The organism is Promicromonospora sp. NPDC090134 (assembly GCF_044746965.1).
Lineage (GTDB): Bacteria > Actinomycetota > Actinomycetes > Actinomycetales > Cellulomonadaceae > Promicromonospora.
Genome location: NZ_JBIVCZ010000002.1, coordinates 400,122 through 512,742, shown reverse-complemented (window position 1 = coordinate 512,742; position 112,621 = coordinate 400,122). Strand labels below are relative to the sequence as shown.

Genomic DNA, 112,621 nt, shown 5'->3' with positions numbered 1-112,621 from the left:
CTGTACGTTGTCACTACTACGACGAGGACCCCGCCGCCTGGGCCGCGAACGTCGCGGCGCTCGCGGACGGCACGGGCGAGGACTTCCCGGTCCGGCTCGCGGCCGTTCCTCTCGACGGCGACGACGACGGCGAGCCGGACGGCCTCGCGTCGGAGACCGTCGAGGCCAAGCCGTTCGTGCTCAGCCCGGCCGTCCGGGTGACGGTTCCGCCGCCCGGCCCGGTGTCGTCGGCCCGCCTGCACCTGTGGCTCGTGGACGACGACGGGGCCGTGCGGGCGCGGACCTTCGTGGACGTGGCCCCGATCGAGGAGCCCAACCGGCGGGGAGAACGCTGGGCGTGACCTGGTTCGGCCCGGCGTCGTACGGCCGGGTCTGACCCGGCGTCGTACGGCCGGGTCAGGCCCGGCCCGGGCCTTGCCGTCAGCCGTTTCGTACCGCGGCCAGCGCGTGGATGTCGATCTTCGTCATGCCGTGCACCGCGTCGAGCACGCGGGCCGCGGCCTCCGGGCCCGCACCGTCGAGCAGGTCGGCCAGGGCCGTCGGCATCACCTGCCAGGAGACGCCGAAGCGGTCGGTCAGCGAGCCGCCCGGACCCTCCGTGCCGCCGTCGGCGAGGGCCGCCCACACGCGGTCGATCTCCGCCTGCGTGGTGCAGTCGACGTAGAGCGACATGGCGGGCGTGAAGGCGAACCGTGGCCCGCCGTCGTAGGCCACGTAGCGCTGCCCGGCCAGCTCGAAGGTGACCGTCGTGACCCGGCCGTCCGGCGTGCGGTCCGTGCCGAGGATGCGGGAGCCGTCGAAGATCCCGGTGTAGTGCTGCGCCGCCTCCTGGGCCTGTCCGTCGAACCAGAGGAATGTGCTGACCTGCATGTGTGCTCTCCTTCGTGGCGGTGACCAGTGGCGGTGACCGGGGGTGTCAGCGGTGCGCCAGGGCGGCGTAGTCCTGGAGCTCGACCGTGCCGGCCACCCGTTCCATGCCCCGGCCCACCAGGGCGCGCGGCAGGTAGGGCAGCACCCGGACCGTCAGGTTGCGCATGCGGAGCTGGGCCCGCGTGTCCGGCATCAGGCCGTTGTCGCCGGACCGGCGGGCGAACTCCTGGGCACGGTCGACGAACGGGCGCATCTGGTGCGCGTACGAGGGGTAGGCGCGTGTGTGGTCGCCCTCGGCGGCGGCGAGCTCGCCGGCCAGGACGTACGCCCCGACGAGCGCGAGGCTGGTCCCGATGCCGGACAGGGGTGACGCGCAGTAGCCCGCGTCGCCGAGCAGCACCGTCCTGCCGCGCGACCAGCCGTCCACCTGGACCTGCTGCACGCGGTCGAAGTAGAAGTCGGACGCGTCGCCGATGGTCGACAGCAGCTGTGGGATCTCCCAGCCGTCGCCCGCGAAGGCGCGTGTCACGATCCGCTTCTGCTCGTCGACGTCGCGCCGGTCGTACCGCAGCGGAGCCGAGCGCAGGAAGAACCCGGCCAGCCCGGTGCCCGGCTCGGTCCGCGGGTAGATGCCGGCCGTCCGCCCGGGGCGCCCGTCGCCGGCGGGCATCGTGTACATGAGCTGCCAGCCGTCGTGCGCCAGCGTGGTCGTGGTGGAGTAGAGCGACACGTAGCAGCCGAGGTCGCGGAGGTACCGCTCGTCGGGGCCGAACGCCAGCCGGCGCACGGTCGACCGCACGCCGTCGGCACCGACGAGCAGGTCGAACCGCCGGGACGTCCCGCTCTCGAACCGGACGTCCACCCCGGTGTCGTCCTGCTCGGCCGTCACGATCGAGTCGCCGAAGAGGTACTCGACGCCGTCCCGCGTCGCCTCGTGGAGGATGCGGGCGAGGTCGGTGCGCAGGATCGCCAGCTCCGCGACGGGGCCGCCCGAGTCGCCGAAGACGTCGGTGCCCAGCGTCGCGACGCGCCTGTTGTCCTGGTCCACGAACGCCATCCCGCGCGCCCCGGTGTGCGCCGCGCGCACGGCGGGCACGATCCCGGTCCGTGCCGCCACGTCGCGGGCGGTGCCCCGGATGTCGACGGCGTGCCCGCCCGTCCGGGGCGCGGGTGCCCATTCGACCACGGTCACGTCGAAGCCGTACCGGTGGAGCCAGTACGCGAGTGTCGGTCCGCCGATCCCGGCGCCGGAGATGAGGACGCTCCGGTTCTTCATGAGTGCTCCCTGGGGTGGCTGTCCGCCGCGCGATGCGTACGGCGTATCGGATTCTCGGGCATCACCCACGCTAGCGATGGGTCGGGCCCGACAGCAGGCCTGTCGGGCACAAAGTGTCCTCGCCGGGCGGACAGGTGAACTAGTACACTCGTGGACCAGGTGGCGCTCACCGACCAGCCGGAGGGGTCCATGTCCACGTCGTCGCACCAGGCCGGGCCGCCGTACCGGCAGATCGCGGGGGAGCTGCGCGCCCGGATCCTGGCGGGCGACCTGCGCCCCGGGGACCGGGTGCCGTCCGTGCGCCAGATCGCGCAGCGGTGGGGCGTCGCGGTCGCGACGGCGACGCGGGTGACGGCCGCCCTGCGCGACGAGGGCCTGGTCGAGGCGCGGGTGGGTTCCGGCACCGTGGTCAGCGGCCTGGCACGGCACGAGCGGGCCGGGCGGCCGGCCGCTCGCCCGTCGTCGGACGCGGGGTCGAGCCGTGACCAGCTGCTACGGGTCGCGATCGAGATCGCCGACGCCGAGGGCCTGGAGGCGGTGTCGATGCGGCGGCTCGCCGCCCAGCTCGGCGTCGGCCCCATGTCGCTGTACCGGCACGTGGCGAACAAGGACGAGCTGCTGGTCGAGATGGCCGACCGGGTGTTCGGCGAGGTCGACCTGCCGGCGATCGGGCCGGAGGGCTGGCGGGCCCGGCTCGAGCTCACCGCGCGCAGGCAGTGGCGGCTGTGCCGCAGGCATCTCTGGCTGCCCCGGACGGTCTCGTTCACCCGCCCGCTCCTGGCCCCGAACATGATGGCGCAGACCGAGTGGACGCTCCGCGCGCTCGACGGCCTCGGGCTGCCCCCGGCCGTCCTCATGCGCGAGGCGCTCGCGCTGCACGGGCTGGTCCTGACCGCGGCGCTGTCCCTGGCGGACGAGGTCGAGGCGGAGCAGGACAGCGGCGTCACGCTCGACCGGTGGCACGCCGAGCAGGCCGCCCGGGCGAACGAGCTGCTGCGGTCCGGGCGGTTCCCGCTGCTGGCGTCAGTCCCGGCGAGCGTGGCGCGGGACCTCGACGCGCTGTTCGAGTACAGCCTGGCGCGGCACCTGGACGGGTTGGCCGCGCTCGTGGGCGGCCGCTAGCCGGTAGCCCCCGTCGCGTGCCCGGTCAGGGCGTCGACCGACCGGCCGATCTGGCCGACGGCGCGGGAGAGCAGGTCGTCGGCGTCGGTGTCCCAGACCTCGGCCTTCTGGGCGAGGAGGCCGTCGAGCGTCAGCGACGCGAGGCCGTGGCCCAGCGCCCAGAGCGTGATCCCGAGTGCCTGCGGGTCGCTGACGCCGAGCCGGCCGACCAGGTCGGTCAGGACCTGGAGCGCGGCGTCGCCCGCCTCCTGCACGGCCGGATGTTTCTCGGGCTCGGACAGCTCGGGGCGGAACATGACCTGGAAGTGGCCGGGATGCCGGCGGGCGAAGGCGACGTAGGCGGCGGCCGTGCGCGCCACCTCGTCGCCGCCCGAGGTGGTGCCGGGCCGGCCCCCCGCGCCCAGCAGGTCCTGGGTGAGCAGCTCGAAGCCGCGGGCCGAGATGGCGGACAGCAGGGCCGCCCGGTCCGCGAAGTGGTGGTAGGGCGCGCCCGGGCTCACGCCGGCCTCGCGCGCGACGCGCCGCAGGCTGACGGCGGCGATCCCCTCGGTCTCGATGAGCCGCACGCACGCCTCGACCAGCTCCTCGCGCAGCGAGCCGTGGTGGTACGTCTCCCGCTTGCGTGACCCGTTGACCTCCATGGCCGCAATCTATACGGTGCTCATAATCTAAACACTGCTCAGACTGGAGACGCCATGTCGAGGGTTCTTGTCACCGGTGCCACGGGATTCATCGCCGGCCATGCGATCGAGGAGCTGATCAGGAACGGCCACGAGGTGCGCGGGACGGTGCGTTCGCTGCGGGATCCCGCGCGGGTGGAGCACCTGCACCGCATCGCCGACGCGCTCGGCGGGCACCTCGACCTGGTGGAGGCGGACCTGTCCCGCGAGACGGGCTGGGACGAGGCCGTCGCCGGGCGGGAGTACGTGCTGCACATGGCCTCGCCGTTCCCGGCCACGCCGCCGCGGGACGAGGCCGAGCTGGTGCGGCCGGCCGTGGACGGCACCCGCCGGGTCCTGGCGGCGAGCGCCTGGGCCGGGGTGCGGCGCGTGGTCATGACGTCGTCCCTCGCCGCCGTGAGCGCGGCTCGCTCGCGCGCGGGCGACCGGCGGCGCACCGAGGAGGACTGGAGCGACCCGGACCGGATCGCGCCCTACGCGAAGAGCAAGACGCTGGCGGAGCGCGCGGCCTGGAGCTTCGCGGCGGACCATCCCGGGCTGGAGCTGGCGGTGATCAACCCGGGGCTGGTCCTGGGTCCGGTGCAGCACGCGGCGTCCGGTACGTCGGTGTCGCTGGTGCGCCGGCTCCTCGGCCGGGAGATCCCGGCGGTCCCGGAGCTCGGCTTCGCCCCGGTCGACGTGCGCGACGTCGCGCGGGCGCACCGGCTGGCCATGGAGGCGCCCCACGCCGCGGGCCGGCGGTACATCTGTGCCGGCGACAACGTCTGGTTCGGCGACATCGCACGGATCCTCGACGAGGAGTTCGGGCCGCAGGGGTACCGCGTGCCCCGCCGCCGGATGCCGTACTGGATGCTCTGGACGGCCGGCCGGTTCGACCGGGAGGTACGGCTCGGCCTCGACTTCGTCGGCAGCGCGGAGCACGTGAGCGCGGAGAAGGCGGTCCGGGAGCTCGGCTGGAGCATGCGGCCCGTGCGGGAGACGCTGGTCGACACGGGCCGCAGCCTCGCCGAGCTCGGGCTCGTCCGGCCCCGTCGCGCGGAACGATCGGCAGCGTGAGGCGCGAAGTCGGCAACCGGCGTCGAGATCGGCACAGGCATGTGCCGATCTCGGTGCTGACTGCCGAACTCATGGGCGATCGCGGGGCGCGCCGGGCCGGTGCCCTCAGGTAGGGGCCGTCAGAAGGGCCCGCAGGCGCCGCTGCAGGTACTGCTGCTCGGCGAGGTTGCGGGTGGCCCGGGCGGCCTGCCGGTAGGCGTCGGCGGCCTCCGCCGTCCGGCCCAGGCGCTCCAGGAGGTGCGCGCGGACGGCGTCGAGCCGGGGCAGCCCGGGATGCTGCCGCCCCAGGTCGTCGAGCGAGGCCAGGGCCGCGCCGTCGCCGCGCACCTGGGCCTCGGCGACGATCCGGTTGAGCGTGATCGTCGGGTTCCGGTGGGCGGTCACGACCTCCAGGACCCCGTACAGCGCGAGGATCTCGGACCAGTCGGTCGACGCCGTGTCAGGAGCCTCCGCGTGCAGCGCCGCGACGCAGGCCTGCAGCAGGTAGGGACCCGGGGCCGCGCCGGGCACGGTCGCCTCGACCAGGGCGACGCCCTCTTGCACGAGGGCCCGGTCCCACCGGGTCCGGTCCTGCTCGTCCAGCGGCACCAGGGCGCCGTCGTCCGCCTGCCGTGCGGGCCCGCGCGACGCGGTGAGCAGCATGAGCGCGAGCAGCCCGGCCACCTCCGGGTCCTCCGGCAGGGCCTGGCGCAGCAGCCGGGCCAGGTGGATCGCCTCCGCCGCGAGGTCCGCGTCACGGGCGGGAGTGCCCGACGTCGTGTGGTGGGCCTCGGTCAGCATCGCGTAGAGCACGTCGAGCACGGGGCTGAGCCGTTCGGCCGCGTCCCGGGGCCGGGGCAGGTCCCCGCCCAGCTCGGCCAGCCGCCGCTTGGCGCGCGTGATCCGCTGGGCGACGGTCGCCTCGGGGAGCTGGTGGACGTTCGCGATCTGTGCCGTGGTCAGGCCGGCCACGGCGCGCAGTGTCAGCGCGACCTGTGCCGGGCGGGCGAGCGCGGGATGGCAGCAGAGCTGGAGCAAGAGCAGGCTGTCGTCGGCGGGGGAGGTGCCGGGGTCCGCGCCGTCCGGTGGCGTGCTCAGCGGGTGGGCCAGGAGCGCCTCCCGGGCCTCGCGGTCGCGACGCCGGCTGTCGGCACGCACGCGGTCCACGTACCGGCGCCGGGCCGTGGTGACGAGCCAGGCCAGCGGGTCCGACGGCGGGTCGGCCGGCCACTGGCGGTATGCCGCGAGCAGGGTGTCCTGGACCGCGTCCTCGCACACGTCGAACTGGCCCGCGCCGTGGGTGCGCACGAGCCGGGCGAGGACCTGCGGCGCCAGCTCGCGCAGCAGGTCCTCGCCGACAGCGGCTCCAGGGCTCACAGGTCCCCGAGGTCGCTGAACATCACCGGCCGCACCTCGACGGCCAGCCCGTCGATGGACGTGTCCGGGATCATGCGGGCGAGCTCCAGGACCCGCGCCTCGTCCTCCACGTCCACCAGGTAGAAGCCGCCCAGGAACTCCTTGGCCTCGGCGAACGGCCCGTCGCTGGTCTGCGGCGTCCCCGCCACGGACCGCACCACCTTGCTCTGGCTCGGGTCGGCCAGCGCCTGCGTGCCGACGAACTCGCCACGCTCCTTGATGTGCGCGGTGAACGCCTCGTGCCCGTCCTGGACCAGCTTGCTCTGCTCCGGGGTGAGCTGTTCGAGGACGGTGGGGTTGATCTGCATCAGGATCAGGTACTTCATGGTTCCTCCTGGGTTCTCCGCGGCGGCGCCCTGCCGTCGTCGTACCCCTTGGTCGGCACGGCCGCGCCGGATACGACACGTCGGCCACAAGAGATCCTGGCCGATCGGTCGGGCCGTGGCGCGGTCAGCGGAGCGGGTAGTCGGGCAGGGAGTCGTCGGTGGCGAAGAAGTCGGTCAGCCTCATCATGGCGCCGAAGAGGAACCGGTTGGCGAAGGTCAGGTCGCGAGCCCGGATGCGCCAGGGCGACGGCGGTGCCAGGAACGGTCCCGCGTTGCCGCTGCGGGCGATGTTCGTCAGCGGGCGCATCCGGCGGTCGTAGGCGGCAAGGGCGCTCGAGTGGTCGCCGTCGGCGGCCATCAGCTCGCCGGCCAGCACATAGGCGCCCACCAGTGCCAGCCCGGTGCCGAACCCCCCGAGAGTGTTGGCGTAGCCGGCGTCGCCGACCAGGGCCACGCGGTCGCGGGTGTATCCGGTCATCGTGGTGCGCGACAGGCCGTCGAGGTAGAACTCGGAGGCACCGAGAGCGGCCTGGAGGATCTCGGGGACGCGCCAGCCGGCGCCGGCGAAGTGGCCGGCCAGGAAGCGCTTCTGGGAGTCGACGTCGTACCTGTCGTAGTCGGCCCTCTCGGCGCGGAAGACGAACAGCTGCGGGGCCTTCGTCCCACCGAGCGCGACATAGCGCCCCGGCTCGTTGTAGCCATAGGCGACCGCGCGCCCGTCGGGCAGTCGGGTGAGGAGGCCGTCGGTCGGCACGGCCGCCTCGGCGACGGCGTAGAAGTGGCCGAGCGGTCGCACGTGCTCCCGCTCCGGTCCGAACGCCAGAGCGCGCACCGCGGAGTGGATGCCGTCGGCGCCGACCACGAGGTCGAACCGCTCGGTCGGCCGTCGGGCGAAGCTGACCTCGACCCCGGAATCGTCCTGGTGCAGGGCGACGATCTCGTCGTCGAAGACGTACTCGGCGTCGGCCCCGCTGTGCGCGTGCAGGATCCCGGCCAGGTCGCCGCGCAGGATCTCGACGTCGCCGCCCACGAACTCGCCGGGGATGACCGCCTTCACGCGGCCGCCGCCGTCGACCAGCCGGATGTCCGTCTTGCTGGTCTGGGCGGCGACGACGTCGTCCCAGATGCCCATCCGCTCCAGCACCTGGCGGTGGGTGCGGCCCTTGAAGTCGACCGCCTGTCCGCCCGCGCGCACAGCCGGCGCCTTCTCGACGATCGTGACGTCGAAGCCGTTCCGGCCGAGCCACAGTGCCAGCGCCGGTCCGCCGATGCTGGCGCCGGAGATCAATACCTTCGCGCTCATGGGAGCCCCTCTCGGTTATTTGCGTCCATCGGACGCATTTGAAAGTAGCGTACGGTGGACGCAGATACAAGCGGTATGCGGCGAGGGCTCAGGAGGCGGCATGGAGCGGGCGGAACCGGGCGCGAGCGTGCTGTGGCCCGAGGACGGCCCGCGCAAGCGAGGCCCCCGCCCGAGGTTCACCCTCGACGAGGTGGTCGGCGCCGCGATCAAGGTGGCGGACGCCGAGGGGCTCGACGCCGTGACCATGCAGCGGGTTGCCGACGAGCTGGGCGCGGCGAAGATGGCGCTCTACCGCTATGTGCCGGGCAAGGGTGAGCTGACGGCGCTGATGCTCGACCAGGCGCTGGGCGCTCCGGTGGAACAGCGGGGGTCCTCCGGATGGCGGCCGCGGCTGTGGCGCTGGGGGCTCACCCTCCACGAGCGGATGGCGGCCCGGCCCTGGACGCTGGAGCTTACCGTCGGACAGCGAACCCCCGGGCCCCGTGAGCTCGACTGGTTCGAGCAGGGTGCGTCCGCGTTGCGGGGGACTCCGCTGCACGGCTCCGAGGCGCTGGACGTGCTGGCGCTCATCTCCAACCATGTCCGCGGCAGCGTCGAGCAGGGTGCGGCGGTCGCCGACCCGGAGGCGGCCCTGGCCGACCGGCTCGCGCCGATCCTGGCCGCACACGCCGACCGGTATCCGCACACGGTGGCCGCGTTCACCGCGGCGGGCGAGAGCGGGCAGCGCGACGGCGCGCTGCGGTTCGGCCTGGAACGGATCCTGGACGGTGTGGCCGCTCTGATCGCGGAGCGGCGCCAGGAGCCGTCCTGACGCCAACCGTCGCGAATCTTGGTGGGCGGCCCAACGGGCCGCTTCAAGCAGCGATACTTGACCGGTGACAACGTCCAGCGAGACCCCTGCACCTGCAGGAGCGGAGATCCCGATCGAGCAACTTTACCGGGTCCCCTACGGCAAGGTTCTGCACGGCAAGGACTGCCAGCACCTGACCACGAATCGGCTGGCGACGCTCCAGCCGGCGACCGAGCTCGACCGGCAGAAGTTCAAGATCTGCCGTTCGTGCCTCATCGCGCTCGACGGCGACCCCGGCCACGACGACTTCGAGTCGTTCGAGTCGGCGCTCGAGGCGCTGCAGGTTCCGCCGGCGAACCGGCAGGCCATGCGCGAGATCGCGGATGCGCTCGACACGTCCCGCATCTGGATCCCGGTGCCGCGCACGTATATCGCCGTCTCGCCTGGGACCGGGCACCAGGTCTCGGCCTTCTTCAACCGGGACTACGTCGATGTCCTGGACGAGGACGGCGGGTACAAGCGCGTCCTGATGGCGGGCCCTCCGGCGAAGACGAAGGCGAGGACGAAGGCGGCGGCCGCGCAGGAGCCCGAGCCGGCCCCGCCGACCTGCCCGACCTGTTACATGCAGCTCCCGGCGACGGGCATCTGCGACAGCTGCGACTGACCTCGCCGACGCACGCTGAGTGAGGTCACGATCGGCGACACCCGCTGCATCGTCGCCTGACAGGTCGAGGCCGCCACGCGACACGAGGCCCGGTCTCCCGCAGGGTGCGGAGGACCGGGCCTCGTCGGCGTTTCCTGCGGGACTACTTCTTGCCGGAGACGCCGAACGCCGCCGTGACCTCCTGGGTCACCGAGTTGCCGGCGTCGTCACGGGCGGTCGCCCGCAGCGAGACCAGGTCGGCGCCGCGCGGCGGGATGCGCAGGGTCACCTTCCAGCGGTCGTCGTCGCGCCGCAGCGAGACCTTGGACCACGTGGTGCCACCGTCGTAGCTGACCTCCAGCGTCGCCCCGTCGACCGTGCCCGCCCGCGGCGCGCCCGGCACCGTGTACGGCTCCACCGCGAACGGCACGGTCGAGCCGGCCCGGACGGTGCCGTCCAGCGCCGTGTCCACGTCGTAGTCGAGCTGGACCAGCGGGAGCGGCGTGCCGTTCTCGCCGGGCACGGCCTCGTCGGCCTGGTCGGCCACGAAGGTCCACGACGTGCGGGTGCTCGTCGAGTACCGGTGCGCGTCGTCGGCGGCGTCGGTGTCGATCTCGAACCGGTACTTCTGCGGTCCGTCGACGACGGGGACCGACGTCTGGACCGCCTGCCCGATGTTCTGCCGCACCAGGGTGTCGCCCTGGTAGAGGCGGGAGGTCACCGGGGTCTCGCCCCAGCCGAACCCACCGGTCAGGCCGTTCGGGCCACCCGCGGTGGACACGTTGACCGCGAACCAGTCGCCGCCGTGCCACGGGCCCCAGTAACCGTCGCCCGTGCGGGGCGCAGCCACGGGAGCCCACCAGTCGCGGACCGTGGTGCTGCGTGGCTCGTACGCCTGGCGGACGCCGCGCTGCTCCCAGCCGCTCTCGTGGTTCACGCCCTCGTACCAGGTCACGTCGTCGTAGGTGGAGACGTAGTCGGTCCGCTCCGACGCCGTGGGCTGCAGGGCCCGGACGCTCAGGCACGGCGGCCACTGGTAGTCGCGGCAGTCGGCACGGTCGTCGACCGCGAGGCGCTCGGCGGTGTCGTTGTAGCGGCTCTCCACCGTGGCGAGCTGCCGAGTGGTCGGCGCCAGGGCGAGCTCGGCGGGGATCTCACCGGGCCAGCTCTTGGACACGTCGTACAGGTACGCCGGGAACTCCACGGCCTTGCCGGTCAGCGTGAGCCGGCCCTGGGTGGCGGCCTTCAGGAGCTTGGCGCCCTGGGTGGACGGCACCGAGACCACGGGCAGGTCACCCTGGGTGACGTTCTCGACGAGGGAGCCGGGGCGGTCGTCGACCACCACGAGCAGCGCGGCACCGGCGGCCTGGGCGGCGGCCTCCCGCTCCTCCGCCGGGACGGCGTCGTCGCGGGTGACGAGCACGGCCTTGCCCTCGGCGCGCACGCCCTCGTAGTCGGCGGCGGTGCCCGTGCCGGCCGCGACGGCCCGCAGCGCGACCCGCCCGTCGAGCCGCGCCGAGCCGACCTGGTAGACCGGGTCGAACGCGACCGGCAGCGGGCTCCAGGCCGTCAGGTCGAGCGCGGGCTCGGTGGCCCGCCAGCGGACGGCGAAGTCGAAGTCGGCGCTGTCGACCGGGCCCGTCCTGGCGGCGTAGAACGAGTCGACGTCGGCCGGCACGGCGTACGTGGCACCGAACGTCGAGTACAGGCCGCCGATCCCGGAGTCGTTGAAGAACTGGAACCGCCGGTAGCTCACCTCGCTCTCGCGGGGCGTCCGCAGCGTCAGCTCGTCGGCGTCCCGGGCGTCGAGCACCAGGGACTGGTCCGCGTCGGAGACGACGACCTGCGGGTCGCCGACCAGCGCGACGCCGGTCGAACCCGGCCCCGTCGAGCCGGCGACGTCGAGGAACGCGGTGGCGGAGTAGACGCCGGGCTGCAGGCGCTGCGTCGGCACCTCGCCCGTGGCCGGGTCGATCGGCAGGCTGCTGACGAACTGGTCGCCGTAGCGGTAGAAGTCCACGTAGCCGCCGGCCGGCTTGCCGGAGCGGTCGAGCGCGGTGATGTCGAGGCCGTACCGCTCCTCCTCCTTGACCAGCGCGACCGCGGTCCGGACCGTCACGTCGCCGGAGGCGTCCGTACCGACGACGGCGCCGCTGTACTTGCCGGCAAGACCGGCGTCGTCGGCGTCGGCGGTGACCGTGACGTCGGCCGTGCCGCCCGCCGGGACCACCACCTCGGAGGCGGACAGGGTCATCAGGTCGCTCGCCGCGCCGTCGGGCCCCGTGACGTCGGTGCTCAGCGCGAGCGTGACGTCGGCGTCCGTCGAGTTGGTGAAGGTGACCGTGCTGCTCGCGGGCTCGTCGCCGTCGTGCGGCCAGCCGTAGAAGCCGAGGAACCCGTCGCCGGAGGCGTCCACGCCGTCGAGCGCGGCCGGGACGTCCAGGCGGCCCGTGCCCACCTCGTACGCCGGGGCGTCGATGTCGGCGGCCGAGGAGACCAGCGCCTCCTTGAGCTGCGGGCCCGTGAGCTCCGGGTGCGCGCCCTTGACGATGGCGGCCGCGCCCGCGACGTGCGGGGTGGCCATGGAGGTGCCGTTCATCGACACGTACCAGCCCTCACCGCCCGACTGCTGGGAGCGGGCCGCGACGATGCCGACGCCGGGCGCCGTCAGGTCGGGCTTGATCGCGTGGTCGCCCACGCGCGGGCCGTAGCTGGAGAAGTCGGCGCGCACGTCGCCGTCGTCCACCGCGCCGACCGTGAGGGCGGCGTCCGCGGTGCCGGGGCTGCCGAGCGAACCCTCGGCGTAGCTGTTGCCGGCCGCGACGACGAACAGGGCGCCCGTCTCCTCGCTCAGCGCGTTCAGCGCCTGCGCCATGGGGTCGGTGCCGTCGTTGAGGCTGGAGTCGCCGAGGCTCATGGAGACGACGTCCGCGTTCGCGGCGCCCCACTCCATGCCCGCGATGATCCAGGAGTCCTGGCCGTAGCCGTCGTTGTCGAGCACCTTGCCGACCAGCAGGTCGGCGCCCGGGGCGACGCCCTGGTAGAGGCCGTCGCTCGCGGCGCCGGTCCCGAGCACCGTGGAGGCGACGTGCGTGCCGTGCCCGTGCTGGTCGTCGTCGACCGCCTGGCCGGGCACGAACGACTCCGCCTGCGCGATCTGGTCGGCCACGTCGGGGTGCGTGGCGTCGATGCCGGTGTCGAGCACGGCCACCGAGGCGCCCGTGCCGTCGAAGCCGGCCGCCCACGCCTCGGGGGCGCCGATCTGCGCGGTGCTGTGGTCCAGCGTGGACTCGGCCTTGCCGTCGAGCCAGATCTTCTCGACACCGCCAGCGAAGGTACCGGCACCGGAGCGGCCCGACCGCGCCGAGCCGGCCCCGGCCTCGGGTGCCGCGACGGCCGACCAGAACGCCGACGCCTTCTTCTTGTTCGCGTCCACGGCGGAGGCGTCGATGCTCGGCAGGTCGAGCGTCCGCTTCGCGCCCGGCAGCTCGGCCGCGGCGGAGCGCGCCGCGGCGCGGGTGTGCTCCAGGATGAGCGGCGTCGCGGCCACGGTCTCGTCGTCGTACTGCATCTCGAGCAGCGCGGTGACGTCGAACAGCCGCCGGTCCAGCGTGCCCGCGGCCAGGTACGGCAGCGCGGCGTCGGGCACCACGTAGAGGTGGTCGCCCACCTGCTGGGTGCGGACGGCGCCGCCGTCGGCGGGCTCGACGCCGACCGTCAGCGCGCCCGCGTCGGTGGTGGTCACGTCCACGACGTCGCCGGTCACGAGGGTGACGGTGGTGCGGCCGTCGGCCAGGGCGGGCGTGGCCGGCGCGGTGCCGCCGGAGCCGGAGCCGGTGCCGCCGGACGCGGAGCTGCCCGAGGCGGGCTCGGAGCCGGACGTGGGTTCGGTGTTCGCGTGCGCCGTGGTGGCCATCGCAGCGACCAGGGCGGTCGCGGCGACTGCCGCGGCGGCCCGGGTGGCGGCCGACAGCCCGCGCCGAGTGGGGGATCTCATGGACCTGGACACTCCCAGCGAGCGGCGACACGTCACAAGAGGCGCATCGTGGCGGCTTTACGGCATGTCGCGACTCCGCCAGAGTTGGGCACCCATCGACGTGACGGAGGAGTGCCATGCTCGGCGACGTGCTCGGACTGACCCCTGACGAGACCCTCGCGTACAGCGAGCTCGTCGCCCTGCCCTCGGCGACGGTCGCGGACCTCGCGGCCGCGCTCAGCCCCTTCGGCACCTCGCTGGGCGACGCCCACCGGCTGCTGCGCCGACTGGAGGAGCACGGTCTGGCCGCGCGGATCACCGGCGACGAGCGGCGGTTCGCGGCCGCGCCGCCCGCCATCGCCCTGGGCGCGCTCCTCGCGCGCCGGCAGGACGAGGTGCGGCACGCCGAGGTCGAGCTCAGCCGCCTGGAAGAGGTCTACCGGGTGGCCGCGGCGGGCCGCGGGCCCACCGACGTGGTCGACGTGATCCGGGGCGAGGACGCCGTGCGCCACCGGTTCGAGCAGCTCCAGCTCGGGGCGCGCGAGTGCGTCGACGCGTTCGTGCGGCCGCCCGTGATCGTCACGTCCAGCCAGGAGAACTCCGCCGAGGGCCAGGCCGTGGAGCGCGGCGTGCAGTACCGGGTGGTCGTCGAGCGCAGCATGCTGGAGAGCCAGGACGTGACGATCGACGAGGCCGTCGAGGCCACGGAGGCGGGGGAGGACGTCCGGTTCGCCGAGCGGGTGCCGCTCAAGCTCATCGTCATCGACCGCCGGCTCGCCCTCATGCCGCTCACGTCGTCCGGCGACGTCGTCGGCGCGCTGCTGGTGCGCGAGAGCACGCTGCTCGACGCCCTGCTCGCGCTCTTCGAGAACGTGTGGGACCGGGCGACGCCGCTGCTGGTCGGCACGTCCGGCCTGGCCGGCGACGTCGTGGACCACGTGGACGACGACGACGCGCGCGTGCTCGGTCTCCTGCTCGCCGGGCTCACCGACCAGGCGGTGGCCAAACAGCTCGGCACGTCCCTGCGCACCGTGCAGCGCCGGGTCCGGGCGCTGATGGACCTCGCGGGCGTCGAGACCCGGGTGCAGCTCGGCTGGCACGCCGCGACCCGCGGCTGGGTGCGCTCGGGGGCCGTTCCGGTGTGACGTTCCCGACCCCGGCACGGTGCCGTCCGAAATCCGCTTCCCGTGCCGCCGTACCCGGGGTGAGGATCGGGCAGTGACCTCCTCTCCACGCACCGGCGCCCTCGGATTCTGGGCGGACCTGCCGCGGGACGGCCGCTGGCTGCTGTCCACCGTGGTGGTGCAGTTCTTCGGCCGCGGCCTGACGCTCCCCTTCACGATCATCTACCTGCACGAGGTGCGCGGGTTCTCGCTCGCCCTGTCCGGCACGCTCATGGGCCTGATCGCCGTGGTCGGCGTGCTCGTGACCGGCCCGGCCGGCGCCCTCGTGGACCGGTACGGCGCCCGGCGCGTCATGCTCACCGGCCTGTTCTTCGCCGTGGCGGGCTACTCGGTGCTGGCCTTCGCCACGACCCCGGCGGTCGCGGCCGCCGGGCTCGCCCTCTTCGGCGTGCAGCTCGGCGTCGGCTGGCCCTCGGTGAACGCGCTGGTCGCCACGGTGGTCGACGGTGACCTGCGGCAGCGGTACTACGGCGTGAACTTCGCGCTGCTCAACCTCGGCGTCGGCGTGGGCGGCGTGGTGGGCGGGCTCGTGGTCGACGTCGACCGGCCCGGCACCTTCGTGATGGCGTTCCTGGTCAACGCCGCGACGTTCCTGCTCCCGATCGTGGTGCTGCTCGGGCCGTTGCGCCACCTGCACGGCCGCGTGGACCGGCCGCACGACGCCGAGGTCGGCGGCGAGAGCTACCTGGCGATCCTGCGCCGGCCCGAGGTGCTGTGGCTCGCCGCGCTCGGGCTGCTCGCGGCGTTCGTGGGCTACGGGCAGATGGAGGGCGGCTTCCCGGCCTTCGCCCGCCAGATCGCCGAGGTGTCCACGCGCGCTGTCGGCTTCGCGTTCGTGGTGAACACCGTGGTGATCGTGGCGCTGCAGTTCTGGGTGATGAACCGGGTGAGCGGACGCCGCCGGACGCGCGTGCTGGCGCTCATGGCCGTGGTCTGGGCGGCGGCGTGGCTGCTGCTCGGGGTGACGGGGCTGGTGCCCGGCGGCACGGCCGCCGTGGTGATCGTCCTGGCCTTCCACGGCGTGTTCGGCCTGGGGGAGACCCTCATGCAGTCCGTGCTGCCCGCCCTGACCAACGACATGGCGCCCGCGCACCTGCGCGGCCGGTACAACGCGATCGGGTCGGGCTCGTTCCAGGCGGGCACCATCGCGGGGCCGGTCGTCGCCGGGCTGCTGCTGGAGCACGGCTGGGCCGGCGCCTTCATCGGCGTGGTGGTGGCGGGCTGCGCCGGGATCGCGGCGACGGCGTTCGCCGTCGGACGGCGGGTGACGCCGGAGGTGAACGGTGTCGCGGACGCGACCCCGACGTCGTCCCCCGCCGCCGCGACCCCTGCCTGACCGCCCACTTCTCTTCGAGGCCCGAGTTTCTTCGCTTTGGCGCCGCCCAAAGCGAAGAAACTCGGGCCTCAAAAGGGGAGGCGAGCCTCGCGTCAGGCGACCGGGTCCGACGTCGCCGCGTGGTCCCGGGCCCAGGTCAGGGCGTGGTCCGCCACCTCCTGCCAGCCCTCCGCGCCGCACGTCCAGTGGTCGCGGCCCTCGAACTCGTAGTACTCCGTGATCGCGGGCGACTTGTCGTAGTGCTTGGCGTTGGACCGGTTCACCGACGGCGGCATGATGTGGTCCTCGCTGCCGGCGATGAACAGCAGGGGAGCGCGGTCGGCGGCGTAGTCCACCCAGGTCTCCTGCGGCCCGGGCTTGAAGTTGGCGAACAGGCCGTACTCCCAGACCCAGTGGCCCGGCGCCGGGATGGCGTACCGCTCCCAGACCTGCCGGGACTCCTCCTCCGAGAGTGTGTTCGTGAACGCGTAGTGGAACTCCTCGGCGGTGAAGCCGACGGCGCGGTGCCGGTTGGCGGGGTTCTTCAGCGCGGGGAACAGGGACCTGGCCTGGGACAGCGGGTTGACCCGCACCCCCTCCGTCGGCGCGGAGTCGATCACCACGCCCGCGGCGCCGAGCCCCCGGGCGAGCAGGAGCTGCGTGAGCGTGCCCCCGAACGAGTGGCCGATGATGATCGGCGCGCTCGGCAGCGCCTCGATGACGCCGGCCAGGTGGTCCACCGTCTCGGGCACGGTGAGCCTCGCGATGAGGTCCGGGTCGGCCCGCAGGGCCTCGACCTCGACCTCGAAGCCGGGGTAGCCGGGCGCCACCACGTTCAGGCCCTGGGCCCGGTAGTGGTCGACCCAGGCCTCCCAGCTGCGCGGGGTCATCCAGAGGCCGTGGACCAGGACGACGGTGTCGGGCTGTGCTGCGGTCATGACAGAGCTCCTCGGGGTGCGGGACAGGCGGGACAGGCGGGACGGGCGGGATCGGGCACGGGCGGGACGGACGGGCAGCCGGTCAGGCGTCGATGAACGCCAGCAGGTCGGCGTGCAGGCGCTCGCGCGCCGTGTCGGGCAGGGCGTGGGAGGCGCCCTCGTAGACGGTCAGGACGGCGTCGTCGACCAGCGCGGCGGACCGCTTGCCGCCCACCTCGAAGGGCACGATCTGGTCGTCGTCGCCGTGGATGACCAGGGTCGGGACGTCGATCGTGGCGAGGTCCGGCCGGAAGTCCGTCGCGGAGAACGCGGCGATGCACTCGTAGGCGCCGCGGTGCCCGGTCGCCATGCCCTGGGCCCAGAACGCGTCGCGGAACCCCTGGGCGACGTCCTCGCGCCGGTTGTGCCCGAAGAACGGCCCGTCGGCCAGGTCGCGGTAGAGCTGGGCCCGGTTGGCTCGCTCGCCCGCGCGGATCGCGTCGAACGTCTCGGGCGGCATGCCCTCCGGGTTGTCGTCGGTGCGCACCATGAGCGGCGGCACGGCGGAGACCAGCACGAGCCGCGCCACCCGCCCGGTACCGTGCCGGCCCACGTAGCGCACGATCTCGCCGCCGCCGGTGGAGTGGCCCACGAGGGTCAGGTCGCGCAGGTCGAGGGTGTCGATCAGGATCGCGAGGTCGTCGGCGTACGTGTCCATCTCGTTGCCCTGCCAGGTCTGGCTGGACCGGCCGTGGCCGCGCCGGTCGTGCGCGACGACCCGGTGGCCCCGCTCCGCGAGGAACAGCGCCGCCGCCTCCCACGCGTCGGAGCTCAGCGGCCAGCCGTGGCTCAGCAGCACGGGCGTGCCGTCCGCGCCCCAGTCCCGGTAGAAGATCTCGGCGCCGTCGTCCGCGGTGACGTAAGGCATGTGGCCCCCTTGGTCGGTCGGGTGATGAACCGACCTTGCCGTCGGCCCCGGTAGACGCGGACCACGCGAACCACGTAGTCCGTCGCAGGCCTGTGACCTGGGCTACGACGTGGTGGGGCCTGGTGTGTCGTCCGACGACGGCGGGGCCGCCAGGCGGTCGGCGAGCTGCCGCCGCGAGGTGACCCCGAGCTTCTGGAACACCTTGCGCAGGTGGTAGTCGACGGTGCTGGGACTGATGAACAGGTTCGCCGCGATCTCGGGGTTGGTATGGCCGGCCGAGGCGAGTCGCGCGACCGTGTGCTCCTGCGCCGTCAGGCCGAACCGCCGCGGCGGGGCGTCGGTGTCCGCGGCGGCGCCCACGGCCGCCAGCTCCGCGACCGTCCGGGCGACGAACAGCTCGGCACCGCTGTGGTGGAGGTGCGCCAGGGCGAGCCGGAGCTGCTCGGCCGCGTCCCGCCGACGCCGGGCCCGGCGCAGCCACTCGCCGTAGACGAGGTGCGACCTGGCCCGGTCCATCTCCGCCCCGGTACCGCTCAGGGCCTCGACCGAGGCGAGGTGGTGCCGCTCGGCGTCCTCGTCCGCCGCGGCCAGCGCCAGCGCCCGCTCGGCGACGCCGCGGCACCAGGGCGAGCCGTTGGCCTCCGCCAGGGAGGCCAGCAGGTGCGCGACCCGGGCTGCCTCCTCCGGGTGCCCGCTGCGCGCGGCCGCCTCGACGTAGTCGGGGTACTGGTCCGGCGTGACCTGGAGGAACGGGTCGGCGACCAGCGGGCTGAGCCGGTCGTAGGCCTCCTGGTAGCTGCCCTTCGCGAGGTCGCGGACCGCGAGCGACGCGACGGCGGAGGCCTCGACCCCGCCGAAGCCGGTGGCGGCGGCACCCTCGGCGATCGCCCGCACCACGTCGCGGGGCGCCCCGCCCCACGCCATGACGGCGACGTTGGGCACGTTCTCGGCGTCGTACCCCATGGCCCGCCGCACCTCGCGGACCAGCTCGTCGTACGCGACGGCCCGCCGCAGGGTGCCGCCCCACAGCTCCGAGAGCGCCATGACCCACAGGAGGGTGTCGAGCACCTGCAGGGCCCCGGAGTCGCGCGCCGCCTGGGCGGCACGGTCGAGCGCGGCGGCGCGCCCGGCGTCGTCCCAGAGGAACGTGCCCAGGGACGCGATGGCCGTGCCCATGTGCATCATCCGGTCGTCGGGGAGCGCGAGGATCGCGGCCAGGGCCGCCCGCGCCGGGGCCACGGCCCCCGGGTACGGGTCGAGCACGATGGCGCCCAGCCCCCGCAGGATGTCCGACGTCGGGCCGCCGGCCAGCTCGGCGCCCGCCTTCAGGCGCCGGCCCAGCTCCTCGTGGGTGACGCCGCTCATCAGGCGGTCGGCCGTGCAGCAGCTCTCGAACGCCCGCAGGAGGGCCACCTGCTCCCGCTCGGTGTCCTGCCCGTGGAACGCGTCGGCGGCGCGCAGGTGCGCCGCGGTGGCACCGCGCACGCCCTCCGTGTCGGCGGTGAACAGGCTGAGGGCCGTGCGCACGGACAGCGCGCGGCCCCGGGTCACGGGGTCGACGGCGGCCAGGTCGATCTCGTCCACGAGCCGCTGGGCCGCGTGGGCCGCACCCACGGCCAGCGCGGCCTCGGCCGCGCCGATCTGGCGCGCGTCGCGGACCGGGCCGGGCGCGGTCAGCTCGGCCGCCCGCGTCAGGATGGTCGCGCGCGAGGCGAGGCCGCCACGCCGCGCGGCCAGGTCCGCGGTGTGCGCCAGCCGGTCGGCGACGGCGGGGTCCGTGCCCAGCACGGCGCGTGCGGCGTGCCAGGCCTCGGTCTCGACCATGCCGAGCCCCTCGGCCGCCCGCGCGAGCGCCCCGTGCATCCGGCGCAGCTCGGCGCCGGGGGCGGCGTTGTAGACGGCGGACCGCACCAGCGGGTGCCGGAACCGCACCACGGGCTGCAGCTCCACCAGGCCGGCCACCTCGGCCCGGTCGCCGTCGTCGGGTCCCAGGCCGAGGTCGGCGGCCGCCGCGGTCACGAGGTCGATGTTCCCGGTCGAGTCGGCCGCGGCCAGCAGCACCCAGGTCTGTACGCGCGGGTCGGCCCGCCGTACCTGTCGCACGTAGTGCTCCTCCAGGTGCCGGCCGACGGGCACCGGCGCCCCGCCGAGGCCCAGGTCCGGGAGCTCGTGCACCAGGGCGTCACCCGCCAGGTCGATCAGTGCCAGCGGGTTGCCGCCGGTCGCGCGGGCGATCGCCGCGGCCGCGGACGGCGCCAGCGGCCGCTCCGCCGACCGGTTCAGCAGCTGCGCCGCCGCGTCGGGGTCGAGGCCGGCCAGGCCGAGCCGCGGCACCCCGCCCATCCGGTCGGCGAACCCGCCGTCGTCCCGGGCCGCGAACACGACCGCCACGTTCTCGACGGCGAGGCGCCGCGCCACGAAGGCGAGGGCGTCCAGGCTCTCCGCATCGATCAGGTGCGCGTCGTCGACCACGCACACCACGGGGGTGTCGGCCCCGGCCGCGGCCAGGAGCCCCAGCACGCCGAGGCCGACCAGGAACCGGTCCGGGGCGGGCCCCTCCGCCTGGCCGGACGCCACGCGTACCGCCTGGCGCTGCCGCTCCGGGAGGCCCGCGCAGTGCTCGCGGAGCAGGGAGACGAGCCGCTGCACGGCCGCGAACGGGATGGTCGACTCCGACTCGTACCCGTCCAGCCGGATCGTGGCGAGGCCCGGGGCCCGCGTCGCCGCGGTCAGCAGGCAGGTCTTGCCGATGCCCGGCTCGCCCAGGACCAGCAACGATCCGCCGCGGCCGTTGCGTGCACCACCGAGCAGCGTGGCCAGCCGACGCAGCTCCTCGTCGCGCCCCACGGGGGCGGCGGCGGTCTCCATGCGCCCCACGGTAGGGCCGACGGCGAGGGACTACGTGGTTCACGTGGTCCATATCACCCGGCCTACTGCGGATGATCTTTGGTGTCCGTACCACGACAGGAGACATACCGATGACCAGGAGACGCTTCACCCGCCCCACCGCACTGGTCGCAGCGCTCGCCACGGCGCTGCTCGCACTCTCCACGATGTCCGGCGCGACGGCGCCGGCCGGCACCCACGGTTCGTCCGGCGGGCATCATCCCGGCGGAGGTGACAAGCCCACGATCGTGCTCGTGCACGGCGCGTTCGCCGACTCCAGCGGCTGGGCGGCGGTGACCGAACGGCTGACCGACCGTGGTTACCCGGTCCTGGCCTTCTCCAACCCGCTGCGCGGCCCGACCTCCGACAGCGAGTACCTGCGCCTGTTCCTCGACACCATCGAGGGCCCGATCGTGCTCGTGGGGCACTCGTACGGCGGCGCCGTCATCACCAACGCCGCGACCGGCGACCCCGACGTCGAGGCGCTCGTCTACGTCGCGGGCCTGGCGCTCGCCGAGGGCGAGACCGTGGCCGAGGCCAACGAGCTGGGCGGCGGGCACACCGACGTGATCGACCACCTCGTGCTGCGCCCCTACCCCGGAGCGCCCGAGGGCGACGCCGACGCCTACATCGACCCCACCTGGTTCCCCGGGAACTTCGCGCAGGACGTCCCGCGTGACGAGGCCGAGTTCATGGCCGTCAGCCAGCGTCCCGCGACGCTCAGCTCCCTGGTCACCCCGTCGGGCCCCGCGGCGTGGGAGGACATCCCGAGCTGGTACATCGTCGCCAAGTACGACCGCATCATCCCGCCCCAGGCGGAACGCGCGATGGCCGAGCGCGCCGGCTCCACCACGGTCGAGCTCAAGAGCTCGCACGCCGCGATGGTGAGCCAGCCCGGGGCCGTCACCCGGGTCATCCTGGACGCGGCCAGGAACTGACGCCCGCCCGCCGCCCGGGAGCTGGCTCCCAGGCGGCGGGCAGGGGTGGTCCTACTCGCCGGGGTTCAGGGGCGGGCGGGGCCGTCGTCCGTCCGGGTCCAGGTGAGCGTGGTGCTGGTGCCGGACAAGGGCACCGTCACGGTGCGCTCCACGCCGCTCGTCTCCAGGACGAGGTCGGCCGTCGACGTCACGCCCGCGCGCACCGGGTCGAACCGCACCCACACCTCGCAGGTCCGGCCGGGGGCGAGGACCCGGTCGTCACAGCGGTCGTGGTCGACCGTGAACGGGCTGTGCCGCTCGTCGTCCTCGACGTCCACCGCACGGATCCGTACGGGCGCCGTGCCGGTGCTCGTGATCGTCACCTTCTGCACCTGGCCGCGCGTGCCGGCCGGCTGTGCCGTGAACACGGGGGCCTCGGCCGTGATGCGCGGCCCGGCGTTCGCTGCCGGGACGACGGCGATCGTCTCGGACGTCGTGACCGGCGCGAGCGACGCGGCGCCGTCGTAGGGCCGCATCGCGTCGTTGGTGACCGAGACGGTCACCTCGCCGCGGCGCAGCGCCGTCAGGGTCCGGGTCTCCGGGTCGAGGACCGCCACCTTGCCGGCCCGGCGGGCCGACTCGATCGCGCGCTCACCGGTGCCGATCGCGAGGCTCCGCGACCCGCTCCAGTGCACCGACATCGGGTAGCGCAGCGGCACCACCCGGGTGCCCTCAGCGACACCGTTCGGCTGGACGATGCTGCCGCTGAGCTGCGCCGTCGTGCCCGTCTCCAGCGTCTCGGGCGCCGTGAGCGTGACGGACTGCGCGAACGCGCGGACGTCGGCCTCGACCCACTGCTCGTCGGCCTCGCCGCGCGGGTCCACGGACCAGCTCACCCAGCCCGTGAAGCCGCCCCGGTCGGGCGTGCCGTACGGGCTCTTGCCCGACGACGGCAGCACCACGTACGGCACTCCCTCCTCGCGGTGCACGTCCACGATCTGGGCGTGGGACCCCACCATGACGGCGCCCTTGTCCGTCCGCTCCCGGAACCCGGTGAGCATGTTCTGGACCAGCGCCACCTCGTTGCCGTCACCGAGCTGGCTGGCGGCGGTGTCACCCGGGTCGGCCACCGGGTGGTGGGCGAAGACGACGACGTTGTCCACCGACCGGTCGCGCTCGGCGTCCGCCAGCGCCGTCCGCAGCATGGGGAGCTGGTCCCAGGCGGTGCCGCGCAGCGTGCCGTACGAGCTGGCGAGCAGCACGAACCGCGTGCCCCTGTGGTCGAAGGTCCGGTACGGCTGCCCGAACTCGGCGACGAACGGGTCGAGGGTGGCCTGCGTGTTGTTCAGCCCGTACGACTCGTGGTTGCCCGGCACGTAATAGCAGGGCACGGTGCCCGAGCGCGGATCGGGCGTGCTGTTCGGCGCCGGCTCCGCGCCGACCGCGACCAGGTCGCAGCCCGCGTCCTCCAGGACCTGGCGGGCCAGGGCGATGTCCTGCGGCAGGCCGCGGTCCGTGATGTCGCCGTTGAGCACCACGAGGTCAGGCTTCGTGGCGCGGATCGTGTGCAGGGCCGTGGTGGCGACCTGGGTCAGGTCGGTGTTGTCGGCGGTGAACTGGACGTCGGACAGCGTGGCGAAGTTCCACGTGTCCCGCCCGTCGAGCCCCGCGCCGTCGGCGGAGATCAGCGGGTCCGCCTCCAGGTCGGGGCGCACCGGCAGCTCGATCGACGTCGGGACGTCGGCCTCGATGCGGTCCAGCACGAACGTGCCCGGCTTCTGCTGGGCGGCGTTGGTGTTGATCCCCTGGAAGCCGGAGACCGAGATCGGGTAGGCGGTGGTGGCGGGCAGCGTGAACGTGGCCTGCTGCCAGTCGTCCGACGCAGTCAGGCCCGTGCCGTACACGCCGCCGCTCTTGCCCGTGGCGTCGACATAGGCGATGTAGGTGAGCCCGCTGGGCACGGCGATGCTCGACCTGAGCCGCACCCGCAGCCGCAGCGGCTGGCCCGGCACCGGGACGCGCACGGCCGGCGACGCCGCGGAGATGCCGACGTTGCGCATGCCCTCGAAGTCGACCCGCAGGCCCGCCGGGTCCGCCGAGAACGTCGTGGCCCGGGTGCTGTTGTTGCGCCAGCGGGCGAGCACGTCGTCGTCGAAGTCGTAGACGGTGACGTTCTCCACGCCGATCGTGATCGGGAGCTGCACCTCCTGGCCCGCGACGGAGATCGTGAGGATCGTCGCCGCGTCCTTGAGCGGGGTGATCCGCAGGCCGCCGGCAGCCGGCTCGACCCGGACCACGTCGTGGTCGTAGTCGAGCTCCAGGTCGCCGGCCTCGATCGGGGCGGTGAAGCCCTGGCCGTCCCGCCCGGTCACACCGACCGTGACGGCCGACGACGTCGCCTCCGCGATCGACAGCCGCTCGGTCGACAGCTCGACGTCGTCCAGGGCGCCGAGCACCCGGACGTCCGCGGTGTCGCGCTCGCGGCCGGACCGGGCGGTGACCGTGATCTCGCCGCGGGCCGTGGCGGGGGCCTGGAGGCGCCCGTCGGTCACCGACGCGCCGCGCGCGTCCCAGCGCACGTCGCCGGCGTCGACCTCGACCGGCGTCTCGTGGTCGTCGGTGCCCTTGGCCACCAGGGTGCGGTGCAGGCCGGGGAAGACCCGCAGGTCGCCGTCCGCGGTGGCCGCGCCGGGGGCGGGGGAGACCAGGAGGTCGTGCAGGCGCCCGTCGCCGGGGGCGACGAAGACGCCCACGCCGTTCGGGTCGTTGCGCTCGTGCCCGTCCGAGGGCACGTTGCGCAGGGTCGCGTCCTGGTCGCCCAGCGCCCGCGCGACCATGGTGGTCGAGCCGCCGCCGTCCAGGTTCACCGCGGTCTCGACGCCCAGCCGCACCAGGTCGCGCGCGGTCTTGTCGATGCCGACCCCGCCCTTGCCGGTGCCGCCCGGGCCGTCCCAGGTCGCCAGCACGAGCGTGCGGCCGCCGTCCTTGAAACCGAGCGCGGTCCGCGGCGCGACCGAGGTCTGCAGGCCGTCGACCACCTTGCCGTCGCGCACGATCGTGCCGCCGTGCCCGAGCGCGAACTCCAGGTCGCGGGTGGCGTCGTCGGCCAGCCCGTAGCGCAGGGACACCGGGTCGCCCGGCCGCAGCGCCCGCAGGGCGTCGGCCGCGCCGTCCCGCCCCACCAGGGAGAACGCGCCCTCGGGGAGCGTGCCCGAGCCCGCGGGGCCGGTCTGCGTGACCGACACCACGACGTCGTCCTGCACGATCGCCTCGGCGACCCGGTCCGCCGGGACGCCCGTGAACCCGCGGTTCCGGCTGTACTCGCCCCACACCGGGGTGTACGCGACCATGCCGTTCGCGGGCACGCCGCCGCCGTTCGCGGCGTTCACCGACAGCACGTCGTGCGCGGCGCCCGCCAGGTCGGCGCTCGCGTCGACGGCGAGGTCGACGAGCTGCGCGATCCCGTCGCTGCTCACACCGACGTGCTCGCGCCCGCCGATGTCCGCGGACTTGCGCAGCACACCGTCCTGCACCTCGCCGCCGAGCGCGGCGTTGCTGTTGCCGATGTCGAAGAACTCGCCGTTGACACCCGCGACGGCGCCCGCCCGGTTGGCGGCGGTGCTCAGCGGGCCGGCCGACGCGACCGGGCCGGCGGTCAGCAGGTCGGTGCTGACGGCATCCTCGGCGAGGTCGACGGTGAGGAACCGGGCGTCGTACCAGCCGCCCTCGTCCACCGCCTTCAGGTGCCGCAGGCTGATGCCCGGGCCGATGTCCTCGACCGTGTCGGTCAGGGTGAGCTCGTCCGCCGGGTTGCCGGACGCCGAGGTGACGGAGGCCTGGGCGACGGATGGCAGCGCTGTCAGAAGGGTGGCCGCGGCGACAGCCACGGCCAGAGGGCTGGACCACCGGCGATTCGGGGTCGTTGTACGCATGGGGGTTCCTCGTGTGCGGAGGGGGAGGCGGGCGCGGTTCGCACCCCGTCGCGCCGTCGTCCGACGGCGGCGCACGCACACGATCGATCCCGCCGGCCACGGGCGGGTGAACGGGCTCGGGCAGATGGGTGAACTTGTCCGGGAATCACCCGTTCCGGGCCCTCATGTGGCGGTATGAGCGCCCGGAACCGGGTGTCGTCAGCGTGCCTGGACGGCGTTCCGGCGGCCGCGGGTCCAGGTGGCGATCCCGAGGGCCAGCGCCAGGACGGCGGCGACCGCGGGGACCAGCAGCGCGCGCCGGTAGTCGCCTGCGCCGGCGGCCGTGGCGTGGCCGTCGACCAGCACGATCGTGGCGGCCGTGACGCCCAGCGCGGCGCCGAACTGGAACGCCGTGTAGACGACGCCGCCGGCCACGCCGTGCTCCGACTCGGCCAGGCCCGCCGTGGCGGCGGCGGTCAGCGGCCCGTACACCAGGGCGAACATCACCGCGACGAGCAGCAGCGACGGCAGCAGGTCGAGGTAGCCCCAGGTCCCGTCGAGGCGCAGCGCCAGGACGAACGCCACGGCGCCCGCCAGCAGCCCGGCCACCAGCACGGGTACGTTGCCGAACCGGGCGACCAGCCGGTGCGTGAGCAGCGGCGCGATGATCATGTCGGCGCCCATGACGGCGAACACCAGCCCCGTCGCGACGGGCGACCACCCGCGGTACTCCTGCAGGTACAGCGTGATCAGGAACTGGAACGCGAAGAACGCGCCGATCACCAGCAGCCCCGCGAGGCTCGCGCGCAGCAGCAGGCCCTCGCGCAGCACGGCCAGGCGCAGCAGCGGGTCGGCCGCGCGCCGCTCGATCAGCACGAACGCGCCGGCCAGCACCGCCGCCGCGACGAAGGACGCGACCCCGGCGACGACGTCGCCGCCCTCGCCGAGCGCCACGACGCCGTAGATGAGCGCGACCATCGCACCCGTCAGCGTGATCGCACCGCCCACGTCGAACCCGCCGCGCGGCCCCGCGGCCGGCTCGTCGGGCCGGATGAGCAGCCGCCCCGCGACCCAGAGCGCGGCGCCCACGATCACCGGCGCGAAGAACACCCAGCGCCAGCCCGCGTCGGTGAGGAACCCGCCCGCCACGACGCCGAGCGTGAAGCCGCCCGCCCCGATGGCCCCGTAGATCGCCAGCGCCCGGTCGCGCAGCGGGCCCTCGGGGTAGCTGGTGGTCAGCAGGCTGAAGCCCGCCGGCGTCATGAACCCCGCGGTGGCCCCGGTGACGAACCGGGCGACGACCAGCACCCAGGCGTCGTCGGCCAGGCCGCCCAGCCCGGAGAACACGACGAACACCGCGAGGGCGACCAGGAACGTGCGCCGCCGGCCCACGAGGTCGGCCGTGCGGCCGCCGAGGATCATGAACCCGCCGTAGGCGAGCACGTAGGCGCTGATCACCCAGTGCGCGTCGGCGGTCGCCAGGCCGATGTCCGCGGCGATGGCCGGCACCGCGACGTTGAGCATCGCGATGTCGATGCCCTCCAGGAAGAGCGCGCCGCAGACGACGGCGAGCACTCCCCAGCCCGTCCGTGTCGCGGTGGTCGGTCGTGCGACCGCACTCGTGTCCGTCACAGGGATCTCCTCGCTCAGGTCCGGCATGGTTACCACTTGTAACCATGACGATCGTTGGGCACGATCGACGGATGGCACAAGAAGGCACTTCGACGTCACCGGGTTCCCTCGAGGTAACCGCCGCGGAGCTGGCGGAGTGCCGGGCGGACCGCGACCCGTTCCAGTGGGACGTCCGCGAGGACTGCCAGGTGCGGCAGATCCTGGACCGCATCGCGGACAAGTGGTCCCTGCTGGTCATCGCGCTGCTCGACGAGAGGACGCTGCGGTTCGGTGAGCTGGGCCGGGAGATCGACGGCATCAGCAAGCGGATGCTGACCGTGACGCTGCGCAACCTCGAACGCGACGGCCTGGTGCGGCGCACCGTCTACGCCGAGGTCCCACCCCGCGTCGAGTACGAGCTCACCGCGCTGGGGCGCACCCTGCTGGCGACGACCCAGGCGCTGGTGTCCTGGACGGAAGAGCACCAGGACCAGATCGCCGAGGCCCGCGAGGCGTTCGAGGTGGCCAATGCGGACCCGGTTGCCGGCTGAGGCCGCCGGGCGGGGTGCGGCTCAGACCCGGTCCCAGGGGACCGCGGCCAGGCGGTCGACGACGGCGGCCAGCAGGGGGCCGGCGTCGGGCAGCGGGACGTCGTCGATCGAGGCCACCGCGACCACGCCGATGGAGTTGACCAGGAACGCCCCGGCGAACCCGCCGACGTCGCCGAGCCGGACGGCCCGATACGTCGACGGCGTCGTGGCCTCGACCAGCCGCATCGCGGTGCCGTGCAGCTGGGGAGCGTCCGGCCAGACGACGGCGCCGTCGGGCTCCAGGAAGCCGATGTTGGCCATCGACGACTCGGCGACGCTGCCGTCGGGGGCAGTGAGCAGGGCGTCGTCATACCCCTCGAGGCCCACCCGGCGGGCCCACTCCGCCTGGGCGAACCCGCCCAGGTGCTTCACGTGCGGGAACGGCCGCAGGTAGGGGACCGAGCGCAGCCGCTGGGGCGCGGCCGGCGGGTCGCGGGGGTCGGCCACGGAGACGACGACGTGCTCGGCGTGCCGGAGCGTGACCCGCACCGCCGCGTCGGCCGTGCCGTCCAGCGCGTGCCGGACGAGGTCCCGTACCCGGTCCGCCTCCAGCGGCCGGCCGAAGAGCTCGCGGTGCGCCTCGTCGAGCCGGGTCAGGTGGTTGTCCAGGCCCTGGACGCCGCCGTCGCGCACCTGCATGGCCGTGAAGTGGCCGTAGGTGCTGAACAGGTCGGCTGCTTGGGCGGGACGTCCGTCGATCTCGATGCGCACCCTGAAACCCTAGTGAGTCACCGCCGGCGAACGCGGGCCTGGTTGCGTTCTGAGCTCTCAGAGTGCAACCAGGCCCGCGCTCATCCGGCGGCGGGGCGGCTTGGCGCCCGCCGTCATGCCGTGACGGCGGCGTGGGACGTGGCCCAGGTGAGGGCGTGGTCCGCGATCTCCTCCCAGCCCGGCTGGGAGACGAGCCGGTGCGTGCGGCCCGCGTACTCCTTGTACTCGACGACCGAGGGGCTGCCGGTGCCGGTGTACTTGGCCACGATCGCCTTGCCGATGGCCGGCGGGGCCACGTGGTCGATGCCGCCGGTGATCACCAGGAGCGGCGCGCGGTCGGCGCGGGCGTAGTCGACGTGGGTCACGCCGGTCTTCTCGTTCATGGTCGACGCGACGCCCTCGAAGAGGACCCGGTTGTAGGACGGGACGGCGGACTGCTCCCAGAGGACGTCCGACGCGGCGCGGCTCAGGTCGTTGCCGAACGTGTAATGGAAGTGCGCCTTCGAGAGCGGCTTGGCGCCGTTGCGGCCGAACGGGTTGGACAGGATCGGCAGACCGGTGCGCAGCGTGGACAGGGGCAGCACGCTGATGCCGGCGGTCTGCGCGGGCGCGACGCCCACGTAGGCGGCACCGAGGCCGCGGTCGGCCAGCATCTGGGTGATGACGCCGCCGAACGAGTGGCCCATGATGATCGGCTTGACCGGCAGGGCGCGGATGATGCGCTCGTAGTGGTCGACAATCTGCTTGAGGCCGACGCCCCGCAGCGCCGCGGGGTTCGAGCGGATGTCCTGCACGCTGCGGTCGTCGATGCCGGGCCAGCCCGGGACGATCACCTCGTGGCCCGCGGCGCGGAACCGCTCGGCCCAGGTGTCCCAGCTCGCGGGGGTCATCCAGAGGCCGTGGACCAGGACGATCGGCAGCCTCTCCGGGGCGGTGCCGGCGGTGCTGCTGGTGGTGTCGGGGGTGGCGTTCATGGCGGGCTCCTCGGGTTCGGTGGGCCGGGATCCCCGGTCCGTCAGTGGGAAGAACGATCGTTCTTTCTCTGTTATTCCAAGAAGGTACGCCCGCACCCGGCCGGCGTCAATGCCCAAGGAGAAAGATCGTTCTATGCTGACTGACATGGCACCCAGATCCACTGCCTCCCGCGCCCCGCGCAAGACCGCCGAAGGAGGCTCCGAGGCGCGCGAACGCCTGCTGCGCACCGCGTCCGAGCTGTTCTACGCCGAGGGCATCCATGTGGTCGGCGTCGACCGCATCGTCGCCGCGGCCGGCGTCACGCGGGCCACGTTCTACCGGCACTTCCCGGGCAAGGAGGACCTGGTCGAGGCCTACCTCGGGGTGGAGGACGCGAACCTGCGCGCCGCGCTGGACGGCGCCCGCGCCGCCACCGACGACCCGGTCGAGCTGGTCGGCCTGCTCGTCGAGGGCATCGCCGAGGACGTCGCCCGCCACCACACCCGCGGCTGCCCCTTCATCAACGCTGCCGCCGAGTACCCCGACGCCGACAGCGGCGTGCGCCGCGCCGTCGACACCCACCGCGCCTGGTTCCGCGGCGCGCTCGAGCAGGTGCTCACCGACGCCGGCGTGGACGACGCCGTGACCCGCGCCGGCCAGCTCGTGCTGCTGCGCGACGCCGCCCTGGTGGGCGGCTACCTCGACGGCTGGGACAACGTGCGCGTGGCGTTCGTCAGCGCGGCCCGTCAGGCAGCCGGGCTGGAGCCCGCGGCGTAGGGCGACGCGCCTGTCCGGCAAGGCACATACCGGACTTCCCTTTGCCGAGCTTTGACCCATATCCTGGCGTCCGTCGTACGACCGTCACGAGGGAGAACAGCCTGATGAACGCACCCGACGCCGGACGGGGGACCGCGCGCGGAGTGCGCGGCGTCCTCGCGGCGTCGGCGGCGACCCTCGTGGCCCTCGCCTCCCACCTCGCCGGCGGCGGGGACCTGCCGAGCTGGCTCGGCGTCCTCGTGCCGTGGGTGCTCTCGCTGCCCGTCTGCACGGCGCTGGTCGCCCGCAGGCTCTCGCTGCCGCGCCTGTCGATCTCGGTCGCGGCCAGCCAGCTCCTGTTCCACCTGCTGTTCCAGCTCGGCACCCCGGCCGGCACGCTCCAGGCCGCGAACCCCGGGACGCACGGCGCGCACGGGGACATGGCCCCGCTGACGATGTCCGGGGCACCGCTCCAGGCCGAGCTGATGCACGGCGGGCCGTCGATGTGGCTCTGGCACGGGATCGCCGCGGCGGTCACCGTCGTGGTGCTGCACCGCGGGGAGCTGCTGCTGCGGCGCCTGCGCGAGCTGGGCGGCCGGATGGCGGCCTGGCTGCTGCGCGCGTGGGCCGTCGCCGGCCACGCGCTCACCTTCGTCGCGCCCGCCCGCTCGCGGGTGCGTGCCGAGACCTTCCGCCCGGTCCACCCGGGACCCCGGCTCTCACCCCTGCTCCGGAGGGGACCTCCCGCACCGCACGCGGTCTGAGCTCTGCCCCACGGGCGCACGTGTGCCCGTGGGCTGTTCCGTGCTCGCCCGCGCGGTTCGTGCTGCGCGGCGAGCGGGGTCCCGTGTGTCCCCGTGCGTGCCGACGTCGATCCCTGACGTCCGAGGAGAGGTCTCTTCATGCCCCGAACCCGTCCCCACGTGGCCGGGCTGACGGTGGCCGTCGTCCCCCTCCAGCGTCGCCTGGACCAGCTCGACCTGCTCAACCCATGGACCGTGCCCATCGGCTCGGCCGTCTTCGCCATCCCACCCGGGTGCGGCGAGGGCGGATTCATCGGCGAATCCCTCCTCACCTGAAAGCAGGACCCACATGACCGACACGATCACGGGCTCCGACGTCCCCACGGCGGCCGACCCCGCACCACCGCGCGGCCGCACGCCCTGGTTCGGCCCCCTGCTGCGGCGGCTGCACTTCTACGCGGGCCTCCTCGTGGGCCCGTTCATCCTGGTCGCCGCGACCAGCGGCGCCCTCTACGCGCTCACCCCCGCCCTGGAGCAGGTGGTCTACGACCAGGAGCTGCACGCCCCGGTCGCCGACACCGCCCTGAGCCTGGGTGACCAGGTCGAGATCGCCCAGGGCCAGGTCGGCGCCGACGCCGTGCTCACCGCCGTCCGGCCCGCGCCCGAACCCGGCGACACGACCCGTGTGATGTTCGGCGAGGACGGCCTGGGCCCCAGCGAGTCCCGGGCGATCTTCGTCGACCCCGCCACCGGAGAGGTGCGCGGCGACCTGACCGTCTACGGCTCCAGCGGCGCGCTCCCGCTGCGCACCTGGATCTCCAACCTGCACCGCAGCCTGCACCTCGGCGACCCGGGGCGGCTCTACAGCGAGCTCGCCGCGTCCTGGCTCGGCATCGTCGTGGTGGCGGGGCTGATCCTGTGGATCGGCCGGCTGCGCGCGTCCCGCCGGGCCGCAGGCGTCGTCCGGCCGAAGCGCCGGCAGACCGGGTACCGGCGGCTGCTGTCCTGGCACACCGCCGTGGGTGCCGTGGTGGTGCTGGGCGCGCTCTTCCTGTCGGTCACCGGGATCACCTGGTCCCAGTACGGCGGCGCCAACGTCGGCGAGCTGCGCAGCGACCTCGGCTGGACCACACCCGCCCTGGACACGCGCGTGGCGGGCGGCGCACCCGCCGAGGCGGACGAGCACGCCGGGCACGGGGGCGGCGCCCCCGGGGCGGACGGCGCGGTGGACCCCGCGACGTTCGACGCCGTGCTCGCGGTCGCCCAGGGCATCAACGTCAATACGAACGAGGTGGAGATCAAGCCGCCGGCCGAGGCCGGCACGGCGTGGACCGTGCAGGAGAACAAGAGCGACGTGCCCACCGAGGCCGACTCCGTGGCCGTCGACGGGACCACGATGCAGGTGGTGCACCGGACCGACTTCGTGACCTTCCCGCTGCCGGCCAAGCTCACCACGTGGGGCATCGACCTGCACATGGGCCTCCTGCTCGGCCCGGTCAACCAGGCCGTGCTGTTCGTGCTCGCGCTCGGCATCGGCTCGATGGTGGTGCTCGGCTACCTGATGTGGTGGAAGCGGCGGCCCACGCGCGAGCCGCGCGGGCTGGGCGGTCCGGCCCCGCGGCGCGGGGTGCTCCAGGGCACGCCGTGGTGGGGGCTCGCGGCGGTCGCCGCGGTGGCGGTCACGGTGGGGACGTTCCTGCCGCTGGTCGGGTACACGCTCGTGGCGTTCGTGGTGGTCGACGTCGTCGTCGGGCTGGTGCAGGCGCGGCGTGCCGGGGAGGGGGTCAGCGCCACGCCCTGACCTCGCTCCACGTCCGCCCCCGGTCCCCAGAACCGTACAACATCTCTACATCATGTGGTACCGTCGCGGCGGTTCGGCCGCTTCAACTTCTCGGGACGCGGGGGCGCCAGTGATGTCGGACCCAGCCGTGCAGTGGGTGGCGACGACCCTCTTCGGCGCGCTGAGCGTGTACTCCCTGTGGCGCCTGATGACCTCCCGCCACCCACTCGCGGGAACGGGCCACCTGTTCCACCTCGGCATGAACCTCGTGATGGTGGCCATGGTCTGGCCGTGGTGGGCGCGGCTGCCCATGCTGCCCCAGGTCGCCTTCTTCGTCGCGGGCGCCGCCGGCTTCGCCGCCGCCGCGGGCTGGTACGGCCTCGACGCCCCGAGCCGCGGGCGGACGCCGGACGGGCGGCGGGCCGGCCACCACGAGAGCGCCCGGTGCCAGGCGACGCACGCCGTGATGATGCTCGCGATGGTGTGGGCGCTCGCGGTGATGACCCGGCACGGCGGGCACGCCGCTGCCCATGTGGCCGAGCACGCGGCGGCGGCCGTGCCGCTGGACGCCCCGACGGCTGCCGCCGGCGCGGTGCTGGCCGTGCTGCTCGTGGTCGGTGGCGCGCTGTTCCTGGTCGCGGCGGTCCGGCACGCGCGCGGGGGCGATCGCGTCGGCCTCGACCGTGCCGGGCTCGACCGTGCCGGGCTCGACCTGCTGACGGGCGGCCTGATGAGCCTCGGCACGGCCGCGATGTGCGGACTCATGCTCGCCGGGTGATCGCACCCGGACCCGCCGGAAATTGGACGAACCGTCCCCGGGCAAGGTGATGTCGACGAGCACCGGTCGGCTGCGCCGAATTCCGTTCGGCGCGGCCACCGGGGAGTCAGCCCGCGCGGCGGCGTCCGGCAGGCTGCTTGGGGCGCAGCGCCCGCTGCAGCATCTCGGCGTCCCGGGCGCTCAGGTGGTCAGCGAACCGGAGCAGGGCCTCCTCCCGGTTGCCGGTGCCCTCCAGCACGGAGAGCATCGCGGCGCCGGCGCGTTCGCCGTCGGACCGCGTGGGGCGGAAGCGAACCTTGCGGGGGGAGGCCGCGATGCGGACCACCTCGCCCTTCTTCTCCAGGCGGTCGAGCACCGTCAGGAGCGTGGTGTAGGCCGGGACGTGCTCGTCCCCGAACCTCTCCTGGATCGCTCGTGCCCCGATCGCGTCCTCGTGGTCCCAGAGGATGCGCATGACCTCCGCCTCGAGCTGTCCGCGTGCGCGAGTCCTGCCTGACATAGTGCCCTCCTGCCAGGACCATACTGCAAAGGTGGCCGCCCACCGGGAAGTGGACAGCCACCTTTGCCGCCGTCCGGAATACCGGACGGAACACCTCGAACGTCAGGCCGGCTGGAGCGCCGCCGCGTCGAGCGCGCCGCTGCGGGCCTGCTCCACCAGGTCCGCGAGCTGGTCGTGGCTCATCTGGATGCGCTGGCCGAAGTCGTCGGTGATCACGATCTGCTTCAGGGGCTCGGCGGTCGGGTCGACGAACAGTTCCGGGCAGCCGCAGTCGCACTTGCCGCAGAACGTCGCCACGTGAAGTAGCTGAGAGTTCTCGCTCATCGCTGTCTCCTCTGGATGGAACGGACGGGACTCGGGCGCGTGCTGGATGCCCTCTACGAGGGTCGCCCTATCTCTACAACACGTCAAGATCTGGGTGTGGGGAAGAGCCTCCTGACACACGTGGCCGGTCTTCGCCAGAATGATTCGATGATCTCCACCGAACTCGCCACGAAGCTGCAGCACGCCGGCCTGGTCTGGACGCCGGTCGACGGCGACCAGTTCCGGGTCCAGGCGCCCGACCTCGAGAGCGATGTCTTCACCGTGAGCACGATGACCATCGAGGCGCACGAGTACCCGACGGGCACGATCCTCGGCTTCAACGGCACCACCGAGTGGGCGCTGGACTCGGTCGCCATCGAGGACGCCCTCTGGCTGCCGCGCGAGGACCAGCTCCGCGGCCTCCTGCGGGGAAGCTTCCGCCTGCTGCGCCATACCGACGACGCCTTCGAGGTGGAGGTCGAGCTGCTCGGCGAGCCCCGGGTGTTCACCGACCCGGAGCCCGCCGAGGCCTACGGCGAGGCGTTGCTCGCCCTCATCGAGCTCAGCCGCTGACCGAGCGGGACTGAGCCCGCGGCGGGAGTCAGCCGTCCGTCAGGCCCAGGTCCTCGGCGAGGCCCAGCAGCGAGTCGGGCCCCGCCGACGGGCTGGACGACGGCGCCGGGCTCGGGGCGCTCTGTGAGGGGCTGGGCGACGGTACCGGCTCGCTCGGCGCAGGCGTCGGGGTCGGTGCCGGCTGCGACGGGGTCGGGGACGGCGGGGTCGAGGGCTCGCCCGGATCCGACGGGGACGGCGTCGGCGACGGGGACGGTGTGGGCGACGGCGACGGCGACGGCGACGGCGACGGCGTCGGGGACGGCTTCGGCGTGGGCTTCGGGGCCGGGTTGCTCGGCTTGGGCGACGTGGCGGGCTCTGACGGCTTCTGCGCCGGCGGGTTCTCGCGCGGCTCGTCCGGCGTCGTCGCCGGCTTGCGCGGCTTCTCGGCAGAGTCGCCGTCCTCGGGCCGGGGGTCGCGCGCAGCGGCCTCGACGGCCGGCTCGGACGCGTCGTCCGAGGTCCACCGGCCGACGTCGGACGGGTCGATCGCGCGGTTCGGGACCGAGCCCGCCGCGAAGAACTCGAAGTGCCACGGCTCCGGCTTGGCGCCGCCGAGCCGCGCCCACGACGGGTTGTCCCAGCCGTAGTCCGGGCCGTGCACCCGCAGCCAGACGTACTCCGCCGACGCCCCGCCCGAGATCGGTGCGCCCAGGTCCACCGCGAGACCCCAGCCGTGGTTCGACGTGCCCGGGACGGCCGCCAGGTGCGGCTTCGCGTCGGCCACCGCCACCTGCTGCACGTAGGACCGGTAGGAGTCGGTGATCGGGATCGGGTGCCCGAACTCCTCCTCGAACTCCGCGTTCAGCGCCGTGAACCGCTCGGCGGCGTCGCAGCGCAGCAGGTGACCGGGCGCGAGGTCCAGCGGGCACAGCGCCGCGGCCGGGATGCGACCGTTGGCGTACTCGAGGGTCGAGGTGCCGAACGCCGAGACCACGTCGAGCAGGCTCTCGCGCAGCGGGTCCGCGGCGCGGTCACGGGCGCCGTTCGCCCCGGCGGTCCCGCGCGACGACGACTCCTCGTCCTCGCCCGTGGCCTCCACCTCGACCAGCGTGCTGGGCACCGACGGGTCGAGCATGTTCGCCAGCCGCACCGCCGCCAGCACCACCTGGTGATAGGTGATCCGGCCCGAGGGCACCGTCGACCCCGCGCCGTCGTCCTCCGCCGCCCGCGCGACCGGCGCGTCCTCGACGCGCAGGCCTTCCTTCGCCTCGCCGAGGGCGAGCTCCTGCATGAGGTACGTGGTGTAGAGCATGCCGAGCTCGGCGGCGGCCTGGGCGACCGCGGGGCTGAGGTCCGGGCCTTCGCGCCGTGCCTGCTCGTCGGCGCGGGCCAGGACCGCCGTGATCTGCTCCGTCGTCACGTGCCGCGGTGTCGTCACCGTGCTGGCGGCCGGCGCGGCCTGGATCAGCCCCTGGTGCCGGGTCGGCTGGTCCCGTTCATCCCCGGCGAGGGGCGTGCCCGGGACGGTCGGCGCCGCCGCGAACAGCAGACCTCCCGCCGTCACCGTGGCGATCGCGCCCGCCCACGTGGTGCGCAGAACCCTGCGCCGGTCGGGGCGGAAGACGGGGGACACCAGCTCGTTCGCCTGCTCCTGCACGCGTCGCTCCCTCGGGTCGGTGCTGTGGTTCGTTCTTCGACAGGTAAAGAAATCCTGCGTGGCAGTCAAAGAACTATCACGAGTAGGCGGGACTCACGAGAGGAGGTCTGTGATGCCCCGACCACGCGGCCGTTCTCGGCGTGCGGCAGTCGCTCCCTGGCCTTCGTCCCGTTCGGCCCTGCCGAGCGAAGGGCCTGCGCACTCCGTCGCCACCTCGTCAGACGCCGGGGGGCGGGTGAATTACGCCCGCGACTTGATGATTCGCTTGGTGATTTCTTGATCCCCGACTGGTGATCGAGCGCCGAGGGGATGGCATCGAACACGCCGGACCGGTCAGCGCCAGAGCTCGGCGAGCTCCGCGGCGCGTGCCCTGCCCTGGTCGTAGCCCGCCCGGGCGGCGGCCGGCCGCAGCGACCCGTCCATCGCGTTGAGGCCGAACAGGTGCTCGTTCTCGCGCTCCGGGAAGATCGTCTCGACCTTGCTGCCGCCCGCGCGGAGCTCCGCGACCTGGGTCGCGAGATCCAGGCCCCAGTCCGCCGGTGTCCGGGACCGCCCGCCGAACGGCGAGAGCACCAGCACCCGGGCGTACCCGGCGGCCAGGTCGGCGTTCTCGGCGCCCGCGCGGTAGCCGCCGTCGATGTAGCGGCCGGAGCCGATCCGGTAGGCGAAGCCGCTGGCGCAGCTCGCCGCGACGGCGTCCGCCAGGTCGACCCCGCTGGTCCGGTCGAGCACGGCCGGCTCCCCGGTGGTGGCGTCGACCGCCGTGAGGAGCACCGCGCGGTCCGGCCAGGTCTGGGCGGGCAGCCGCGCGGCGACGGTGGCGCGCCACCGTTCCTGCACCGTGTCGTCCGACGACCCGGGCAGGTCGAGCGTCATCGCGCCCAGCCGGCGGCGCAGGTCGGCCGGGCCCTCGGCGGCCTCGATGATCCGGCGCGTCCGCTCCATGTGGTCGGTCACGGGCCGGGTGCTGTGGGGCTGCGGCCCGGCAGTCCGTGGTGCGGGCGGCTGCGGCCCGGCCGACGGCGGCGCCGTCAGCGCCGCGGCGTACAGCTCGCCCGGCGTCGCGCCGGAGAGCTGCGCCGCCGCCGTCGACCCGGCCGACGTGCCGACGGTCAGGTCGGCCGTGGTCACGTCCAGCCCGCCGTCGAACAGGCCGGCCACGACGCCGAGCAGCCATGCGTTGCCCGTGGAGCCGCCGCCGCCGAGGACGAGCGCGCGCTCACGGGTGGCCGTGGGCGCGCCGGAGGGCAGGGCAGAAGAAGAAGTGTTCATGGGAGTCGCCTCTCGCGAGTTGCCTGGCGGGCGCTCCCGGTGGCGACTAGCGCAGTCGCGCGATCGTGGGCTGCGGGGGAGCACCCGGTACGGATACAGCGTTCACGGGTCTCACCTCCTGCCTCGGTTTCACGATCGCGACGACGTTAGCACACGTCAGGGATCGTCTCGTCGGCCACCACGAGCGCCACCTCGCAGAACATCGAGTCGGCCCACGAGAACCACGGCCGGGAGAACGCCGTCGGGTCCGAGGCGTCGAACGCCTCGTGCATGCGGCCGGTGCCGGCGTCGGTCCGGGCGAGCACCCCGAGGAGGCGGACCCGGTCCTCCGGGGTACCCGTGAGCGCCTCGACGGCCAGCGCGATGGGCCACACCCGGCCCGCCTGGGTGTGCGGGCTGCCGATGCCGCTCGCCGCCGTACCGGTCACGTGGTACGGGTTGGCGGGGCTGAGCACGAACGCGCGGGTCGCCCGCCAGACGTCGGCGTCGTACACGTCCGGCGCGACCAGCGGGAGCGACAGCAGGGACGGCGTGTTGGCGTCGTCCATGCGCAGCACCCCGCCCAGCCCGTCGACCTCGTAGGCGTAGATCGGGGCGGCGTCGCCGGGTACCCCGCCGGGGACGACGCCGAACGCCCGGACGCCGTCGACCAGCTCGCCGGACAGCACCCGCGCGTCGGCGGCCAGGGCGGTGTCGTCGAGCACCTCGCCCGCGATGTCGCCGATCGCGAGCAGCGCCTGCGCCGCGAACAGGTTCGCCGGGATGTTGTACCCGTACGTGCAGGCGTCGTCCGACGGGCGGAACCCGCTCCACGTCATGCCCGTGCGGCCGACGGCGGTGCCGCGACCCTCGCGCGCGAGCGTCTCCGTCGGGATGTCGGTGTCGCGCCGGAACCGGTACGGCGACGCGTCGTGGTCCTGCTCGGCGCGGAGCTGGTCCACGATCGTGCGCAGCACCCGGTGGGCGCGCCCGTCGAACACGTCGTCCCGGCCCGTCGTCCGCCAGAGCGTGTGCGCGAGCGTGACGGGGTAGGCGAAGCTGTCGATCTCGTACTTCTGCTCCCACACGTGCGGGTCGTCGCACACGTCCTCGGGGTCGTAGTGCGCGCCCGTCGGGCCGTCGTTGAAGGCGTTCGCGTACGGGTCGTGGTCCAGGCACGCGAGCTGGCGCCGCACCACGGCGGCGACCAGGTCGGCCAGCGGCGGGCACGTGGCCAGGAAGCGCAGGTACGGCGTGAGCTGGGTCGTCGAGTCGCGCATCCACATCGCGGGGATGTCGCCGGTGATCACGAACGCCGTGCCGTCGTCGCCCATCGTCACCGTGTCGGTCAGCGTGCGCAGCAGCGCGGCCTCGACCATGTCGCCCACCTGCGTGCCCGAGGTGGTGCGCACGCGGTCGGCGGCCTCCGTCAGGGTCGCCGTGATCGCGGGGTCGAGAAGGGTGCGCGTCATCGCTCCCATGGGGTGGCTCCGTTCTGGTCGGTCACGCGGACCGGTAGGGCGTCGGCGGGCGGGTCCGATTCCGGCGTGCACCAGACGCTCAGCGTGACCGGCGCGGCGAGCGGCGCGCCGGTCGCCCACGAACCCAGCTCGTCCAGGCCGAGGGCGAAGGGCACGGCGGCGGTGGCGCCCGCCGCGACGGTCACCCGCCGGACGGCGAGGAGCTGGCGGCGGCGCGGCCGGATCCCCGGCTCGTGCCGGCGCGCGTACAGCGGCACGGAGAGCGACCTGGTGTCCGGGCCCGCGTTGGTCACCTCGACGGTCACGGTCGCCACGCCGCCGTCGGCCAGCGCGGCGGCGGCCACCGTGGTGGCTGCCGCGGACGGCACCGCGTCGCGCAGGCGCGCGGTCACACCCGGCAGCAGCGCCGTGCCCAGGGGGAGCCGCCGGAGCACGTCGGTGTCCACGTACCCGCGCGCCGTCTCCATCCGCTCGTCGTGGGCCACCGGCATGACGCCGTCCGCGGCCGGGAAGGTCGCGGGCAGCCGGCCGGACGCCGCGCCGTCGCACAGCGCGGCCACGACCGCGGCGCCCCCGCTCGGGCCGGGGAACGGCACGACCAGCAGCGCGTCGACCAGGGGACGGAGCTCGGTGAGCGCCCGCGGCCGCCCGTCCAGCACGACGGCGACCACGGGCGTGCCGGCCGACCGCGCCGCCCGGACCACGTCGAGCTGCGCCTGCGGCAACGCCACCGACGACAGGTCCACGCCCTCGCCGTTCGTGGTGTCCCGCGCGGGGCCGTCGACGGCGCCGTTGTCGGCGAACTCGTCGTCGTACGTGCGGCGGCTCGTGCCGCCGAGCACCACGACGCACACGTCGGCGCCGGCGCTCGCGGCCCGGACCGCGTCAAGTGCGTCCGGGTCTGCGAGCGGGCCCCGCAGGCGGCTGCCCTCGGCGTGGCGCACGCGGTCGGCGCCGAACCGCGCCGTCAGGGCGGAGAGCACGGTCGAGGCGGCCTGGTCCGGGACGGGCCGCGGCGGCGTGTAGTCGCCGAGCTGGGCGTCCAGGTCGTCGGCGTTCGGACCCACGACGGCGATCGTCCGGCCGGGGCGCAGCGGCAGCACACCGCCGTCGTCCACCAGGACGACGGACTGGCGGGCCGCGCGGTCCACGAGCACGACGAGGTCGCGCCCCGCAGGTGCACCCGGCGCGTCCGCCTCGGACGAACCCGCCTCGGGCGCGCCGAACAGCCCGAGCCGCCGCTTGAGGGCGAGCACCCGGTCGGCGGCGCGGTCGAGCACGGCCTCCTCGACGAGCCCCCGCTCGATCGCGGGCTCCAGGTGCGTGAACGCCTCGTCCCACAGGCTGAGGTCGACCCCGGCCCGCAGGGCCAGGGCCGCGGCGAAGGCGGGGTCGGGCGAGCTGTCCCGGAGCCGGTCGATCGCGGTGCCGTCGGCCATGACCACGCCGTCCCAGCCCCACTGCTGCCGGATCGTGCCGGTGAGCAGCTCCTCGTTGGCGCTGCACGGCACGCCGTCGACGTCGTTGTAGGCGGCCATGAAGCCGGCGACGCCAGCGCGCGCGGCGGCGTGCGCGGGTCGCAGGTGGATCTCGCCGAGCTCGCGCGGGCCGACGGGCGCGCCCGAGCCGTTGCGCCCGCCGATGCCCGCGCCCTGCCCGGCGAGGTGCTTGGCGACGACGGCGACGTGCCGGTCGTCGATCGGGTCGCCCACGGACGTGGTGCCCTGCATGCCGCGCACCGTCGCCGCGACGAGCAGGGCGGCCAGGGCCGGGTCCTCCGAGAAGCACTCCTCGGCGCGGCCCCAGCGCGGGTCGCGCAGCACGTCGAGGCCCGAGACGAGGGCGACGTGCGTGCCGCGGGCGCGGGCCTCGGCGGCGACGGCGGCCGCGAGCTCCTCGGTGAGGTCCGCGTCCATGCCGGCGCCGAGCGCGAGGTTCACGGGCAGCGTGGTGCCGCCGAGCGCCATGAGGCCGTGCGGCGCCTCCTCCACGAACAGCACGGGGATGCCGTCGCCGTACGTCGTCACGTGGTCCTGGACGGCGGCGTAGGCCTCGGCGCTGCGCTCCGGCGGGATGCCGTTGTCCCAGCGCACCGCCGACCACGGGTCGGCGCGCAGCACGCCGTAGAGCGCCCCGAGCCCGCCCCAGCGGTCCACCTCGCGCCGCAGCACGTCGGTGACGCGCGGGGCGCCGTCGACCCACCGCACCGCCTCCCAGCCCTTCAGCCGCTGGTTGACCTGCCCGATCCGGGTGGCGAGCGGGAGCGACGCCGCCCCGTCCGCCGGGAGGGTGGTGCCGAGCGTCATCCCTTGACCGCCCCCGAGAGCAGCGCCCGCTGCATCTGCCGCTGGAGCACGGTGTAGACGAGGTACACGGGCAACAGTGTGAACAGGGTGCCGGCCATCAGCACGCCGTAGTCGGTGCCCGCGTCGACCTTCAGCGTCGGCAAGGCCACCTGGATGGTGCGCTGCGCGGTGTCCGGGCCGATCAGGATGAGCGGGTACAGGTAGGCGTTCCAGAACGAGAGGAAGTTCAGCAGCAGCACCGTCGCGATGCCCGGCACGCAGATGGGCAGGTAGACCTGCCGCAGCACCTGGAGCGACGACGCGCCGTCCATCGAGGCCGCCTCCTCCAGCTCGCGCGGGATGGTGCGCATGAACGACGTGAGGATGACGATCGACAGCGGCAGCGCCGTCGCCGGCAGCAGGAAGATCACGAACGTGCGGGTGTGGAACAGGCCGAGCGCCGCGGCGAGCAGGAACGTCGGGAACAGCGCCGCGAACGACGGGATGAGGAAGCCGAGGGCGAAGACGCTCTCGACGATCTTGCCGGCGCGGCCGCGCGCCCGGGCCAGCGCGAACGACGCGGGCAGGGCGAGCAGCAGGGTCAGGACGAGCGCGGCGACCGTGGTGAGCGCGGAGTTGGCCACGGCCAGGCCGAGGTCGGCCTGCTGGATCGCCGTCGTGAAGTTGGAGAAGTCGAACGTCGTCGGCCACGCGAGCGGCGACTCGAAGATCTCCTCGTTCGTCTTGAACGACGAGACGATGAAGTAGTAGAAGGGGATGACCAGCAGTGCGGCGTAGATCCACGCGAGCGTGCCGCTCGTGATCGAGCCGATGCGGTCGCGCAGGGGGAGTTGGCGGGCGACTGTGGCGCGCTGAGCCATGAGGGTCTCCAGGGCAGGTCGGGAGGCAGATCGGGCGGGGATCAGTGGGTGGCGCGGAGCGTGCGGCGGATCGCCCACATCCCGAGCAGCCCGATCACGAAGAGGACGACGCCGACGGCCTGGCTGTAGCCCAGGTCGGTCTCGACGAACGCCTTGCGGTAGATGAGGTACGCGAGCGTGGTGGTCGCGTTCTCGGGCCCGCCCTGCGTGAGCAGCAGCACGGTCTGCGCCGAGTTGAACAGCATGGACAGGAACTGGAGCATCGCGACGACGCCGATGAAGTCCTGCGCGATGGGCCAGTACATGCGCCAGGCCAGCCGCCAGTCGCCCGCGCCGTCGAGCCGCGCGGCCTGCACGAGCTCGGTCTCGACGCCGTCGAGCCGCGACGCGATGAGCACCGCCGAGTAGCCGATGCCGCTCCACAGCTCGACGGCGATGATGGCGCCGAGCGCGGTGGTCGGGTCGGCGAGCCACTCGTTGCCCTCCAGGCCCAGCGGGCGCAGGAACCCGTTGACCAGGCCGTCGGGGTTGAGCATCGCGTAGAACACCATCGCCGTCGCCGGGGCGGAGATGAGCGCCGGGATGAACAGCAGGTACCGCAGCACGCGGTGGCCGCGCGGCTTCTGCACCACGTAGAACGCGAGGAGGAAGGCGAGGCCGATCATGATCGGCAGGCCGACGACGATCTGGATCGCGGAGTTCGCGGTCGCCGTCCAGAAGGTCTCGTCCGCGAAGACGCGGGCGAAGTTGTCGAGGCCCGCCGGTGTCGGCGTGGTGAGCATGCCCGGCCAGGAGAGGAACGCGATGACGAACATCGCGACCACGGGGCCGATCATGAACACCGCGTACCAGATCAGCGCGGGCAGGGCGAGGCCGGGGAACCGGTCGCGGAGGGTCCCGCGGCGGCGGGTGCGGGGGGCGGCGGTCGTGCCGTCGCCGACGGCGTTCGGGCGGCCGGCGTCGAGGAGCGCGGTCATGGGTGGGGGTCCTTTCCCAGCTCGAGCGGTCAGACCGCCTGGTATGACTTCTCGAAGGCGTCGATGATGCGGTCGGCCGGGGCGGACCCGTAGGCGAGCGCGGTCGCCTGGATCATCGGCTCGAACACGGCGTCGGGGATGAGCAGGTCGGGCAGCATCACGGGGGTCACGTCGTCGTCCGTGAGGCGCGAGCCCTGGGCGACGAGCGGGAAGTCCCGGCTCACGGTGTCGGTGATCCGGCTCATGTCGCGGCCGGACCCGAGGATGAACTCGTCCGTGACCTCGGGGGTGTACAGGTTCTGCACGAACGGCTTGATGAGGTCGAGCTTCTTGCGCCCGTTCTCGCTGATCCAGATGCCGTGGCCGTTGAAGCTCCGGATCACGCTCGGGTGCTCCAGCACGCCGCCGCTCGACGGCCTGGGCCAGCCGCCCACGGTGACCTCCGCGGCTCGCTCGTTGGGCACGAGCGCCAGGGCCGACGACATGGCCGGCACGATGGCGGCCTTGCGCGTGTTGAACTGCGTGAGCTCCGAGTCGGACGTGTAGCCCTGGACGTTGTCGACGAAGACGCCGGCGTCGCGCAGCTCGACGAAGTGCTCCACGCCCGCGATGGCGCCGGGGCTCTCGGAGATCTTGCCGGTCGAGAACACGGTGCGCGCCTCGTCCTGGGTGATGAAGCCCTGGAGGATCTGCAGGAACATCTTCTGGCCGCTCCAGTCGGAGCCACCCACGGTGACGGGACCGATGCCCTTGGACCGCAGGGCGTCCGCGGCGGCGATCAGCTCGTCCGACGTCGTGGGGATGGCGCCGACGCCGGCCTCCTCCAGCAGCCCGGTGTTGAACGACACCGGCCAGTTGGTGCGGGTGAACGGGAAGGCGCGCAGGCGGCCCTCGTCGTCGGTCCACTCCGCCAGCGCCTCGGGGATGATGAGGTCCCGCAGGCCCCAGTCGTCGAGGTAGTCGTTCACGGGCACGGTCGCGCCCAGGCGGGTCCAGGAGAGCGTGCGGCCCATCATGTTGACGATCGCGACGTCGGCCTCCTTGCCCGCCAGCGTGCTCGTCTCGAACACGATGGGCAGGTCGGAGCCGTTCTTCAGCAGCGCGACCTTGCGCGCGGTGGCGCGCTGGTAGGCGGCGACGACGTCGGAGAACACCTGCGCGCCGGCGACGGCGCCGCTGATCTGGGTGTGCACGGTCAGGGCGCCGGGACCGCTGGACGCCGGGACGAGCGCCCCGCACCCGGCGAGCAGCGGGGTGATGATTCCGCCGCTGAGGGCGGCGCCCAACAAGGTGCGCCTGCTGATGCCGTGGGACACGGAACCTCCTGGAGCTTGTCGACCTGGAACTGCGGTGTGTCGATCGAGACGGGCGGGGCACATCCGCGTGCCGGGCCTTGTAAAGCGGTACACAATCTGGCTGGCCGCGAATGTATACCGCTTTACTTTCGAGGGTCAACCCCCGTAGTGTCTGGCACGTGACCGAAACACCCCAGAAACGAGCAACGATCGCCGCGGTGGCCCGCCGTGCCGGCGTGTCGCCGTCCGCGGTGTCCCACGTCTTCAACGGGCGGCCCAACGTCTCGGCCGCCACCGCGGAGCGGATCCGCCAGGCCGCCGACGAGCTCAACTGGCGCCCCAACTACGCCAGTCGCAAGGTGTCGGGCCAGGGTGGGCGCAGCCTCGGGCTGGTGATCGCCCGCGCGAGCGACACCTTCGGTCGCGACCCCTTCTTCATGCGGCTGCTGGCCGGGCTCACGCAGCCCCTGGCGGACATCGGCTGGTCGCTCTCGCTCACGCTCGTGGCGGTCGACGACGAGGCGCGCGTCTACCGCGAGTGGTGGGCCGAGCAGCGCGTCGACGCGTTCCTGCTGGTCGACGCCCGCACGGACGACCCGCGGCTCGACCTCGTCGGCCAGCTCGGCGCGCCCGCCGTGGTGCTCGGCGCACCCGTCGACGCCGCGGTCCCCGCGGTGACGGTGCGCGACGACGCCGCGTTCGCGGCCGTGCTCGCCCACCTGGTCGAGCTCGGGCACCGGCGGGTCGCGCGGATCAACGACGCGCCCGGCCTCGCGCACACCCAGGCCCGCGACCGGCGGTTCGCCGCTGCCGCCGCCGAGTGCGGCGTCGAGCCGTCCTACGCGGTCTGGGACGCCGAGGCGGCCGACCCCGTGGCCGACCTGCTGGGCCGGGTCGGCGACGTCACGGCGATCATCGTCGACAGCGAGGTGATCGCCGCCGAGATCGTCGCGCACGCGCCCGAGCTCGGGGTCAGCGTCCCCGGGCAGCTCTCCGTGGTGGCCTGGGAGGACTCCTGGGTCTCCACCCTCGTGCGCCCGCGCCTGACCGCGCTCGACGCGCCGGTCGAGGAGAGCGCCCGCACCGCCGTCGCGCTGCTGGAGCGGCTGGTGCGCGGCGAGGACGTGACGTCGCAGACGGTCGGCGGCCGCCGGCTCACCGTGCGCGAGTCGACGGCCGCGGCGCCCGGCGCCGGCGCCTGAGAACCCCCGCCCGGGCTGCGACGCCCGGGCACCCTGAGTCACCTGAGAGGCAGGCCCTTGACCACCACCCCGCGCTTCGGCGTCAACTACACCCCGTCGAAGGACTGGATGTTCCAGTGGATGGCGATCGACCCGGACGTCGTCCGCGCCGACTTCGAGGCGATCGCGGCGCTCGGCGTCGACCATGTGCGGGTGTTCCCGCTCTGGCCGGTGCTGCAGCCCAACCGCACCCTGATCCGGCAGCGCGCGCTCGACGACATCGCGCTCGTGGCCGACCTGGCCGCCGAGCAGGGCCTGGACATCGCGGTCGACGTGATCCAGGGGCACATGTCCGGCTTCGACTTCGTGCCGGCGTGGCTCGTGAACTGGCACGACGGCAACATGTTCACCGACCAGCCGGCGATCGACGCGCAGGCGGCGCTCGTCGCGGCGGTGTACGACGCCGTCCGCGACAAGCCGAACTTCCTGGGCCTCACGCTCGGCAACGAGCTCAACCAGTTCCAGCGGCCCAACCCGGCGGCGATGCCCGCCAAGCGCGACGAGATCACGCACTGGCTCACGTCGCTGCTGGAGGCCCCGCGCGACCGCGACCCGGGACACCTGGTGACGCACAGCGAGAACGACCACCTCTGGTACCGCGACGAGCACCCCTTCGTGCCGGTGCACGCCGCACGCCTGGGCGACGTGACCACCGTGCACTCCTGGATCTTCAACGGGACGGCCGCGACGTACGGTGCGCTGTCGCCGCAGTCGGTGCGGCACGCCGAGTGGATGATCGAGCTGTCCAAGGCGTTCGCCGCGCAGCCCGGCCGGCCCGTCTGGCTGCAGGAGGTCGGCGCACCGTCGATGAACCTCGCCGAGTCGGAGATGCCCGAGTTCTGCGCGCGCACCATCGAGGCCGCGCTCACCACGGACGACCTGTACGCCGTCACGTGGTGGTGCTCGCACGACGTGACGCGCGACCTCGCCGACTACAAGGATCTGGAGTACTCGCTGGGCCTGCTCGACACCGAGAACCGGGTCAAGCCGCTCGGCCGGCGGTTCGCCGAGGTGATCGCGGAGGCGCGTGCGGCAGGTGCGCGGCCGGCCTCTTCCGGGCGGGCCACGGCCGTGGTGGTCGACGTCGACGCGGACGACCTGCCGCTGTCCCGGCCGTCCCTCGGGCCTGGTGGCGCGGTGTTCGAGCGCTGGCACGCGCTGCGCGAGGAGGGCGTGGAGGTCACCGTCGTGACCAGCGCCGCCGCCACTGACCCCGCGGCGCTGCAGGCCCGCGGCATCCGGGAACTGGTCCGTGTCGACGCGGGCTGACCTGCTCCTGCGCGGCGGTCTGGTCGTCGACGGCGGCGGGGCGCAGCCGGTCACCGGCGACGTGCTGCTGCGGGACGGCCGGATCGCCGCCGTCGGCGGGCGGATCGACGCGCCCGGCGCGCGGGTCGTCGACGCCGCCGGCCTGGCCGTGGCCCCGGGCTTCGTCGACATGCACGCCCATTCCGACCTGGCCGTCCTGGCGGACGGCGACCACCTCGCCAAGGTCACGCAGGGCGTGACCACCGAGGTGGTGGGGCAGGACGGGATCTCGTACGCGCCCGTCACCGACGAGACGATGGCGCTGGTCCGCGAGCAGATCGCGGGCTGGAACGGCATCCCGGACGGCGTCGACTTCTCCTGGCGCTCCGTCGCGGAGTACCTCGCGGAGGTGGACCGGCGCGGCAGCGCGACGAACGTCGCCTACCTCGTGCCGCAGGGCACCGTGCGGATGAACGTCGTCGGTACCGGCGACCGGCGCGCCACGCCCGCGGAGATCGCGGAGATGCGCGCGCAGGTCGGCCAGGGCCTGCGGGAGGGCGCGTTCGGCCTCTCGTCCGGGCTCACCTACGTGCCCGGCATGTTCGCCGACACCGACGAGCTCGTCGCGCTCGCCGAGGTGGTCGCGGAGCACGGCGGCTACTACGCGCCGCACCAGCGGTCCTACGGCGCCGGTGCCATCGGGGCGTACGCCGAGATGGTCGACGTCGCGCGGCGCTCGGGGTGCGCCCTGCACCTGACGCACGCGACGATGAACTTCCCCGAGAACCGCGGCCGCGCGGGGGAGCTGCTGGCGCTCGTGGACCAGGCGGTCGCCGACGGCGTGGACGTCACGCTCGACACCTACCCCTACCTGCCCGGCTCCACCACGCTGTCCGCGCTGCTGCCGAGCCGCGCGGCCGTGGGCGGTCCGGAGCGGACGCTGGCCCGGCTGCGCGACCGGGGGGAGCGGGCGTGGATCGCGCACGAGGTCGAGGTCGTGGGCAGCGACGGCTGCCACGGCGTGCCCGTCGACTGGGACTCGATCGAGATCGCGGGGGTGCGCGACGCCGCGCTCGGCGACCGGGTGGGCCGTACCGTGGCGCGGATCGGGCTCGACGAGGGCCGGCCGCCGGCCGAGGTGTTCTTCGGCCTGCTGCTCGCCGACCGGCTCGGCACGAGCATCCTGCAGCACGTCGGCGACGAGCAGAACGTCCGCGAGATCATGCGACACCCCCGGCACACGGGCGGCAGCGACGGCATCCTGGTCGGCGCCAAGCCGCACCCGCGCGGCTCCGGGACCTTCCCGCGGTACCTCGGCCGGTACGTGCGCGAGGAGGGCGTGCTGTCGCTCGCCGAGATGATCGTGCACCTCTCGGCCCGGCCCGCGGCCCGGCTCGGCCTGCACGACCGGGGCCGGATCGCCGAGGGCTACGTGGCCGACGTCGTGGTCTTCGACCCGGCGACCGTCGCCGACCGGGCGACCCCGGACGAGCCCCGGCTGACCGCCGCGGGCATCCCGTGGGTGCTCGTGGGCGGTGTGCCGGTGATCGAGGAGGGCGTGCGCACCGGCGCTCGCCCGGGCGGGGCGCTGCGGCACCGGCCGCCGGGGCTGCCGCAGCCCAGGCCGTAGCCGCGCGGGGTCGGCGGCGGGCGGGGTCGTGGTCGGGCGAGTCCGGAACCAGGCGGGTCGCTTCGTGGTCTGACGCTGTCGCTCGGCGTGCCGACTTGGCGTGTCGGCTCGGCCTCAGGCATGTGATCCCTGCAGAGGGTGTCGGCTGGGCCGTATTTCGTTCAGCCTGGATCCGCTGAGTTCACGCCAGCAGGACTGTCCGGCGCAGCCGGATCACGCACGTCCCAGGTGAACGAGATGAGGCCCAGCCGGCACCCCCTTCAAAGCATCCATGCGCCCCGCGGCCGGCCAGATCTTGGTTTTCGGAAGGACTCGCGGATCATCTCCAGGACGCAGCTCGTCTCCGCACGGGGTGCAGCCCGTACCCAGATGCGGGCAGGTTGTCTCCGGATGGGTGCCAGGGTCGGCAGTTACCTGAGGCTGTCCACTGAGTTCGGCAGTTGGTGTCGAGATCGGTCCAGGGGTGTGCCGATCTCGATGCCGAGTGCCGATCTCGCGGGGTGTTCGCGGGAATAGTGTGCCAAGCGCAACGTCGCACTGGCGAGGAATGTGCGGGTCTTCGAGGAGTTCGAGTGCCCTGGTGTGCATCGTCGTGGCCGGGGGTGCGCGGCACTCGCCAGGGCGGGGGCCGGTGGCCGAGAGTGCATTGCCCTGTCGGGGTCGGCGCGGCTTGCCAGGGCGGGGTCTGGTGCATCTAATATATTGCATGCCTATTCCGAGGAGCGTGCCCGCGATCAATCGCCGGCTGCTGCGTGACGACGTGTACGGCCGGCTGCGCGACGCGATCGTCGACGGCAGCCTGGCGCCGGGGGAGCAGCTGCGTGACCTCGAGCTCGCGGCCTGGCTCGGCGTCAGCCGCACGCCCGTGCGGGAGGCGCTGCTGCGGCTGGCCGAGACCGGCCTCGTCGTCGCCCGCCCCGGCAGCTCGACGACGGTGAGCTCGCTGGACCTGCGCGAGGTGCGCGGGGCGCGCGACGTCGTCGCCGCGATGCACGAGGTGGCCGTGCGAGCGGCCGTACCGGGCCTCACGGAGGCCGACCTCGAGGCGATGCGCGCGGCCGAGCGCGAGTTCCGCGAGGCGATCGAGCGGGGCGACGTCGAGGCGGCCCTGCGCGCCGACGACGCGCTGCACGGTGTGCCCGTGACGGTGGCGGCCAACCGGGCGCTGTCCGCCGTGCTCGACCAGTTCACGCCGGTGCTGCGGCGCGCCGAGCGTCTGCGGTTCTCCTCGCTGGGCGGGCGCGCGTCGTTCGCCCGGCACGAGGAGCTGATCCGGCTCTGCGCCGCCGGGGAGGCCGAGGGGGCGGCGGCGGTCGCCTTCGACACCTGGAGCACTCTGCCCACCGTCGCCGACGAGTCCGTCGAACCCGACCAGCCCAGCGACCACCCCGCCCGCGAGGAGTAATCCATGGCCTTGTCCGACTTCCCCCGCCACCCGCTCACCTTCGGGCCCAGCCCCGTCCACCCGCTGCCACGCCTCACCGCCCACCTCGGGGGCGCGTCGGTCTGGGCCAAGCGGGAGGACTGCAACGCGGGCCTCGCCTACGGCGGCAACAAGACCCGCAAGCTGGAGTACTTCGTCCCCGAGGCGCTCGCGCAGGGCGCGGACACGCTGGTGTCGATCGGCGGCTACCAGTCCAACCACACGCGCCAGGTCGCGGCCGTCGCCGCGTCCCTCGGCCTCAAGGCCGTGCTGGTGCAGGAGAACTGGGTCGACTGGCCCGACTCCATGGCCGACCGGGTCGGCAACATCATGCTCAGCCGGATCATGGGCGCGGAGGTGCGGCTCGACCCGGCCGGTTTCGGCATCGGTTTCAAGGACTCCTGGTCCCGCGCGATCGAGGACGTCAAGGAACGCGGCGGCACGCCGTACGCCATCCCGGCGGGCGCCTCCGACCACCGGCTCGGCGGGCTCGGCTTCGCCCGCTGGGCGTACGAGGTCCAGGAGCAGGAGCGTGAGCTCGGCGTCTTCTTCGACACGATCGTCGTCTGCGCGGTGACGGGCTCCACCCAGGCCGGCATGATCGCCGGGTTCGCGGCGCTGGAGGAGGCCGGCGGCCCGCCGCGCCGGCTCATCGGGATCGACGCCAGCGCCAAGCTGGACGAGACGCGCGACCAGGTCGCCCGGATCGCGCGCGCCACGGCCGAGCTGATCGGCGTCGGCCGGCCGCTGCGGGACGACGAGATCACCGTGCTCCCCGGCTGGGCCGGCGACCTGTACGGCATCCCGGTGGAGTCGACGCTCGACGCGATCCGGCTCACCGGCGAGCTGGAGGGCGTCATCATCGACCCCGTCTACGAGGGCAAGTCGATGGCCGGGCTGATCGACCTCGTGACCGGCGGCGACATCCCCGCGACCAGCAACGTGCTGTACGCCCACCTGGGCGGGCAGCCGGCGCTGAACGCCTACAGCGGCCTGTTCACGCAGACCCGCCCGTTGCTCGCCTGAGGGCCGGCGGCCCAGCCGCCGTCTGCCCGCCCGGCCGTCCATGACACCTGTCACGGGTGGCCGGGCGTTGTGCGTGCGGATCGATGACCAGGTGACATTTCTCGGCGGACGTCCGCCCTCGGAGGGTGGGGTCATGAATCGACACCACGTTCGTCGCTCGTCCCCGACCCCCGCAGGCGTGCCGTATCACCGGGTGCTCGCAGGCCCGAAGCGTCGCATCGGCCGCGGCATCCTCGCGATCGTCCTGCTCCACGTGGGCCTGGTGGGGTTCGGTGCCCTGGCTGCCCAGGTCGCGGGTCCGATCGACCGCATGCTCGGGCGAGACAGCATCGTCAACGGCGGCACGGAGTTCACCCCGGTCGCGATGACCGCCAACTACGCGTGCATCGTCCTGCTGATCTCCTTGAGCATGTTCTTGCAGCGCTGGCTGTACGGGGTCAAGGGTGCCTCGCTGCACTCCGTGGTCTCGGCGTTCCGGCCCGCGGTCCTCGGCCGGGCAGTCCCGGGACGGCCCGCACGGTCGGTCTAGGACCGCGCGGGCCTGACGGCGCCGTGCGGCGTCGCGGGCGCGACGTCCGCCTCCGTGTCAGCCTCCCGGGTGGCCGCCCAGCTCGCGAGCAGCACGAACCGGTCCGCGGAGTCGGTACCCGGGGGCGGGCTGTAGGTGACGATCTGCAGCCCGGCCTCGCCCGGCATCTCGAACACGTCGAACGCCACCTCGATCACGCCGACCTCGGGGTGGCGGAACGACTTGACCCCGGTGCGGTGCTCGTGGACGTCGTGCCCGGCCCAGTCGGCGCGGAACTGCGGGCTGCGCGTGGAGAGCTCCCCGACCAGGGTCGTGAGCTCCGTGTTGAGGGGGTCGCGTCCGGCCTCCAGCCGCATCATCGCGGCCGCGGTGCGGCGGGCCAGGGGCCAGTCCACGTAGTAGTCCTGGGCGCGGCGGTCCAGGAAGATGAACCGGGCCGTGTTGGGCGTGCCCTCGGTGTCGAAATGCGGCGAGTACAGGGCGCGGCCCATCAGGTTCGCGGCGACGATGTCCTGGGTCGCATTGTGCACCACCGCGGGCACGGTCAGGTGGTCCAGCACGCGCTGCACCGACGTGCGCACCGCCTGCGGGGCGGGCCTGCGGGTACGCGCGGCGACCGCGGCGGGCGCGGTCCGGGCCAGGTCGAACAGGTACTCGCGCTCGGCGTCGCCCAGCTGCAGCGCCCGGGCTATCGCCTCCAGCACGCTCTGGGACGCCCCGCGGATGTTCCCGCGCTCCAGCCGGGTGTAGTAGTCGAGGCTGACGCCGGCGAGCATCGCGACCTCCTCGCGGCGCAGGCCGGGCACCCGGCGCTCCCCGAAGCTCGGGATGCCGGCCCGCTGGGGCGTGACGTTCGCGCGGCGGGAGATCAGGAAGTCCCGGACCTCGTCCTTGGTGCTCATGGCTTCCACGATAGGTACGCGACCGCGCGGGCGGGAGGCTCTGCCGGAACCCCCCGGCCCGCGCGCGGCCGCCACCCGGTCACAGGGTGAGCAGCACCTTGGTGGCGCGGCGCTCGTCCATGGCGCGGTAGCCCTCGGCGGCGTCCTCCAGCGGGAGGGTGCGGTCGAAGACCTTGCCGGGGTCGATCTTGCGGTCCCAGATGAGCTGGATCAGCTCGGGCAGGAACCGGCGCACGGGGGCCGGTCCGCCGTGCAGGTGCACGCCGGTGAAGAACAGGTCCAGGCCGTCGAGCTGCACGCCGTGCGTGACGCCCACGTAGCCGACGTACCCGCCGGGCCGGGCCGAGCGGATGGCCTGCCACATCGACTCCTCGGTGCCCACCGCCTCGACCACGCCGTGGGCGCCGTACCCGCCGGTGAGCTCCTTGACCTTCGCCGCTCCGACGTCGCCGCGCTCCTCGATGACGTCCGTGGCCCCGAACTCGCGGGCAAGGGCCTGCCGCTCGGGGTGGCGGCTGAACACGATGACGCGCTCGGCGCCGAGCTGCCTGGCGGCCAGGACTGCGGAGAGGCCGACGGCGCCGTCGCCGACCACCGCGATCGTCTTGCCGGGGCCCGCCTCGGCGGCCACGGCGGCGAACCAGCCGGTGCCCAGCACGTCGGACGCGGCCAGCAGCGACGGGACCAGGTCGGCCGACGGCGCGCCCGGGGTGGGCACGAGGGTGCCGTCGGCCAGCGGGATGCGGGCCAGCTCGGCCTGCGTGCCCTCCGAGCCCATCATCACGTTGTGGATGCAACGCGACTGGTAGCCGGCCTGGCAGATCTCGCAGGTGTTGTCGGAGGCGACGAACGAGCCGACGACGAAGTCGCCGACCTGCACGTTCCGCACCTGCGCGCCGACCTGCTCGACGACGCCGACGTACTCGTGCCCCATCGGGGTGGGTCCGGCCAGCTTCTCGATCCCGCGGTACGGCCACAGGTCCGACCCGCAGATGCAGGCCGCCGTCACGCGGATCACCGCGTCGGTCGGCTCGATGATCTTCGCGTCCGCTCGTTCCTCGACGCGGACGTCGCCGGGTGCGTACATCACAACTCCACGCATGGGTGGTCACTCCTTGCTCGGTGCGCCCGCGCCGGGACGTGGCGCGGGTTCGGTGCTCTGTCGTCCTCCATGAGACGCCGGTCCGGCCCGGAGGTGGGAGGCCCGGCCAGAACCCCTCACGCCGACGGCGACAACAGGGCCGGTTTCCGGGAGGCTGGGACCCGCCAGGTGTTCACCGCGGACACCCGGGACCGATTTGGAGCGCAATGGCCCGCCTGCTGCACCGCCCTGGCACCCCGCCACGCCTGCCCAGGGGGCGGGACCTCGACGCGAGCTTCCGCCCGACGGCGTCCGCGCGATCACCGCGGGTCGCCGGCGGCCGGGCGGGCCGGGACACGGTGGTGGGCCTGCCCGCCAACCCGTTCGGCTACGCGATGCTCGCCACGCTGGGGGTCGGCGCCGGCCTCGCGGTGCTCGGCGCGCTCTCCGCGGTGGCGACGGTGCTCGTCTACGTCGGGCTGGCCCTGTTCCTGGCGCTGGCCCTGGAGCCCGGCACCGAGGCCCTGACCAACCGGGGACTGCCCCGCTGGGTGGCGGCGACCGTGATGGTCGTGGGGTCGCTGGTGGTGATCGCGCTGGTCGTCGTGGCGGTGCTGCCGATCGCCGTCCCGCAGGTCAGCAGCTTCGGCACCCAGCTCGTGGACCTGCTGCGCACTCTGCCCGACCAGGCCTGGTACGCCTGGGCGACGAGCAACCTGGGCGCCCTCGACCTGAACGGGCTGCTGTCGTCGCTGACCGACCTGCTGAGCGACCCCCGGCAGCTCTCGGCGATCGCCGGCGGCGTGCTGCAGGTCGGCACCGGGCTGATCAACGGCGTCACGGCGGTCATCATCGTCACGGCCCTGACGATCTACTTCGCCCTGACGCTGCCGACCATGGTCGCCGCCGTCCTGCGGCTGGTGCCGCGCTCCCGGCGGGAGATGACCGGGTCGCTCCTGGACGAGGTGCTGGACTCCGTGGGCCGGTACGTCTCCGGGCAGCTCATCCTGGCCACCATGAACGCCACGTTCACCCTCGTGCTCACCCTGTTCGCGGGCAGCCCGGCGCCGATCCTGCTCGCCGTCATCGCGTTCGTCGCGGCGCTGATCCCGGTCGTGGGCACCGTCATCGGGTCCATCCTCGTGACACTCGCGACGCTCACGGTGAGCCCCGTCGCCGCGATCGTCGTCGGGGCGTGCCTGCTGGTCTACATGCAGGTCGAGGCGTACGTCCTGTCCCCGCGGGTGATGAGCCGGGCCGTCTCCATGCCCGGCGTCCTGGTCATCGTCGCGGCCCTGGCCGGCGCGGCGCTCGGCGGCATCCTCGGGGCCCTCGTCGCGGTCCCGGTCGCGGCGGCGGGCCTGCTGATCATCAAGCGCGTGGTGATCCCGTACCAGGAGGTGCGCTAGGGCGGGGCTCCCAGCTCTGAGGTGAGGTGGCCGCCGTCGCAGGCGCACGCACCGGCGCCCGCCCCGTCGCAGGCGCCGGTGCGTAGACTCGCGCGATGAGTCTTCTTGCTGCGGAGCGCGCGCTCCAAGCCGCCCAGCGTGCCGGCGACGTCGACGCACTGGAGGCACTGCTGCATCCTCGTTGCGTCGGCGCCGGCCCGGACGGGTCCGTGTTCTCCAAGGAGGACGACCTGGAGAGCTACCGCTCGGGTTCGCTGCGGATCACCCGCCTGGCGGAGGAGTCGTTGGACGTCCAGGAGGACGTCCTGAGCGGAGTGACCAGGCTGGTCGCCGCTGTGGATGCGACCCAGGGCGGCACCGCAGTTTCCGCGCGGTTGATCTACACGCGCCTCTGGGTGCGTGCAGACGAGGGTTGGCAGGTTCTGGCTGCCACGCTCGTACAAGCCGCTGAGCCTGCCTGACCGGACCCCGGCGAGGCCGCGATCAGCCGAGCACGCCCAGGTGCAGCGCTCGCCGGCCGGTGCACCTCGCGACGGGGTGGGCGTCGCGGTCGACCCGGCGCACCTGATCAGCCTGGGCGTGACGGTCGTGGTCGGCAGCGTCACCGCCGCGCTGCTCTTCCGCTGGGACTGACGGGCGTCAGTCTGCGGCAGGCCCGGGGCCGACGGCGGTCAGGCCGCGCAGCTCGGCGAGCACCCCGCGCTCGATCTCCGCGATGGGCCGGGTCTCGCCCGGGCTGATCCACTGGGTGAAGGAGACGCCGAACACCGTGGCCCCCGACTCCGCCGCGAGGGTGGCTGCCGGCTCCGTGACGCCCCGGGCGCGCAGTGCGTCGCCGACCGTCGCCGCCAGCACCGACAGCTTGTGCCGCTCCCGCTCCTGCAGCGCGGGGTTCTGGTCGATGACGGCCTGCCGCAGCCGGGAGTGCTCGCGCCGCTCGTCGGGGAAGAACTCCGCCGCCGAGTCCAGCGCGGCGGCGACCAGCTCCAGCGGCGTCGCGTCGTCCGGCGCCGCCGCCATCCCGGCGAGGAACGCCTCGACCAGGAGCTGCTGCCCGTGGAACAGCACCTCGCGCTTGTCGCTGAAGTGCCGGAAGAAGGTGCGCTCGGTCAGGCCCACGGACTGCGCGATCTCCGCGGCTGTCGTCTGCTCGTACCCCTGGCTCGCGAAGAGCTCCAGCGCGGCGGCCTGCAGTCGTTCGCTCGTCCCTGGCTGCCATCTGACCATGGTTCCAGTCTAGGTGATGACAGGCGCTGACGTCACGCGTATGGTGATGTCTGTGACTGACAACAGTCACTGACATCACTGGAGGTTCACCATGCAGGTATTCGTCACCGGAGCATCCGGCTGGATCGGGTCGGCCGCCGTCGACGAGCTGCTCGCGGACGGCCACGCCGTCACCGCGCTCGCCCGGTCCGACGCGTCGGCGGCCGCGCTGGAGGCCAAGGGGGTCCGCGTGCAGCGCGGCGACCTGGACGACCTCGACGGCCTCCGCCGGGGCGCCGACGCCGCAGAGGCGGTGCTGCACCTCGCCAACAAGCACGACTTCTCGAACCCGGCCGTGTCGAACGCGGCAGAGCGGGCCGCCGTGCAGACCTTTGTCGACACCCTCGCCGGCTCCGGCCGGCCGTTCCTGTTCGCGTCGGGCGTCGCCGCGCTGGCGCCGGACCGCCCCGCCACCGAGGTGGACGCCTCGCAGTTCCACGGCCCCGACTCGCCGCGCGGCGGCGCCGAGAACCTCGCGCTGGAGTATGTGGACCGCGGCGTGCACGTGGTCAGCCTGCGCTTCTCGCCGACGGTGCACGGGGTGGGCGACCATGGGTTCATCTCGGCGATCACCGACGCCGCCCGCCGCACCGGCGTGTCCGGCTACCCAGGCGACGGCACCAACCGGTGGGCCGCCGTCCACCGCTCCGACGCCGCGCGGCTCGTCGCCCTCGGCCTGGCCAAGGCCCCGTCCGGCTCGCGGCTGCACGCCGTGGCCGAGGAGGGCGTCACGAGCCGCGAGATCGCCGAGGCGATCGGCGCCGTGCTCGACCTGCCGGTCACCTCGGTCGCGCCCGACGACGTCCCGGCGCACTTCGGCTGGATCGGCGGGTTCTTCGGCATGGAGATGTCCGCGACGAGCACCGCGACGCGTGAGCTGCTCGGCTGGACGCCGACGGGCCCGACGCTGGTCGAGGACATCGCGGCGGGCGCGTACACGACGCCGGAGGTCCGGTAGGCCCGGCGTCCGCTCGTGGCACGCGGCCAACCAATCCCCTTTGAGGCCCGGGTTTCTTCGCTTTGAGCCCGCTCAAAGCGAAGAAACCCGGGCCTCAAAGGGGAGGGGTGACCTGTCGCGCGACGACCGCCGCGGCGGGGGCGAGGCCGGTCCGGCCGGCGACGTCTCAGGCCGCCGGGGTTCCGGCGACGTCCGTGGTGACGGCCAGTGCGCGGGACGCCTCGACGTCGTCGGACAGGCTCTGGAGGCGGCCGGCCGCCAGGCCGAGCGAGTCCGAGCCGAGGAGCTGGTGCAGCGGCGCCTCGCCCGTGGTCGCGACGGCGATGATCGCCGCGGCCGCCCGTGCGGGGTCGCCGAGCTGCGTGCCGGGCATCTGCAGGTGCTGCTCCACCATCTCGCGGACGGCGGGGTAGGCCTCGTTCGTGTCCCGCGGCAGGCCGAGCGAGACGGGGCGCAGGAAGTCCGTGCGCATGTAGCCGGGCTCGACCAGGTTGACCCGGATGCCGTGGTCGGCGACCTCGGCGGCGAGGGACTCGGTGATGGCCTCCACCGCGAACTTGCCCGCGGCGTACAGGCTCCAGCCCGGGAACGACAGCAGCCCGAGGATCGAGGACACGTTGATCACGTGCCCGCTGCGATGCGCGCGGAAGCCCGGCAGCACGGCGCGCAGCACGTTCCAGACGCCGAACACCTGGACGTCGAACATCGCGCGGGCATCGGCGTCGGACACCTCCTCGACGGCCGCGAGATAGCCGTACCCGGCGTTGTTCACCACCACGTCGAGGCCGCCGAAGCGGGCCGTGGTGGCGGCGACGGCCTGGTCCACCTGTGCCTGGTCGGCGAGGTCGACGGTCAGGGCGAGCAGCCGGGACGTGTCGGCATCGGCAAGCGCGGTGGTGAGGCGATCTGCGGAGCGGGTGGTGGCCGCGACGTTGTCGCCGCGCTCCAGGAGCTGCCGCACGAGCTCGAGGCCGAGGCCGCGGGAGGCGCCGGTGACGAACCAGGTGGCGGGGCGGTCGGTGGGGTAGGACATGGTGGTCTCCTCGGGAAGGTCGGGCCGGCGGGGAGTGCCGACCCGTCAAGACTTCCGCGCGGAACCGCGCCGCAGGGCGCCATATCCGGCCCCCTGTGTCCTGGGTCGCCGCCGACTAGGACCCGGAGGTCCACCCTGGCGGGTGCGCGGCCGGGGGTGGGCCGCCCAGAATGGAGGCATGGCCGAGAAGAACACGGAGCTGGCGGACTTCCTGCGCCGGGCACGGAGCCAGGGCGACGCGTCGCGCGCCGGCCTGCCCGCCGACGGCCGGGTACGCCGGGTGCCGGGCCTGCGCCGGGAGGAGGTCGCGTTCCTGGCCGGGGTCTCGACCGACTACTACGCCCGCCTGGAGCAGGGCCGGCGCATCGTGCCGTCGCCGTCGGTGGTGGACGCCATCGGGCGCGCGCTCGGGCTGGACCAGGCCGGCCGCGCCCACCTCGCCGACCTCATCGGGCTGGGGTCCGCCGCGGCGCAGCCGCGTACCCGGCCCGTGCAGCGCGTGCGTCCCGGGCTGTACCAGTTCCTCGGCACGCTCGACGACGTGCCGGTGCTGGTGCTGGGCCGCCGCGCCGACGTGTTGGCCCAGAACCGCATGGGCAGGGCCCTGTTCACCGACTTCGAGCGGTTCCCGGCGGTCCGGCGCAACTACGCGCGCTGGATGTTCCTCGACGAGGGCGCCCGGTCGCTGTTCGTCGACTGGGAGGAGCAGGCCCGCGCCGCCGTCGAGAACCTGCGGCTGGAGGCCGGGAACGACCCGGCCGACCGCGCGACCGGCGCGCTGATCGCCGAGCTGCGCGAGGCCAGCGACGAGTTTGCCGCCTGGTGGACGGAGCACCGCGTCTACCGGCGCACCTACGGGTCCAAGCGGCTGCGCCACCCCGTGGTCGGCGACCTCACCGTCGAGTACGAGACCCTCGCCCTGCCGGGCGACCCCGACACGACCCTGTACGTCTACTCGGCCGAGCCGGGCTCGCCGTCGGCCCGCGCGCTCGACCTCCTGGCGAGCTGGTCCCTGACGGCGACGCCGCGGCCCGCCGCACCGTGAGACGGCACGGCGGACCCGCGGGCGCCCCTAGCCGAGCTCGCGGATCAGCACGTCCTCGAACACCGCGCTGACCGCCGGCGCCGCCCCGCCGCCCGCGTAGATCCCGATGGCCGGGTCGGTGTCGGCGGGCAGCGTCCAGGTCGCCCCGAAGCGCCAGTGGTCGCCGTCGCGCGACGTCGCCGACCGGTACCGGTGCTCGCCCGTGGCCGGGTCGGTGGTGTGGAACAGCCGCAGGTGCATGGTGTCGGCCACCGGGCCGGAGACGAAGCCGCCGAACCGGACGGCGCCGTCGGCCGTGAGCTCCTTGCCGAACTCGACCTGGCGGGTCCGGCCGATCGCCACGGAGCCGAGCCGCAGGAAGTCGTCGTCGCCCGCGTGCACCAGCAGGCCCGCCTGCTGGAAGTTGCGCACCGTGTCCTCGCCCAGCGGCAGGCGCACGGTGGCCTCCAGCACGTAGTCGCCGTCGGGCGCGTCGCGCAGCAGCGCCGGCGCGTCGTTCCGCGTGCCCACCAGGTCGTGGCCGGTCAGCGGCCAGGTCAGGGCGCCGTCCGCGACGTCGACGGCCGCGGGGGAGTGCTGCCAGCGCCAGCCCGCGTCCAGCGCGCCGTCGAACTCCTCGGCGAACGTGACCGCGCCGGCCTGCGGCTCGGGTACCCGCTCGGTCACCGGCTCGTGCGCCGCCACGACGGTCAGGTTGTCGAGCTGCGCCTCGGCGCCGTCGGCCGTCAGGCGCACCGGCGCCTTCCGGGGCAGCGGCGTCCGCGCCTCGAACCGCGCCTCGGCGTCCACGTCACCCAGGCCGCTCGACGACAGCCGCGCATCGGCCACGCCGTCGCGCACCTCGACGCTCAGCACGTGCCAGGAGGTCAGGTCCGCGTTCGCCGGCAGCGCCGTCCGCACCTGGTGCCGTCCCTGCCCGACGACGAGCTCGCGCGCCCCCGCGTCCAGCCGCACGGACACCGCGGCCGGTCCGGCCCCGCCGACCCGCACCGTGAACGAGCCGTCGGCGTCGGGCAGCCGCACGTCCGTCTCGACCCGCACGTCCCGCGGCGCGGGCGCCGTCTGCACCACGGCGGCGTGCCGCCGGTCCGGGACCAGGCGGGCGATCGCCCCGGCGTCGCCGGAGCCGTCCGTGCCCCGGGCGAGCGTGCCCGTCACGCGCCGCAGCCCGTGCCCGGAGGCCGGGTCGGCGCTGACGATGCCCAGCGCGCTCGCGGCCACCGGCGCGGTCTGCGCGCCCTCGCTCGGGCCCGCACCCGCGTTGACCACGGGCCAGCCGTCGATCCAGTCGAGCCGGTCCAGCAGGGTGGGCCGCCGGTTCACGCCGCCGGGCTGGTCGAGCCACGCGTTGTCGCGGTCGATGCCGTGGTAGAGCATCCAGTCCTGGCCGGAGACGTCCGAGAACACCGCGTGGTGCCCGACGCCGATCCACTTGTTGCCGTTCTGCGCCACGACGAGGGTGCCGCCCACGCGGGACTCGTTCATGCCCACGCCCTCGTGGTCCGTGAACGGGCCGAGCGGCGAGCGCGACCGGCCCGTGTACACGCTGTACCCGGTCACGGGGCCGGAGCAGCAGTTGGCCGACGACCCCATGAGGTAGTACCAGCCGTCGCGCTTGACCACGAACGCACCCTCGTAGCGGTCCGCGACGGTCACGCGCGTGGGCTCGCCCACGGCGCGGGTGCCGGTCTCGTCCAGCTCGGTGACCCAGATGCCGCCGTTGAAGCCGCCGAAGTAGAGGTAGCGCGAACCGTCGTCGTCGGCGAACAGGGCCGGGTCGATCGTGTTGAGGTACCCGCCGCCCGGTGCCGGACGCGGGGCCAGGACCGGACCACCGGAGTCGGTCCAGGGTCCGGTCGGGGTGGGCGCCGTCGCCACGCCGACCGTGTAGTCCCACGCGTCGGGGTTCGCCGCCGTGTCCGTGACCGTGTAGTACATGACGTACTGGCCGTCGACGTACCGGATGTCCGGCGCCCAGAAGTAGGAAGCCTCCGCGGCCCACGCGGGCCGGTTCTCGCCGTCGAAGATCGTGCCGACGTACTCCCACGCGGCAAGGTCGCGCGACCGTGCCACGTGCATGTTGCCGAACGGGCCGCCCGACACCAGCGGGTCGCTCGTCGCGTACAGGTACCACCAGCCGTCCTTGCCGCGGATCACCGCGGGGTCGGCGTAGGTGTCCGAGAACGGGTCCGTGACGGGGTTGGTGTAGGTGGTGCCCGACGGCGGTGGTGCGGCCTGGCCTGCGGCGGATTCCGCCGGGGCGGCGGCTGCGGGCGGGGCGCCTCCGGTGCCGGGCAGGGCCACGGCGCCGGCGACCAGCGCGAGCGTGGCGAGGGCGGCTACGAACCGTATCTCCATGGGTGGATCGTCCCTTCGGGCGGCCGCGCGCCACGTCCTCGATGACGTGGCCGTCGCTCCTTTACAACGGATAACCACGCGCGAAGTTACAACGGATAACCTGCGGTCGGCAAGGGGCTGATCAGTCCAGCGACAGCTCGTAGAACCGCCACAGGTGCTGGAGCTCCGGGGGGATCTCGGAGCCCGGGTACGGCGTGCGCTCCACGAACCCGCGCGACTCGTAGAGGCGGTGCGCCCCGGCCATGAAGCGGTTGCTGTCGAGCCGTACCGTCCGCGCGCCGAAGTCCGCGCGGGAGCGCTCCAGCAGCCAGTCCAGCATCGCCGATCCGACGTGGGTCCCGCGGTGCTCGGGGCGCACGAACATCCGCTTGATCTCGACCACGCCGTCGTCCTGCGCGCGCAGCGCGGCGACGCCGGCGGGCTGCGTGGTGCCGCGCCGTGCAGCGCCGTCGTCGCCGGCCGGCGAACCGTCGACCTCGGCGAGCGCCATCAGTCCGGTGGGCCGGCGGAACGTGTCCAGGTCGGCGCTGGTGTGCCGCGCGTCCAGGCCCATCGCGAAGCCGTAGGTCTCCTCGAAGGTCGCGAGCGCCCACGTCATGTACTCGGTCATGAGCTGGAGCACGACCGCCTCGTCCTGGTCGGTCGTCTCGCGGACTCGGGTTCGATCCACTGCTCTTCCTCTCGTGACTGCCACGCCGGCGCGGCCGGGCGGGCACGCCGCTGCGAGGCTAACCCCGCCCGGCGGCCCGCCCCGCCGCCGTCCGCCGTCGTCTCGCCGCTCGGCCGGCGGTACCCACCGGTGGACTAGCCTTGTCGGAGCAGTGTCCCGACCCGCACGGAGCGCTGCTCCGCCGTGCCGCAGGGCGCGGGCGGTTCGAGTTCGCGGCCAGGTCAGGGGCTATCAGTGAGGGTGACGTTGCGCGACGTGGCGGAACGCGCCGGGGTCTCGTTCAAGACGGTGTCGAACGTGATCAACGGGCACCCGAACGTGCGGCCGGAGACCCGGGAGCGGGTCCAGACCGCCATCGCGGAGCTGCGTTACCGGCCCAACACGTCGGCGCGCAGCCTGCGCCACGGGCGGGCCGGGTTCCTGGCGATCGCGCTGCCGGAGCTCACGTCGCCCTACTTCGCCGGACTGGCCTCCGAGCTGGCGGCGGCGGCGCGGGCGGTGGGGCAGTCGGTGCTCATCGAGGAGACGTCGGGCGACCTGGCGGGGGAGCGCGCGGTGCTCGACGGTCTGCCCAGCCACCTGGTCGACGGTGTCGTCTTCAGCCCGCTGGTCACGTCGGTGGCGGAGGTCGCGGAGCGGCGGGACGGCACGCCGCTGGTGCTGCTGGGGGAGTACGGGGAGCCGGCGGGCGTGGACCACGTGGGCGTGGACAACGTGGCGGCGGCCCGGGATGTCACGCGGCACCTCCTGGACCTGGGCCGACGTCGGATCGCGGGGATCGGTCTGCAGAGCGGCGACGGGACCGGGCGGTTGCGCGGCGAGGGCTATCTGGCCGCGCTCGCCGAGGCGGGCGTGGCCGTGGACCCGGACCTCGTGGTCGAGTGCACCGACTACCACCGGGCCAGCGGCGCCGACGCCGTGGCGCAGCTGCTCGCTCGCGGCGTCGAGTTCGACGCGGTGTTCTGCTTCAACGACCTGATGGCCCTGGGCGCGCTGCGCGCCCTGCACGACGGCGGCCTGCGGGTGCCCGGCGACGTGGCCGTGGCCGGCTTCGACGGCATCGAGGACGGGCAGTTCTCCGTACCCTCGCTGACCACGGTGACGCCTGACCTGCCCCGGCTCGCGGCCGAGGCGGTGCGTCTGGTGATGCGGCGCATCGCCGAGCCGGACGCGCCGGCGGAGCACGTGGTGGTGCCCCACCGGATCACCGCTCGCGAGAGCACCGGCGGTGGCCTGCCCGCGGCGTCGTCCCCGGCCTAGACTCTGTGCCATCCGCCGGGGTGGTACCGGCCGCGGCGGGTGACCTACCGGAGCGACGTGAGGATCGAACGATGACCGACGAGTGCACGCATCTGGACCAGGTCGCGGTCCTCGAACCCGAGAACAGGGAGGGCTGCCCCGAGTGCCTTGCCCTCGGCGGCACCTGGGTGCACCTGCGCAGCTGCCTGGTGTGCGGGCAGGTGGGCTGCTGCGACTCCTCCCCGGCCAAGCACGCCACGGCGCACTTCAAGGACTCGGGCCACCCGCTCATGCGGTCCGTCGAGCCGGGCGAGGGCTGGGGCTACTGCTACGCCGACGACGCGATGATCTCGTCGACGACGCTGGGCACCCACAAGTACTGACCGGTACGGTCGAAGTGAGCCATTGCCTCGGAGGTGGACATGAAGTCAGGTCTGATCGTGCTCGGCATCGTCCTCGTCGTGATGGGCTGCGTGTTCACCCTGCAGGGACTCGGCTACCTCGCCGGCAGTGCGATGACGGGCGTGACGCTGTGGGCGATCGTCGGGCCGATCCTCGTCGTCGTCGGGATCATCCTGATCATCCAGGCCGCGCGACGAGGTCGGCCGGGCCAAACCGGCTGAGGTCCCGGCCTACGGGCCGGACGGTCAGGTGAGGGCCGCGGCGAGGAGGCGGTCCAGGGCCGCGTGCGCCTGCTCCGATGCGGCCGCCCGGTCGGGCTGCTGCGCGATCCAGAGCGCGGCCTCGTTCATGGCGCCGGAGAGCTGTGCGGTCAGCGCGTCGAGCAGGTCGTCGGCGATGCCCGCCTCGTGGAGCGCCTCGCGCAGGTGTGCGCCCGAGTTGGCCTCGTCGAGCCGCCGCCACTCCGCCCAGCCGACGACGGCCGGGGCGTCCACGAGCAGCACCCGCAGGGCCGGACCGGCGGTGATGGCGTCGAGAAAGGCGTGCGACCCCGCGCGGAGCTGTTCCCGCGCGTCCTTTCCCGCGCCGTCGGCGGCCGCGACGACGGCGTCGGCGACCTGTGACTGGAGGCGGGCCGCGACCGCCAGGAACAGGCCCTGCTTGTTCCGGTAGTGGTGGTAGACCGCGCCGCGCGTGACCTCGGCGGCCTGGGCGACGTCGTCGAGCGAGACCGCGGCGAAGCCGCGCGCGGCGAACAGGTCGGTCGCCGAGTCGAGGACCTGGCGGGCGGTGTGGGCGGCGGCTGCCGCGGAGGCACGGGGCACGGCTCTTCCTTTACGTACGGCGTGTATGTATCGTGGATCTCGTTACATACGCAGTGTACGTAAAGGAGCGTCCGATGTCCGTCACCAGCTTCTACCCGGTCCTCATGGCGCAGGACGTCGCCGCCGCGGCGTCCTTCTACCGCGACGCGCTCGGGTTCGAGACCACCTACGAGTCCGACTGGTACGTGAGCCTGCGCCTCGGCGCGTTCGAGCTCGCCGTGGTCGCCCACGACCACCCGACGGTCCCCGAGGGCCACCGCGCGCTCCCGCGCGGTGTGATCGTGAACCTCGAGGTCGACGACGTCGACGCCGTGCACGCGCGCCTGACCGGGCACCTCGGCCTGTCCCCGGTGCTGGCGCTCCGGGACGAGGACTTCGGGCAGCGGCACTTCATCGTGCCGGCGCCCGACGGCGTGCTGCTCGACGTGATCCAGCCGATCCCGCCGAGCAGCAAGTACGCGCAGGCCTACGCCGTGTCGTGACGCCACGCCCGACCGGCGGTCATTGATGCGGCACGGGTATGCCCGCGGCGCGGAGCTTCGCCTCCACGAGCGCAGTCAGTCGGGCCGACGTCGGCCACTGGTCCTGCCCGTGGGAGTTGACGAGCCCGTACCTGGTCGCGGTGTCGGGTCGGGACCGGAAGCCGGGCGGTGCCGCGAGCAGCTCGCGGTGGGCCAGGAGGTTGTCGGCCAGGGCGGAGGCCAGCTCCTCGACTCGCGGGTCGTCCGGATCCCAGTGCAGCGCGTCCCAGCTGCGCTGGGTCAGGTCGACGAACTCGGGGTCGTCGAGCCGGTGCTCGAGCTGGGCCACGAAGCTCTCGAAGCCCTCCGGCACCAGCGCCCGGAACAGCACGAGGGCTTCGCGCTGGCCCGCGACGTAGTCCCGGCTGAAGCCGAGCTCCCGCATCCGGTCGAGGACCGCGCAGGCGCGGTCGGGGAGGAGGGCCCGGTCGTCGGCGAGCCGGTGCAGCGTGTCACGGCGTGTGGTCAGCTCCTCGATCCGCTCGGTCAGGCGCTGCTCGACGTCGGTGAGTGCCGCGGCGAACCGCTCGGCGTCGGCATCGAGCAGCACGCCGATGTCGGCGAGCTGCACACCGGCGTCGGCCAGCGCCCTGACCTGGACCAGCCGCAGCAGGTCGTCCGACCCGTACCGCCGGTAGCCGGAGGTGTCCCGTCCGGGCTCCGCGAGGAGCCCGAGCCTGTGGTAATGCCGCACGGTCTTGATCGTGACGCCGGCAAAGGCCGCCGCCTGGCCGATCGTGACCCCGGCCGTCCTGCCCGTCATCGGGCCGACCGGTCCTCTGGCCGTGCCGAGGCGGCGAGCTCCCGCACGACCGCGGCGACGGCGGGGGAGTCCTTGCGCAGGATGCTGCCGTGGTTGCTCGTGACCTTCGCCCCGATCTCCAGGTTCGGGTTGTGGGCCAGGAACGGGTCGACGGCCTTGCGCATCTGCTCCTGCAGGTCGTCGCGGCTGCCCAGCGCCTCGCCGGAAGCGACGACGTACCGGACCGGGACCGGCATGTTCTCGAGGACCGGTCCGAGAGCGGCGTGGAGCAGGTGGGCCTCGATGGCGACCTCCACGTGCTGCTCCCCGGAGAAGCGCGCGGCCAGGCCCAGCCGGCGGGCCAGCGGCAGCATGAGCCGCATCCGGCGGAACACGCCTCGGATCTCCTCGTGCTCGGCCTCGGTGGTCCAGCCGACGGGGTACGGGCCGTCGACGCCGACCACGCCCAGCGCGCGGTCCGGGTTGCGGTTCGCCCAGTGCACCCCGAGCAGCGCGCCGTAGGACCAGCCCACCAGCAGCGCCCGGTCCACACCCCGGGCCGCGAGGACCGCGTCGATGTCGCGCAGGCACGCCTCGAACGAGTAGTCCGCCGAGAGCTTCGACCGGCCGCGGGCCCGCTCGTCGAAGCTGATGTGCCGGTAGCCCGGCCCGAGGTCGGCGATCACGCGCTTCCAGTGCCGCCGGGAGGCGTACGAGCCGTTGAGGTAGATGACGGGGATGCCGGGGCCGCCGGTGTCGGTGACGGCCAGGGCCGTGTCGTCGACGGGGACCATGCCGGTCCAGGACGATGGGGTCGAGCTCTTGTCGATGTTGGTCATGCGATGAGCGTCCACCCTGACCTCAGGTCAAGGTCAAGCACGAGAATCGGCTCCGCAGCAATGCCCTACGACGGCGGCTGGCCCGGGCACCACTGAAATGGCACCTCAGGGCTGGTCGGTGGGCCGGACGACGATCTCGTTGACCGCGACACGGCGCGGGTTGGTGACGACGTAGCCGACCGCGTCGGCGATGTCCTCGGTGTGCAGCGCCTCGACCTCGCCGAACGCGGCGATGAAGTCGGAGTCCGAGTTGGCCTTCTGCTCGAACAGCTCGCTCGCGGTCCGCCCGGGCTCGATCACGGCGAAGCGCAGGTTCCGGGTGGTGTACTCCTGCCGCCACGCCTCGGTCGCGCCGGTCACGGCGAACTTGGTCGCGTTGTACAGGGCGACGGTCGGGGCGGCGAACCGGCCGGCGACCGACGAGATGTTCACGACGTCGGCCACCGAGCGGGGGCTGTCCTTCGCGGCGGCGAGCAGGTGGGGCAGCGCGGCCTTGGTCACGTACATCAGGCCGCGCAGGTTGACGTCGACCATCCGGTCCCACTCCGACAGCGGCGACTCCTCGGAGGCGCCGTTCAGCATGACGCCGGCGGCGTTGACCAGGGTGTCGAGGCGACCGAGCTCGGCCACCGTGCGCTCGACCGCGGCGCTCGCGGCGTCGGCGTCGGTCAGGTCGGCGACGACGACCAGGGCGGTGCCGCCGGAGTCGCGGATGTCGGTGGCGAGCTGTTCGAGCCGGTCGGCACGCCGGGCCACTAGGGCGACGGCGGCGCCGGCGTCGGCCAGGCGCCGGGCGGTGGCGCGGCCGATGCCGCTGGACGCTCCGCTGATCAGTGCGACGGTGCCGGTCAGGTTCTCGGTCATGGTGTTCCTCCGGGGCTGGTGGTGGTGCGTCGGTTGCTGACGTCATCCATGCCACCAGCCTGGCCGGGCGGGCGGAACCAGATGGCACGCACCCCTGGAACTGGTACCGAGAGTGCGTGCCAAGCGCCCCACAGCGTGGATCGCGCGCGCAGAATGAAGGGCATGACGACGTCGAGCGGGCTGCGCGAGTTCCTGACCTCGCGCCGGGCGCAGATCGATCCGGAGGCGGTCGGGCTGCCGCCGTCGCCCATCCCGCGCCGGGGCCGCGGCCTGCGTCGGGAGGAGGTCGCCGCGCTGGCCGGCGTGAGCGTCGACTACTACGCCCGCCTGGAGCAGGGCCGCATCGGCAACATCTCGGACCAGGTGCTCACCGCCATCGAGGACGCGCTGCGGCTCGAACCGCTGGAGCGGGAGCACCTGCGCAGCCTTGTCAGCCCGCAGGCGACCCCTCCGCGTTCGCGCCCGTCGCCCAAGCCGCGGGTCCGGGCCGGTGTGCGGGCCCTGATGGAGGCGATGGACCCGGTCCCGGCGCTGCTGCAGGGCCCGCGGATGGAGGTGCTGGCCTGGAACAGGGCTGCCGCGATCCTGCTCACCGACTTCGGGGCGATGCCCGCCAAGGACCGGAACATCGCCCGGTGGCTGTTTCTCGACTCGTCCAACCGGACCCGGTACCCGGACTGGGAGGACGTCGCCGCCCCGACGGTCGCGGCGCTGCGGGCGGCGCACAACCCGGGGCGGCCGGACGCGGAGCTGGAGAAGCTGGTCGGCGAGCTGTCGGTGGCCTCGGACGAGTTCGCGCGGTTCTGGGCCGACTACCGGCTGTTCAAGCACGGGCACGGCGCCAAGCGCGTCGTCCACCCCGCAGTCGGCGTGATGAGCCTGAACTACGAGACCCTCGACATTCCCGGGTCGGGCGGGCAGTTCCTGTCGACGTACACCGCCGACGTCGGCTCACCGAGCGCGGAGAAGCTGAGCATCCTGATGAGCTGGGGCGAAAGCCCTGTCGAGGAGGGCATTGCGGAGAGCGAGCCGGGCCGACGGCGGCAGCCGGGTCGTTGAGACCGGCGCGGATCAGCGGTGCGCCGCCGTGCGCCACGGTCGTCGCGGTCGGCTCGGCCCGCCGCGGTCAGCCCGGCGTGGGGGAGGACGCAGGCCGCCAGCGGGCGCTGCGTCGCTCCAGCTCGGCCGCCAGGTCCGCGAACGCCGCGTGCACCCGCTCCTCCTCGTCGGTGACCAGCAGGTCGACGAGCAGCCCCCGCAGTGTCGACAACAGCGACGTCGCCAGGGTGGTGGCCTCCGGCTCGGGGCAGCCGTGGCGCGTGAGCCCCGCGGCGAGCAGGGCGGTGCGCTGTCGCATCGACCGGGCCACCGCGTCACGCAGGGCCGGGTCGCCGTGCATGGCGTGGCCGGTGATCGCGGTGAACAGCCGGACGTAGCGGCGTCCGTCGTCCGACGTCCCGCGCTCCCAGACGGTTCCGAGCGGGTCGGGGTCGTCGTCGGCGAGGTCGGGGACGGTGAGGGAGCGGGCCAGCACCAGGTCGACGATCTCGGCGACGAGGCCGTCCTTGGTCCCGAAGTGGTGCACCAGCGTTGCGTGGCTGACGCCGACCGTCTCGGCCACCTTGCGCAGCGACAGGCCGGCCAGGCCGTGGTCGAGCGCATGCTCGGTCGCGGCGCGCAGCACCTCGTCGCGGCGATGCTCGAAGCGGAGCTTCCGGCCGTCCACGTGCTCGTTCACGGGAGCGACCCTAGCCAATCGCGTGCTTCCGACACGCAGAAGTAGGTTGACCACTTGGTAGAGCTACTTTATTGTCGGTCCGGTCAGTTGTTATCTCCCCAACCTTCAAGGGGTACTTCATGAAACATCTGATCCACAGAGCGGGTGCGGCACTCGTGTCCGGCCTGCTGCTCATCGGCACCGCCGCCGTGAGCCAGCCGGTCGCCTACGCCGACGACAACCCGTACGAGCGAGGTCCCGATCCGACCGTGGCGAGCATCGAGGCTCGCCGTGGTTCGTTCACCGTCGCGGACGAGAGCGTCTCGCGACTCGAGGTCACCGGATTCGGTGGCGGCACCATCTACTACCCGACCAGTACCGCCGAAGGTACGTTCGGAGCCGTGGCAGTGGCGCCCGGCTTCACCGCGACGGAGTCCAGCATGGCCTGGCTCGGCCCGAGGCTGGCCTCGCAGGGCTTCGTCGTCTTCACCATCGACACGCTGACCACCTCGGACCAGCCGGCCTCCCGTGGGGACCAGCTGCTGCGGGCGCTGGACTACCTGACCACGCGAAGCGACGTCAGCGACCGCATCGACGCCGGCCGGCTGGCCGTCGTCGGACACTCCATGGGTGGCGGGGGAACGCTCGAGGCGGCCAAGGACGACCCGTCCCTCAAGGCCGCGATCCCGCTGACGCCGTGGAACACGGACAAGACGTGGCCCGAGGTGAGCACGCCGACGCTGGTGGTCGGTGCGCAGAACGACACGATCGCCTCGGTCACGACCCATGCGGAGCCCTTCTACCAGTCGCTGCCCGGGAGCACCGACAAGGCGTACCTGGAGCTGCGCGGGGCCAGCCACTTCGCACCGAACAGCGACAACACGACCATCGCGAAGTACAGCATCTCCTGGCTCAAGCGCTTCGTCGACGACGACCTGCGCTACGACCAGTTCCTCTGCCCAGCACCGTCGACGAGCACCACGATCAGCGAGTACCGCAGCACGTGCCCGTACTGATCCGCTGACCGACCCCGGCCGGGTCGTCGAACGTAGGGTCCGTCGGCGTATGGAGGCTCATGCGCCGACGGGTCCTACGTTCGACCACGCCGTCCCGTTCGGTCAGACGCCTCGGTCCGGGGCGCCCATGTCGCCCGTGGCCGGGGTGCCGTCCTCCAGGCCGTAGCGCAGGTACACCGTGCCGTTCGGGGTGGACACCGGCGGTTCGAGCAGCGACAGGTTGGAAGGCACCGCGCCGCCGTCGAACACCTTCTTGCCGACGCCGAGCACGATGGGGTGCACCCACAGGTCGAGGCGGTCGAAGAGCTTCTCGCGCAGCAGGGTCTGCGCCAGGTTCAGGCTGCCGACCACCCGGATGCTCTGGTGCCGGTCGCGGATCTCGCGGATCGCCGCGGGCAGGTCGGGGCCGAGCTGCGTGGACCCGGCCCAGGACAGGTCGGGCGTGCCGCGCGAGGCCACGTACTTGGGCACCCGGTTGAACAGCTCGGCGATCTTGAAGTCCTCGTCGCCCTCGTACTGCGGCCAGTAGCCGGCGAAGATGTCGTAGGTGCGCCGGCCCAGCAGCAGGGCGTCGGTGCCCTCGTAGGCCGCGTCGATCTGGGTGCCGGCGACGTCGTCGATCAGGGGAGCCTGCCAGCCGCCGAACGGGAAGCCCTCCGGATCCTCCTCGGGGCTGCCGGGCGCCTGCGCGACGAGGTCGAGGGTGGCGAACAGCTCGATCTGGATGATGCCCATGGCGTGCTCCCTGATGAGTGGTCTGTGCCTCGCCTGGTAGACCCGGGGGAGCGTGCGGACTCATCGGCCGGGCGGCCCGGCTACTTCTCCCAGACGTCGACCAGCGCCAGGCCGCGGGCGGCGTCCTGCGGGTTTGTCAGCAGCCGGTCCCGGAAGATCCGCTGGATGCAGGTCGCCCACCAGGCGATTGCAAAATCGCTTTGCAAAACGTCTTTGCGGTCGTACCGTGGGCGCATGAGCGAGCAAGAGGCCTGGCCGCCGTCCTGGTTCGACCCGGAGCGCTACGCGACGCTGACCCCGCACAACGTGCAGGCGCTGGCGCACCCGATCCGGTTCGCCCTGCTCCGGCTGCTGCGCGAGGACGGACCCGCCACGGCGTCGGGCCTGGCGCAGCGGGTGGGGCACTCCAGCGGCGTGACGAGCTACCACCTGCGCACGCTCGCGAACGCCGGGCTCGTGGTCGAGGACGAGGAGCTCGGCAATCGGCGCGACCGCTGGTGGCGGGCCGCGCACGAGAACGTCACCTTCACGCTGCGTGTGCCTGACCAGCAGGGCGACGCCGAGCAGCGCGAGACGGCCGCGCGGTACCTGCGCATGGTCGCCCAGGTGGGGCACGAGCGGGTGCTGGGCTACGTGAACAGCCTCCCCGAGCGGGGCGGGGAGGTCGCGGAGCTGCCCTGGCAGCTCGGCTACATCGACCTGTCGCTCACGTACGCCGAGGCCCGCGAGCTCTCGGCGCGCGTGGTCGAGGCCGTCTCCGCGTTCCGGCGCGACCAGGCGGGCCGCGCCCGCGGCCCGGGAGGCCCGGACGCGGACGGCGCGGAGCGGCACCGCGCGGTGTTCCAGTACCAGCTCCTGCCGGACGACGACGACGCGGGGGCGACCGCGTGACGGCCCCCGGGCCGACGACGGCCGAGATCGCGGCGCCGCGACGTCGGCTTCCCCTGGCCGCGGTGCTGGCGGCCTACGTCGTCTCCGTGACCTGCACGGCCGTGTCGGCCATCGCGATCCCGTGGTTCGTGCTCACCACCACGGGGAGCGCGGCCCAGACGGGGCTCGTCGTGACGGCCGAGATGGCGCCCTACGTGCTGATGCAGGCTACCGCGGGCCCAGCGGTGGAGCGGTTCGGCCCGCGGCGGTCGAGCTGGTCGGCCAACCTGGCCGCCGGCGTGGCGCTGCTCGTGGTCCCCGTGCTCTACGTCAACGGGCACCTCGGGTTCGGGGCGCTGCTCGCGGTCATCGCCTGTGCCGGCGCGTTCCGGGGCGTGGCCGACTGCGGCAGCGCCCCGCTCGTCCCCGCCGTCGCCCGCCTGGCCGGCGTGCCGCTCGAACGGGCGGCCGGTCTGCACGCCTCGGCCAGCCAGGGCGGCCAGCTCGTCGGCGCTCCGCTCGCCGCCGTCCTCCTGACCGTGATCTCCCCGCCGACGGTCCTGATCGCGAGCGGGGGAGCGTTCTTCGTCGCCGCGCTGCTCGTCGCCCTCTGCGTACCGCGCACCGTGGGTGCGCCCGCGGCGCGGGACGTCGTCGCGGACCCCTACCTGCGCCGGCTCGGCGCCGGCCTCGTCTTCCTCACGCGCGACCGGGTGCTGCTGGGGGTGGTCGTGATGATCGCCGTGGGCAACCTGCTCAACGCCGGGCTCGCCAGCGTCTACCTGCCGTCCTGGGTGCGGGAGCACGAGCTGTCGGTGGCCGCCGTCGGCACCGTGGCCGGCGGGTTCTCCCTGGGCGCGCTGGCGGGGAGCCTGGTCGGGGCGTGGGTGGCGCCCAGGGTGAACCGCTGGGCGCTGTACTCCTTCGGCTTCCTGCTCGGCGGCGCGCCGTGGTTCTTCGCGCTCGCGGTGAGCGACGAGGTGGTGCCCGTGCTGGCGGTGGTGGTGCTCTGCGGGCTCGCGATGGGCGGCATCAACCCCGTGCTGGGTGCCGTGCAGTACGAGCGCATCCCGACCGAGATGCTGCCGCGGGTGCTCGGGGCGGTGAAGTCGCTGGCCTGGCTGGGTCTGCCGCTCGGGCCGCTGGTGGCGGGCGTGCTCGTGGACGGGGTCGGGCTGGTGCCCACGCTCTTCGGTGTGGGGGCGGCGTACGGGATCCTGGCGCTGACGCCGTTCGTGGTGCCGTCGTTCCGGCTGCTCAGTCCCGCCGGGCGAGAAGGAAGACCAGCGCCCAGATGACCGCCAGGGTGAGGGCGATGATGATCGCGCTCCAGAAGGGGTAGTAGGGCAGGAACGCGAAGTTCGCGATGCTCGCCAGCATGGCGAGAGCGAGCCCCGCGAGGTACGCCCAGGTCCGCCCGGCGAGGACGCCGAGCCCCGCGGCGAACGCGACGGCGCCCATGCCGATGTGGATCCACCCCCAGGTCGTCACGTCGAGTGCGTAGACGTAGTCGATGCTGATCATGGCCGACCTTTCCGCCACCAGCGCCGAGATCCCCTGGAAGATCTGGAACAGGGCCGCCAGGACGAGCATCGTCCCGGCGAAGCCCGACGAGGTGAACGCCACCGACGTCGGCGGGCCGTAGCTGGCGACCGGGGTGAGCCCGGGGTACGGATCGGCCCCGGGGGCGTGCGTGCCGGTCATGGTGGCTCCTTGCCGAGGGCACCTGCGGTGAGTCTCCTCATCTCAGCGCTGTGGTGGCCCGGCGTCCTCACCCGTTCCTGGTGAACCCGGTCGCTCGTGGGTGGGCGGGTTACCCGGGTTCGCCCGGCTCAGGCGCGGCCGGACGGCGCCGCCGCCGGTCGCACGCCGAACCACTGCTCGGCGTCCCAGGCCTCGAACCGCTCCTCCTCGGTGAACCCGAGCCGCGCCGCGAGGCGCATCGAGCGTTCGTTGGCGGACTGCGTGACCAGCACGACCGGCTCGTCCGGAATCTCGCCGGCGAACCAGTCGAGCGCCGCCGCGCAGGCCTCGGCGGCGTACCCCTGTCCCCACGACTCCGGGAGGAACAGGTACCCCAGCTCGACCTTTCCGACGGCCGGGCCGATCAGATAGTCCCCGTCGCGCCGGTCGAGCTGGACCAGCCCGATCATCGCTCCGTCGAGGTCGACGACGAACTGGCCCGGGTGCGCCTTCGGCACCGCGGAGATCGTGCGTTCGAGCTCGTCGCGCGGGCGAGCGCCGCCGATGTACGTGCCCACCTCGGGGGAGGCGCTCAGCTCGATGATCGCCGCGCGGTCCGCGGCGATAGGCTCCCGGAGCAGGAGCCGCTCGGTCCTGATGGGGGCGGGAGGCCAGGTGATGGGTCCGAGGTCTGCCATCTGCGCAGACTAGCGAGGGTGGGGTCCAAGACCATGGCCGTGGGCCTCAGCGGAGGTTCTGGTCCAGTGGAGGGCTCATGCCGGACATGTAACAGAGCTGTCCGATGGGGCACCGGAGTTCACCATTGTGGGTGACGCGTTCGAGTTCGTTCGCGAGATTGCCTGTCTGCCGAAGACGGCGTCGTGGGCTGTAACCACCGGGCCGCCGTTGTCCTCAAGCCATGCGCCCAGGGGTGTTGGTGTCAGGCGGCCGTTTTCCCAGGCGAGAAGAGTGCCGTCGGGAAGGTACTGAAGGCCAGCGTTGCTCGGGGAGCGTCGGGCCTGACGGCTGGGCCAGCTCGCGGGGCTTCGTCGGCGGTTACGACGATCGTGCCGTCACGGGCCTGGTCTCGGTCGGGGCGCGTGAGTACGACCCGGATTTAGGCCGGTTCATCAGCCTCGACCCGATCATGGACCTGACCGATCCTCAGCAGCTCCACGGGTGCACGTACGGCAACAACAATCCTGTCGCTGTTGCTGACCCCTCGGGTCTGGCCTACGAGGAGTGCAGCACGGGGCAGTACACCTGTCGGATTGGTGGTGGCGGGGGCGTCATCGATGTCACGCCCAACCCTGACTGGGACGGGGACGGTTCTGGGGGCGGTGGCGGCGGAGGCGGCGACCAGACGGATGGTGGTTCAGCCGACAATGCTGGTGACCCTGGCCCGGCCACAGACGGGCCGACGGCGGAGGAGATTGCCCGCGCCAAGGCGATCCAGGACAAAACCGTCATGGATGTTGCTGTCGAGCTCGGCTTTGAGGCAATCAAGGACATCATCGGATACAACGATCTGATGGGTTGCGTCAACGACCGCGACGCATGGGCCTGTACGAACCTCGTCGTGGGGCTAGTTCCCTGGGGGAAGGTTTTCGCTGTTGTCAAGGTTGTGACGGCGATTGTCGTCGGCGCCATTGCTTTCTACAAGGCTTACAAGGGGGCCAAGGCCGTACTCAAGGTCGCGAAGGCCGCCCGAGCGGCTAGAGTTGCGTGCGACACGCAACGGTCCGCGGCCCTGGCGCGTTTTGAAAACGCAGCTCAAACGCGAGCGGAACCGAATGCGACGGTCAGGGATCTCAAGAGCCTTACGGAAGGAAACGCTAGCGAGGGGCCCAAGGCTCGGTCAGCGGCTAGCCGAAGTGATGAAGAACTTCTGGACTCAGTTTTCCAGCCGAAGGACGGTGTTCATATGTCCAAGTACCCGGGCTCGAACGAGCTCGGAGATGGAAACCATCGACGAAATGAGTTGATGAGGCGTGCGGACGACCCAGGTTCATCTATTACTTGGGAAACGCCAATCTATATCAGGGAGACAAGTTGATGTTTCGTCGGCATTGGCCAAAGGTCAGGGTTGGCAATAGTCTGCTCCCTGGTGACGTCAAGACGATGTCTCTTGCAACACTCGATCAGTTGCAGGACTCGGCAATTCGTACGAGTGGCGTTAGTGCGACTGGGCGGCCACAATGGGTCGCCGAACACGCGAGTGAAATCGACCACGTTCTCGCAACGGTGTTTTCGCCGGAGTGGCCAGGTTGGCATCGATGCATCGTCGTGCCAATCGGGGCCAATGGCCCAATGGGACTCTTCTCGCTGGGGGTTTCGTTCGAAGATTTCGAAGGCTTGCCGGCGGTCCCGTGGCCGGAGGCAGCGGGATTGCTGCGTGAATTACTCCTGCGATCGAGGCCAATTTCGCTCGATTCGGAGCGGCCTTCCAGTGGGAAGGATGACCCGAGTTCGGGGTGAAATGATCGAGATGGGGGAGCGTTATTCAGTGGTCAGTCGGTAGATCTCCAGTTGGTGATCACGCGGATGATGTAGGCGGGCCAGTCGGCCGGTGCAGCAGATCGAGTGGGTGTGTCGCCGCCCAATTTACGTTGCTGACTTTGGGGTGGCTCTGACGTCTAGGCGAAGTTCGTCGGCATTTCGGCTAGCGCAGAACGTTGTCCCGGGCGCGTCAAGACTGCATCCGTCCTAGTGCTCGTCCAATTACAGAATGTGGCGATTAGCTACGACGAGGGCAGTGCGACCGTGCGGCCCCACTGGACCGCCCAACACGCGGTGAGCATTTGCCGCGCTCTCACACAGTCTTTCCAATCGAATGTCCTGGCTGGTATCTGTGCCGCGCGGTTCCCAGGTGAACCAGCTGGCTCAAGCGGTCCAGCTGTCCCGGCGCACCGACATGAGGAGGACGACGGCGTCCGGACTGTGCACCGCCGCGAGGCGCATCGCGTCGCGCTCGCCGACCGTGAGCAGCAGGTCGGCGTCGCCGAAGGAACGGACGGCGTCGGCGAGGTACGCCCGGTCGAAGGCGACGGTGCCCGGCGCGTCGCCGACGCGGACCTTGGCGGGGTCGAGGCTGATCAGCACCGGGTCGTCGCGCCCTCCGCCGTGCGTCTCGCTCCCAACGTCGGACCGCAGGACCCGTTCCAGAAGGTCCGGCGCCGGCACGGTCACGCCGCCAGGCTCACCCCGGGAACTCCCCGGCCAGGACCCGTGTGCCGCGAGGACGGCCTGGTAGTCGGGGTACAGCGCATCGATCGGCGTGCCGTCGACGCCGCCGAGCGTGATCCGGTGCGCGGCCAGGGACACGTCGACCCGCGGCGTCGGAGCCCGGTCGAGGAACGTGTCCACGACCGCGACCGGCACGATGACGCGCACCCGCGGTCCCGACACACCGACCACCGGCGCACCCGCGACAGCCATCCGGTGGCGGTCCGTGGCGACGAGCCGGAGGCCGGCGTCGTCGAGATCGAAGAGCACGCCGTGCAGCGCCGGCCAGCCGGCGTCCTCTCCCACGGCGTGCCGGACGGCGCGGAGTGCGGCACACAGCGCGGCGTCGTCGAGCGTGAGGGTGGTGGTCGCCGCCAGCAGCGCGCGCACGTCGGCGAGGTGGGCGGACGCCGTGGCGAGCTCTGCCTCCAGCCGGCGCTGGTGCGCGTCAACGACCCGGCGGGCCGTGACGGCATCGCTCGTGATGACGCGGCAGATGTCGGCGACCGGCATGCCCGTCTGGCGCATCCGGGCGACCAGCCTGCCGCGTTCGACCTGGTCGGGCGCGTACCAGCGGTAGCCGGTGGCCGGGTCGACGCGCGCGGGGCGGAGCAGGCCGGCGGCGTCGTAGTAGCGAAGCGCGCTGACGGGCAGGCCGGACGCGCGCGAGAACGCGCCGACGGTCAGCATCGTTGCGGGGTGCACGGGTACAGCATCGACCCTCGACCCACTTCAGGGTCCAGCCGGGTCACGACGCGCGCGAAGCCGGGTCGCGGCCGCGGCGCACAACCCGAGCACGACGGCGCAGCAGCCCAGCGCGACGCCGGGGGAGACCCGCTCCGCGAGGGCGCCGAGCAGGTTGTTGGACACCACGACCGGCGCGAGCTGCGCCAGCGCGGTCCACGCCTGGACCCGCGCGAGGTGGGTGCGGGGTGCGCTGCCCAGCACGAATGGCCCCAGGTGCGCGACGGCGGCGCCTGTCCCCGCCCCGACGACGACGGCCGCGCCGGCCACCAGAACGGGCGCACTCGCGGAGGCCAGCAGCGCCACACCGGCAGAGGTAGCGGCCAGTCCCAGCGCCACAGCCGGCCCGGTCCGCCGCGCCGTCCCGGTCCGGGTCACGACGAGAGCGGCGCCGATCGAGCCCGCCGCCTGCGCGGCGACCACGCCCCCTGTCGCCCCGGCGCCCCACCCGGAGTCCTGCCCCAGCAGCGGCACGAGCAGCGACGACACCGGCAGCACGACGGCGGCCACGGCACCCGTCAGCCCGAGCGCTGCCGCGAGGCCGCGCGTCCGGGCGACCACGCGGGCGCCGTCGGACAGCGAGCGCCAGAACGGCTCCGCGGAAGGGCCGACGCTGCGCGCGGGCCGGATCACCGCGAGGACGAGCAGGACGACGGCGAAGCCGGCGGCGTCGGTGACCGCGATCGCGGGCAGGCCCACGGTGGCGACCAGGAGGCCGCCGAGCGGAGCGCCGGCGAGCAGCACGGCCTGGTTCAGGCCCTGGCGGAGGGCCATCGCGTGGGGGAGCGCGGCGTCGTCCACGAGGCGGCGGGGCATCGAGCCCAGGGCGGGCAGGGAGAACGCGGAGACCACGCCGGAGGCGAGGCCGGCGGCGGCGAGCAGCCACGGCGTCGGACCGGTGGAGCGGAGCGCGACGGCGAGGGTCAGGCAGACCGCGACCATGACGGACTCGGTGCACAGGAGCAGGCGCCGGGCGCCGACCCGGTCCGCGAGCGAGCCGCCCACCAGCACCAGGAGCAGCCGCGGCAGACCGGACGCCGTCAGGACGAGCGCCGCCGCCTGACCGCCGTGCGCCGCCGCGGCCCAGCCGAGGGCGAACCAGAGGACGGTGCTGCTGAGCTGGCTGAGGGTGCTCGCGGCGAGGAAGGCGAGCCAGGCGCGGGGGAGCTTGACGGGCATGGCCGGGAGCCTGGGGGATCGTGCGGGTCGAGGGTCAACGGCCGGTCTTCTGGGGCGCGTGCCCGCGCTCAGGGTGCGGCCCGTGCCGGACTACGATCGAGTGTGCGACTGTTCGAGAACCTGACCGCGACGCCGCGTCCCGCCTGGCCGGAGCTGCAAAAACTCGTCGACGAGGCGGCGGTGACCGCCGAGATCCTCGCCCCGGACGACGCGACCAGCCGCCTAACGCTCGAACAGCTCCAGGTGACGACAGCGTCGTACCTGGGCGCCGTCGTCGTGCATACCGGTGGGCTGCTGATCGACCACGGGTGGCTGCGGGTGTACGGGAGCACGGGTGGCTCGGAGAGCCTGCCGGGCCTGGCCGCGGTGAACGAGTTCCCGCTCGTGCCCGAGGCTTCCTGGTACGCGGCGCACGGGCTCATCGTCGCGCACGACGTGCTCGGCGGGACGTACGTGCTCAACGGGCCGCACCCGGGATCGGTCGGGAGGCCGGGAAGTCCCGGCGAGATGACCTACCTTGCTCCCGACACGCTCCAGTGGGAGCCGCTGGAGGCGGGCTACGCGGCGTGGCTCGCATGGGTGCTCGACGGCGGGCTGGCCGACTTCACGGAGGGCCTGCGGTGGGACGGCTGGGACGCCGAGACCCGTGGCCTGAGCGGGGACAGCGGGCTCAACTTCTACCCGCCGCTGTGGTCCAAGGAGGCGCACGAGGACCTGGGTGGAACGAGCCGGGCGGTGGTGCCGATGTCGGAGCTCATCGGGATGGCGCGGTCCACCGCCGCCCAGATCGACGACGTCGACCTGGGGGAGCTGGGGACGTTCGGCTGATCCGGGGTACCGATAAGGTCCCTGGTCATGCCGCCGTCTCGGTTCCGTCGACACCTGACCCACTGGCTGATCGTCGTACCGGCAGGGGTGCTCGGGGTCGTCCTGGCGGCCGCGCTCGTCGCCGGGGGCGCATCCTGGACGATCGACAGCTGGCGGGCGACGCACGGTGGGATCAGGGGGGAGTTCACCACGTCTGGGCCCGAGTGCTTCAGGCGCTGTTCCTGGAACGACGGTGAGTTCCGGTCCTACGACGGAACCTATGAGGTCGCCGACGCTGAACTCTGGAGCTTGGGCGGCGGCGAGCGGCCGCGAGCGACAGGGGTGACGGTGTACCCCGTCGTCGTCGCACCTGGTGGCGAGGACGTCTACTACCCCGACGACAAGACCTGGATGTTCGCCTGGCTCATGTCGGCGGCGGGTCCGATCGTGGGCTGGCTGATCGTCGCCCGGGCGCGCGGCTTCAGGGATCGGCTGCTCGAACGCGCCGGCTGAGTCGGCGTACGGCTGGTCCGGCCGGGATGCGGACCCAGTAGCCTCGCGCCATGAGTCTGGGCGTGCTGTACGTCGTGGTGACGGCTGCCGGAGCGACCCGTCAGGTGCCGTCCCGGCTTCTGCCGCTGGCCGTCGAGCAGGGCTGGGACGTGTACGTCCTGGCCACCGAGCAGGCGCTGAGCACCTTTCCTGAGACCCTGCGGCAGATCGCGGAGGCCACGGGACGCCCGGTGCGGACGGACTTCCACACGGCGGTCGGCTACTCGCTGCCCGATCCGGACGCCGTGGTCGTGGCGCCGGCGACCTACAACACGATCACCAAGTGGGCGCTCGGCATCGCAGACACCTACGTCCTGACGCGTCTGGCCGAACAGGTCGGCCGGGGCATCCCGATCACCGCGGCGCCCTACGCCAACGTCAGGTTCGCCGCCCACCCGACCTATCAGGGGAGCCTGACCACCCTCAAGGAATGGGGCGTGAACGTCGTGATCGGCCCGAGCGAGCCGCACGAGTCGGGTGACGGCGCGGCGGACGACTTTCCGTGGGACGAGATCCTCGCGACGGTGGCTCGACCGCCTGGATCCTAGGATCCGCAGCGTGAGCGCCCAGGCCAGAGTGTGGTGCCTGCGGCACGCCGAGTCCGAGAACGTCACCGCTGGGCTCGCGGGCGCGGTACCGAACGCACAGCTGACCGAACACGGACACCAGCAGTCCGTCCGAGCCGCGAGAACTCTGGCCGACGAGACCATCCGGGGTGTGTACGCCAGCACCGCCGTCCGGGCGGGCGAGACGGCGCGGTGGCCGTCATCGGCCACGTCGGCAGCCTCACCCTCGCACTGAGTCGGCTGTGCGGGCTCGGCTCGTCGATGTGGGGAGCGCCGCTGCCCCACGCCGAACCGTTCCGCGTCGAGTGGGACGGGAACCAGTGGAACTGCGCGGCGTGGCCGGCCTAATCCTCTGCGCGGCTATCCCAGCGCACGGTCATTGCCACCCGGCCGGAGCGCACGCAGGTACCGCCGCCGATAGACGCGCTGAGCAACCAGGATCAGCGGGAAGGCACCCCGCCAAACACCCCGGCCCGCACGTATGAGGGAGCGCAGCGTCAGGCTCACGTTGCCGCGGTCGTCCCGGTGGACGATGAACGCTTCCTCCCCGGAGACGGGGTGGCCCTCCAGGGTGCCGTATCCAAGTGCGGCCCGATGGTCGGTCGAGACGGTCGTGACGATCTCGACGGGCTTCCGCACACGGATAAGGCCGATCCGTGCGATCAGCCAGTAACGCTCGCCCGGGCGTGCCGGTCGCCCCGGTTCGAGCGGCGGGTCGACGGCGAAGCCGCTGCGGGTCTTGATGCCCCAGGAGAGCACTGCCGCCGAAGCCGCGTTCCAGAGCTCGTCCCCGGAGCCGAGCCGGACGGTGTGCTCGTACGCGCGCCATCCTGCGGGTGGCTGCCACTGTTCCTCGGCGGGTGCCGTGGCGCCCACGACGGAGTAGTTGCGGGCTCGTCGGCCGAGATGGTGCTCGACCAGCCCGACAAGATCATCGGGGTTGCCACCGGCGCCACTGATGGCGGACCTCACGACGAGCTCTTCGGCGGAGCTGAGGGCAAAGGCCGCGCTGGTGCCGGTGTCGTTCGCGTCCCAGACGGGCTTTCCGTCGGGGCCGGTCCCGGTACAACAGATGCTGAACGGTGCGAGCGCCAGCGCGATCTCAAGGTCCTGATCGATGTGCGGATCGAGGGTGAGTGAGATGTCATTGCGATGGTTCGTAGCCAGACGGCGTTCGGCGAGCTGGACGGTTGTGAGAACGTCCGTGGGCCAGTCGTCGTCGGAGGCGATGTCGACCTGGAGGCCGGCCATACGGTGGCGCTGAGCGATCAGGGCGCTCCGAATTGCCACTTCGACGGTCGCCCGGGGAGCGCCGTCGTCGACGCCGAACCAGCGTGTGTCGTCGTCGACAACGTCCGTGCTGCCCACGCCGCACATCCTTCCGCACCGCAGCCGTCGAGCGCACCCGAGCAACCGGTGTTTGTGGATGGCCGTCGCGGGGGAGAAGCCTCTCGAGCGGCACACGTTCCTACATGCCGTCGTCCGTCACTCCGCGCGGGGTTCGACCACCGCGTCGCCTCAGGCGAACGCGGTGAACCAGAGAGCCGCGACACCGCCCAGAAGGACCGTCATCACCGCGACGACCAGGCCGTCGAACCCGGCCAGGGTGCCCGCGAAAGCAACCACGGCGAGGAGAGCGGCGACCCCGGCCCCGATGGTCAGCACCTTGACGCGTCCAGCCTTGACAGTGTGGGCGGAGCCGACGGACATCGCCCACAGGCCCAGCCCGAGAGCAAGGGTCAGGAAGAGGGGAACGTCCCCAGCCAGGCCGACGGCGAGCACCGCGACACCAGCTCCCGCGAAACCGAGGAACGCATAGGTCGCCAACCGGTCCGGCCGGCCCAGGACGTGCCGGTCGCTGCTGAGCAGAAGGACTGTGTTCATCAGCGGTTCGAGGCTCCAGCTGAGCACGACGTAACCGAGCACTACGACGAGCAGCGCGGTCGCCCACGGTTGATCGTCGAACGGTCGCAGCAGCCGGGTCAGGATCACCGGCAGAACGATCATCCCCAGTCGCAGCGCCTTCGGCTGCGCCTGCAACCACATGCTGTACCGCAGCAGCAGGCCATAGAGCGGGTTGCGCGACTTGAGCGAGAAGGCGAGACCCTCGCGTGCACCGGAGTCCGTGGGCGAGAGGCGCAGCGCGGTCCGGTGTGCCTGGACGGCGGGCGCGCCGCCACCACGGCGCAGCGCCAGCAGGCCCTGGACACGGTGCGCGGTAACGTTCTCCGGCTCCAGGCGCAAGGCCTCCTGCACCGCGGCGTCAGCCTCACCGAACCGCTGCGTCTCGTACAGAGCGAGGGCCTGTACCGCCGCAGCGTCGGAGTCCTCCGGGTTGAGGGCGCGTGCTCGCGCCACGCTCGCCAGAGCCTCGGCTGGCAGTTTCTGTGCCAGCAGCACGTGGGCCTCCTGGGCGTGCAGTCCGGCGAAGTGCGGGGCCAGCCCGAGAGCTCGGCGGACGGCGTCGCGCGCCTCAGGCAGGCGATCGAGCCCGGCGAGCGACGCCGAAAGAACCGAGTAGGCCATCACGTGCTCCGGGGCCGCGCCGACGGCCGCGCGACTGGCGTCGTGCGCCTCCTGGTAGCGGTCCTGCTCCAGGAGTGCCTGTGCCAGCTGGGTCAGGAGATTCGGGTCACCAGGTGTCGAGGCCAGTGCGACGCGGAACTGTTCCTCCGCCTCCCGGCCACGACCGAGCTCGAGCAACGCCTGGCCACGCTGCTCTGCGGCAGCTGCAGTCTCGTTCATCCCCACCCCAGCACACTGGTCGTGGCTCGGGTTCGAGCACGAATCAGGCACACCGTAGAGGTCCGGACACGACCGGTCAAAGGAGACGAAACCAATCCGGTACCGTTCGGCGAATGACGCATCCGGTGATCGACGCACTGCTCGTCGCGCTGACCGCTGATCCCGCCAATCACGCGGTGCGGGCACACGTCGCGAGACTGCTCACGGAGGCCGGCCGGCAGGAGGAGGCGCTCACGCACGCCACCGCCGTACTTGCGGCCGTACCGGACCACGTCGAGGCACTGCGCATCGCGGCCGACGCCGCGCGAGCGCTCGGCGACGAGGCCAAGGCGGCGTCCTATGCCCGCCTCGCTGATGCGCTCGATCCGGTGGCACCGCCGGCCGCCCCGGCCGGTGCAGTGACTGCGCCGAACTCGGCCGGGGCAGCCGCCACTCCGACCCCGGTCCCCGCGGACGCGCCGGACACGGCCGCGGCCGCCATCCCCGACACCGCCGACGAGATCCTCGAACAGTGGTCCGACAGCGAGCCCGTCGCTGAACCTGCCCTCGGCACGCTCGGGCAGGCAGGGGTCACACTGGCGGACGTCGGTGGTCTCGCGAGTGTGAAGAAGCGGCTCGACCAGTCGTTTCTCACGCCGCTGCGCAACCCGGAGCTGAGCAAGGAGTTCGGCAAGTCGCTGCGCGGCGGGCTGCTGCTGTGGGGCCCGCCCGGGTGCGGCAAGACGTTCATCGCCCGTGCGCTCGCGGGGGAGCTCGGCGCCAGCTTCTACGAGATCGGCTTGAGCGACGTCCTCGACATGTGGATCGGCAGCAGCGAACGCAACCTGCGCAGCATCTTCGAGACAGCTCGCCGGAACCGGCCGTGCGTCCTGTTCTTCGACGAGATGGACGCGCTGGGCCAGAAGCGGTCGAACCTCCGCGCCGGCGGGTCGGCCATGCGCGGGGTCGTGAACCAGATGCTGTCCGAGCTGGACGGCGCGAGCACGGAGAACGACGGGCTCTTCGTGCTCGGTGCGAGCAACCACCCCTGGGACATCGACTCGGCGCTGCTTCGGCCGGGGCGGTTCGACCGGACCGTGCTGGTGCTGCCGCCCGACGTCGAGAGCCGTGAGGCGATCCTGCGGCTCCACCTGCGCGGCCGCCCGACCGAGCGGCTCGACCTCGTGAAGGTTGCCCGGGCGACCGACGGCATGTCGGGAGCCGACCTGGCGCTGGTGTGCGAGCAGGCGACGGAGTCGGCGATGGAGGAGTCGATGGCGTCCGGGCGGGTCGTGCCGATCACGCAGCGGCACCTGCAGGATGCGGCGAAATCCGTGCGGCCAAGCATCGGGGAGTGGATGGAGACCGCCAAGAACTACGCCATGTACGGCAACGAGGCCGGCGCGTACGACGAGCTGGCTGCCTACCTGAAGAAGCGGCGGCGGTAGGGCGGACGAGGCCCTGCCGGCCGTGTCGGATTGTCCTGCGGGTGCTGGGTGCGATGGCAGAATCGCGCTGGTGGCGCGACAGAGGGCGGTGTGCGCGACGACACGGACGGACTCTCGATGAGACCAGATCGTCGGCGGCCCTGGCTCGGTACCGTCGAGATGCGGACCTACCTGTCTGTCAATCGCGAGTTCGTGCCGATCGAGGAGTCTCCGGTGCCCAAGAACTGGAGCGAGTACGAAGCCGGCGCTGTCCAGCTCGTGATCAACGGACGCGCGATCATCGGGCAGGAGCAGTGGGACGACATCGAGCCACTGTGGATGCTCCTGGCCGGCCTGGTCACCACGATCAGCAAGGGCGCGTCGTGCGCGACCGTGTCATTCCCCGACCAGCCGATCCCGGTCGGGATCGCACTTCAGGCTGACGACCTGGTGGTCGTGGTCTGCGGGCGCGGCGAGCGCCGGCGCCGCGCAGTCGCCGACAAGCGCACGTTCTTCGAAGCGTTCTGCAGGGCCGGGATCGATGCGTTCGACCATTTCGAACGGCTCGGAGGTGGGCGGCACGCTGCCTTGGCCCGTCAGTCTTTGGTCCAGTGCCTGGATGATCTCTACCAGGGTGAATGGCCGAACCTTCGAACAACACGGTGCATCGGTGTGGAGAAGGCCGCAGCAGCTGAGGCAGAAGCGAAGGCGTTCTTCGGTGTTCACCGGCTCGCCTGGTGACCTACGGTCTTCCGCTCCCGTGGCCGGGCGCTCGGCTTCCCCGTGAGCGGCGCGGCCACGCGACTGGCGACGCCCTACGAGGACGTCTTCACCTCCCATGGTTCACCGACCGCTGGCTCGAGGGCGGCGGCGTCTGACCGTGCTGGGCTACGGCATCCCGTCTAGAAGCGTGTAGGTGGGCGGTGTCGCGACGGATGTCCGTTCGCGCAGCAGATCGAGTGCATCGTCGGGGCGTCCCGAATGGATCAGTTCCCGGGCGCGGAGCGCCCCGGATGGGTCTTGAACCTCACGTCGGAGACGGGCAAGAGCCTTGCCTGCCAGGCCGGCTTTCACGAAGTCGTCCATGAGGCAGCGGACATCCAGAGCCCACTTGCATGCCGCAAGTGCTTCCTCGGCCCGGCCACACGCCATGAGCAGGAATGGTCGTTCAGAGGTGATCTCGTCCCACATCGTCTGATCGGGACCGTCCGCGATGAGCGAATCGACGATCGTCAGAGCTTCCTCGGCCCTGTCTGCGGCAACGAAGGTGTCGCGAAGCACGGGCAGGACCTCGTTGTGCAGGAGGTACTGCAGCTCGGCGACCGCAAGGTCGCACGCCTGATGATGACGTCCCGCGCGGGTCAGCAGCTCGATCATCGTGACCGGCGCCCACGCGGAACGTGCCAGGACCTGTGGTCGCAGGATCTCGATGGCTTCGTCGAACCGCCCGTTGTCCGCCAGGACCCGTACGGCCGCATCCGCGTCCTCGCCGGCAGCGACCAGGTCGCGAACCTTTTCGAGCATGTCGTTCCGGGCGAGCAGGCCCATGAGCGAGCTGACGACATCTCCCGAGACCTTGTTCGCGGCGACGTCACGCTCGTGCGCGCTCGTCAAGACGTCGATCGCCTCGTCCGTCCTCCCTTGTCGCTCGAGAACCCGCGCGAGCGCGTCGAGCAGGAACGCGTCCGACGGCGGCAGGTCATGCCACGTGGGCGGGCACTGCTGCGCGATCGCCGACCTGATCAGCGACTCCACCAGGTCGTCCATGTCCTGCCCGTCGGAGACCTCGACGAGCAGGCGTGCGTCGAGATCTGGACCGTACGCACCCAGGATCTCGATCGCCTCGGCCACCGCGTTCGCTGCCGCCAGGGCCCTGACCAGGACGACCGGACGCATCTCGGACTCCGGGTGCGAACGCAGGTGCGCCACGGCCTCCTCGGGCTGCCAGGCCTCCACAAGGAAACGGGCACGCTTCTCGACCGCACGCCAAGATCCGGCTGAGGCCGGCGGTTCGAGTATGGAGATTGCTTCGTCGATCCGTCCGTCGGCAGCAAGCCGGTCCGCCAGCTCGGCCGCAGACCGGAAGTCACCAGCCGCAGCGAACCCCTTGATCAACTCCGCACAGCCGGAGTCCAGTAACGCTGAGACGACGTCGTGAGCCCAGTCGTCGGCGCTCGATTCGGACCAGGGAACACGACCAAGCCGGGCGGATTTCACGGCCGCCAACCTATCGCCGGTCCGCCCCTGGTGCGAGGGCCGCCTCGATCTCATTGCGGCTGCCTTTGAGCCCGTGCCGGGCCAAGGCACCTGGGACCGCGCTCAGCCACGAGTCGTTCGATTCCCAGATCGGCAGGACCGCGTGCAGGACGTGTTGTTGTACCGGTATGAGATTGTCCAGCCTCACGTCGGCTTCGGGGCTTGTGCCTGGAAACGCGGCGGACAGGACGGTGTCGAGCAACTGCTCGCGGTTGAAGCTGGAGGTGGCGAGCGGAAGCCGATCGGCAAGTTCCTTGATGTCGTTGGTGGTGAGCCAGTGGCTGATCGAGGCCAGGCTCTTGGCGGCATAGGACCCGATCCAGCCGTCATGGATCCGAAGGTCGGGAACATCCTCATGCACCGTCGACTCGATCAGTGCCCTGATCGTCTGGCGGCTTGGTGATTCGGAGTCGGTCGTTGCTGATGCTCGGGCGAGCGCCGTTGCCGCACCCCAGCGCACCAGAGGCCGCTCATCGTCGAGAAACCGTGCCACAGAGTCGAGTGTTTCGGAGGGGCTGGCAATCAGGCCGTGCGCGATGAGAGTCGACGTCAGTGCGTGCTCGTCGGCTTCGACGTCGAGACGGTCGGCGAGGAGTGGCACGGTCTCCGTTGCGGACTCCGGGAACATGCCGACCAGGTACGCGACCCGTGTGCGTTCGACGCTCCGTCTCGAGGCGAGGAATCGAACCAGGCGGGGTAGTTCGTCACGTACCGCGTCGTACGCAGCGACCGTGTCCGGGCTCGGGGTCAGGCCGCTGAACGGATTGCGGAGCCACAGCTCACGCTCGGGCCCACGCTTCATCTCGCGGTCTGCCCACTCGGCCGCGTGAACAACCAGCGACTCGCGTTCTGCTTCGAGACTCGCGGCGCCGTCCCGCCACTCGGAGATCGGCACACCAGCCGGCAGCCGGTCGTCGTCGATCCCGACCGCGAGTGCGCAGAGGAACTCGAGCAGCCTCTCGCGGTCGAGTGCGTCCGGGGCCAGGACGAGCTCCACCACGAATCGCGCAACGGGAGCAGACGCCGAGTACCTGCCGCCCTGGTGCGTCACGGAGCTGCTGAGGCTCATCAGGGCGTCGTGCCGAACCCGTGCGTCGCGGCTGCGCAGCGCACGCAAGTTGGGCGGTACGTCCCTGGCGGAACCGTACGCGTGGACGAGCCACTCCCATTCGACCTCGTCCAGACCCGCCAGGGGATCGACCTGTGCAGACATGTCCGCAACCTATCGGTGGCAGTTCGCGTCGATGTTGACGTCCCGACCCCGGTCGTCGTCGGCTTCCTCGTCGTGGCCGCCGACCGCGACGGTGATGCGGCACTGTACCCGTGGACGCAGCGACCTCATGGCTGGGCAATCCGTAGGAACTGGAGCGCGGCGCCTGTGCTTACTGCATGTACCTGGCGACGGGGTGGTCCCGTGACTTGGTGCAGTACGTCTGCAGGTTGTACCCGCGGCCGATCATCAAGCCGGTCGCCATCCGGGACACCTTGCGGTACGTCCGTCACATCGTCCGGAGCGAGCTGCGACGGGCAGACGCATGGCGGCCGACCAGCGGGATCGTCGCGTGGTGACGTGCAGGACACCTGGCAGACTGCCTCGATGTCGTTCAGCAAGATCTCGCTGGAGGGCCGGCTGACGGTGATCGCCGGCCCGCGGCCGCCGTCGGACGACGGCTTCTGCTCGGATCGGCTCCAGGTCTTGCACTGGCGCGTCGACGAGCCTTTCGGCGACGACGGAGCCCACCTCCATCGGTCGAGCGACGAGGTGTACGTCGTGCTGGAGGGCGCCATCGACGTGGAGATCGATGGATCGCTGATCACGGTGGCGGCCGGGGAGGCGGTGACCGTCGGCGCGGGGGTCTCCCATGCTCTTGTCGCAGTTCAGTACCCAGCCCGGGGCCTGACCATCCGTGGTCCAGCCGTCAGCGACAAAGTCGTAGCGGAATCATGACGAGAGAAGGGACCGTGCAGTGGTCGAGAAGGCAGTGATTGCCGGTCGTCAGGTCCGGCACTACTTCAGCCACGACCCTGAGATCGAGTGAGGCGTACGCCAACATCAGCCGGTCCCTCCTCCCGGCCGCCGTTCTGCCGTACTTCCGCAGTCTGCTGCCCGCGAAGAACGGCGAGTACCCGGCAGCCGACGCCATCGGCGAGTACGCGAAGGACCACGACACGCTGATCCAACCTGTTCGCGGCCGGTACTTCGACTGCGGAAACACGAGCGGGTGGCTCGCTGCCAATCTGGCGGCTGCTCAGAGCTAGGCGGGCGGCGACGGCGCGGTGGCTCGGCCCAGGCGGCTGGCCAGCTGATCGGCCAGCGACTTCGCGCGTGCCAACTCCTCGATGATCCGACGGACCGCCTGGTCCGGACCGAGCCCGATGTACCCAGGACGCTCGGTCCAAGGTCCGGTCGGCGCGGACCGGGCGACGTCGGCCGCGCTGATCGGGTGGTCCCGCAGGACGCCGCCGGTGTCGAGCAGATCGATGGCGACCTTCCACGCGCGGTTCATGCATCGGTCCTGTCGGTCAGTGGGATCTTCGTCACCGTGGTCGCGGTGAGCACCGATCCAGTGTCGTTGCGCGACGGCCGCTCGGCCAGGGACCAAAGTCCCGTTGCGTCCGGGCCAGCGACGTCGTCGGCTTGATCGCCGAGCTGGCCGCGCTCCACGAACTGGTGGTCTACGACCCGCAAGGGGACGAGATCACGCACCCGGCCGGGTGAGGACCTTGCCGATGACGTGCCGCGCGTAGCTCGCCAGTGCCGGGTTGGTGTCCATGCAGTCCCGCAGATAGCCCAGCGTCTGGGACAGCGCGCTCCCGCGTCGGCGGAGCCACGTCGCGTCATTCGCCGGGGCACGAGTCGGTGGGTGAGCCGATTGCCTCGACAGTAGGGATGGCCACGGGCAGGAACGGCGCGAGTGCCGCAAGCTTTGCCTGCTCCCGGCCGGCCTCGTCAGTGGTCGAGGGCCGGAGCGGCAGCCGTACCGACAGGTCGGAACCGAGGCGGTAGATCGCGTTCACCAGTCCAGTGGGGTCAACCCGCTCCAGCGGCAGCGCGGCCCGCTGCGGGAACTGGGCGGCCAGCAGCTCGCGGACGAGCGGGGTGTCGATGTCGGCCTGGTCGACGGGGACCTTGCGGGGACTCGGTAGTCGATCAGCCTTTTATTGCTGCGAGCGGCCCGTTCGGGCCAATGTCTACGGGAGCAGCGGCGTGGAACGCCAGCCGCTGATCGGCGCCGGATGCCAAGTCCTCGCAGAGCCGGTCGATCGACTGGTAAACCTGCCGCCGGTCGGTTGTGGTGCGATCAGCGATCACTCCGACGATGCGCTCCTCCAGGGCGCTGACTCGGTCGCCTTTCCACACCTTGTCGGCAAACGTGACCAGCAGGTCCTCCAAGTGGCAGTCGGGTGCGTCCCAGGATCCGTGCGTCGTGGCGAATCGCGCGAGATTTTCGTCGTGCCCCATGCGCAGCAGCATCTGCCGCCCGGCTTCCCGGTGCTCACCACCGGGGCCTGTCAGCTCGGACCGATGAAGGATCTTGCCGATGTCGTGCGTCGCGGCACCGAACTCGACCGCCCGACGGTCGACCTCCAGGTCGGGGAAGGCTTTGTCTATCCCATCGAGTAGCCGGACGGCGACGTCGTGCACGAGCCGCAGGTGGACCGCCAGCCGGATTGGTGTCTCGTGTCCGGACAGCACCCCCGCGAGCCACTCGGGCAATGGCTGGATCCCGGGCATGCCGTAGGAACCCATCAGTACTTCCGCACGGGGGCGAGCGGTGAATTCGTCCAACCCCGCAACCGACCTCCGCAAACCTTCGCGCCACCCGACGAACGGTCCGCGATTGCCCCACGCCTCGTCGTTGCTTCCCGGGGATTCGTCGAGGTCCGCGGTGACGAGGCGGCGGAGGAACTCCACCATCCCGATATCGAAGCGCACCAGATCCGGAGTCATGTGGCGGCGCCAGACCACCACGGGCCACGTGTCCGGATCTTCGCCTGTCATGATCCACCCGTACAGATCGGGATCGTCGTGCCCGACACCCCACGCCACGAGCTGCTCCGCCCGCTCCAGCCCTTCGGGCATCGGGTCGCTGTCGAGTGGGTCTTCCTCGAAGGTGTACCGAAGGTTTGCCGTCTCATCGGCCATGCCATCGCTGTTGTAGCGGTACTCGTCCGGTCGCGCGGGAGGTTCGATGCTGAGCCCAGGGAGCGAGCCCGAGCCGTACACGCCCATGAAGGACTTGTAGTCCGAGGGCAGCGGGTGGCCGAGCGACGCCTCCACGGTCGGCCAGTCAAACCCTTCGTCGTGTCCGGCGTCAGCCGGCATCACTGCCAGCAACGCATCGACCTGGGCGTGTCCCGTCGTTGTCATGGGCCGGACGGTATCCGCAGCCACTGACACGACCGGACCCCGAGAGGATTCCGTGGCAACGTTCCCGCACCACAGCCTTTGCGCGTGACTCGAACGGTGCTGTTGTCTCGAGATCTCACTGACCACGGCGTGGGTGGCTGCTCTGCGAGGGCGCGCCATGGTGTGGTGCCACGGCGCGCAGGTCCACCCGTGCACGTTCCACGCTTGGGTCGGGGCCGATGGCGCTCCGGTCGACGAACCCGTGACCACCTCTTCTTTTCTGCGCACCATGACGATCCCTGCCCGGACTCGAAGGAGCCACCCATGACCGCCGCTGTTGCCGATGCCGTCGCCGCTGTCGACTACGACCACTTCGTCACCGAGCTGGATGGTTCCACGCTCCCTCAGTCCTCCAGCATCGCGTCGATCCAGAGGATGCTCGAAGACCTCGACGTCCGGCCCGGACACCGCGTGCTGGAGATCGGCACAGGCTCCGGCTACACGGCCGGGCTGCTCGCCAACCTTGTCGGCCCAAGCGGACTGGTGAGGTCGGTCGAGGTGTTCGCCGACCTGGTACCGCGGGCGCAGGCTCGCCTGGAAGCGGCCGGCGTCACGACCGTGACGGTGAGCAACCGTGATGGTTACGCGGGTGATCCGGTCGGAGCGCCTTACGACCGTGTCGTGGCCTGGGCGACCCCGCACGTGATCCCGTCGTCCTGGATCGACCAGATTGCGCGGGACGCCGTCATCGTGGCGCCGGCCAAGGTCGCGGAGCTCGCGACTGCGCACGCGATCGTTGCCATCACAGTGACCGACGGGCGTCCCAGGATCGTTGCGGTGCGGTCCGGTGGGTACATCGAGATGCACCCCGAACCTGTCACCGTCTTCGGGCTGCCGCTCCGCTACGTCGCGGCATCCCACGCTCCCGACGATGCCGAACCGTGGTGGATCAGTAGCCTGGCCCCACGCGAGGTCCCCGGGGCGCTCGGCTTGGTGCTGGACTGGCTCAGGTCCGCGCCTGATGTGTCGGACACGCCGCTCGAGGCGGCGGAGGAACTCGACGACTTCAGGGCTTGGCTGTACGCCACTGTCCCGGCCGAACTGGCTACCGCCGGGCTCTCAGATCGCTTCACCAGCATCGGTGCGGCCAACGAGGACGGCGCCGCCTTTCTCACGGACAGCGAACTGGTCACCTCGGATGACGCCGATGCGGCACGCACTCTCACTGGATGGATCGAAGAGTGGCGGGAAGCGGGACGGCCGGGCTGGTCTGACATCCCAGGGGCACTCGTGCCGGGAGTTGAGGGCTGGGAAGTCCGGTTGACACTGCAGCTTGCTCACGGAGGCTGACCTGTCTGAGGTGCATCGACGGAGAACGAGAGAAGCGACGAGCGGGGCACGGAGGTCGTGCTTGGTCCTTGGGCGGCACCCGCGTTCGCCGAGGACCTGTACTCAGCCGTCGCCGTCCTCGACACGAAGTGGCGTCCGCCGCAGCCAGTACCACCCGATGACAACGCACACGAGGCCGTTGAGCACCCCGACGACGACGTCGCTCGGATAGTGCATCCCCCGGTACAGCCGGGAGTAGACGACGAGCAGGGGCAGCACGAGCAGCACGACGGTCACACACACCCGCAGCCACGTGTGCCCGATCCGCTGGGCCATCAGCGCAAGCGAGACGTAGAGCGCTATCGAGGCGCCGGAGTGGCCGCTCGGGAAGCTCGACGTCGGTGGTGCCGGGTCGAGCTGTTCCACCTCGGGGCGTTCGGCGCTCACGACGAGCGCCGCCAGCATGAAGACCCCCGCCTGGATGGCCACCGCGATCGCCGGGACCACCGCGTACCACCATTGCCCGGTTCGCCACCAGACGACGCCGGACACGACGAGGCAGATCCCGATGATCGTCTCGGTGGTCCCCATCGCACTCCACACCTCGGTGAGGGTGTCGAGGGTCGCCGTACGCTGCTCGACGAACCATTCGCTGACCGCGGTCTCCCGGTCCTTGAACCCCACCAGCGGGCCGGCGAGCAGGAGGCCGAGCCCGACGACGACCACCCACCACACGGCTGCCGGGACCCCGACTCGCAGGCCCAGATCGCGCCGTACCTCGTGCCCTCTCGGTGTCGACGTGTCGTCCGCCCACCGATCGAGGTCGAGCATCAGGACGCCGTACCCGGCTCGGGGCGCGGCGTCGGCCAGTGCCGGTAGGCGAGGTACGACGCCAGCACGAAACCGACCCCGAAGAGGATGCCGGCCACCACGTCGGAGGGGTAGTGGACGCCGAGCATGACCCGGTCGACCGCCGTGGCGACCGTGAGCACCGCCGCCCCCGCCACCGCAGCAACCCGCAGGGCCCGCGATCTGAGCGACGGCCACACGAGCACGACCAGCGCCGTGGTCATCGCCGCCGTGTTCGCGGCGTGCCCCGACGGGAACGAGAAGCCGTCCGCGCTCTCCACGGGCTGGTCCAGCACGGGTCGGGTGCGTCGCACGAGCTCCTTCAGCAGATTGGACAGCCCCCAGGCCGCAAGGATCGTCGACAGCGCCCACCAGGTGCGCGTGGCGTTGCCGGTGCGCCACCAGTAGACGAGGCAGAGTGCGGCGACAGGCACAAGCAGGTGCGCCGCGAGGAAGACCCACTGCCAGACGACGAGCGTGCGCAGCAGCTCAGGGTGCGACGCGGCGAGCGCTGTCCCCGCGGTCACGGCGCGCTCGTCGAGCTGGACGAGCGGCGGCCACTGCTCGCGCACCAGAAGGGCGATGGCGACGACGGCGACGCCGGTCGCGACTCCAGTCAGCACAGCGCGTACGAGGCGGCGCGCGCGACTCGCGGTCCCTCGCGCTGCTCCGGCGGCCTGCGGATCGCGCCCGGGACTGCGGTGCAGTGCGGGCCTCATGCCGACACGCTGCCACAGGGCGCCGCCACTGGCTCGTCGTGACTCGCCTCGCGACCTGGTAATCGTGCGACGTGAGACCGACGAGGCTGACAGACTGCGGCCGTGGAGACGCCGGCATCGTGACAGACCCTGACGAGGGCGTGACCGCCACCGGCGATATTCGCACCGGCGCGCACCGCGACCGTGTGCCGTCGATCTTCGAACCGATCCTGTCGGCTGCGGTAGCAGCAGTAGGCGACGCCGACGCGACGCTCTACGTCTACGGGTCCGTCGCCAACGGGACCGCCCGCCCGGGTGTTTCAGACGTCGACCTTCTCTGCGTGAACTACCCACACGCAGCCGAGCTGAGCGCGTACCTCACCGACCGATTTCCCCTGGTGTGCCGGGGCGTTGAGGTTGCCGGAATGACGTCGAGCGACCTCCAGGGCGATACCGACGAGGCGTACGGCAACAAGGTCTTCCTGCGCCACTACTGCGTCCACCTGACGGGAACAGACGTGTCCGCCGGTTTACCTGACTTTCGCGCTGACGCTCGGGCGGCCCGGGGCTTCAACGGCGACGTCGGCCGGCATTGGCGCAGGTGGCAGGACCAGCTGACGACGCCCGGCGTGGACATCGAGACGCTCGGCAGGCGCGTGGCGCGCAAGACCCTTCTCGCCGTCGCTGGAATGGTCAGCGTGCACGACAATATCTGGACCACCGATCGCCTTCGGGCTGCCCAGCGCTGGAGCGAGATCGAGCCCGCGCTGGGTCCGGAGCTCGCGCAGTTGTGGTCCTGGGTGGAGGGCGCGCAGATACCCACCCGCGACGCTGTGGCAAGCGTGTTGGCTGATGACGGCCTCATCGCCGCCGTCGTCAGGCAGTTCGACGCGGTCGCCGGGCTCTGGACCAGCTCTCACACGTAGACGCCGATTCGTGCTGCCCGCCGACCGACGTGTGGCTGACCCCCTGCCGGTCGGCTCTCCGGGCTACCAGAATCGACCCCGGAGGTGTGCTGGAGGTGACCATCGTGCGGGTGCTGGCAGTTGACGATCAGGCGGCGTTCCTGCACGCCATGACCTCGGTGGTCGGGGAGACCCCCGGGTTCGAGGTCGTGGGCTCGGCGTCGTCCGGAGAGGAGTCTCTGGTCGCCGCCGCAGGGCTGCTCCCGGACCTCGTGCTGATGGTCGTGAACGTCACTGATCCAAGCATTTGTGGACGGCGCCACCGAGAGGGCACCTCTGACGGTCGGTGTCCTGCTCATGATGTGTTTCGGCTTTGCCGTCGTAGGCATCGGCCTCCTGATGTACCCGGTCCTGAAGACCGTCAACCAGCGGCTGGCCATCTGGTATCCGGTGCTCAGAATGACGGAGTTTGCTGCCGATCTGGTTGATCGCAAAAGGATTCAGCTCCCCGCCGCCCGCAAAGGAATTCACGTCACCGGCGATGGTGACAACGAGCTGACCAACCCGCGACAGCCCATGGGTCGCCCCTCGGTGTGGCGCCCGCCCCGGAACTCCGGCGGGTGCCTGCTCGCGGGAGTTCCAGGGGGAGCGGCCCGGTCGGGCCAACGTCTACGGGTTGCAGGTGGGCCGACGTTCCTACGAGGAGTAGTCGCCCTCGTCGTACTGGTCGAGAGACAGCAGCTGGCGAATCGAGTCCGCAGCGGCCTGATCGTCATGTTCCAGCGCGGCCAGCACAGCGGTGACCATGTCCTCGGGCGTCGCCGCGGCGGTAGCCGCCTCCCACGACGGAACCGCCCGCTCACCCGCGTCGGCCAGGCTCAGGGCGTGCGGTTCGACCTTGGCCGGCCACCGCGCTCCGCGCAGCGCCTTGACCTCCGAGCGCAGCGCTGTCAAGGTCGCCGTGGCTTGCTCCCGCTGCACGTCGACGGGTTGCCCCGTGTTGATCGCCGCCTCCAGCGCCTCGAGCGCCTCGTTGTACGGCCGGACGATCTCCAGGTACCGGACGGCGGCCTCCTCGGCACCGAGGCGCGCCGGCTCCGACGGCGGCGCGGAGGCCGGCGCGGCCGCCGGCGCGGACGTCCGAGGTGTCGGCGCGGCCGGTTCTGGCGCGCCGTCCGCGACGCCTGCGCATCCGCTCGCGAGCAGCAGAACCAGCGACGTGATGATCAGGCGGCGCATCATGCTCCATCGACAAAGGGGCAGGTAGGACACCGAAACTTAGCGCATGTCGGCGTCACGGCGACCCGGTCCGGGGCCGGTTCGCGCGTGGAGCGACGTCCATGGCCGATCCGCCCTGGAAGGCGAGCGTGAGGTCTACGGTCTCGCCTGGGCTGACGGGGTCCTCGACGTTCATGAACATGATGTGGCCGCCGCCCGGCTCGTGCCTTATGGTGCCGCCGCGGGCGATGACGAAGCGGCCCTCCTGGGGCGACATCACCATCAGCCGTCGCCGTCGGGCCGGGTGACGTGCAGCCCCGCAGTCCATCGAGCATTCTCGGTGCCCAAGTTGCCGTGAAGACTCCTCCGTTGGGCTCGTATTCATGGCTGACGAGCGAGTGGCTACGGCGGCATTCTGGTGTGGTAACCGTCTCCGCGGCCTCATGCCTAACCGGTCAGCTATGCAGCCCGGAGCGGTGCGCGTGGTGCACGGGTTTGAAGAGATTCCGGACTATTCGATTGTCGCGGACAGCGGAAGGTCACCCTCCGACGAATAGTGCCCATCGCCGCGCGCCAGCGACGCCGGGGCGGAGGCGGTTGCCGCTACCAGCAGCGCTGCGTACCACTCGTTCAAGCCCAGGACCTGTGCTTTCGCACTCTGAGCGGGCGACGGGAATCGAACCCGCGTAATTAGTTTGGAAGCCTTGCCGGGTGGCGATCGAATGATGCGGGTCAAACGGCCGAAAACGGCCGCTGACCTGGTCTTATTGTAATGCTGGAGTGGGTCCGTGTGGGGTCGGGACTGGCCCTTATTGGCCCTAACTAGGGCCAGGTTGGCGGAAGTTAGGGCCAATAAGGGCCGGCCCAGATGCCTCCGTCAACGGCGGCTGGCAGAGGAGCACGGTCGAAGGCTCGCCCTGCGGGTCAAAGGTTCGTCATGGCGAACCGGGACGCGCTGTTCGGCGAAGGGGACCTGGGATGCGTGTCGCCTCGGTGACCCGTCAGTCGTAGTCCCAGGGAAGCGTGTCACTGGCGGTAATAGTGGTCGAGCTGGGCTGGGGCACTAGCAAGGATGCGTCGGTCGACCGCGTGGACGAGGGTTCTCAGTCCCATGCGGGCCAGCGTGGCAGGCGGCGAACAGTTCGCTCGAGGAGGTCGCGATCGGCGCGCGGGCTGCCGCAGGCATGCCCAACGGGGTGTGGGTGCAGGCCTCGCACGCCCGTTTCTGGAGAGCGCCCGGAGTGCGCCGGGATCATTTCAGCGGGTCGTATCCGGCATGTGTCGGGTCAGAAAGGCGAACGTCTAGGTACAGCGGTCTGTTAAGCCCTTATGGCATTCCAGAAACGCCGCCAGATTCTAGGACTATCTCGTCCTCGGTAAACCACCCGCGACGAATCGCAGCAGTTCTTGCAGCCTGGGGATCGGAGGTGTAGAGCACGACTGCCAGCGAATCTCTAGCGCGACTGCAGACAACATAGAACAGGCGCAGGGTCCGTTCGCTGGCCGTCTCGCGTCCGGCGGCGGCGTTTTCTTGGTCGGTCTTGGACTCAGGGGTCGTCCCGAATAGCTTCCCGTAGCGGAATAGAAATCCCCCGGCTGCCTTGTCGTCGAGCACTACCATTACGCGCGGGAACTCCAGACCTTTCACGCCTTGATGCGTGTCGAACGGAGCTCTCCCCAGGATGTACTCATAGAAGCGCTCAAATTGTCTCAGGTCGACGCCGACCGCGAGTCGCCACGATTCCAGCGCGCTGTCTCGATCGATCTCGTCCTCGACACCGGAGGAGGTGGGCCCCGAATGGTCGATGATGTACGCGAGCACGTCCGGCAGGGCAAGAAGCTTAGACCGGTGTACGGCAGTCAGCGGCGACAGGAGTGGCTCACCATCAAAAACCGCTGCGTCGCGCACGGCGGTGACTGCACGGCGCACGGCAGCGACAAGCCGGGCTCGTGTTTCCGGGTTGCGCGCGTCTGTCTCGGCGGCAAGCAGGGGCGAGTGCGAGCGAAGGATTCTCTCGGTTTTCAGATTATCCCGGCCTGCGATGGCTCGTACGAGTGGCAAGAATTGTGTTCCGAGAAAGTTTACAATTGCGGACCCGCCTTGGTCGCGCCCGAAGATCTCCTGACGTAGTCGCGTGTTGTCCTTAAAGGCCTGAAGGAATTCGGCGAACCCATGTCTTGCGGCGGCTAATGAGTGCTCGAGAATTAGCGTCTTGACCGATGTTGCCGACGACCAATCGGAATCGTCTGCTGACAAAGCCATGTGGGTTCGTGCTTGCGTTTCGAACTCGGCCCTGTCTTCAGATTCTTCGTCTGCAATGAACAGACGCACAACCCCGGTGTTTGCCGAGTGAGCTGTCTGAGTTCGGCCGTCACCGTCTGCGCGGATACTGTTGACGAGTTGGACGATCCGTTGGGTGGAGCGAAAGTTGACTTCAAGCGCCGGTCGTTTCCACTCAGGTCCGATCGCCTCTTCGAGGCGCTCCTTTCCGTCCGCATAGATCCGTTGCATTGTGTCGCCGAATAGTCCGACGCAGAAGCGGGTCGAATGTGCGATCTGAACCGCAAGAATAGCATCCATAAAAACCTTGTTCGTGTCCTGGACCTCGTCGATGAACAGGAACGGGAATCGGCCGATCAATAGTTCCTGAAGGACGGGCTTCTCTGAGAGAAGATGCGCAGCAGCCTGCAGTACTTCGGCGTGCGCTAGGCCGTGCGCAGTTGGTGAAGTTTGTAAAGGGCTGTATCTGAATTGACGTACCTCGGCAAGCGTTTCCAGCCGCAACGTCTTCCGCTCGATGTTGTGGAGGCGCCGCTCGCTTACTCGAGTGCCGCTTCGTCCGCTCGCCTCGGCGTCTGCCAGGTCGGCAAGGTCTCGCTGGAGACGCGTTCGCAACCAGGTTGCGATGTCCTTGGTGAATGGTCGGATTAGTTCCCAAGAGAATGAGTGAATGGTCGACACTTGTACCAGCGGATCACGGCCGAGGCGGACCTGGATCTCCTCGGCGGCGGCATTGGTGTAGGTGATAACGCAAAACTGTGATCCTCTCGCACGCAGTGCTGGTCCACACCTGTTCGCCGCGTCCCCGAGGACCGACACCAGTTGTGCAGTCTTGCCGGCGCCGGCGCCGGCGTAGAGGAAGAAGGATTGCGGGGCTTTGAGGCTAACCGAACTGCTGATTTCGTCGAGTGCGTTAGTCAGGGTCATGCCTGGCCCGTCGCCGCTGCGCCAGTGCCCGAGACGTCGGCGCTCGGTAGCAGTGGTAGCTTGCTTACTTCTGACTCGAGCCACCGTAGACCCTCAGCGATATAACCGGGGACCACAACGGCTTTTTCGTCTTCGATGGATAGGAGCATTTCGAGGGCAAACTTAGCTTTGTCGCCCTTCTGGATACTTTCGTAGAGGGCTTTAGCAACCGTAGACAGATCACCCGCCTCGGCGGCGGCCTTGGCTGTCGCGGAGAACTTCCCGAATAGGCCAGTGCCGGTGGTACTGGCGAAGAGCTCTAGGTTTTCGATGACAACGGCGTCCTCAAATGTGCTGGGTAGCATCTCCACTGGCTCGGTGCCCTTGAGGTGGGCGTCGACTGCTATCTGGTAGGCGAACCGGACGCCAACGCGAGTTGGTCCACGCGAGACTTTTCTCTCTCCAGCCAGGCTCAGCAGGTCGTCGACCGAGGCCGAAGCCTCCAGCCAGTTTTTCAAGGCGTCACTGCCGGTCGTCTGACCAGAACCACGCTGGGGACGGGCCTTCTTGCCGTCCTCGTCAGTCGCATCGATGTCCGTAATGACAAGAGTTGGGATCGCGAGCTCCACCAGAAGCCCCTTGAGCCGGTGTGCGTGAGCTCCGCCGATTTCAAGGTACTCGACAAAGCACTGTGCGATCTTGGGATGCGCGTTGGTGACGAAGGACGGCAGCAAGATTCGCTCGGCAGCGCCCTCCAGAAGGATCGCCGCGTCGGCGAAGAATAGGTTGCAGTGGTTGACTTTAAGGTAGCGTTTCACGAATCGCGCTGTCTCGTCGTCGCTGCCGAATACGCGTGCCAAGCTCTTTACGACCGTGGTGGGGACCGGCTTGTCTTCGACAGGCATGCCGCGACAGAAATAGCGAATTCGATCGAATTCGAGCTCATGGGCGATGTGGCTCGAATGCGTGCTGACCACGAGTTGGTTTGTCAGGTCGGCGTAGCGGTCCTCTGCCGGGCGAGTGGTCAGAGTGGAGTATGCCTGGTTGATGAAAACCTGTTGCACCTGGGCATGAAGGTGCGCCTCCGGTTCCTCCACAAGTACCAGGTGAATCGGAACCAGTACGGCCGAGTCGTTGGCTGCTATTCCCGACTTGCCGAGCCGAAGCCTCCGGTCCCGGAAGCTCATTAGGCGAAAGATCATCAGAACCAGGTTTTGATAGCCGAGTCCGTTGAGGCCTTCGGATAGTTCGAATAGGGCTGCATCCTGATCATCGCTCGGGGTTCCGACGCGGTAACGCAGCACGGACTCATGTACAAGCCCGTCAGTCAGGCGCATGTTGGTCTTTATGAGTGGCTCGGGATTCGCCGTGCCCGGGTAGCCCATGCGAGCCACCTCTGCCAGTGGCGGGCGGAATACTTCCTGCAGACGCTCGTCGAAGATCTTCGACGCATCTTGGGTGGCACGAATCGCTTCGAGATCGTGAGGGGTCGGGTGCTTCGCGAAGTCCAAATGTTCCTTGTAGTAGGAAGCAATGCTGCTCGAAAGTGTCACAGCAGATTCGTCGTTCTGAAGCCCGCGCTGTGCATCGATGACGTCGACATGGATCAGCTTGTTGAGGACCGACCGTGCGATTGGCTCGCTGTCCTCGCTGAGGCGTTGAGGTTGCGCAGCGGACGGCTCAGGCAGAGGCACGAGTGGTCCACCCACCGAGTTGCCGGCGAAGTTGATCTTGCCCGCCACCTGATGCGGGTCCAGCCTGTACGCGCTGACGCCAAAGTACGTCCCGATATTGGCTTCGAGAAACTCGACCAAGTTCATCGGCCTCAGGCGAGGTCTCTTCGACTCCTCAGCCTCCGCGCTGCGCGTGAGCTCCACGGCCTCGCGAGCTTTCAAGTAGTTCTTCACGAGGTGTGGGATGTTGTTGGGTTCAAGTCGGAGCCTCACGCCGACGCCGCCACAGTACTCGTCAAGGAGTGGCAGGAGTTCAGGGGCTCGGTACAGCTCGTGCTCGGCGGCTTCGATCCAGATGTCGAGTTGTGGAAGAAAACTCGACCACTCGGCTATCGTCTGGAACTCGTCACCTGGTTGCGGCGGTGGTGTTTTCCCTGGAGTGGTGGGCGTGGCCGCCGCTTCCCAGCGTTCGCCGATTTCGCGGATGCGCGAGAGGTGAAAGAGGGTGAAGTCGGACAGTTTGAATGAGTCTTTCCCCAGAAACTGCTTGACGGCGTCCATGGCACTGGTTTTGCCACTGTTGTTAGCGCCGACCAGCAGGGTGGTCTGGTCGGACAGGTCGATACGGACGGACTCCAACTTGCGAAAGTTGGCGATCTCTAGGCATTTCACCTGCATACGAGCGCTCCCCCCTAGCGAATCTTGGTGGACGGTCGCAAGTCGCGCATCGTCAACTATGGTGTTCTGTTGTTACTAAACCAGCGTCAGACGCTCACAAGGCAGCGAGCTGGGACACGCGTACGACTCTCCTCGTGAGCGGTGTGGCTGCCCTGTCGCTGCCGGCGCCTATGGGATCCCAGGCTATGCACGGTCAACGCACTTCATTGGTGCAAGTGCGGGTGAACCTGCGGGTGATCGCCGGGAACCGCTTGCGGAGCGCAACAGGGGCGGTGCGAGGCCAGGACCTCGTAGAACGGCCGATGGATGAGACGCGCACCGATCCCATCCGGCACTCGGTGTCACGATGCGCGCCATCGAGTCGGCGGCCCTGGAAGCTTGGCTGCCTCACTCTCGCGGGGATGGCAGTGGCCGCCGTGCGCAGCGGCACCGGAGACGGAGACAGGGACGGCCCGGCTGGTTCGAACTATCCCTGAGCGACCGGTAGCCGCTTCCCGCAGATTCGCGGCCGGGTCCGCCCCTGTTCTGCACCCGTTTGCGGCATCTCTCGTCCGCAGGCCCGCCGCCCCGAACGAGCACTCCAAGCCGGTCGGGTCGTAGCCCTTGGGTCCGGCTGCCACCAGTCCACACTCTGACGGCAGCGGGCCGGCGGCCGCCGACGCGGCCTGACGCCGACAGTCACCGGAAGTGCGTTGGAGTCAGTAAAAGGGCAGACCCACCGCCGTCAGAGCACGGAGCGTTCAACCGTCAGAGCGCGGTTCACCCGATACCGCCGAACGGTCTTGTGGTCGATGACGAATAGCGGATCTTCAGCACCATGCTTATCGTGCCGTTGGTATCGAGTTAGGCGGGATTTCGTCTCGCCGACTGTCTCAAACCAGATGGGGTCTCCAAAGAACAGCACGATGTTCGTCCCGCCTTCGCGAACGCGTGATGGATACGCTATGCCGTCAAGTCGTGGGGATGTCCACCAGCGGAACGCTTCGGTCAAGATTTGCGACGCCACGTAGTCCACCGGGTGATTCCCGTCCAAGATGACGGGGCGTGTAATCCGATCTCTGTAGAACCCTAGGGAGTTCAGGCGATTATCACCTTCCTCGATGGTGTCATCGAAGACACTCCGAGGTGGCGGCACCAGTGTCAGGTCGAGAATATGCAAGGTCCGCTGGAGGATAAACGTCCCCACCACTGCCTCGTCGTAAGGGCTGTGCGACGCCACCTCGGCACATGCTGTCTCTACGTCTTGAGCGACATACAGCATGGGCACACCTTGAGCGTTCATACGCCCAGCACTCACTCGTTCTGCGGGCGCAGGTCCAAGCGTGCCGGCAGGTGATTCGCGTGCATCTCGTTCCAGCTTGCGAGCATCGCGCTCGATGCGAGCGCGATGCAGTTCCGTGCCTCTGCCAATAGCGCGAACCAGCCCGGCCCGCTTCTCGGCAAACACCAGCAGAGAGCGCACGAATTCGTGGTTCCTCTCCGGTGCTGTCTCAGGCTGCGCGCCAGCTGCGGGCGAGAGCAGCCGCGACTCGTGCTTGATGCTCTGTTCGAAGTCATCCCACTCGAACTCGACACCTGCATTGTGGTCCATGTCGAACGGCTCGAACCAGTCCAACTCCTCATGAATGAGTCCCCCCATCAGACCGGCCACGGGGTCGAGCACGGCGGGTTCGATAGCGTCGGCGAGCAGGCGCTCTACGATCTCCTCTGTGTCCATGGGGGACTGGAGCTGTTCCCCCTCGATCCTGAACCCGTCGTGGTCGTATGTGCGTTCAGCAAAGTCGTAGACGACCTGCGCCAGGTGCTCCAAGTTGATCACCTGTCCGCTCGCCGTCACACAGATCGTGCAGGCGCCGCTTGTCGCGAACTGCTCGACACGGCGCAGAAGGTGCCGGTCTGTGATGTGTCTGAGGCACATTGTGTCGTCAGTCTGTCCAATCGGATCGAACTCCATGCGCCGATCGTGCCATGGGGCTTTGGCAGACAGACACCAAGAGTCCGCCTATCCCGTCGGGGAGGAGGTTCTTGGCACGCCCGCGGCCCAGGGGGACACACACTCGCATCTCCTTGGTGCCAGGCGGCAGGACACCGCCTGCTAGCAGTGCGTCGGCGGACTGGCAGACGACGATGCACACCACGCGACGACCGACACGGCGTCGCGAATGCGCGACCACGGCAGGCGAGCGATCGCCGGACAGTGGGTCCCGCGGACCGCCCCGACGAGGGCCACACACCTAGTGCACAACGCTGTGAGCGGTCCAGAAATCAGCCCCGAGCTGAGCCGTTCCAGCCCTGGCCTGGGAGGGGGTGGGGGACATGATGACGGTCCATGTGCTGAGCGCGGGTAGCGGGTACACGTACCTGACGCAGCAGGTCGCGTCGGGGGACGTGCCGCGCGGTCGCGGGGTGTCGTTGACGGAGTACTACATGCAGCACGGGAACCCGCCTGGCCGGTGGGTCGGCACCGGGGTGGAGCAGCTCGGGGTCTCGGGCCGGGTGCTGGAGGGGCAGATGAAGTCGTTGTTCGGGCAGGGCCGCCACCCTGATGCGGGCCGGCTGGAGCTCGAGGCCTTGGCCCGCGGTGCCTCGACGAAGGACGCGGCCCGCGCGGGTGCGTTGGGCCGGGCGTTCCCGGTCTTCGAGAGCGCGGAGGATGACGGGTATCGGGCTGGGTTGGAGGCCGTGTTCGCTCGGTTTGCTCGTGAGAACGATCGTCCGCCGGAGCCGGGTGTCGAGCGGGACCGGCTCCGCTGGGAGGTGGGCCGTGCCCTGGCGACACGGAAAGGCGGAGCCGAGGGTGGTGGTCCGTTGAGCGATGACGAGGTGGCGCGGTGGTTGGCTGAGCGGGGCGGGCAGCCGCGGCGTGCGGTGGCGGGGTATGACCTGGTGTTCACCCCGTCCAAGAGCGTCAGCGTGCTGTGGGGTCTGGGTGACCCGGCCACGCGGGAGGCGATCACGAGAGCGCACACCGATGCGTGGCAGGACACGCTGGCGTGGATCGAGTCCGAGGCCGCGCTCACCCGCGGCGGTGCGAGTGGTGTGCGGCAGATCGATACCCATGGTCTGACGGCGGTCGCGTTCGACCATCTCGACTCCCGCACGGGCGACCCGAACCTGCATACCCATGTCGCCGTAGCGACGAAGGTCCTCGGCGTGGACGGTGGGTGGCGGGCCCTGGACGGGCGGGTGCTGCTGGGGCTGAAGGTCGCGGCCTCTGAGCGGTACAACACGCGGATCGAGCAGCTGTTGGTCGAGCGGCTCGGGGTCGTGTTCCATACCGAGTCCCGGGGCTGGGGCAAGCAGGGTGTGCGGGAGGTCGTCGGTGTCCCGAAGGTGTTGCGGGATGCGTTCTCGCGGCGGCGGGCCGCGATCGTGGAGTCGTACGAGAGTCTGCGGGCCGCGTACCGGGCCACGCATGGGCATGAGCCGGCGACGGAGGCCGCGTTCGGGCTGACGCAGCAGGCCAACCTGGACACCCGGCCGGGCAAGGGGGTACCGGTCGGGCTGCGTGACCGGCTGCCGCAGTGGGCGGTCGTCGCCGCGAGCGTCCTGGGTGGCCGGGCGGCGGTGACCGGCATGCTCACCACGGCTCTGCGACCCGAGCTTGAGGAGGGCCGGGTCGTGGTGGACGAGCCGGGTGACCTGTGGGCCGCTGTCGCGCAGGACCTGGCCGGGCGCGGGATCGCCCGCTGGGCAGCCCAAGACGTCACGGACGCCGTCCGCCGGCTCGCGACCGTATGGCCCCACGCCCAGGTCTTCCGACCGCTGCGGTGGACGAGCCCCGCACGACGCCAGACCGTGCTCGCGGAACTGGCCGGACAGGTGCTGGCCCAGGGGGACCTGGTCGACGCCTGCCTGACGAACGTCGCGGGCAAGCGCTCGACCTGGACGACATACCACCTGCAGGCCGAGGCGACCCGCCTGGCCCGGGAGTACGCCCCCACCGGGACGGATCTGCTCGCGTTGGCTGCGACGATCTCCGGGTACGCGGTGGCCGCGAGCTTGCAGGTCACACCGCCGGACGTGAACGAGCCGCCGGACGTGATGCGCCGCAAGGACGGCGAGAGCGTCTACTTCGTGCACGGCTCCACCAAGTACACCTCGCTGGCGGTCCTGGAAGCCGAAGACCAGCTCCTGGCCGCCGCCCGCACCCCTGGTGGCCTGGTCATCGACCCAGGCACGGTGGAGGACGCGGTCGAACGGGTCCGGGTCGACCGGGGTCGGGTCCTGAACGCCGGGCAGCGGGACCTGGTCGCGCACTTCGCGGCCAGCACCGTGCTCGCAGCGGGAATCGGCCCGGCCGGTACCGGAAAGACCACCGCCATGTGCGCCTTCGCGGACGCGGTCCAGGACTCCGGCGGCAAACTGATCGCCCTGGCACCGTCGGCCGCCGCCGCCGAGGTCCTCGGCGCGGACCTCGGCAACGGGACCACGGCAGACACCCTCGACATGTTCCTCCTGGCCAACCATGGAGCCGGCGGGCAACGTCTCCGGGAACGCCTGACGGTGGAGCCCGGCACAGTGGTGCTGGTCGACGAGGCCAGCCTTGCCGGAACCCTCGCCCTGGCCGACGTCCTGACCATCACCCAGGCCGCTGGCGGAAGCGTCCGGTTGCTCGGGGACCCGGCCCAGCTCAGCGCCGTCGCCGCCGGTGGTGCCCTGCGGCTGATCACCCAGCAGGCCGGGGCGGTCGAGCTGACGCACATCCACCGCTTCCGCACCCCCGGCGAAGCCGACGCGTCCCTGCAGGTCCGCGAGGGTGACCACCGGGGCTTGGACTTCTACATCACCGGCCGCCGTACCCAGGGAGGGTCGGCGGCGGCGATGGCGGAGGAGATGTTCGCGAACTGGATCACCGACTCCGATACGGGCCGCAAGACGATCATGATCGCCGCGACCAACACCCTCGTCACCGAACTCTCGGCCAGGGCACGCCTGCACCGGGTGAACCGCGGGGAGGTCGAGGACGACGGCGTGGTCCTGCACGACGAGAACCGCGCCGGGGTCGGGGACGTGATCGTGACCCGGCTGAACAACCGTCACCTGCACGCCGAGGACGACGACGGGCACATCGACTGGGCCCGCGGCTGGGTCAAGAACGGTGACCTGTGGCGCGTGACCGCCCGCGACACGGACGGTGCGCTGCAAGCCCGACACCTGGACACCGGGGCCACGGTCACCCTTCCCGCGGACTACGTCACCGCGCATGTCGAGCTCGGGTACGCCGCGACCATCCACCGGGTTCAGGGCATGACCGTCGTCACCAGTCACGCGATGGTCGGCGTCGGCATGACCCGCAACGAGCTCTACACAGCGATCACGAGGGGCGCTGACTTCAACCGGGTCTACGTGGAGACCGATGACGTCCTCGACCTCGACCCCCACCGCCAACCCGACCGGGAGCGCGCGGTCCTGAACGCGCTCAAGGGTGTCCTGGACCGGGACGGCGAAGAGATGTCCGCGTCGAGGGTGATCGAGGACGAGTGGGATCACGCGCACTCCCTGGCTCGCCTGGTCCCCGAGTACGAGGACGCCTACCTCACGTTCCTCGAGCCCGACCGCATCGGCCGCCTCGCCCAGGCTGTCCGGTCGGCGCTGCCCGAGCGGATGGCAGACCGTGTGCTCGCGGACGAGGTCTGGCCGGTGCTGGCCAAACGGCTGTCCATGCACGAGGCCGCCGGCACCGACCCGGAGACCGTGGTCCGTCGCGCGGCCGGGACGGGGTTCGGGGACGCGAAGTCGATCGCGAAGGTCCTGTACTACCGCATCGGCCTACCCCGCACCCGCGACCACGCTGAGAGGGGACTGCCCGCCTGGATCACGACCGCACCCGATACCACCGACAAGCTCCTCTGGGACACCAGCACGCCCACCACCCTGGCCACGGACGGCGCGAACACAGACGGCGCCCCGGTTGGTGCGACGGTCGTGCACGTGACCGGGCAACCGGGCGAGCCGCGGGCCGACGGCGACGTCGTGGCCGGCCCCGCTCCGGGGGGTGCGGATCGCGAGACGACCACCGCCGACCAGGGGCCGGTGCTGGTTGATGCGGGGGAGCGGGACCTGGTGGTCGAGATCACCGGGCGCGCGTGGACCTGGTGGACCCGGCAGAAAGCCACCCAGTCCTGGGCGACCCGGTACATGACCAGTCGGGGTCTGGTCGACGCGGAGTGGGGTGCCGCTCCTGCGTCGTGGACCGGCCTGATCGATCACCTGCAGTCTTTGGGGTACACGGCCGACCAGCTTGTCACCGCCGGGGTCGCCACGCGTACCCGGGGCGGGCGGGTCATCGACAAATTCCGGAACCGGATCCTGTTTCCCTACCGCGACGAGACCGGGACCGTCGTCGGAGTCACTGGACGCATCAACCCCGCCGAGACAAAGACCGGCGATGGGCGTGCCCCGAAGTACCTGAACACCCCTGAGACGGCGGCCTATCGCAAGGGGGAGCTCGTCTACGGCCTCGACCCCGATGCCATCACGCGGCTCGCTGCGGGAGCGCGCCCGGTCCTGGTCGAGGGGCCGACCGACCACGCCGCACTCAACGTGGCCGCCGCCCGCCTCGCGGAACAGACAGGTGTCGAGATCGTGCCGGCCGCCGCGGGCGGTACCGGCATCACCGCGCAGCACCTGCAAGCCATACGGGACGCCTCCGGTAGGAACCTGACCGACCTGATCGTCGCCCTGGACCCCGACAACGCGGGCCGGACCGCGGCGGCCCGGGCCTGGTCCATGCTCACCCCCAAGGAAGCCGCACACGCCCGGGCCCTTGACCTGGCGACCGATCCGGCTCAGACCGCGACCGAGGAGCCCGAGAAGCTCGCCGCGGCGCTGGCCGAGACGATTCCGCTGACGTGGTTCGCGATGGAACCCAACCTGCAGACCATCGCGAGCCTGGACCACCCCGAACGGCAGATCTCGCAGCTGCGCGCCCTGGCCGACCACCTCTACGGCCGGGTCGCGCTCGACCAGTGGTGGGCCCTGATCGAACATGTCGCCCAGGCCGTCGGCCATACGCCTGGCGCCGAGACGGATCGGCAGCTGAGCGTCAGCTCGGTGCGCGAGGTCATGACCGACCACCTCGCGGACCTCATCACCAACCAAGCCCAGACCGACACAGGCACTGGCATCGATGGCACAGCCGAGGCCCCCGTCAGCGCGCAGACGGGGCGTGAGCGACCTGCGGCGGACCCGCTGGTGCAGGCGTGGCTTGCCCGACATGCCGACCTGATCGCCACCCGCCTGGACGCTCTGGTCGAGGACGCGATGACGAACCCACAGCTGTGGATGGAGACCATCACCCCGCCGCCCCCAGACGGTCATGCGCGCGGGCCATGGCGGGCCGCGATGCGGCAGGTGGTGGGCTACCGCGACCGCTATCAGGTCACCGACGCGGTTACCCCGCTCGGGCCGCGGGCGCCAGAAGGGGAGCGCGGCGAGGCCTACGCTGCCGCTGCACGAGCCCTCGAAGCCATCACGACCAGCCAAGAATCGACCCGGCAACTACGCCGCCCGGGACCGCGACTGATGGACCGGGTCCCGGTGGCTCTGGCCGACGCGCGAGCCCGCGCCGCCCAGATGCGGCATAACGCGGACGAGCGAGCACAACGCGACGCCGCCGACCGAGCATCTCAGCAGAACACGAGCTGGGGCTGGTAGGAACTTCCACAGCGCCACCATGCCTGGAGACCTCTTAACCTCACGGTGCGGCACCTGGTGCACGATCTTGCGGATCGTGAGCCCGGTGCGGTTCTGGGACGTGCGGGCGACGGCCAGTGCGGTGAACACGATGGTCAGGTGCGCCTCGATCGCGTCACGGGTCCGAGCGAACATCGGACGGGCCGCCAGATCGGCCATGCTCATCCGTGGCCGGGAACGTCCAGAACCGTCCGGACGCGCCCCCCGCAGGAGCCAGGCTCGGCCCGGTATTAGCAGAGCCGAGGCGCTCCGCGGGGGCGTCATCGACCTCGACGCTATCAACGTACCAAGGCCAGGTGCGGCGACTCGCCGCATTTGCGCGTCGGTATGACTTTTGATGCCTAGGAGATCGGCAACGTTTGAATGCCTGCGTCACCATGTGCGCATGCTGCGATGCATCTGTCTCCGTCCGGGTCGGCGAGAAGCGCAGGGTGAGCGCGGCGGTTACCGGAGCGGGATCTTTGAGTCCCAGACGCTGTTCGGATGCCCCGCTCTCTGCATGAGTCTTTCGACAGTGACCCTGTTATTCTGCGCCGAAAGAAGGGGGCCCAATCCGACGGACCGGATGGGTAGCCTCTGGAGCTCCTTGTGTTCTCTGTGCTCACTGGGGTAAACAACTGCTCCCTCACCACGTGGCGCTGGATGGCGACCAAGCCGCACGTATCCCACAACACCGTAGTCGGTTTCGCGATATAAAACATGGTCGTCGCCAGCTGCGAATGAAACGACGGTGCGGATTTCGTTCTCGCCCGCAAACCCCGGGGACTTCATAATTTGTGCGATTGTCGCCAACTCGATGCTGAGATCTGCTTGAAACTGTTGAGTCGCTTCACCAAATTCTTCGTACGTGGACGACTTCACCGGCAAGTTTTCCGAGTAGAACCGGGCATTCGCTGCCAGCCCGTCCAGGGCACGGACTTTCGCTGAATTTTCGTACAGGACCTCGAGCCACGGGCTGACGAAAGCCGAGTCAAGTATTAGTGTCTCCCATGAAGGCTGACCCGTACCTGTTAATGCTGGATGTGCGCGTTCGCCGAGTGCCTTTACTGCCAGGCGGACAGAAGCATCCAGTTCGACAGCATATCCTCGGCCCGTGTTTGCGTAAAGTCTCCACTGGTTGGCGTCGTCACGCTGTTTTGAGGCAGAGCACATAAATGTGGTGGCGAACTGTGACCCTGTTCTCTCATTTTCAACAACTTGCCGCATGCTGTTGAGAACGCCGTCGTTATCTGGCTGGTCATCCAGCCATTCCCGGATGAAGTCCCATCCTTGCCGTACTTCCGCAAGATCGTTCAACCCGGTAGCTTCGGTCGCCCACAACTCTTGCTTATCGAGGACCCCGATCAGTCCGCGGGGGCTCGTGTAATGGTAAGCTGGCCCGGTCCATTTCTGAACGGAATCGGGTAGTAACCCGCGCCAAGTTTCGGGTGGCATGGTGGCGGCGCACCTCCTATGTTCGGGGCAAAGTGTGGGGACGCACGCTGCAGCACAGGCGCCATTCTGATCGGGTGCCCGCGAGCACCCACTGTGCGAGACCAGCGCCTTGAGTGGCCGGGTCCGAAAAACGCGTCATCGTGTTAGCTGCAACGGACAGTCCGCAGAACGCGAAGCAGTTGGTCGAGGCCCCCGCCGGCTCATGAGCGGTTACGTGCCTTCCGCCGTCGAGTCGTGCGTGGTGGACCTATCAGGGTCTCGGCGGCAGTCATCTCCTCGTATCGCTTGAAGAGGACTTCTTGCCGAGTCTCCTCATCCGCGCAGAATCCCGGTGCCCCGAACACGTTGTCCACCAACAAGTCGAGTTCGCGGTGGGCCTCGGCGAGGTCCTCGGGCAGCTTTCGAGGGTCGTAGAGATCGGCGAGATTTGTTTGCTGGTGGGCATCGCGGATCGCAACGACGTTCTTGCCCGCGCTACATATCTTCGCGTGCGTATCGCTGTCCATCCGGGGAAGGGGCAGGGTGTTCCATACAACGCTACTCGTGAAGCTCGGGTCGGACTTCAATCGACCGCCTACGGTCTTCTGCCATGCCATGAACATTGACGATGACACAATAGCGAACAGGAAGCCGTCTGGATCAGGTGCAGTGAACAGCTTGATCGACGCAATTACCGTCACGTCGAGCCGTGCTGCGGTTGCGAACTGCCTGTTCTCGCTGAAGGTCTGAGGGATACCCAGATAGGGTTGCATCGGTTGCCGGCGCTCGCCAAAGAGGTGCGGAACTGCAGCGAGGGCCTTTGTTGCGGCCCGACCGCTTTGAGACCTCTTCCTTCGGACCGCTTCCACCCTTTCGCGAAGAACCGGAGAACGGACTAGATCCTGTGGGTCAAATTCAGGGGTATCCATCCAGAGGCACCAGCGCTCGAGACTATGGATGAGCTCTTTGCCTCCAACGTACCTGCGGATGTATTTCGCGGCGATGGGGTCGGAGCGGACGTGTTCAATTTCGTCGACGTCGACACACAGGAGATTCCAGTCGATGGGCGTCGAACCGGCGCTGATCTCCGGAAGGTCGGGTGAAAGTATTGTGGGACGCGGTATGACCAGTATATCGTCAGCATCGACGAGGTATGGGTTGATGTTCCCTGCGGCGCGCTCGTTTGGCGCTCCCTTCGGACTGTCGTAGACAAAGAGTCTTGGGGTCGTTACAGATCGTGCGAATCCGATGATCACGCAATGAACCGCT

Annotated in this window: 100 protein-coding genes and 4 pseudogenes (1 of these 104 running past the window's edge); 48 read left to right on the top strand and 56 right to left on the bottom strand. The window is 71.4% G+C overall.

Going from position 1 to position 112,621, the window contains the following annotated elements; translation table 11 throughout:
• Positions 1-176: 176 nt before the first annotated feature.
• The gene (locus ACIPN7_RS08640) at positions 177-341 is read left to right on the top strand and encodes a hypothetical protein (RefSeq protein WP_400540057.1); all 165 of its coding nucleotides are present in this window, start codon (positions 177-179) and stop codon (positions 339-341) included.
• 79 nt (positions 342-420) lie between these two features.
• Here the strand turns inward: ACIPN7_RS08640 and ACIPN7_RS08635 are convergent, their stop codons facing one another.
• Together ACIPN7_RS08635 and ACIPN7_RS08630 are read right to left on the bottom strand one after the other, a co-directional pair.
• Complete coding sequence (locus ACIPN7_RS08635) at positions 421-870, bottom strand: VOC family protein (protein ID WP_400540055.1); 450 nt, start codon at positions 868-870, stop codon at positions 421-423.
• A gap of 46 nt (positions 871-916) precedes the next feature.
• Entirely contained in the window at positions 917-2,146 is a 1,230-nt protein-coding gene (locus ACIPN7_RS08630; RefSeq protein WP_400540053.1) for an FAD-dependent monooxygenase, read from the bottom strand.
• A gap of 159 nt (positions 2,147-2,305) precedes the next feature.
• Here ACIPN7_RS08630 and ACIPN7_RS08625 point away from each other — a divergent pair, with 159 nt between their 5' ends.
• Positions 2,306-3,268, top strand: a complete 963-nt coding sequence (locus tag ACIPN7_RS08625) for a TetR/AcrR family transcriptional regulator C-terminal domain-containing protein (protein ID WP_400540051.1) — start codon at positions 2,306-2,308, stop codon at positions 3,266-3,268.
• On the opposite strand, the gene ACIPN7_RS08620 is transcribed toward ACIPN7_RS08625, so the two are convergent.
• On the bottom strand, positions 3,265-3,909 hold the full coding sequence (locus tag ACIPN7_RS08620; protein WP_400540049.1) for a TetR/AcrR family transcriptional regulator: 645 nt from the start codon (positions 3,907-3,909) through the stop codon (positions 3,265-3,267). The genes ACIPN7_RS08625 and ACIPN7_RS08620 overlap by 4 nt on opposite strands.
• Positions 3,910-3,963: 54 nt before the next feature.
• On the opposite strand from ACIPN7_RS08620, the gene ACIPN7_RS08615 reads away from it, so the two are divergent.
• Positions 3,964-5,004: an SDR family oxidoreductase gene (locus tag ACIPN7_RS08615; protein WP_400540047.1), complete on the top strand. Its 1,041-nt coding sequence runs from the start codon at positions 3,964-3,966 to the stop codon at positions 5,002-5,004.
• A 105-nt stretch (positions 5,005-5,109) separates the two neighbouring features.
• Here the strand turns inward: ACIPN7_RS08615 and ACIPN7_RS08610 are convergent, their stop codons facing one another.
• From ACIPN7_RS08610 to ACIPN7_RS08600, 3 genes are all read right to left on the bottom strand, one after another.
• Positions 5,110-6,360, bottom strand: coding sequence for an RNA polymerase sigma factor (locus ACIPN7_RS08610; RefSeq protein WP_400540045.1), 1,251 nt, complete (start codon positions 6,358-6,360; stop codon positions 5,110-5,112).
• The gene (locus ACIPN7_RS08605) at positions 6,357-6,725 is read right to left on the bottom strand and encodes a YciI family protein (protein WP_400540043.1); all 369 of its coding nucleotides are present in this window, start codon (positions 6,723-6,725) and stop codon (positions 6,357-6,359) included. Before ACIPN7_RS08605 ends, ACIPN7_RS08610 begins: the two co-directional genes overlap by 4 nt.
• Before the next feature lie 124 nt (positions 6,726-6,849).
• Positions 6,850-8,028, bottom strand: a complete 1,179-nt coding sequence (locus ACIPN7_RS08600; protein ID WP_400540041.1) for an FAD-dependent monooxygenase — start codon at positions 8,026-8,028, stop codon at positions 6,850-6,852.
• Positions 8,029-8,128: 100 nt separating this feature from the next.
• Here ACIPN7_RS08600 and ACIPN7_RS08595 point away from each other — a divergent pair, with 100 nt between their 5' ends.
• Both ACIPN7_RS08595 and ACIPN7_RS08590 read left to right on the top strand, forming a co-directional pair.
• A complete protein-coding gene (locus ACIPN7_RS08595; RefSeq protein ID WP_400540039.1) occupies positions 8,129-8,839 on the top strand; it encodes a TetR/AcrR family transcriptional regulator in 711 nt (236 codons plus the stop codon).
• 64 nt (positions 8,840-8,903) lie between these two features.
• Positions 8,904-9,482, top strand: a complete 579-nt coding sequence (locus ACIPN7_RS08590) for a hypothetical protein (protein ID WP_400540037.1) — start codon at positions 8,904-8,906, stop codon at positions 9,480-9,482.
• A 142-nt stretch (positions 9,483-9,624) separates the two neighbouring features.
• Here the strand turns inward: ACIPN7_RS08590 and ACIPN7_RS08585 are convergent, their stop codons facing one another.
• Positions 9,625-13,458, bottom strand: coding sequence for a S8 family serine peptidase (locus ACIPN7_RS08585; protein WP_400540035.1), 3,834 nt, complete (start codon positions 13,456-13,458; stop codon positions 9,625-9,627).
• A gap of 116 nt (positions 13,459-13,574) precedes the next feature.
• Here ACIPN7_RS08585 and ACIPN7_RS08580 point away from each other — a divergent pair, with 116 nt between their 5' ends.
• Complete coding sequence (locus ACIPN7_RS08580; protein WP_397392955.1) at positions 13,575-14,582, top strand: helix-turn-helix domain-containing protein; 1,008 nt, start codon at positions 13,575-13,577, stop codon at positions 14,580-14,582.
• Between the two features lie 73 nt (positions 14,583-14,655).
• Positions 14,656-15,957: an MFS transporter gene (locus tag ACIPN7_RS08575; RefSeq protein WP_400540033.1), complete on the top strand. Its 1,302-nt coding sequence runs from the start codon at positions 14,656-14,658 to the stop codon at positions 15,955-15,957.
• 92 nt (positions 15,958-16,049) lie between these two features.
• Here the strand turns inward: ACIPN7_RS08575 and ACIPN7_RS08570 are convergent, their stop codons facing one another.
• From ACIPN7_RS08570 to ACIPN7_RS08560, 3 genes are all read right to left on the bottom strand, one after another.
• Positions 16,050-16,874, bottom strand: a complete 825-nt coding sequence (locus ACIPN7_RS08570) for an alpha/beta hydrolase (RefSeq protein WP_400540031.1) — start codon at positions 16,872-16,874, stop codon at positions 16,050-16,052.
• A gap of 82 nt (positions 16,875-16,956) precedes the next feature.
• Positions 16,957-17,781 (bottom strand): alpha/beta fold hydrolase, encoded by an 825-nt coding sequence (locus ACIPN7_RS08565; protein ID WP_400540029.1) that lies wholly within the window; start codon positions 17,779-17,781, stop codon positions 16,957-16,959.
• A 102-nt stretch (positions 17,782-17,883) separates the two neighbouring features.
• Positions 17,884-20,649: an AAA family ATPase gene (locus tag ACIPN7_RS08560; protein ID WP_400540028.1), complete on the bottom strand. Its 2,766-nt coding sequence runs from the start codon at positions 20,647-20,649 to the stop codon at positions 17,884-17,886.
• 110 nt (positions 20,650-20,759) lie between these two features.
• Here ACIPN7_RS08560 and ACIPN7_RS08555 point away from each other — a divergent pair, with 110 nt between their 5' ends.
• Positions 20,760-21,605: an alpha/beta fold hydrolase gene (locus tag ACIPN7_RS08555; protein ID WP_400540026.1), complete on the top strand. Its 846-nt coding sequence runs from the start codon at positions 20,760-20,762 to the stop codon at positions 21,603-21,605.
• 65 nt (positions 21,606-21,670) lie between these two features.
• Here ACIPN7_RS08555 and ACIPN7_RS08550 read toward each other — a convergent pair whose 3' ends face one another.
• The gene (locus ACIPN7_RS08550) at positions 21,671-25,516 is read right to left on the bottom strand and encodes a phosphodiester glycosidase family protein (RefSeq protein ID WP_400540024.1); all 3,846 of its coding nucleotides are present in this window, start codon (positions 25,514-25,516) and stop codon (positions 21,671-21,673) included.
• Positions 25,517-25,714: 198 nt separating this feature from the next.
• Positions 25,715-27,127, bottom strand: coding sequence for an MFS transporter (locus tag ACIPN7_RS08545; RefSeq protein WP_400540022.1), 1,413 nt, complete (start codon positions 27,125-27,127; stop codon positions 25,715-25,717).
• Between the two features lie 71 nt (positions 27,128-27,198).
• On the opposite strand from ACIPN7_RS08545, the gene ACIPN7_RS08540 reads away from it, so the two are divergent.
• A complete protein-coding gene (locus tag ACIPN7_RS08540) occupies positions 27,199-27,657 on the top strand; it encodes a winged helix-turn-helix transcriptional regulator (protein ID WP_400540020.1) in 459 nt (152 codons plus the stop codon).
• 21 nt (positions 27,658-27,678) lie between these two features.
• Here ACIPN7_RS08540 and ACIPN7_RS08535 read toward each other — a convergent pair whose 3' ends face one another.
• Together ACIPN7_RS08535 and ACIPN7_RS08530 are read right to left on the bottom strand one after the other, a co-directional pair.
• Entirely contained in the window at positions 27,679-28,407 is a 729-nt protein-coding gene (locus ACIPN7_RS08535; protein WP_400540018.1) for an aminotransferase class IV, read from the bottom strand.
• Between the two features lie 113 nt (positions 28,408-28,520).
• Positions 28,521-29,381: an alpha/beta hydrolase gene (locus tag ACIPN7_RS08530; RefSeq protein WP_400540016.1), complete on the bottom strand. Its 861-nt coding sequence runs from the start codon at positions 29,379-29,381 to the stop codon at positions 28,521-28,523.
• A 145-nt stretch (positions 29,382-29,526) separates the two neighbouring features.
• On the opposite strand from ACIPN7_RS08530, the gene ACIPN7_RS08525 reads away from it, so the two are divergent.
• From ACIPN7_RS08525 to ACIPN7_RS08505, 5 genes and pseudogenes are all read left to right on the top strand, one after another.
• Entirely contained in the window at positions 29,527-30,138 is a 612-nt protein-coding gene (locus ACIPN7_RS08525; protein WP_400540014.1) for a TetR/AcrR family transcriptional regulator, read from the top strand.
• Positions 30,139-30,242: 104 nt separating this feature from the next.
• On the top strand, positions 30,243-30,881 hold the full coding sequence (locus tag ACIPN7_RS08520) for a hypothetical protein (RefSeq protein WP_400540012.1): 639 nt from the start codon (positions 30,243-30,245) through the stop codon (positions 30,879-30,881).
• A 183-nt stretch (positions 30,882-31,064) separates the two neighbouring features.
• A pseudogene (locus ACIPN7_RS08515) lies at positions 31,065-31,196 on the top strand (peroxidase); the annotation flags it as partial.
• Positions 31,197-31,209: 13 nt separating this feature from the next.
• Positions 31,210-32,661: a PepSY-associated TM helix domain-containing protein gene (locus tag ACIPN7_RS08510; protein ID WP_400540010.1), complete on the top strand. Its 1,452-nt coding sequence runs from the start codon at positions 31,210-31,212 to the stop codon at positions 32,659-32,661.
• A gap of 112 nt (positions 32,662-32,773) precedes the next feature.
• Entirely contained in the window at positions 32,774-33,418 is a 645-nt protein-coding gene (locus ACIPN7_RS08505) for a DUF5134 domain-containing protein (protein WP_400540008.1), read from the top strand.
• A 106-nt stretch (positions 33,419-33,524) separates the two neighbouring features.
• Here ACIPN7_RS08505 and ACIPN7_RS08500 read toward each other — a convergent pair whose 3' ends face one another.
• Both ACIPN7_RS08500 and ACIPN7_RS08495 read right to left on the bottom strand, forming a co-directional pair.
• A complete protein-coding gene (locus ACIPN7_RS08500) occupies positions 33,525-33,917 on the bottom strand; it encodes a BlaI/MecI/CopY family transcriptional regulator (RefSeq protein WP_400540006.1) in 393 nt (130 codons plus the stop codon).
• 102 nt (positions 33,918-34,019) lie between these two features.
• Entirely contained in the window at positions 34,020-34,241 is a 222-nt protein-coding gene (locus ACIPN7_RS08495) for a hypothetical protein (protein WP_285103134.1), read from the bottom strand.
• Positions 34,242-34,388: 147 nt separating this feature from the next.
• On the opposite strand from ACIPN7_RS08495, the gene ACIPN7_RS08490 reads away from it, so the two are divergent.
• A complete protein-coding gene (locus ACIPN7_RS08490; protein ID WP_400540003.1) occupies positions 34,389-34,793 on the top strand; it encodes a pilus assembly protein CpaE in 405 nt (134 codons plus the stop codon).
• 28 nt (positions 34,794-34,821) lie between these two features.
• Here the strand turns inward: ACIPN7_RS08490 and ACIPN7_RS08485 are convergent, their stop codons facing one another.
• From ACIPN7_RS08485 to ACIPN7_RS08455, 7 genes are all read right to left on the bottom strand, one after another.
• Positions 34,822-36,432 carry a M15 family metallopeptidase gene (locus tag ACIPN7_RS08485; protein WP_400540001.1) on the bottom strand — a complete coding sequence of 537 codons (1,611 nt, stop codon included), beginning with the start codon at positions 36,430-36,432 and terminating at the stop codon, positions 34,822-34,824.
• Positions 36,433-36,765: 333 nt separating this feature from the next.
• Positions 36,766-37,704 carry a patatin-like phospholipase family protein gene (locus ACIPN7_RS08480; protein ID WP_400539999.1) on the bottom strand — a complete coding sequence of 313 codons (939 nt, stop codon included), beginning with the start codon at positions 37,702-37,704 and terminating at the stop codon, positions 36,766-36,768.
• 146 nt (positions 37,705-37,850) lie between these two features.
• On the bottom strand, positions 37,851-39,164 hold the full coding sequence (locus ACIPN7_RS08475; RefSeq protein ID WP_400539997.1) for a glycoside hydrolase family 125 protein: 1,314 nt from the start codon (positions 39,162-39,164) through the stop codon (positions 37,851-37,853).
• Complete coding sequence (locus tag ACIPN7_RS08470; RefSeq protein ID WP_400539995.1) at positions 39,152-41,470, bottom strand: glycoside hydrolase family 3 protein; 2,319 nt, start codon at positions 41,468-41,470, stop codon at positions 39,152-39,154. Before ACIPN7_RS08470 ends, ACIPN7_RS08475 begins: the two co-directional genes overlap by 13 nt.
• Positions 41,467-42,330 (bottom strand): carbohydrate ABC transporter permease, encoded by an 864-nt coding sequence (locus tag ACIPN7_RS08465; protein WP_400539993.1) that lies wholly within the window; start codon positions 42,328-42,330, stop codon positions 41,467-41,469. The genes ACIPN7_RS08470 and ACIPN7_RS08465 overlap by 4 nt, the downstream gene beginning before the upstream one ends.
• A gap of 41 nt (positions 42,331-42,371) precedes the next feature.
• Positions 42,372-43,307, bottom strand: a complete 936-nt coding sequence (locus ACIPN7_RS08460) for a carbohydrate ABC transporter permease (RefSeq protein WP_400539991.1) — start codon at positions 43,305-43,307, stop codon at positions 42,372-42,374.
• 29 nt (positions 43,308-43,336) lie between these two features.
• Complete coding sequence (locus tag ACIPN7_RS08455) at positions 43,337-44,623, bottom strand: ABC transporter substrate-binding protein (RefSeq protein ID WP_400539989.1); 1,287 nt, start codon at positions 44,621-44,623, stop codon at positions 43,337-43,339.
• Positions 44,624-44,781: 158 nt separating this feature from the next.
• On the opposite strand from ACIPN7_RS08455, the gene ACIPN7_RS08450 reads away from it, so the two are divergent.
• The 6 genes from ACIPN7_RS08450 (at position 44,782) to ACIPN7_RS08425 (ending at position 51,699) form a co-directional block, all read left to right on the top strand.
• A complete protein-coding gene (locus ACIPN7_RS08450; protein ID WP_400539987.1) occupies positions 44,782-45,804 on the top strand; it encodes a LacI family DNA-binding transcriptional regulator in 1,023 nt (340 codons plus the stop codon).
• A 57-nt stretch (positions 45,805-45,861) separates the two neighbouring features.
• Entirely contained in the window at positions 45,862-47,112 is a 1,251-nt protein-coding gene (locus ACIPN7_RS08445) for a glycosyl hydrolase (RefSeq protein ID WP_400539985.1), read from the top strand.
• Positions 47,096-48,721 (top strand): amidohydrolase family protein, encoded by a 1,626-nt coding sequence (locus ACIPN7_RS08440; RefSeq protein WP_400539983.1) that lies wholly within the window; start codon positions 47,096-47,098, stop codon positions 48,719-48,721. The genes ACIPN7_RS08445 and ACIPN7_RS08440 overlap by 17 nt, the downstream gene beginning before the upstream one ends.
• A 706-nt stretch (positions 48,722-49,427) precedes the next feature.
• Positions 49,428-50,126 carry a GntR family transcriptional regulator gene (locus ACIPN7_RS08435; protein WP_400539981.1) on the top strand — a complete coding sequence of 233 codons (699 nt, stop codon included), beginning with the start codon at positions 49,428-49,430 and terminating at the stop codon, positions 50,124-50,126.
• Positions 50,127-50,129: 3 nt separating this feature from the next.
• Positions 50,130-51,170 carry a 1-aminocyclopropane-1-carboxylate deaminase gene (locus tag ACIPN7_RS08430; protein WP_400539979.1) on the top strand — a complete coding sequence of 347 codons (1,041 nt, stop codon included), beginning with the start codon at positions 50,130-50,132 and terminating at the stop codon, positions 51,168-51,170.
• Positions 51,171-51,303: 133 nt separating this feature from the next.
• Positions 51,304-51,699, top strand: a complete 396-nt coding sequence (locus ACIPN7_RS08425; RefSeq protein WP_400539977.1) for a hypothetical protein — start codon at positions 51,304-51,306, stop codon at positions 51,697-51,699.
• On the opposite strand, the gene ACIPN7_RS08420 is transcribed toward ACIPN7_RS08425, so the two are convergent.
• Positions 51,696-52,601, bottom strand: coding sequence for a helix-turn-helix transcriptional regulator (locus tag ACIPN7_RS08420; RefSeq protein ID WP_400539975.1), 906 nt, complete (start codon positions 52,599-52,601; stop codon positions 51,696-51,698). The two genes, ACIPN7_RS08425 and ACIPN7_RS08420, sit on opposite strands and share 4 nt — an antisense overlap.
• Positions 52,602-52,680: 79 nt before the next feature.
• The gene (locus ACIPN7_RS08415; protein ID WP_400539973.1) at positions 52,681-53,703 is read right to left on the bottom strand and encodes a zinc-dependent alcohol dehydrogenase family protein; all 1,023 of its coding nucleotides are present in this window, start codon (positions 53,701-53,703) and stop codon (positions 52,681-52,683) included.
• A gap of 206 nt (positions 53,704-53,909) precedes the next feature.
• Between ACIPN7_RS08415 and ACIPN7_RS08410 the strand changes: the two genes are divergently transcribed.
• The 3 genes from ACIPN7_RS08410 to ACIPN7_RS08400 all read left to right on the top strand — a co-directional run bounded on the left by ACIPN7_RS08410 (position 53,910) and on the right by ACIPN7_RS08400 (position 55,724).
• A complete protein-coding gene (locus tag ACIPN7_RS08410) occupies positions 53,910-55,091 on the top strand; it encodes an AI-2E family transporter (RefSeq protein WP_400539971.1) in 1,182 nt (393 codons plus the stop codon).
• Between the two features lie 95 nt (positions 55,092-55,186).
• Positions 55,187-55,552 carry a nuclear transport factor 2 family protein gene (locus tag ACIPN7_RS08405; protein WP_400539969.1) on the top strand — a complete coding sequence of 122 codons (366 nt, stop codon included), beginning with the start codon at positions 55,187-55,189 and terminating at the stop codon, positions 55,550-55,552.
• A 40-nt stretch (positions 55,553-55,592) separates the two neighbouring features.
• Positions 55,593-55,724 carry a hypothetical protein gene (locus ACIPN7_RS08400; RefSeq protein WP_400539967.1) on the top strand — a complete coding sequence of 44 codons (132 nt, stop codon included), beginning with the start codon at positions 55,593-55,595 and terminating at the stop codon, positions 55,722-55,724.
• Positions 55,725-55,730: 6 nt separating this feature from the next.
• On the opposite strand, the gene ACIPN7_RS08395 is transcribed toward ACIPN7_RS08400, so the two are convergent.
• The gene (locus ACIPN7_RS08395) at positions 55,731-56,318 is read right to left on the bottom strand and encodes a TetR/AcrR family transcriptional regulator (protein WP_400539965.1); all 588 of its coding nucleotides are present in this window, start codon (positions 56,316-56,318) and stop codon (positions 55,731-55,733) included.
• A gap of 91 nt (positions 56,319-56,409) precedes the next feature.
• On the opposite strand from ACIPN7_RS08395, the gene ACIPN7_RS08390 reads away from it, so the two are divergent.
• On the top strand, positions 56,410-57,315 hold the full coding sequence (locus ACIPN7_RS08390; protein ID WP_400539963.1) for an SDR family oxidoreductase: 906 nt from the start codon (positions 56,410-56,412) through the stop codon (positions 57,313-57,315).
• A gap of 166 nt (positions 57,316-57,481) precedes the next feature.
• Here the strand turns inward: ACIPN7_RS08390 and ACIPN7_RS08385 are convergent, their stop codons facing one another.
• Positions 57,482-58,348: an SDR family NAD(P)-dependent oxidoreductase gene (locus ACIPN7_RS08385; RefSeq protein ID WP_400539961.1), complete on the bottom strand. Its 867-nt coding sequence runs from the start codon at positions 58,346-58,348 to the stop codon at positions 57,482-57,484.
• A 178-nt stretch (positions 58,349-58,526) separates the two neighbouring features.
• Here ACIPN7_RS08385 and ACIPN7_RS08380 point away from each other — a divergent pair, with 178 nt between their 5' ends.
• Positions 58,527-59,393 (top strand): helix-turn-helix transcriptional regulator, encoded by an 867-nt coding sequence (locus ACIPN7_RS08380; RefSeq protein ID WP_400539959.1) that lies wholly within the window; start codon positions 58,527-58,529, stop codon positions 59,391-59,393.
• Between the two features lie 27 nt (positions 59,394-59,420).
• Here the strand turns inward: ACIPN7_RS08380 and ACIPN7_RS08375 are convergent, their stop codons facing one another.
• Positions 59,421-61,751, bottom strand: coding sequence for a family 43 glycosylhydrolase (locus ACIPN7_RS08375; RefSeq protein ID WP_400539957.1), 2,331 nt, complete (start codon positions 61,749-61,751; stop codon positions 59,421-59,423).
• Positions 61,752-61,872: 121 nt separating this feature from the next.
• Positions 61,873-62,421, bottom strand: a complete 549-nt coding sequence (locus tag ACIPN7_RS08370) for a GNAT family N-acetyltransferase (RefSeq protein WP_400539955.1) — start codon at positions 62,419-62,421, stop codon at positions 61,873-61,875.
• 234 nt (positions 62,422-62,655) lie between these two features.
• Here ACIPN7_RS08370 and ACIPN7_RS08365 point away from each other — a divergent pair, with 234 nt between their 5' ends.
• From ACIPN7_RS08365 to ACIPN7_RS08355, 3 genes are all read left to right on the top strand, one after another.
• Positions 62,656-63,681, top strand: coding sequence for a LacI family DNA-binding transcriptional regulator (locus ACIPN7_RS08365; protein WP_400539953.1), 1,026 nt, complete (start codon positions 62,656-62,658; stop codon positions 63,679-63,681).
• Positions 63,682-63,752: 71 nt separating this feature from the next.
• Positions 63,753-64,043: a UBP-type zinc finger domain-containing protein gene (locus ACIPN7_RS08360; RefSeq protein WP_400539951.1), complete on the top strand. Its 291-nt coding sequence runs from the start codon at positions 63,753-63,755 to the stop codon at positions 64,041-64,043.
• Between the two features lie 39 nt (positions 64,044-64,082).
• Positions 64,083-64,283 carry a hypothetical protein gene (locus ACIPN7_RS08355; RefSeq protein ID WP_400539949.1) on the top strand — a complete coding sequence of 67 codons (201 nt, stop codon included), beginning with the start codon at positions 64,083-64,085 and terminating at the stop codon, positions 64,281-64,283.
• 24 nt (positions 64,284-64,307) lie between these two features.
• On the opposite strand, the gene ACIPN7_RS08350 is transcribed toward ACIPN7_RS08355, so the two are convergent.
• Positions 64,308-64,886 carry a TetR family transcriptional regulator gene (locus ACIPN7_RS08350; RefSeq protein ID WP_400539947.1) on the bottom strand — a complete coding sequence of 193 codons (579 nt, stop codon included), beginning with the start codon at positions 64,884-64,886 and terminating at the stop codon, positions 64,308-64,310.
• A gap of 74 nt (positions 64,887-64,960) precedes the next feature.
• On the opposite strand from ACIPN7_RS08350, the gene ACIPN7_RS08345 reads away from it, so the two are divergent.
• Complete coding sequence (locus ACIPN7_RS08345) at positions 64,961-65,368, top strand: VOC family protein (RefSeq protein ID WP_400539945.1); 408 nt, start codon at positions 64,961-64,963, stop codon at positions 65,366-65,368.
• A 19-nt stretch (positions 65,369-65,387) separates the two neighbouring features.
• On the opposite strand, the gene ACIPN7_RS08340 is transcribed toward ACIPN7_RS08345, so the two are convergent.
• The 3 genes from ACIPN7_RS08340 to ACIPN7_RS08330 form a co-directional block, all read right to left on the bottom strand.
• Complete coding sequence (locus tag ACIPN7_RS08340) at positions 65,388-66,170, bottom strand: MerR family transcriptional regulator (protein WP_400539943.1); 783 nt, start codon at positions 66,168-66,170, stop codon at positions 65,388-65,390.
• Positions 66,167-66,988 (bottom strand): alpha/beta fold hydrolase, encoded by an 822-nt coding sequence (locus tag ACIPN7_RS08335; protein ID WP_400539941.1) that lies wholly within the window; start codon positions 66,986-66,988, stop codon positions 66,167-66,169. Before ACIPN7_RS08335 ends, ACIPN7_RS08340 begins: the two co-directional genes overlap by 4 nt.
• Positions 66,989-67,093: 105 nt before the next feature.
• Positions 67,094-67,852 carry an SDR family NAD(P)-dependent oxidoreductase gene (locus ACIPN7_RS08330; protein WP_400539939.1) on the bottom strand — a complete coding sequence of 253 codons (759 nt, stop codon included), beginning with the start codon at positions 67,850-67,852 and terminating at the stop codon, positions 67,094-67,096.
• A gap of 162 nt (positions 67,853-68,014) precedes the next feature.
• Between ACIPN7_RS08330 and ACIPN7_RS08325 the strand changes: the two genes are divergently transcribed.
• A complete protein-coding gene (locus ACIPN7_RS08325; RefSeq protein ID WP_400539937.1) occupies positions 68,015-68,911 on the top strand; it encodes a helix-turn-helix transcriptional regulator in 897 nt (298 codons plus the stop codon).
• Between the two features lie 67 nt (positions 68,912-68,978).
• Here the strand turns inward: ACIPN7_RS08325 and ACIPN7_RS08320 are convergent, their stop codons facing one another.
• On the bottom strand, positions 68,979-69,590 hold the full coding sequence (locus ACIPN7_RS08320; protein ID WP_400539935.1) for a TetR/AcrR family transcriptional regulator: 612 nt from the start codon (positions 69,588-69,590) through the stop codon (positions 68,979-68,981).
• 119 nt (positions 69,591-69,709) lie between these two features.
• Between ACIPN7_RS08320 and ACIPN7_RS08315 the strand changes: the two genes are divergently transcribed.
• Positions 69,710-70,585, top strand: a complete 876-nt coding sequence (locus tag ACIPN7_RS08315) for an alpha/beta hydrolase family protein (protein WP_400539933.1) — start codon at positions 69,710-69,712, stop codon at positions 70,583-70,585.
• Positions 70,586-70,687: 102 nt separating this feature from the next.
• On the opposite strand, the gene ACIPN7_RS08310 is transcribed toward ACIPN7_RS08315, so the two are convergent.
• The gene (locus tag ACIPN7_RS08310; protein WP_400539931.1) at positions 70,688-71,320 is read right to left on the bottom strand and encodes a dihydrofolate reductase family protein; all 633 of its coding nucleotides are present in this window, start codon (positions 71,318-71,320) and stop codon (positions 70,688-70,690) included.
• Positions 71,321-71,554: 234 nt separating this feature from the next.
• Here ACIPN7_RS08310 and ACIPN7_RS08305 point away from each other — a divergent pair, with 234 nt between their 5' ends.
• Together ACIPN7_RS08305 and ACIPN7_RS08300 are read left to right on the top strand one after the other, a co-directional pair.
• The gene (locus tag ACIPN7_RS08305) at positions 71,555-72,211 is read left to right on the top strand and encodes an ArsR/SmtB family transcription factor (RefSeq protein ID WP_400539929.1); all 657 of its coding nucleotides are present in this window, start codon (positions 71,555-71,557) and stop codon (positions 72,209-72,211) included.
• Positions 72,208-73,488 carry an MFS transporter gene (locus tag ACIPN7_RS08300; RefSeq protein ID WP_400539927.1) on the top strand — a complete coding sequence of 427 codons (1,281 nt, stop codon included), beginning with the start codon at positions 72,208-72,210 and terminating at the stop codon, positions 73,486-73,488. Before ACIPN7_RS08305 ends, ACIPN7_RS08300 begins: the two co-directional genes overlap by 4 nt.
• Here the strand turns inward: ACIPN7_RS08300 and ACIPN7_RS08295 are convergent.
• Both ACIPN7_RS08295 and ACIPN7_RS08290 read right to left on the bottom strand, forming a co-directional pair.
• A complete protein-coding gene (locus ACIPN7_RS08295; protein WP_400539925.1) occupies positions 73,448-73,894 on the bottom strand; it encodes a hypothetical protein in 447 nt (148 codons plus the stop codon). The two genes, ACIPN7_RS08300 and ACIPN7_RS08295, sit on opposite strands and share 41 nt — an antisense overlap.
• A 128-nt stretch (positions 73,895-74,022) precedes the next feature.
• Complete coding sequence (locus ACIPN7_RS08290) at positions 74,023-74,571, bottom strand: GNAT family N-acetyltransferase (RefSeq protein WP_400539923.1); 549 nt, start codon at positions 74,569-74,571, stop codon at positions 74,023-74,025.
• Positions 74,572-74,792: 221 nt separating this feature from the next.
• On the opposite strand from ACIPN7_RS08290, the gene ACIPN7_RS08285 reads away from it, so the two are divergent.
• Positions 74,793-75,929, top strand: a complete 1,137-nt coding sequence (locus ACIPN7_RS08285) for an RHS repeat-associated core domain-containing protein (RefSeq protein ID WP_400539921.1) — start codon at positions 74,793-74,795, stop codon at positions 75,927-75,929.
• 827 nt (positions 75,930-76,756) lie between these two features.
• On the opposite strand, the gene ACIPN7_RS08280 is transcribed toward ACIPN7_RS08285, so the two are convergent.
• A complete protein-coding gene (locus ACIPN7_RS08280) occupies positions 76,757-77,803 on the bottom strand; it encodes a MerR family transcriptional regulator (RefSeq protein ID WP_400539919.1) in 1,047 nt (348 codons plus the stop codon).
• 27 nt (positions 77,804-77,830) lie between these two features.
• Positions 77,831-79,021: an MFS transporter gene (locus ACIPN7_RS08275; protein WP_400539917.1), complete on the bottom strand. Its 1,191-nt coding sequence runs from the start codon at positions 79,019-79,021 to the stop codon at positions 77,831-77,833.
• 102 nt (positions 79,022-79,123) lie between these two features.
• Between ACIPN7_RS08275 and ACIPN7_RS08270 the strand changes: the two genes are divergently transcribed.
• From ACIPN7_RS08270 to ACIPN7_RS08250, 5 genes are all read left to right on the top strand, one after another.
• Positions 79,124-79,849, top strand: a complete 726-nt coding sequence (locus ACIPN7_RS08270; RefSeq protein WP_400539915.1) for a DUF2625 family protein — start codon at positions 79,124-79,126, stop codon at positions 79,847-79,849.
• 321 nt (positions 79,850-80,170) lie between these two features.
• On the top strand, positions 80,171-80,341 hold the full coding sequence (locus ACIPN7_RS08265) for a hypothetical protein (protein WP_400539913.1): 171 nt from the start codon (positions 80,171-80,173) through the stop codon (positions 80,339-80,341).
• A 50-nt stretch (positions 80,342-80,391) separates the two neighbouring features.
• Entirely contained in the window at positions 80,392-80,928 is a 537-nt protein-coding gene (locus ACIPN7_RS08260; RefSeq protein ID WP_400539911.1) for a flavoprotein, read from the top strand.
• Positions 80,858-81,181 carry a histidine phosphatase family protein gene (locus ACIPN7_RS08255; protein WP_400539909.1) on the top strand — a complete coding sequence of 108 codons (324 nt, stop codon included), beginning with the start codon at positions 80,858-80,860 and terminating at the stop codon, positions 81,179-81,181. The genes ACIPN7_RS08260 and ACIPN7_RS08255 overlap by 71 nt, the downstream gene beginning before the upstream one ends.
• Positions 81,139-81,294, top strand: a complete 156-nt coding sequence (locus ACIPN7_RS08250) for a hypothetical protein (protein WP_400540446.1) — start codon at positions 81,139-81,141, stop codon at positions 81,292-81,294. The genes ACIPN7_RS08255 and ACIPN7_RS08250 overlap by 43 nt, the downstream gene beginning before the upstream one ends.
• A gap of 12 nt (positions 81,295-81,306) precedes the next feature.
• Here ACIPN7_RS08250 and ACIPN7_RS08245 read toward each other — a convergent pair whose 3' ends face one another.
• Both ACIPN7_RS08245 and ACIPN7_RS08240 read right to left on the bottom strand, forming a co-directional pair.
• Positions 81,307-82,314 carry a DUF1990 family protein gene (locus tag ACIPN7_RS08245; protein WP_400539907.1) on the bottom strand — a complete coding sequence of 336 codons (1,008 nt, stop codon included), beginning with the start codon at positions 82,312-82,314 and terminating at the stop codon, positions 81,307-81,309.
• A gap of 150 nt (positions 82,315-82,464) precedes the next feature.
• Complete coding sequence (locus ACIPN7_RS08240) at positions 82,465-83,829, bottom strand: tetratricopeptide repeat protein (RefSeq protein ID WP_400539905.1); 1,365 nt, start codon at positions 83,827-83,829, stop codon at positions 82,465-82,467.
• On the opposite strand from ACIPN7_RS08240, the gene ACIPN7_RS08235 reads away from it, so the two are divergent.
• Both ACIPN7_RS08235 and ACIPN7_RS08230 read left to right on the top strand, forming a co-directional pair.
• The gene (locus tag ACIPN7_RS08235; protein WP_400539903.1) at positions 83,805-85,118 is read left to right on the top strand and encodes an AAA family ATPase; all 1,314 of its coding nucleotides are present in this window, start codon (positions 83,805-83,807) and stop codon (positions 85,116-85,118) included. The genes ACIPN7_RS08240 and ACIPN7_RS08235 overlap by 25 nt on opposite strands.
• 90 nt (positions 85,119-85,208) lie before the next feature.
• Entirely contained in the window at positions 85,209-85,838 is a 630-nt protein-coding gene (locus tag ACIPN7_RS08230; protein WP_400539901.1) for a hypothetical protein, read from the top strand.
• A 147-nt stretch (positions 85,839-85,985) separates the two neighbouring features.
• Here the strand turns inward: ACIPN7_RS08230 and ACIPN7_RS08225 are convergent, their stop codons facing one another.
• A complete protein-coding gene (locus ACIPN7_RS08225; protein ID WP_400539899.1) occupies positions 85,986-87,314 on the bottom strand; it encodes a tetratricopeptide repeat protein in 1,329 nt (442 codons plus the stop codon).
• Positions 87,315-87,324: 10 nt separating this feature from the next.
• Positions 87,325-88,566 carry a hypothetical protein gene (locus tag ACIPN7_RS08220; protein ID WP_400539897.1) on the bottom strand — a complete coding sequence of 414 codons (1,242 nt, stop codon included), beginning with the start codon at positions 88,564-88,566 and terminating at the stop codon, positions 87,325-87,327.
• A gap of 384 nt (positions 88,567-88,950) precedes the next feature.
• On the opposite strand from ACIPN7_RS08220, the gene ACIPN7_RS08215 reads away from it, so the two are divergent.
• The gene (locus ACIPN7_RS08215; protein WP_400539896.1) at positions 88,951-89,301 is read left to right on the top strand and encodes a cupin domain-containing protein; all 351 of its coding nucleotides are present in this window, start codon (positions 88,951-88,953) and stop codon (positions 89,299-89,301) included.
• A 307-nt stretch (positions 89,302-89,608) separates the two neighbouring features.
• Here the strand turns inward: ACIPN7_RS08215 and ACIPN7_RS08210 are convergent, their stop codons facing one another.
• The 3 genes from ACIPN7_RS08210 to ACIPN7_RS08200 all read right to left on the bottom strand — a co-directional run bounded on the left by ACIPN7_RS08210 (position 89,609) and on the right by ACIPN7_RS08200 (position 91,725).
• Complete coding sequence (locus ACIPN7_RS08210; protein WP_400539894.1) at positions 89,609-89,860, bottom strand: hypothetical protein; 252 nt, start codon at positions 89,858-89,860, stop codon at positions 89,609-89,611.
• A 331-nt stretch (positions 89,861-90,191) separates the two neighbouring features.
• Positions 90,192-90,371, bottom strand: coding sequence for a hypothetical protein (locus ACIPN7_RS08205; RefSeq protein WP_400539892.1), 180 nt, complete (start codon positions 90,369-90,371; stop codon positions 90,192-90,194).
• A gap of 133 nt (positions 90,372-90,504) precedes the next feature.
• Positions 90,505-91,725: an HD domain-containing protein gene (locus tag ACIPN7_RS08200; protein WP_400539890.1), complete on the bottom strand. Its 1,221-nt coding sequence runs from the start codon at positions 91,723-91,725 to the stop codon at positions 90,505-90,507.
• Between the two features lie 106 nt (positions 91,726-91,831).
• Between ACIPN7_RS08200 and ACIPN7_RS08195 the strand changes: the two are divergent.
• Together ACIPN7_RS08195 and ACIPN7_RS08190 are read left to right on the top strand one after the other, a co-directional pair.
• A pseudogene (locus ACIPN7_RS08195) lies at positions 91,832-92,032 on the top strand (lasso peptide biosynthesis B2 protein); the annotation flags it as partial.
• Positions 92,029-93,054: a protein-L-isoaspartate O-methyltransferase gene (locus ACIPN7_RS08190; protein WP_400539888.1), complete on the top strand. Its 1,026-nt coding sequence runs from the start codon at positions 92,029-92,031 to the stop codon at positions 93,052-93,054. The pseudogene ACIPN7_RS08195 and the gene ACIPN7_RS08190, both read left to right, overlap by 4 nt.
• 102 nt (positions 93,055-93,156) lie before the next feature.
• Here the strand turns inward: ACIPN7_RS08190 and ACIPN7_RS08185 are convergent, their stop codons facing one another.
• Both ACIPN7_RS08185 and ACIPN7_RS08180 read right to left on the bottom strand, forming a co-directional pair.
• Positions 93,157-93,864 (bottom strand): phosphatase PAP2 family protein, encoded by a 708-nt coding sequence (locus ACIPN7_RS08185; protein ID WP_400539886.1) that lies wholly within the window; start codon positions 93,862-93,864, stop codon positions 93,157-93,159.
• On the bottom strand, positions 93,864-94,505 hold the full coding sequence (locus ACIPN7_RS08180) for a phosphatase PAP2 family protein (RefSeq protein ID WP_400539884.1): 642 nt from the start codon (positions 94,503-94,505) through the stop codon (positions 93,864-93,866). The genes ACIPN7_RS08185 and ACIPN7_RS08180 overlap by 1 nt, the downstream gene beginning before the upstream one ends.
• Before the next feature lie 236 nt (positions 94,506-94,741).
• On the opposite strand from ACIPN7_RS08180, the gene ACIPN7_RS08175 reads away from it, so the two are divergent.
• Positions 94,742-95,506: a nucleotidyltransferase domain-containing protein gene (locus ACIPN7_RS08175; RefSeq protein ID WP_400539882.1), complete on the top strand. Its 765-nt coding sequence runs from the start codon at positions 94,742-94,744 to the stop codon at positions 95,504-95,506.
• Between the two features lie 336 nt (positions 95,507-95,842).
• Positions 95,843-95,911 (top strand): annotated as a pseudogene (locus tag ACIPN7_RS08170) (hypothetical protein); the annotation flags it as partial.
• 270 nt (positions 95,912-96,181) lie between these two features.
• Here ACIPN7_RS08170 and ACIPN7_RS08165 read toward each other — a convergent pair.
• The 5 genes from ACIPN7_RS08165 to ACIPN7_RS08145 form a co-directional block, all read right to left on the bottom strand.
• Complete coding sequence (locus ACIPN7_RS08165) at positions 96,182-96,724, bottom strand: hypothetical protein (protein ID WP_400540444.1); 543 nt, start codon at positions 96,722-96,724, stop codon at positions 96,182-96,184.
• Between the two features lie 55 nt (positions 96,725-96,779).
• Positions 96,780-96,986: a copper chaperone PCu(A)C gene (locus tag ACIPN7_RS08160; protein ID WP_400539880.1), complete on the bottom strand. Its 207-nt coding sequence runs from the start codon at positions 96,984-96,986 to the stop codon at positions 96,780-96,782.
• A 1,044-nt stretch (positions 96,987-98,030) separates the two neighbouring features.
• On the bottom strand, positions 98,031-99,911 hold the full coding sequence (locus ACIPN7_RS08155) for a UvrD-helicase domain-containing protein (RefSeq protein ID WP_400539878.1): 1,881 nt from the start codon (positions 99,909-99,911) through the stop codon (positions 98,031-98,033).
• Positions 99,908-102,241 carry an AAA family ATPase gene (locus ACIPN7_RS08150; protein ID WP_400539876.1) on the bottom strand — a complete coding sequence of 778 codons (2,334 nt, stop codon included), beginning with the start codon at positions 102,239-102,241 and terminating at the stop codon, positions 99,908-99,910. Before ACIPN7_RS08150 ends, ACIPN7_RS08155 begins: the two co-directional genes overlap by 4 nt.
• Before the next feature lie 724 nt (positions 102,242-102,965).
• A complete protein-coding gene (locus ACIPN7_RS08145; protein ID WP_400539874.1) occupies positions 102,966-104,195 on the bottom strand; it encodes an RES domain-containing protein in 1,230 nt (409 codons plus the stop codon).
• Between the two features lie 362 nt (positions 104,196-104,557).
• Here ACIPN7_RS08145 and mobF point away from each other — a divergent pair, with 362 nt between their 5' ends.
• Positions 104,558-109,900 carry a MobF family relaxase gene (gene mobF / locus ACIPN7_RS08140; protein ID WP_400539872.1) on the top strand — a complete coding sequence of 1,781 codons (5,343 nt, stop codon included), beginning with the start codon at positions 104,558-104,560 and terminating at the stop codon, positions 109,898-109,900.
• A 60-nt stretch (positions 109,901-109,960) separates the two neighbouring features.
• Here the strand turns inward: mobF and ACIPN7_RS08135 are convergent.
• The 3 genes and pseudogenes from ACIPN7_RS08135 to ACIPN7_RS08125 form a co-directional block, all read right to left on the bottom strand.
• Positions 109,961-110,107: pseudogene (locus tag ACIPN7_RS08135) on the bottom strand (IS1634 family transposase); the annotation flags it as partial.
• A gap of 276 nt (positions 110,108-110,383) precedes the next feature.
• Positions 110,384-111,235 carry a DUF2971 domain-containing protein gene (locus tag ACIPN7_RS08130; RefSeq protein ID WP_400539870.1) on the bottom strand — a complete coding sequence of 284 codons (852 nt, stop codon included), beginning with the start codon at positions 111,233-111,235 and terminating at the stop codon, positions 110,384-110,386.
• A gap of 338 nt (positions 111,236-111,573) precedes the next feature.
• On the bottom strand, positions 111,574-112,621 hold the 3' end of the coding sequence (locus ACIPN7_RS08125) for a class I SAM-dependent DNA methyltransferase (RefSeq protein ID WP_400539868.1). The gene runs 1,793 nt beyond the window's last position; only the last 1,048 of its 2,841 coding nucleotides appear in the window; its start codon lies beyond the right edge, outside the window; the stop codon is at positions 111,574-111,576.

Excerpts from the sequence above, each read along its gene's own strand:
- ACIPN7_RS08630 (WP_400540053.1), bottom strand. The coding sequence starts at position 2,146 with ATGAAGAACCGGAGCGTCCTCATCTCCGGCGCCGGGATCGGCGGACCG.
- ACIPN7_RS08470 (WP_400539995.1), bottom strand. The coding sequence starts at position 41,470 with ATGACGCTCGGCACCACCCTCCCGGCGGACGGGGCGGCGTCGCTCCCG.
- ACIPN7_RS08390 (WP_400539963.1), top strand. The coding sequence starts at position 56,410 with ATGCAGGTATTCGTCACCGGAGCATCCGGCTGGATCGGGTCGGCCGCC.
- ACIPN7_RS08200 (WP_400539890.1), bottom strand. The coding sequence starts at position 91,725 with ATGACAACGACGGGACACGCCCAGGTCGATGCGTTGCTGGCAGTGATG.
- ACIPN7_RS08550 (WP_400540024.1), bottom strand. The coding sequence starts at position 25,516 with ATGCGTACAACGACCCCGAATCGCCGGTGGTCCAGCCCTCTGGCCGTG.
- ACIPN7_RS08210 (WP_400539894.1), bottom strand. The coding sequence starts at position 89,860 with ATGAACCGCGCGTGGAAGGTCGCCATCGATCTGCTCGACACCGGCGGC.
- ACIPN7_RS08285 (WP_400539921.1), top strand. The coding sequence starts at position 74,793 with ATGCGCCCAGGGGTGTTGGTGTCAGGCGGCCGTTTTCCCAGGCGAGAA.
- ACIPN7_RS08605 (WP_400540043.1), bottom strand. The coding sequence starts at position 6,725 with ATGAAGTACCTGATCCTGATGCAGATCAACCCCACCGTCCTCGAACAG.
- ACIPN7_RS08570 (WP_400540031.1), bottom strand. The coding sequence starts at position 16,874 with ATGACCGCAGCACAGCCCGACACCGTCGTCCTGGTCCACGGCCTCTGG.
- ACIPN7_RS08620 (WP_400540049.1), bottom strand. The coding sequence starts at position 3,909 with ATGGAGGTCAACGGGTCACGCAAGCGGGAGACGTACCACCACGGCTCG.
- ACIPN7_RS08465 (WP_400539993.1), bottom strand. The coding sequence starts at position 42,330 with ATGGCTCAGCGCGCCACAGTCGCCCGCCAACTCCCCCTGCGCGACCGC.
- ACIPN7_RS08405 (WP_400539969.1), top strand. The coding sequence starts at position 55,187 with ATGAGTCTTCTTGCTGCGGAGCGCGCGCTCCAAGCCGCCCAGCGTGCC.
- ACIPN7_RS08345 (WP_400539945.1), top strand. The coding sequence starts at position 64,961 with ATGTCCGTCACCAGCTTCTACCCGGTCCTCATGGCGCAGGACGTCGCC.
- ACIPN7_RS08525 (WP_400540014.1), top strand. The coding sequence starts at position 29,527 with ATGGCACCCAGATCCACTGCCTCCCGCGCCCCGCGCAAGACCGCCGAA.
- ACIPN7_RS08410 (WP_400539971.1), top strand. The coding sequence starts at position 53,910 with ATGGCCCGCCTGCTGCACCGCCCTGGCACCCCGCCACGCCTGCCCAGG.
- ACIPN7_RS08185 (WP_400539886.1), bottom strand. The coding sequence starts at position 93,864 with ATGCTCGACCTCGATCGGTGGGCGGACGACACGTCGACACCGAGAGGG.
- ACIPN7_RS08480 (WP_400539999.1), bottom strand. The coding sequence starts at position 37,704 with ATGAACACTTCTTCTTCTGCCCTGCCCTCCGGCGCGCCCACGGCCACC.
- ACIPN7_RS08635 (WP_400540055.1), bottom strand. The coding sequence starts at position 870 with ATGCAGGTCAGCACATTCCTCTGGTTCGACGGACAGGCCCAGGAGGCG.
- ACIPN7_RS08150 (WP_400539876.1), bottom strand. The coding sequence starts at position 102,241 with ATGCAGGTGAAATGCCTAGAGATCGCCAACTTTCGCAAGTTGGAGTCC.
- ACIPN7_RS08530 (WP_400540016.1), bottom strand. The coding sequence starts at position 29,381 with ATGAACGCCACCCCCGACACCACCAGCAGCACCGCCGGCACCGCCCCG.
- ACIPN7_RS08315 (WP_400539933.1), top strand. The coding sequence starts at position 69,710 with ATGAAACATCTGATCCACAGAGCGGGTGCGGCACTCGTGTCCGGCCTG.
- ACIPN7_RS08145 (WP_400539874.1), bottom strand. The coding sequence starts at position 104,195 with ATGGAGTTCGATCCGATTGGACAGACTGACGACACAATGTGCCTCAGA.
- ACIPN7_RS08430 (WP_400539979.1), top strand. The coding sequence starts at position 50,130 with ATGGCCTTGTCCGACTTCCCCCGCCACCCGCTCACCTTCGGGCCCAGC.
- ACIPN7_RS08495 (WP_285103134.1), bottom strand. The coding sequence starts at position 34,241 with ATGAGCGAGAACTCTCAGCTACTTCACGTGGCGACGTTCTGCGGCAAG.
- ACIPN7_RS08155 (WP_400539878.1), bottom strand. The coding sequence starts at position 99,911 with ATGACCCTGACTAACGCACTCGACGAAATCAGCAGTTCGGTTAGCCTC.
- ACIPN7_RS08395 (WP_400539965.1), bottom strand. The coding sequence starts at position 56,318 with ATGGTCAGATGGCAGCCAGGGACGAGCGAACGACTGCAGGCCGCCGCG.
- ACIPN7_RS08260 (WP_400539911.1), top strand. The coding sequence starts at position 80,392 with ATGAGTCTGGGCGTGCTGTACGTCGTGGTGACGGCTGCCGGAGCGACC.
- ACIPN7_RS08425 (WP_400539977.1), top strand. The coding sequence starts at position 51,304 with ATGAATCGACACCACGTTCGTCGCTCGTCCCCGACCCCCGCAGGCGTG.
- ACIPN7_RS08310 (WP_400539931.1), bottom strand. The coding sequence starts at position 71,320 with ATGGGCATCATCCAGATCGAGCTGTTCGCCACCCTCGACCTCGTCGCG.
- ACIPN7_RS08290 (WP_400539923.1), bottom strand. The coding sequence starts at position 74,571 with ATGGCAGACCTCGGACCCATCACCTGGCCTCCCGCCCCCATCAGGACC.
- ACIPN7_RS08160 (WP_400539880.1), bottom strand. The coding sequence starts at position 96,986 with ATGGTGATGTCGCCCCAGGAGGGCCGCTTCGTCATCGCCCGCGGCGGC.
- ACIPN7_RS08340 (WP_400539943.1), bottom strand. The coding sequence starts at position 66,170 with ATGACGGGCAGGACGGCCGGGGTCACGATCGGCCAGGCGGCGGCCTTT.
- ACIPN7_RS08375 (WP_400539957.1), bottom strand. The coding sequence starts at position 61,751 with ATGGAGATACGGTTCGTAGCCGCCCTCGCCACGCTCGCGCTGGTCGCC.
- ACIPN7_RS08490 (WP_400540003.1), top strand. The coding sequence starts at position 34,389 with ATGATCTCCACCGAACTCGCCACGAAGCTGCAGCACGCCGGCCTGGTC.
- ACIPN7_RS08580 (WP_397392955.1), top strand. The coding sequence starts at position 13,575 with ATGCTCGGCGACGTGCTCGGACTGACCCCTGACGAGACCCTCGCGTAC.
- ACIPN7_RS08330 (WP_400539939.1), bottom strand. The coding sequence starts at position 67,852 with ATGACCGAGAACCTGACCGGCACCGTCGCACTGATCAGCGGAGCGTCC.
- ACIPN7_RS08615 (WP_400540047.1), top strand. The coding sequence starts at position 3,964 with ATGTCGAGGGTTCTTGTCACCGGTGCCACGGGATTCATCGCCGGCCAT.
- ACIPN7_RS08380 (WP_400539959.1), top strand. The coding sequence starts at position 58,527 with ATGGCCGAGAAGAACACGGAGCTGGCGGACTTCCTGCGCCGGGCACGG.
- ACIPN7_RS08165 (WP_400540444.1), bottom strand. The coding sequence starts at position 96,724 with ATGCGCCGCCTGATCATCACGTCGCTGGTTCTGCTGCTCGCGAGCGGA.
- ACIPN7_RS08325 (WP_400539937.1), top strand. The coding sequence starts at position 68,015 with ATGACGACGTCGAGCGGGCTGCGCGAGTTCCTGACCTCGCGCCGGGCG.
- ACIPN7_RS08335 (WP_400539941.1), bottom strand. The coding sequence starts at position 66,988 with ATGACCAACATCGACAAGAGCTCGACCCCATCGTCCTGGACCGGCATG.
- ACIPN7_RS08595 (WP_400540039.1), top strand. The coding sequence starts at position 8,129 with ATGGAGCGGGCGGAACCGGGCGCGAGCGTGCTGTGGCCCGAGGACGGC.
- ACIPN7_RS08235 (WP_400539903.1), top strand. The coding sequence starts at position 83,805 with ATGACGCATCCGGTGATCGACGCACTGCTCGTCGCGCTGACCGCTGAT.
- mobF (WP_400539872.1), top strand. The coding sequence starts at position 104,558 with ATGATGACGGTCCATGTGCTGAGCGCGGGTAGCGGGTACACGTACCTG.
- ACIPN7_RS08540 (WP_400540020.1), top strand. The coding sequence starts at position 27,199 with ATGGCACAAGAAGGCACTTCGACGTCACCGGGTTCCCTCGAGGTAACC.
- ACIPN7_RS08355 (WP_400539949.1), top strand. The coding sequence starts at position 64,083 with ATGAAGTCAGGTCTGATCGTGCTCGGCATCGTCCTCGTCGTGATGGGC.
- ACIPN7_RS08505 (WP_400540008.1), top strand. The coding sequence starts at position 32,774 with ATGTCGGACCCAGCCGTGCAGTGGGTGGCGACGACCCTCTTCGGCGCG.
- ACIPN7_RS08190 (WP_400539888.1), top strand. The coding sequence starts at position 92,029 with ATGACCGCCGCTGTTGCCGATGCCGTCGCCGCTGTCGACTACGACCAC.
- ACIPN7_RS08435 (WP_400539981.1), top strand. The coding sequence starts at position 49,428 with ATGCCTATTCCGAGGAGCGTGCCCGCGATCAATCGCCGGCTGCTGCGT.
- ACIPN7_RS08220 (WP_400539897.1), bottom strand. The coding sequence starts at position 88,566 with ATGTCTGCACAGGTCGATCCCCTGGCGGGTCTGGACGAGGTCGAATGG.
- ACIPN7_RS08500 (WP_400540006.1), bottom strand. The coding sequence starts at position 33,917 with ATGTCAGGCAGGACTCGCGCACGCGGACAGCTCGAGGCGGAGGTCATG.
- ACIPN7_RS08420 (WP_400539975.1), bottom strand. The coding sequence starts at position 52,601 with ATGAGCACCAAGGACGAGGTCCGGGACTTCCTGATCTCCCGCCGCGCG.
- ACIPN7_RS08385 (WP_400539961.1), bottom strand. The coding sequence starts at position 58,348 with ATGTCCTACCCCACCGACCGCCCCGCCACCTGGTTCGTCACCGGCGCC.
- ACIPN7_RS08460 (WP_400539991.1), bottom strand. The coding sequence starts at position 43,307 with ATGACCGCGCTCCTCGACGCCGGCCGCCCGAACGCCGTCGGCGACGGC.
- ACIPN7_RS08475 (WP_400539997.1), bottom strand. The coding sequence starts at position 39,164 with ATGGGAGCGATGACGCGCACCCTTCTCGACCCCGCGATCACGGCGACC.
- ACIPN7_RS08415 (WP_400539973.1), bottom strand. The coding sequence starts at position 53,703 with ATGCGTGGAGTTGTGATGTACGCACCCGGCGACGTCCGCGTCGAGGAA.
- ACIPN7_RS08560 (WP_400540028.1), bottom strand. The coding sequence starts at position 20,649 with ATGGAGACCGCCGCCGCCCCCGTGGGGCGCGACGAGGAGCTGCGTCGG.
- ACIPN7_RS08520 (WP_400540012.1), top strand. The coding sequence starts at position 30,243 with ATGAACGCACCCGACGCCGGACGGGGGACCGCGCGCGGAGTGCGCGGC.
- ACIPN7_RS08215 (WP_400539896.1), top strand. The coding sequence starts at position 88,951 with ATGTCGTTCAGCAAGATCTCGCTGGAGGGCCGGCTGACGGTGATCGCC.
- ACIPN7_RS08295 (WP_400539925.1), bottom strand. The coding sequence starts at position 73,894 with ATGACCGGCACGCACGCCCCCGGGGCCGATCCGTACCCCGGGCTCACC.
- ACIPN7_RS08585 (WP_400540035.1), bottom strand. The coding sequence starts at position 13,458 with ATGAGATCCCCCACTCGGCGCGGGCTGTCGGCCGCCACCCGGGCCGCC.
- ACIPN7_RS08600 (WP_400540041.1), bottom strand. The coding sequence starts at position 8,028 with ATGAGCGCGAAGGTATTGATCTCCGGCGCCAGCATCGGCGGACCGGCG.
- ACIPN7_RS08360 (WP_400539951.1), top strand. The coding sequence starts at position 63,753 with ATGACCGACGAGTGCACGCATCTGGACCAGGTCGCGGTCCTCGAACCC.
- ACIPN7_RS08555 (WP_400540026.1), top strand. The coding sequence starts at position 20,760 with ATGACCAGGAGACGCTTCACCCGCCCCACCGCACTGGTCGCAGCGCTC.
- ACIPN7_RS08565 (WP_400540029.1), bottom strand. The coding sequence starts at position 17,781 with ATGCCTTACGTCACCGCGGACGACGGCGCCGAGATCTTCTACCGGGAC.
- ACIPN7_RS08510 (WP_400540010.1), top strand. The coding sequence starts at position 31,210 with ATGACCGACACGATCACGGGCTCCGACGTCCCCACGGCGGCCGACCCC.
- ACIPN7_RS08275 (WP_400539917.1), bottom strand. The coding sequence starts at position 79,021 with ATGCCCGTCAAGCTCCCCCGCGCCTGGCTCGCCTTCCTCGCCGCGAGC.
- ACIPN7_RS08305 (WP_400539929.1), top strand. The coding sequence starts at position 71,555 with ATGAGCGAGCAAGAGGCCTGGCCGCCGTCCTGGTTCGACCCGGAGCGC.